This is a genomic window from Niallia sp. NCCP-28, assembly GCF_023168165.1.
Classification (GTDB): Bacteria; Bacillota; Bacilli; order Bacillales; family Cytobacillaceae; genus Niallia.
This window is the reverse complement of sequence record NZ_BQYJ01000006.1, coordinates 173,015-259,627: the sequence shown is the minus strand read 5'-3', so window position 1 is coordinate 259,627 and position 86,613 is coordinate 173,015. Positions and strand designations below refer to the sequence as shown.

Here is an 86,613-nt window from a genome sequence, read left to right as displayed (position 1 = left end):
GGCAATAAATGCTCCTATATTTGGCATAATCATTCCGCTTAAATGACTGCCAAAACGTTGTATTTTAACACGAATATCACTTTTATTTTCATTTGACATATTAATTTCACCCCTTATATTTCATACCTTTATATTAAAGCGCTTTCATTTTTATCGCAATTAGAAGTAAGTACAACTTTGTCTGAAGCAATGCTGACAAAATTAAATAGAATAATGTTTTTCATTATTTGTCTTATTTAGTTCTGAATAGAAGGAGCTTATAGGAAATGCTACTCTAGAATTGCGACTTTTTAGCCGGTTTCCATTCAGAGCTAGGTTTTTTATGAAAGGATTAAAAAAATGGCAACAATATGGTTGACGAAAATACATTTTTCTTTCATTGTTTTAAGTAGTGACATCATTTTATGATAAAAGTGTAAGAGTAATCAATTTTTATTGCCCATATTAAGTTAGAGTGAATCCCATGGCTAAGTGGGGGATGATACTTCGACAATAAAATAGGTAATAATAAAACAGACTTTGTACAGAAAAGCATAGATTGATGGTTAACTAGTTTTTTGTTTGTTTCCAGTTAATGGGGTACATATGCAGTAGATAATCAAAAGACGATTAAATGAAAAAATGCTAAAGTTTTCTAATTGAACAACTAAAGCACAAAAGAATAAGGAGGTTGGGTGTGAATACAAATGAACTTATCTATATCATTTCTGACTCGGTTTGCGAAACAGCTGAGACGATGGTAAAAGCAGTGGCGAGCCAATTTAATAGAGGGGAAGTAAGAATACAGCATATTTCCTATGTAGAGGATATAAAAGATCTTAAAAATATTATTGCTGCTTCGAAGGAAACTAATTCTATCATTGCTTATACGATTGTTGTTCCGTTTTTAAAGCAATATCTTGATCAGAAGGCACGAGAAGAAGGCGTTATAGCAGTTGATTTAATGAATCCACTTATGGAGGCTTTTATTCAAAAATTTAATAAAGTCCCAAAAGGGGAACCTAAATTAATGAGGAAATTGGATGAGGACTATTTCCGAAGAGTTGAAGCAATTGAGTTTGCTGTGAAACATGATGATGGACAGGATCCTAAAGGTATTAAATTTGCTGATATTGTATTAATTGGTGTTTCCCGAACATCAAAGACACCTCTATCGATGTATTTAGCCCGTAAAGGATATAAGGTAGCTAATGTACCTTTAGTACCAGAAATAGCACCTCCTGATTACCTTTTTGAGATTTCTAAAAATAAATGTGTTGGCCTAGTAATAACACCAGATAAATTAACTGGAATTCGAAGGGAACGCTTAAAACATTTGGGGTTAACCAGTGATGCGAATTATGCGAATTTAAAACGGATATTTGAAGAGTTAGAGTATGCTGAAAATCTTATGAAAAGAATAGGCTGTCCAATCATAAATGTTTCAAATAAAGCGATCGAAGAAACTGCCGATTTAATATTAGCGATGTTAAAAAAGGAGGAATCGTATATCATAAATAAATTTGTATAGAGATCTGATAAGGGAACTAACGAAAAAAGGAACTTTTAGGAGGCAAGTGAGTTAATTTAGAAGAAATGACCCGAGTGGGTTTACCTATTTGCGGAAGAGTAGAAAAAGGTTCTAGGATATGTTAAGAGGGGAGATTTTCTATAGTAGATTATGATGTAGAGAACATCTAAAGGTAGAAAACTGAATATTATGTTATTTTTGAAGATACGTGAAGAAGGAACATGTTGAAACAAAGAACAATATATATCTTTTTGTCTTTGTTTCTTTTGCCATTTTAATTTTTATTCTATATAAAACATGGTTAAGATTACCTTACTTTAAATACAATGTTCTCCAAGTTTATTTTCAAATGTCCCACCCAACTAGATTTCAAATAGTTTGAAAGGTACTAAACAAGCAATATAGGGTTAACAGTTGGAGAATTTGGTAAAAGCGGATATAAGATGTTAGTTAATAAATTAATTTTAATACAGAGTGATAACTCGCTATTTAAGTGATTAGCACCCTATAACTATTATAAAATCATTAATTTGTAATGGCAGGAGACGAACAATAATAAAGTTTCTAATAGTTTTTATAATATTTTTAGTCGAAAAACCAAAGATAGATAAGTGGCCAAGCTCTTTTAAAAAGCTTGGCTATTTCGTATCTATAAACTTCTTGATATATTAAAGATTTGGTTTTAATAGTAAATGTTGAATTTTGTCATTTTATCTCAATCATGGCAACATTTACAATGACAAAATAGGGTTTTCTATAAATTGATACCTCCTATGTAGTAGCCTTATTATAAAGTTACACTACTAATAAATGTTATATCATGTTTTTTGAAATTTGAAAGGGGATTAATTAGGAATGACGAATTCAAGTCAGGAAAAATCAGCTGTCAAGGTTAAGATTCAGCGCTTTGGCAGTTTTTTAAGTGGCATGATTATGCCGAATATAGGAGCGTTTATCGCTTGGGGGATTATTACAGCTTTATTTATTCCTACAGGTTGGTTTCCTAATGAAGATTTAGCAAAGCTTGTTAATCCACTGATTAAGTATTTGCTTCCATTATTAATTGGTTTTACAGGAGGTAGGGTAGTTCACGATTTAAGAGGTGGAGTAGTAGGTGCTGCTGCAACAATGGGAGTTATTGTTGCGGCAGATGGACCAATGATCTTAGGGGCTATGGTTATGGGGCCTTTAGGTGGATGGGTGATCAAAAAATTTGATAAAGCGATTGATGGAAAAGTTAAATCAGGTTTTGAAATGTTGATTAATAATTTTTCAGCGGGAATTATTTCTAGTATTCTAATAGTGCTTGCCTATAAAGTTATTGGACCATTTATTTTAACAATTAACACAACATTAGCAAACGGTGTTCAAATAATAGTAGATGCTAAGTTATTACCGCTAGTTAGTTTATTTATTGAACCAGCTAAAGTACTCTTTTTAAATAATGCTATAATGCATGGTGTTTTAAGTCCATTAGGAATTGAGCAAGCCTCGGCAACTGGTAAATCTATCTTATTTTTATTAGAATCTAACCCAGGTCCCGGTCTAGGAATTTTATTGGCTTATATTCTATATGGGAAAGGGACGGCTAAACAAACAGCAACTGGTGCATCTATCATTCATTTCTTTGGTGGAGTTCAGGAAATTTATTTTCCTTATATTTTAATGAAACCATTTTTACTGCTGGCTGCGATAGCTGGTGGAGCAACTGGGATATTTACTTTCTTATTCTTTGATGTAGGTTTAGTGTCGGCTCCTTCTCCTGGTAGTATTTTGAGTATATTAGCTATGGCACCAAGAGGGAATCATCTAGGAATTCTCGCTGGTGTATTTGTAGCAGCAGCAGTATCTTTCATAATTGCTTCTCTTATTTTAAAAACATCTAAGCAAACAGCAGAAGAAAATTTAGCGAAGGTAGCTGAAAAAACAGCAAGCTTAAAAGGGGAAGAAAACAAGGCTTCTACATTCATGAAAGCTGAAACAATTCAACAGCAAAATGAAGGAAAAGAAGAAGATGGTTTGAATAGCCAAATTAAGAAAGAAATTAAGAAAATCATTTTTGCCTGTGATGCAGGTATGGGTTCTAGTGCGATGGGAGCCTCTATTTTAAAAAGAAAAGTTCAACAGGCTGGGTTAGATATCTTAGTATCCAATACTTCCATTAATAACTTGCCAGTTGATGCCGATATTGTAATTACGCATAAAGATTTAACGGATCGAGCAAAAGATAAGTTGCCTGATGCGATTCATATTTCGGTTGAAAATTTCTTAAACAGTCCAAAATATGAAGAGTTATTATATGCGCTACAAAATGAAGAAGGTAATAAAACTATTGAAGCAGAAGAGGTTGAACCACCTGAACAAGTATTTGAGAATGTTTCTAAAATTATCTTTGCTTGTGATGCAGGTATGGGTTCTAGTGCGATGGGAGCCTCTATTTTAAAAAGAAAAGTTCAACAGGCTGGGTTAGATATCTTAGTATCCAATACTTCCATTAATAACTTGCCAGTTGATGCTAATATTGTGATTACACATAAAGATTTAACGGACCGAGCGAAAGCTAAATTGCCTCGTGCATATCACGTTTCAGTTGAAAACTTTTTAAGTAGTCCAAAGTATGATGAACTTATAGAAAAATTAGATTCAAAATTAGTGACTGTTTAGCCTGGTTCAATTAAGAACCAGTTTTTTTTGTTTGTGCTTCAGGAAAAGTAGGAATGCTAATTTTTTCTATTATTGGTCACCTGGTTCACCTTCTTCTTCTTTCAAAAATGGTTTTATGAGTACAATGACTATTCTGCGCATATTTTCACGGAGTGGTTTGAATGAATTTCTATCCATGTGTGTAAAGATAATAAAGTTGTTTAATTCGGTTACCAAATCTTAAACTTATGTCCCTTACCCTACATTTCAAATAGATAATCATGTTCTACCTTGCATACACGTAATGCGAATCGACTATACCACTCTTTTTTTCCGCGTTCTTGAGCGATTTGGTGAGCTGCATTTTTTTCCCAAGCAGCAATATCCTCGAGTGTTTTCCAGTAAGAAACGGTAATGCCCAAATCTGAATCTCTTGCACTTTCGACACCTAAATATCCTTTTTGTTTACTTGCTGTAACCGTCAAGTGAAATTGAACAGTTCTTGCTAATTTGGTTTGGACACTTTTGCTTAGAATAAATTTTGTCTATTTTTCATCCGATAGCTATCTCCGTTCATAGAAACTACTTCTACCCGATGCAATAAACGATCCAAAATTGCTGTTGTTATTCCTTCATCACCCATTAATTCTCCCCATTCTTCTGGGGACTTATTAGATGTTAATATGATAGAGCTTCGCTCATATAAATGATTAATTACTTGGAAAAATAGATTTGCTTCCCGTTGATCCATGGCCATATACATTAAATCATCAATAATAACTAAGTCCGAAGCTTGAAGTCGCTTAATTTGCACTTGTGATTTGTGTGTAAATTCTTGTGTTTTTAATAAATGAAGTAACTCACCCATGGTGACAAAGTAAACTTGAAATCCTTTCTGAATAGCTTCTATGCCTAATCCTACAGATAAATGAGTTTTGCCTACCCCTGGTGGCCCTAATAAAATTAAATTATATTGTTGCTCCAGCCAATTCAACTCTTGGAGTTGTGTGAGTTGACGTTCGCTTAGTGCATTTTGCTCTTTCACTTGAAACTCCATTAAAGTCTTGTGATAAGGAAATCTGGCCCACTTCATCCGTCTTTCTATACTTTTTTCTTCTCTTTTATTCAACTCAAAATGAGTAATTGCTTCCAGAAGTTCTAGATAAGTCCACGATACTTGCTCTGCTTCCCGAAGGAGCTTAGGAAGCTCCTCCGCTGTTTCTGCTAGGCGTAATTGCTTGAATTGAGATTGTAATTCTTTAACAGTTTGGTTCATGATTTATTACCTCCCAAAATGCTTGTATAAGCATTTAGAGAACGTTTAGCTATTGGATAAACACTTTTTCGCTTAGTAAAAACATTTTTTGGCTCAGCAGCTAATGTAGACTTTTCATGTGCAAGTTTCTTTAAATAATACACAATATCTCTAAAATCATTAGCACTATAGAGATTTTCTTTTCTACACTTTTCTAGTGCTTGTTCTATCCAGTTTGGTTCATTCTGTGCTATGGAACGGAAAATCTCTAATTGATCTCGTCGATAACGTGGATATCTATTAAGTACCTCATCTAGGTACTCATTTGCGTTTTCCACATTTTCAAATGCTGCTACTATACTACTTTTTAAAACTTCTATTCCCTTTGAGCGATCTCTACTATGACTTCTATTTTTGACAAGTATCCCCTTTTCTTTGCTAATCACATGCTTAGCGAGGATTTCATCATTCTTACTATTTCTAATTATTAACGTATCTTGATGTAGTCCAGTTATTTGTATAAATACCTTATTATCTCCATTTGCTTTATACGTACCGATAGGTACGGAGTATCTATTAGACTCAAATCTTATAGTATTGTCCTTGTTCACATTTCTTGATATACTTGATCCAATGGTACTTTCTTTTGAAAGTAGGGGAGAGACTGGATGTAGGTGTTGCTTTTCGAGGAGAAACACTTCATCTGGTCTCTTTTTTATTGTGTGATGTACATTATGATTGCCTGTACGAACTAGCCATTGACTGGCACGTTCATTCCAATCCTCAATATCTTTAAAGACACGACTATCCGCAAAATTTCCTTTAATATATTTGACGACATTTTCTATCATCCCCTTTGATTCTGGATCTGCTTTCCTGCACAAATGTACACGGAATTTCCTCTCTTTGACGTAGGCTTGAAATGCTGCTGTTAAAATAATTTCCCCTGCATTTTCACTTACGGTTAATAAATGGTCTTGATCGTATACAATTTCTTCTGTTTTTCCTCCATAATGACGAAAAGCATTTTCATGACATCGAATGGCATCTTGTGTGGTAAAAGGTCGATCCTGCCATTCCATATATTTATAACGTGAATGAGCTAAAACAAATGCAATAAAGTAAAGCTTTACTTCTTTTTTCTCTACTGTTTTTTGTTTTGTTTCTCCCCAATCTACCTGTAATTGTTTACCCATTGGCTGTTGAGGAATTGCCTCATAGTGTCTGACCTTTACGATCTTTTCAATTTGATACTTCTCTCGTACTTGTTGAATGTATAACCGAACTGTACTATCTCCAACCTGTAGGTGAGGGAATTTCTCTAACAACCAGTCCTTAATTTGAGCCGCACTTAAATGTGGGTATTCTTGTAACCAAGCTAGAATCCAATCAAGGTATTGATCTAGTTTTTTTGTTTTCTTCATTCCTTCTCCAAATGATTGCTGTGCTTCTTCAAAAGTCATATCTAAATATTTATAAACGGTTGTTCTTGATATTTTAAACTGCTTTGCTATACGAGAAACTGAAAAGTTTCGTTTTGCCATTTGATGAATTTCTAAATAAAGCATTAACTTTTCCTCCAACATTCCGACCCCCAGTAAACTACTGTTTTTAGTTTACTAGAATGTCTAATAAAAATGGCGAAAGTGTTCAGTGCTTCTTGGCAAAAACTGTCCATTTTAGTTTAGCAGTTACACTTGCTAATTCGTCCATTTTTGCTGCCATTACACCATAACCATTGTCACCTTCTGTTCGCTCTGAAGCAAAGACAACTGCATAATAGGGTAATTTATATGTATTTGCTAAGTTACTAATCTCCAACCACGCTCCTTAATGCCCAATATTCGGATGAAAATTTCTACAACTATTATATCTTAATAGGAAAAAGCCGACATTATTTTTAAAGTATTAGTTCTCATGTTTAAATAACTTTATTGTTTTTTAATCGGCTTTATTATGATTTAAACAATTTTATTATCATGAAACACCATGGTCGACATCCATTAAAAATATTCTTTTAAATATTACTTTAAACCCCATAGATTTCATCGATTATGAGTTTTTCACCGTTGCATGAACTATTAATCCCCGCGCATAATTTCCCTTATGTGCGGGTTTTCTGTGAGAGCATATGTGACGGAATTAAAATAGATTAATAGTATTATCAGTCATCAATTTTCTTTTATGAAATTTTCGTTTTATCGTTAGATTACTTTAATTATATGGATAACTTTTGCCTCGTATTATAGGCTGTTGTTACTTAGCAAAATTCTTATCTTTCTTTAAGAGGTTAAACTGATGTTGATTATATCTATATTGTATATTTATAAGATGTTTAGAATTAATATAAATATATTTTTTGTATACTAACTAATTTTTATGCAAAATTACTACTTGTGCTTAGTGTACTAATGGGGTATTTAGTGAAAGAATGGTTATAGGAAATTCAATGAACAAGGGAGAATAATACTCATTGAGAAATAAGAAATGGAGAATTAGATAATGATTATGCAGGATGCATTAAAGCAGCTTATTAAAGATGAAATTGCTCCATTATTTAAAGCAAAAGGTTTTAAAAAGAAGGGGAATAATTTTGCCAAGATGTTTTCTGATTTTGCTTGGACTGTAAATATCCAATCTTCTAAGTGGAATACGAAAGAAGAAGTGGAATTTACTTTTAATACTGGCATTTTTACTGATAAAATATTTGGGCCATATTATCAAACGGAACCACCCAAATTCCCAACAGAAATTCATTCGGTTCTTAGATTTCACATTTCTGAGTTGAAAAATGAGCCACATACCTGGTATAGAATTGACTTATCCAGTGACTTAGATGAAGTTAAACGAGAAGTGAGAAGCGATATACAAAAAGTGATTTTTCCGTACTTTGAGAAATTCCAAACAATTAATGAGGTAATGCAAGAGATGAAAAGAGAAGACGAACAAGACTTGTATGGGAGCAATCACTTCCTAACAATTTTGTATAAAGCATATGGTTATAATAAGGAAGCTCAAGAGAGAATTAATAAAGCATATGCTGAATCCGAGTTCGATTCACAAAAAGAGTATGCTAAGGAACTCGCCAATTATTTAGGGTTATTGATAGAGTAATTGATGGAAGTGTTTTTGTTGTGTGACAAACAGGGACTTTTATCCAATAACAATAAAGCGCATTTTAGTTTCTTCTGGCACTAAAATGGCAGGTTAGTTGAAGAATTAAGTCATCATTCCTAATACATAGTAGACTTATATACTGCGCAGCAAATGACCTTCATTTTCACCCTATTTTGTGAAAAAATGTACTTAAAGTGTGGGTGGGTTAGCTCAATTAAAAAAATTGAAATGTATTATTAAATAATAACTATTAATTCATAATGGGGATTTCTTCTAGTGTGTTGAATGTTGTGGAGAAAGAGATACTAATAGTGATTGAAAAATTCTCTTTACTGTAGAAAAGTTTTAAGAAAGGAAGAACGCCAATGATAGTTATTCGTCCACAGAGATTATCCCCATTTATAGAAAAAATAATATGGCAAGGTAAGGGATCAAAAGAACCTTATATAGTTTATCCGGATATTTATAATGTAATGGGTTTTCAAAACCTAGGCCATATTAATGTATTGAATGGTGATCAATGTAAGAAACTTGAAGGCGCTGGAATAACAGGTATTGATTCAGCTCCAAAAACTTTTCAAGGTACAGAGAATATTTCTTCTGTATTAGTGTTTTTTAAACCAGAAGTTCTTTTTCAGTGGAAAAAGATTCATCCTAGAGAAGTTGCAGGAACAAGTATAGGATTAATGGATTTTTGGATGAAAAAATCTGAATGGGATAGAATCTTAAATATTCAAGACCAAAGTCCATATCTATTTTTAGAACTAATAGAAAATATGTTATGGAAAGAATTTAATGCTGTAGAGACTGACCCTTGGATTTCGTGGGTTGTAAATCAAATAATATCGTCACATGGCACAATTAGAATTAATGAATTAGCCCAAGATGCAGTTCTTAGCAGAAGGCAATTTGGCCGAAAATTCATTGAAAAAATAGGTGTGTCTCCTAAGACCTTCTCACAAATAGTACAATTTCAATATGCCGTAAATTTGGCGAATACTAAAAATAAACTGGTAGATATAGCCATGAAGGCTGGATATACTGACCAATCCCATTTTATTAAGGAATTTCGAAAGCATACTGCCTCAATACCAAGTGAATTTTTTCATTTTAATAATGATAATGTCCCATTTTTACAAGATTAAGAAGTCACTCCGAGGTTAAAATTAGGAGGTAGAATTAAGGAAATAAATGATAATTGGAGGTACTATTTATGAAGGACAAGATAACAGATAGTGAGTTTCGAGAAATTTTACTAAGAAGAAGTAACGGTGTAATAGATTTCCACCAATTCTTAGATGAATTGTCCCAAAGAGGGATAAATGAATACGAAATAGAAGTTGCAACGGGACAAGCCACATATATAGGAGCATATTCAGAATTTAAAACAGATTCTCAAGTGAATTTAGTGATTTCAGACGATTTTAATAGAAATAAGGTACTTGAAGCAATTACTAACATTTCTCTTCCTTTCTTAGTCTTCCTACAAGAGATTGCTAATGCAGGAATTGTCAGCTACCGTGTATTTATAAAAGAAAAAAAGGTTATATACCTTGGTATTAAAGGGGAAGAAATTGAAGAACAGCTTAAAATATAAAAAAAGTCAGGTGCTATGCGATGGTTTTAAAAGATAGGTATGTTGATGAACTTGTGAAATTGTATACCCAATATATTGATTTGCATTATGCTAACTGGTCTAAAAAATATTTGAGGAACCAATTTGACTTTTTAGGGATTCGAACACCCTTACGCCGAAAAATTACGAAACAGTTTATTCATGAATTTGGTGTTCCTGCAAAAGAAAGCTTAAAATATATCATTCTTACATTGTGGGAACGTTCAGAAAGGGAGTATCAAAAAGCAGCGCTCGATATACTTCAAAAAGTAAAAGAAGACCTCACTCCCGATGATATGCCTTGGTTAAGTTCTTTATTAGTAAATAAATCATGGTGGGATACCGTGGATGTGCTTTCCCCTCATATAATGGGGTATATGTTTACAGCCTATCCAAAACTAATTTCTCAATATGCAGATCAATGGATTTTAGATGATAATATTTGGTTACAAAGGTCAGCGCTACTATATCAGCTTTATTATAAGAATAGAACAGATGAAATGCGGTTGTTTCAATATATTGTGAATAGGGCTAACAGTGAAGAGTTTTTTGTTCAAAAAGCAATAGGATGGGTATTGAGAGAATATGGAAAAAACAACCCCTTAGTTGTGAAAAAGTTTGTTTCTTTAAATGATTTAAAGCCACTTAGTAGACGAGAAGCGTTGAAAAATCTGTGAATTATTTAAATTATGTTAATGATATATAAACTATCAAGTGAACGAAGGCAGAAGAGTTCCCAGTCTGCCTTTTACTCATGAATAAAATTAAGGTTGTGAATAATTATTCTAAACAAAAGAGGTGCGTTTGTTCCAATAAAGCTTTATGTTTAAGAACAATTGATAAAAATATCAAGTCATTTACGGCACAGTACAACGATAATGTTCAGCAGCAATATAGTATAAGGAGATTAACTGTAAATTGGTTATAATCTTTCTTCAACTAAAGGGGGCTTGAGTTGAAGAAGGGAGGTAGCTGCGGCCCTTCCTTTTTTTATTGTACAAACGAGGAAATATAGTGAAATAAGCCTCTCTCAGGGAAACAAATCAATTGGAGAGGCTTTAGTTTTTTAATGACTTCCTTTTAAAGAATCAGCTTTATTCAAGGCTAAAAATAAGATCATTATAATAATACAAGTTGTTCCAACCCATTGGAAAATCCCAAAGGGTTCTTTTAACCAAAAGACCGTTGTTAAAACAGCCGCAAGTGGTTCTATACTACCTAGAAGACTAGATTCTTTCGGTAACAGACTTTGCAGACTTTCAATATAAAACCAAAATGCAATCATAGTACCAAAAATGATAACGAAGATTAGGTATAAAGAAGTTTGTAGAGTTAAACTTTTAACGTCTATTTGCCAAGGTGGGTGGATAAAACTTAATGTAAAACCTCCGATAATCATTGCCCAGCCAACAATGACAAGGGAGTCGTATTGTTTTAGTAAAGGAATGGCATATAAAGTATAAAAAGCTAAAGCTACTCCAGATAAAACTCCCCAAACGATTGCAAGTGTTGGTACAGATAATTGAGAGATGGAGCCGTTTGTTAATAAGAAAAAGCAGCCAGCTAAAGCTAGCGAAACAGTTACCATATCTTTCCGTGTAAGAACAGCTTTTTTGCGCAAAATTAAGAAAACAATAATCATTACGGGTGCTAAATATTGTAATAGTGTTGCAACAGCCGCATTGCCATGTTTGATGGAGGCCATATAGGTGTATTGAACCGCAAGCATTCCGAATAACCCGAATATAATCAATGGAATAGCTACCTTTTTTGTTTTCCAAACACCAAGGATCTGTGAACGGTCTTTGCTGAAAAATTGAATGGTTAAGAGTAAAATTCCTGCTATGAGCAATCGAGTCGTTACAAGCCAATCTATATCAATTGCAGCCTGTTGAAAAAGTTTTTTTGCAACGGTGCCACCAATCCCCCAAAATGCTGCTCCCGTAATAACTAAAAAAATCCCTTTTTTCCTATCCATCATTGTTTCTCCTTTAAATATAAAAATAGTGTTATACTATCTACTATCATAAGTAGGAAGACCTTAAAATTATATCTAAATTGAATAGAAAAATATAAGAATATTGAGGTGATAACATGCAAATAAAAAATTTTATAGTTGATCATAGTTTAAAAGAATTAACTGAACATCGTACAGTTGTGTTACCAATTGCATGTTATGAAACAACAATTAACCAAAATATAAATGGATATATACCTCTTCATTGGCATGACGAATTTCAGTTTGTTCTCGTTGTAAAGGGAGCAGCTATTTTTCAAATAAATGAAGAAAAAATGACTGTTCGCGAAGGCGAAGGGCTATTTATAAATAGTGGCAGGTTGCACATGGCCAAAGATAACAATGATTCCGGTTGTATCTATATTTGTTTAAATATTTCTCCAAGTTTTATGTTATCGCAAGAACTTTATACAACCTTTATAAACCCATATATTCAGGCTACGAATATTCCTTATTTACGCTTGGATCCAAAAGAGATTTGGGCGGCAAATATTTTAGACTCTATTAGGCAAATAAATCTGTTGATAAAACAACATCCGCCATACTATGAAATCGACATTAGTGTTCATCTAACATTAGTTTGGAAGAATTTGATTATAAATGGCGTTCAACTAGAGTATGAACAGACAGAAATGGTAAAGAGTCATCGAATGAAACAAATGCTAAACTGGATACACTTGCATTATGATGAGAAAATCCTTTTAGACGATATTGCGCGTTCAGGTCAATTAAGCCGTTCCGAATGTTGTCGATATTTCAAACGTACTCTAAATAAAACACCTTTAAATTATGTAACCGAATATCGAATTCGAAAAAGTCTAATTTTACTGCAACAATCAGATTCCAATGTCACAGGTGTTGCCTTTCAAGTAGGATTTAATAGCACTAGCTATTTCATTGATAAATTCCGAAAGTTGATAAACATGACACCATTAGCATACAAAAAGTATAAAAATAACAGATCAATTGTGAAGTAGTGTAGTTAAACAAAAGGGTGTTTTAACAAAATAAACATATATTTTTAAAGAGGATTTCTATACTAGTTATACATTATTTCATGCATAAGTTGTATAGAAATCTTTTTTTTATACAAAAAATATACATTTAATTCTTCTTATAAACAATAATCATATGAAGGGATTATCGTTTATAGGAAAAAGTTTAGAAGGGGATTATATTAGATAAAGTATAAATTTCTAAACGTTGATAAATCATTCACTATCTCCATTTCTAACCGTGTGGAGGTCAAAATAATCCGAGTTTCTTCCATTATATATACTAATTTTTCTTCACTAAAAAACTTATAAATTTTTTAAAATACTGCTCGCATTATTTTTGTATCTTTGTCCTGCCTGTACATAGCGATCGACCATTTCTCTAGTTTTATGTCCTGTTTGTTTCATAATGGAAATATCCGTCATTCCCATCATCGCCGCACTTGTAGATAATCCGCTGCGCAAACTGTGCCCCGCAAAGTCTTTCGGATTTAATCCTGCTGCTTCAATATATTTTTTTATAATTAACGCAATCCACTTGTCACTTAATCGGCCATTAATGTTTTGATGACGATCAATGGAACGGAAGAGAGCGCCACTATGCAAATTTGCTGCTTCGATCCACTGTTCCGTTGCTTTTACGGGACAGTACTCATTATTTGAAAAAATAACTCCTTTTATCAAATCGTCATTTTTAGTTTTGGTTTCTCGCACTCTGACATCTACCCCAAAATCATGAAACTCCAAATCTTCTATATTAAGAGCGACTAATTCCGATCGTCTGCTAGCCAAGGCAAAGCCCAATAAAATAATAGCTTTATCCCGAATGCCAGCAATAGTAGTAGTATCCATTTGGTCGATGAGTTTTGGGAGGATAGGAAGCATAAGTGCTTTTTTGGGTTTTTGCCGAGAGCCCTTTTCCCGTTTGATTCCTTCTACCAAGGCAACGACTTCCATTGATTTCGTCGGACTAATATGCTGCTTCAATTTATGTGCTTCACTAATAGAAGAAAGCCTTCTGCGTATCGTCGAAAATTTATGTGTCTCCGCAAGCTCTGTTAAATAAAAACAAATCGTTTCTACACTGGCAGGAAGAGGGGAGACGTTATGGAAGGTACACCACTCGGTAAAATGTTTCCAATCAGCCGAATAACTCTTTTTCGTGTTTTCACTTTTAGACTGAGAAATATAATAGTGGATTTTTTCCTTTTGTTTTTGGTTAAGCGATAAAAACTGCTTTTGTTTGGGAACGAGCATATTTCTCCTCCTAATAACGTGTTTCCTAAGTTCCGATAACTATATATTATCGGAACTTAGGAAAAAAGGGAAGTAACTAGAAGAGGATTTCAATAAGAATTTATTTAATGAAAAAAAAGAATCTCTACAAGGGGCAAAAGCAGGGGTATAATTTGGAAATAATTAGGATTATTATAAAATCCTCTAGAAGGAAATTAGATGACTAGTAACCCACAAAACACTATTTAATTTCGCCAGAGAGCGAATCTCAGCATAGCAAAAATATGTAAGTCATTAAGTTCTTTTTACTATTTTAAAGGTATTAGCATTTCTAGATCATAAGATTTTTATTTTAGATAAAGAAGAGTAAGCCAAACCATTAGCAAATTTTGAAAATGGATTTGTGCGAAGAGATTTAGAATATCCATAATATTTATCAGATAATTTAGATACTATCATCCATGAGGTTAGTATAGAAACGAAATCGTTCTTCAGGTAAAAAATGGATTTAGTTGGGGCAGCGTCAGGAAAATACGGATTTACAGCGTTAAATAAATTGCAATATTAACAAGCCTAATTTCTAAGCAATAAAAATGGAGAAATTAGGCTTGTTGTTACTCGAGAAAAACTTCTTTTGTCTGTTCAGGGATGTAAAATCAATCATTTCATTTATTCATGGGGATTGAAGAGTCGAAATGCCAATTCTTCAAGTGTTTGGATTTCATTCAGTTCGATTAGGCGTGGTAACTTGTAAAACATGTCTCCTCTCATGTTATGTTGCATAAGACCGTAAGCTTGACGGTACAAAGATAACGCCATGGCTTTATGCTCAAAGTCGTTCGTTATATTCCATCCACTTGATTTAAGAAATGCACGGAGTAAGTGTTTGTCACACTCAAACAAATCTAGATGCAACTTCCCAATTTCATAATGACGATCAATCATCATTGCATCTCCCCAGTCGATAATACCACTCAAACGTTTTTCTTTAACAAAAACATGGGACCAAGTTATATCTCCGTGAACAAAATCTAAAGAGGGCATTTCTATTCTTTTAAGATAATCATCAATTTGATCAATTAGATGAACAGGTAATGAGCTATGTCTAGCAGCATCCGTGACCTTAATGCCAATCCAGTCCTTCGGGGTTGCAATACCTGAAGGCCGGATTTCATGAATACGTTTGAATTCTCTTCCTAAGTCTGACGCAAGTGTTTGCCATTCTTCATGCGTAAGTGACACTTTACATACAGGATCCCCCGCCATCTTTGAGGTAAGCAAGTAACGCCATGGCTCATTAGGGTCATCAAGAAGAGCTCCCCAACCAATAAGTCTTGGTACTTTGATATCAGAATGTATACTTATTGCTGACTGTGCAGCCAGTTCTAATTCAAAATTTTTCTCCCATGATGGAGTGTAACCAAAGATTTTAACGACTACATCGCCGTATATAAATGCTGGGTACGAGCCTCCAATGCCAGCAATTGGCTGGTGTTCTGAGATATCCATATTGTTCTTTTCAAGTACTCCAACAACATAAGGCCACCAAAATTCCATATCTTCAACACTTGAATGGAATTCATGAAAGGAACTAAACTGTGGGGATGATAGCGTTTTCTTATTAGCCATATAGAAGCTCCTTTTATTTCGAAAAGAAAACATAGTTTATGGATTAATACTGATTCTTCTCTTAGTTAATTTATATTACTAGCGTCCCTTTTAGCGTGTTTTTTATTTTCTTCCCTCCTAAACAATGATATTTAAATTATAAACTAATATTGTGTTCATTTGTTCAGTTAACAAATAGAAAGATTATAGTGATATAGAATGTAAAAGCAGAAATTTCAAAAATGATGTCTGCTTTTACTAATTGGAAGAGCATAAACTACTAAATTATTTAATATTTTATTGACAGAAATTTAAAAAAATATTATTATTGCTTATGTAATATTGATAATCATTATCAAATAAAGAGGGAGAAAGTTAACATGAAGAAACTATTTATTCCAGTTTTACTTTTACTAGTACTTTTAGTTAGTGCTTGTGGCAATAAATCCACTGAAGAAACAACAGGGGATTCAGCAAAGAAAACGAAAAAAGATACGATTACCTATCAATCGGAAAATGGATCCATTGAAGTTCCGGCAAATCCAAAAAGAGTAGTTGCGTTATCAAATGCTGGTGATGTGCTGGCTTTGGGAGTTAATCTAGTAGGGGTAGAGACTTGGTCGAAAAAGAGTCCTATTTACGAAGAGCAGTTGAAAGATGTAGAAGTGGTTTCAGATGAGGACTTAGAAAAAATAATTGAATTAGATCCAGATTTAATCATTGGAGCAAGTACGAGTAAAAATTTGGATAAGCTGAAAAAAATTGCACCAACTGTAACCTATACATATGGGAAATTAGATTATTTAACACAGCACTTAGAAATTGGAAAGCTTCTCAATAAAGAAAAAGAAGCACAGAGCTGGATCGATAGTTTCAAAGCAGAAGCAAAAGCAACTGGAGAAGAAATCAAAGCGAAAATTGGGGAAGATGCGACAGTTTCCGTTATTGAAAGTTATGAAAAAGAAATAGGTGTATTTGGTGATAGTTGGGGAAGGGGAACAGAGGTTCTATATCAAGCAATGGGATTGAAAATGCCAGATAAAGTAAAAGAAATGACATCAAAAGATGGATATTATATGCTTTCTCAAGAAGTTTTACCCGAATATGTTGGTGATTACTTAATAGTTAGCAAATATACTGATCAAGATAGTTCCTATCAAAATACAGAAACCTACAAACAAATGCCAGCTGTGAAAAACAACCATGTGTTTGAAGCAGACGGAAATTCATTCTTGTTTAATGACCCATTAACATTAGAATATCAACTAAAGTTCTTTAAGGAAAACTTTTTAAAGTAAGCAGTGGAGGCGTTTCTTTTGCTTCCTTTGGGTTAAATAAAATAGAATATGGTCTAAAAAGGATGCCAATTAGATTATGGCATCCTTTTTGTGCGACGGGCAATCGCACCTTTGCTCTTTACTAAGTATGAATTTACTGCTATAGGTTGAGCTATGTTACTACGATAATTTTTACTAACCCAACAGAAGCCAAAGATTTCGTCAATTTAAAGAATTTGAAAATTTCTCCTGAATTTCTTTTAAAAAGATATCAGCAGCAGTGGAAAAAACATAATGCTTTTTCCAAACAATATTTAAGCCAGATTCAAGTCGTGGCTCTAGTGATCTAAAACAAAGGTTACTATCAGTAGATGTGTTTACTATTTTATCAAGGACTACCGCATATCCAATGCCCTCATCAACCATAAGAGCAGCATTATAGGCAAGGTTGTATGTAGTTACAATATTTAAATTATCAAAGTCTTCACCAAACCAATCTGCAAATTCATTTTTAGAAAATGTCTGTTTTATAGCCTGTCTTGAACAGATTACTGGGACATTTAATAAGTCTTCTGCTTGAATGGTATCTTTGAATGCAAGAGGACTGTCTTTTCTCATAACAACTCCCCAAACCTCTTTGCCTAGGATATCAATATAATTGTATTTTGATAAATCAGCTGGTTGAATTAAAATACCAAAGTCAAGCAATCCTTTGTCAAGCCGTTCAGTCACATCGTCTTCGTTTCCACTGTAGAGGTGATACCGGATGTTTGGGTACCGCAACTGTAAATCTTTGACTATTCGTGCAATCTGTCTCATAGCATCTGTTTCTCCACCGCCTATATAGACATTTCCACCTATTGTTTCTTTCATTGACCGAAATTCTCCCTCTAATTTTTCCACCATATCAATGATTTCTTCTGCTCTATTTCTCAAAAGCATTCCTTCTTCTGTAAGAATGATACTGTGACTACTGCGAATAAATAGTTTTTTTCCTAACTCTTGTTCAAGGTCTTTTAATTGTCTAGACAAGGTTGGTTGTGTTACATGCAAAAAATTAGCAGCAGCCGTAATGCTACCTTCTCTAGCAACAGTAAGGAAGTAGCGCAATACTCTTAATTCCATTTAATAACCCTCTCTTTTATAACATTTTAGTATATACATATCACCAATACTCATCAAGCATATCATGATATAAGATATAGGTATTAGCTATATCAAATAGGTATAGTTAAAATAAGTAGTAATAACAACAGTAAAAAGCCTGAAGAAGCTTCAGAATACTATTGATTTAAAATCAAGTGATATAGCCGATCCAGTAGCTGTGCTTCAAAACTAATGCCTATCGGGACCTTTCGATAGCTCTTTCTTACGAGAAAATATAATTTTTTAGCCGAAGTTCCTAGGGGAGAAATTTTAGTGAAGATAGGAGTTGTAAATTTGACTAAACGAAATAATTTGTTAATTTTTATATTAGCTATCGGAGTTTTCGGCATCTTAAATACGGAAATGGGTGTTATTGGGATACTACCTGCCATTGCTGAACACTTTCATGTCAGTATAACAAAAGCAGGATGGCTGGTGAGTTTTTTTGCCATTGTTGTTGCAGTATCTGGCCCAACTATGCCTTTATTGTTTTCAGGGATAAATCGGAAGAAAATCATGTTAATTGTACTAGGTATTTTTGTTTTGGGTAACATCGTATCAATCTTTACAACTAACTTTACTATTCTATTATTAGCTCGTATCATTCCAGCCTTTTTTCATCCAATTTATTGTTCTTTGGCATTTACAGTAGCTGCTGCTTCAGTGAGTAAGGAAGAAGCTCCAAAAGCTGTTTCTAAAATATTCATTGGAGTATCTGCAGGCATGGTAATCGGTGTACCAGTCGCAAGCTTTATTGATAATGCAGTTTCATTACAAATGGCTATGGTATTCTTTGCTGTTGTAAATACTATAGCATTCATTGCTACGTTATTGTTTGTACCATCTATACCGGTTGAGGAAAGACTTTCTTACGGAGCTCAATTGTCGGTATTAAAAAAATCGATTACTTGGCTTTCTGTTGTTACTGTCGTCTTGTTAAATTCTGCTGTGTTTGGAGTGTATAGCTATCTTGCTGAATATTTGAAAACTGTGACGAATATGTCTCCGAATGCTATAAGTTTACTATTATTTATATACGGTGGGGCTAATATTATTGGAAACGTAGTAGCAGGGAAATTGCTAACCAAAAATGCGAATAAATCTGTCCTAGCTTATCCATTGGTATTGGGAGCAGTTTATCTCATATTATTTTTCACAGGTCATTTAACTGTACCTATGGCAATCCTTACTTTAATCTGGGGAATATTGGCTGGTATGGGCGGTAATATTACTCAATATTGGATTATGTCTGCAGCTCCCGAAGCTCCTGATTTTGCTAATGGATTATTTTTAACATCGGCTAACTTAGGAACAACACTTGGTACAGCTATAGGCGGGTTATTTATATCGCAAATGGATACACAATATGTGGTTTTAGTTGGAATTTACTCTTTATTCCTAAGTTTGGTGACTATTATATTAAGAAACTACCTGTTTACTCCTAAACAACAACTTTCAGAATAAGCAGTATCCCTATTCGTATTTATTAGAACGAAAAATGGAGGTTTTTAAATGTCTAATAATTTAAAAATTGCGCTTATTACCGGAGGAAATCGAGGAATTGGATATGAGCTGGTCAAGCAATTAGCAATGAGAGGTTTTAAGACCATACTGGCAAGTCGCGATTCAGAGACGGGTCATGAAGCAACGCAAAAGCTAAAGGAATTAAATCTGGACGTTTCATTTATGGCGATGGATGTAGATAATCAAAAAAGCATTCGTGAAGCTGCAGATATAGTAAATAAGAAGTATGGAAGATTAGACGTATTGATTAATAATGCTGGTGTGTATCTGGAGGAGAATAAAAAGTTAGTGGCAATGGATCCTTCCATACTGGAGAGAACGATGTTAACCAATTTCTTCGGCGCTTACCATGTAATCCGTTCCTTCATCCCTATTATGGAAAAGAAAGGTTATGGAAGAATCATTAATATTTCCTCAGAATATGGGGCGGTTAGTGCTATGTCATATTCAGGAGTAGGAGCTTATAAGTTGTCTAAATTTGCTCTAAATGGATTGACACAATTGGTAGCAGCAGAAATCAATGGAGATATCAAAGTAAATGCGGTCGATCCAGGGTGGGTAAGTTCAGATATGGGTGGACCATCTGCTCCGAGAACCCCAAGGCAAGCAGCCGAATCTATCCTATGGTTAGCGACTGTTGGATCTGAAGGACCTAACGGGGGATTTTTTAGAGATGGAAAACAAATTGCTTGGTAAACATTAATAGCTAGTCAAGTAATTCCTTTCTGGAAGATATAGAAAGGAGTGGAAGAAAAGTGACGAAAACGCTGCTTTACAAACGTTAGAAAATTCTTTTAATTAATTCAGGAAATAAATTTTTTAAACTGGTTCACTCTATTAATCTATCCGAATAGAAAAAATAATTAGATAATAATAGAAAAGTTATAATAAAGGAGTTTGAGGAGGGAGAGAAAATATACGGAACAGAACTGCCGTCGAACTAACACCACCACAAGAAGCTGTTGCTGAAGAGTTCGCTGAATACTGAGGGCATCACCTCGTTCTTTGCCCATGAGCCTTACCAGCAGAGGGGCCCTTATGAACTTCTTCCCGTTTGAGGAGATTGAGAAGATTAATCCGCTGATTGCGGGTGAGAATGCTCACGCCAGTTACTACACCAAAGAAGCCTACGAACTAGCTGGGAAATCAAAGGAACTCTATATTGTACCAGGTGCAGGGCATGTGGACCTGTACGAGAAAATGGAGTACATCCCATTTGACAAACTGGAGTCCTTCTTCTAAGTAACTATCTAAAGAAAAAATTAGATTTTTGATGTGCATAGCGAGCCTGTCGTATCACCCGTAATCTAAGTAAAACCACTTTGTGGATCCCACGTCACATATTAAGAAGAGAAGTCATTAAGAGATAGGATCTTAAGTGTAAGACTTTTAATTGATCATCTATCCGTTATAGGAATCTATGTTTTATATTCACAGCAAGAGCATTGGGGGAGTTTATGAAGAAAATTATTCAACAGATACTGTTATCACTTACAATAGTTTTAATGTTTTTAACAGCTTGCAATAGTAGAATCATTGAAGAAAAAAGAAGCAGCGAAGAAAGTTTGACTATTCATCAAAGTAGCAAACAAGAAGTGACAGCAGATAAAGCAAACAACGGGGAGAGCCACAATTCAACACTGATTCATAAAGGGGGAAATACTACAAAAAATATAAGAATAAAATTAACGTTTAATAATGAAGAAGTCATTGTCAAAATGGATGATAATCCAACAAGTAAGGATTTTTTATCATTACTCCCACTTACATTAACATTTGAAGATTATGCAGGAACGGAAAAAATAAGCTATCTATCAAATAAATTATTTACTGAAGAGGCCCCATCTAGAATTGATCCTTCAATTGGAGACTTCACTTATTATGCTCCATGGGGAAATTTAGCCATATTCTATAAGGATTTTGGCTATTCAAATGGACTTATTAAACTAGGGGAAATCGAAGCTAGGGTAGAGAAATTTAAAAATATCAACAGAGATTTTACCGTTACAATTGAAAGAGTTGACTAATGGATAAAGGTAAGAGAGCTTCTTAAATAACTCGCCTTACTCAATTAAATTTGTCAGTTATCCAATTTATAAATCAGGGAAAATGTTTTATTGATAATACGTTAATTAACCTAAGTGTGTATCCTTTTTGAATATATAATAGAAAATATATCTTCCTATTAGAATTTTCAATTCATAATTAGAATTCAGCTGCTAATAGTAGCTGTTTTTTGATGTAGAAAAAAGAGGCAGGATAGTTTAAGATACTTTTTCAAAAAGTTTAAAAAAGCCCTATTTAACAGGGCAATTCTTACTAACTATTATTTTAATTTGTTATATTCCTCATCTGTTACTGGATCCAACCATTCTGGCGTACCTGCAGTGATTGCAATGTGTTCAAACCAACTGTCTTTTGTGGCACCATGCCAGTGCTTAACCCCATCATGGGTGACAATCACATCACCTGCTTTTAAGAATTGAGCTGGTTTGCCCTCTTCTTGATACCAACCTTTTCCACCAGTTACTAATAAAAGTTGATATCCATTACGGTGAATATGCCAATTATTTCTGCATCCTGGTTCAAAGGTTACATTCCCAACCCCAACACTTATTTTAGGATCGGCAATTAATGTTTTAAGATAACTTTGTCCCACAAAAAATTGTGCATATGCTTCATTTTTTTCCCCCACAGGAAAAATCACACCATTTTTTACTTCTTCATATTTTGCCATTTTAATTTCTTCCTTTCTTAATTTTCAGGAATAATTTCGTTAACATATGCTCATGCGTTCAGTGTCCTTGGAAAACCTATATATGGAAGGCAATGGGTGATAGCGATGATTAAAGTTTCCTTATCATTACCCACATTTTTATTACCTTGCACATGTGCTTTTACTTGACCTTCAGCACCACCTAAAGCAGTTATGATACAGAGTGTTAACAACCCTCGTGTTTTTAAATCCAATTCACCACAAGTATAGAAATCCCCAAAGCAAAAGGCAGAAAGATAATCCTGTATATGCTTTTGATTTACTGATGTACCTTCTCGCATTTTCGCAAGGAGATCGCCAAAAATTTCTACTTGAGTTGCAAGACCTTTTTGATAACGATTATCCTCATTGACTGTTTTTTGACTTTCAATTGGTAAAGCGATATTTTGCGTGTTGAAAACCTGGTGGACTTCATTGATAGCGTTTAACGTTTTAGGGAATCCAATATACGGAGCACACTGATAAATGGCCTCTTTAATTTCTACAGGTGTCAGACTAACATTTAGTGATGCACTAACATGTGCTTTAAGTTGTGGAAGCGTTTGAGTAGTAGTTAAAAATACTATAGTAATTAGTTCCCGCAACTTATCATCTAACTTCCCTTGATAGAATACTTCTCCAAAAATAAACCGACTTAAGATGTTCTGAAAATCAGGATCAGTAAAATAGGTTGCAGGTACTCCACTGCCAAATAGTTGTTTGAATTTTTCCTTACTTTTTACAATACGATCCATATTTCAACCTCCTTTTTGCATCAAATTTACTCTTCTATTATGCAAAGGTAGTTGAATAAAATGTAATAAAGAAATGCACCTTGATGTAATATCACACATCTGTATATAATTATAAACGTGATCAGAATACCTACAATGACCAATCAACCTAGATCTGTGTCTTATTACACAGATCTAGGTTGATTGTGCATTTGTTATAAAGAAAGATTGGTGATGTGTATATGCATCTGAAGGTGAACAGGGTGGATAGAAGGGTAATTAAATCACAAGAAGCAATCAAAAAAGCTTTTATTGAACTTATGACTGAAAAAACTATTGCTGAAATTACGATACAAAATATTGCTGATAGAGCAAATATCGGCCGTAGAACAGTTTATCTTCATTATTTAGATAAATATGATTTACTGGAAAAACTGCTTGAAGAACATATTAACGAATTAAGGAAATTATGCGAAACAGCCTCTGAGTTGAGTTTTGCTGAGGGAAATCTGATATGGTTTGAATACTTTGAACGTAATTCTTCCTTCTTTTCATCTATGTTTGCGAGTAAAGGAGCACCTGCTTTTCGCAGCAAATTCTTAAAGTTTGTGATTGAGGAATTAGAGAATGAAGTAGGTGTGAATAAAGGACAAAATCAAGGGTTAAGTAAGGATTTAATTCTTAAATTTTTTGGAGCAGCAATAGTAGAGATAGTAGAAGCGTGGTTCACCAATGAATTGTCTGAATCTACTCAAGTTGTTGCGGAACAAGTAGGGATTTTGTTAGATAGAAATTTTTAGATTATCTTGAACACTAGTGAATCTAGTCGCTAATGATATATTTGCTTAAGTTGATCCAGATGCCAACAGGCATCTGGATTTTTATATTCCTAGCGTGGCAGGATAGTAGAATACCAATTTCAATTAGATCAACAGTTATAAAAGGACAGATGGCTTTTCTGCGAATTAAAAATTTCCTATTTTATTGTTCTTATGAATATCTTCTGTTCCTGCATCTAAGGCAGTCATGTAATAGTTGCATTTATGATTGATGATTTCCATTGTCTTATTCAATTCTTCTATCTGTGCTTCTACAGCAGCTTTTCGCCCCAAGAACATGTCATATCTTTGCTGCAAAGTGGAATCCCCCTCAGAACACCATGCAATAAAACCTTTAATTTCCTTAATGGGCATTCCGGTGGACTTTAGACATTGAATAATTTTTAATGCTTCCATATCAGATTCCTTAAATAACCGAGTTCCACTAGGGGTGCGTTGTACAAAAGGCATTAAGCCCTCCTTATCGTAGTAACGTAAGGTGTATACTGTGAGATTTAATTCTTTTGCAACTTCACTTATAGAATATGTCATCATCCATTTATCTCCTTTTCTATTCGTATAGACTTCGAGTTAACTCTATATTTTGGCAAGATTCTATCATGCTTGTATGCTTCATGTCAAAGTCTAACTAATTCATTGTTATATCCTGTATAAACTTATTGCTTGACCTAGAGTTAACTATAGGGATTATTCTAGTTTTGCAAGAAAAAATGAATCAAAGAAAAGTTGAATATTTATACTCGCTCTAAGTCAATTATCTTGAAAAATCAAATTATATTGGAGGCTAAAACAAATGACAACAGCTAAAGCACGAGCAGTCGACGGTCCAGACAAATCGTTTCGAGTTGCTGAAATTAAAAGACGTGACCTTGATTTACAGGATGTTCTAATTGAAATTAAATATGCAGGCATATGTCACTCTGACATCCATACTGCTCATGGCGAATGGGGACCCGTAAACTATCCTCTTGTACCTGGACACGAGATTGCCGGAATTGTCACAGAAGTTGGTGCCGAGGTGACAAAGTATAAAGTAGGAGACCGAGTAGGGGTCGGATGTATGGTTGACTCATGTGGAAAATGTGAAAACTGCCTTAAAGGGGAAGAACAATACTGTCTCAAAGGAAATATTCCTACCTATGCTGGTGTAGACAAATATGGGGAGCCTACCCAAGGCGGCTATTCTACTCACATTGTTGTAACGGAGGACTTCGTTGTCAGAATTCCTGATAACATTGAACTGGACGTCGCAGCACCATTACTTTGCGCAGGCATTACGACTTATTCACCATTAAATCGTTGGGGAGCTGGGCCAGGTAAAAAAGTAGCAGTTGTCGGCTTAGGAGGCCTTGGTCATATGGCTGTCAAGATTGCACATGCTATGGGTGCCGAGGTGACCGTGCTATCACAAACATTAAAGAAAAAAGAGGATGGTTTGCAATTCGGTGCAAACCATTACTATGCGACAAGTGATCCAGAAACATTTGAGAAACTTGCAGGATCCTTTGACTTAATTATTAACACGGTAAGTGCAAAGATTGATATCGATGCGTATTTCTCCTTACTTACTCTTGATGGCACTATGGTTAATGTCGGTGCTCCTGGAGAGCCGTTGTCCCTAAACGTGATGTCTCTCATCGGCCATCGTCGCTCATTTGCAGGTTCCATGATTGGAGGCATCCGTGAGACTCAAGAAATGTTGGAGTTCTGTGCAAAACATAATATTGTTCCTAAGATTGAAATAATTTCAGCTGACCAAATTGACGAAGCCTATGAACGTGTCTTAGCTTCAGATGTAAAGTATCGATTTGTAATTGATATCAGCACAATGTAAGTTGTATAAGTAATAAATCTGAAGATACTATCAAGGATGTCCCGAAATCTAACTTTTGGGTCATCCTTTTTTCTATATTTATAATGGGAAACTGATTCATAATATGACTATAATCTTTCCTAAATAGGTACACAATATGTCATATTAGTAGGATTTTCATCACTAATATTGGGTTCGATATCTATTTTTCTAAGAAAATATATGTATCGACCTAAAACAAAACAATTTTCTAACTAAGCAAAATTTAAACTAACAGAGGCATTGCTGAAATGAATAGAAACGCTTTCTCTTTGTGAAGTAACAGGCAGGTAATAAGCAAATATGATATAATACGATTATTATCTGGTATTAAAGGTAGGTATAAACATTAAGTTAACTTAATGAATTTAGGAGGAAAAAATGGAGGATTTACTTAAATTAAAGGGGAAAAATATTGTAATAATGGGAGTTGCTAATGAAAGGAGCCTGGCTTGGGGAGTGGCTAGGTCCCTTTATAAAGCTGGTGCTAATCTTATTTTCACCTATCGTTTAGAACGTTCATTGGGAAAATTAAATAAGCTTTTAAATGATAATAACTATTCCGCTGAAATAATCGTGCAATGCGATGTAAATAGTGACGAAAGTATTAAAGATGCATTTCAAGAAATCGGAAAAAAGGTAGGAATAATCCACGGAATTGTACACTCAGTTGCATTTGCACATTCTGAAGATTTAAAAGGAGAGTTTATAAATACCTCAAGGTCTGGATATGCTTTTGCCCAAGATACTAGTTCGTACTCTCTAATAGCTGTGGCAAGAGAAGCACAACCTTATATGACGGAAGGTGGATCCATCGTAACAATGAGTTACCTTGGAGCTGAAAGGGTTGTCAGTGGCTATAATGTGATGGGAATAGCAAAAGCAGCTCTCGAATCATCGGTAAAATATCTGGCCTTAGATTTAGGAAAAGAGAATATTCGTATTAATGCTATTTCTGCTGGAGCCATTCGCACACTTGCTGCTAAGGGAGTTGGTTCTTTTAATGAAATACTCCATAAAGTGGAAGAGTCTGCACCTTTAAAAAGAAATGTAACACAAGAAGAGGTGGGCGATATGACACTTGCAATGCTTAGTAATCTATCTAGAGGAGTTACGGGTGAAATTATTTATGTAGATTCAGGTTATAATATAATCGGCTAGATTTGTTCAATGAAAAGTTGGATAAGGTTAAGGAAGGGTCGCATCAGCGACTTTTTTTGTTCCACTAAAGGTCAACCAGAAAAACCTGGCTAACCTTATATGACGAACAGATGCTTCGTTTTTTATAGAGCGTTAAACTGCCAATCGACCGCTATTTTGTTAAGTAATTTCATTTGTTTTCCGTTAATTTATTTCGAATTTGAGTAGCTGCGAAAAGTGCTGCTTTGTCTTGAATTACTTCTTCAGGTTTATTTCCATTTCCAAGAATATATCCCGCAAATTCAATTCCGATAAAATCAAATATATAATTAAATTGCTGAATCATAGGCAGTCCTTTAATGTGAGGGTCGTCTCCTCCAACAGCAATAACAAATGCTGTTTTGGAAGCCATTTTATTCTTGAAATCAGGGTATTTTGGATCTCTTAAGGTTTGTGACCACCGGTCGATAAAATTTTTCATGGTTCCTGACATGCTATACCAATAAATAGGAGTAGAGAATATTAGAATGTCATTCGGAAGAATCCTTTCTATGATGGAATTATAATCATCCTTTCTGTCCTGAAATCCTTCCATTGAATGACGCATGTCTATAATTGGTTGGATATTATAGTCTTTCAAATAAATTTTTTCAACGGTTAAATTCTGAATGACGTATTCTGTTAATATCTCCGTATTTCCATTAGGACGGCTTCCTCCATCTATGACTACTACTTTCATTTATCCATTCTCCTTTCAGCTATATTAAGTAATTTTCTAGTTGTTTCTTTATTACTTATATTTTATAGTTAATTTAAAAATCGATAAAGATAATTATTTCGATTGAATTAATCGAAATAATTGATTATAAAAAGGCGGAAAATATGGATATTAAACAATTGATCACTTTTAAAAATGCCGCAGAAAATTTGAACTTTACCCAGACTGCCAAAATTTTAAATTTTGCACAATCAAGTGTAACTGCTCAAATCAAATCTCTTGAAGAAGAACTTGGAAAACCTCTATTTGAGCGTTTAGGAAAACGGTTGATTTTAACGGAAGCTGGACACCAGTTTAAACTATATGCTGAAAAGATGATAAGATTAAGCTATGAAGCGATGATGGCTGTAAATAGAGAAGAAGAACCAACGGGCACCTTAATAATAGGTGCCCAGGAGAGCCAGTGCACCTACCGTTTACCGCCCATTCTTAAAGCATTTAAGGTTGCTTTTCCCAAAGTTAAGCTCGTCTTTAAACCGGCACATTCTGACGAAATGGCGAGAAAGCATCTGATGGAGGGGTTGTTAGATGTTGCTTTTATTATGGATATAAGTAAGCCGGAAGGTTCATTAAGCGTAGAGAAACTGGTCAAAGAAGAGTTTAAAATGGTCGTTGCAACAAACTATGCTAAACAAATACTCTTACTAGATGACCTTAAGGATGAAACTCTTTTGCTTACAGAAACAGGGTGTTCTTATAGAATGATGTTAGAAAGCTCCCTTAAATCGGCAGGAGTATATCCACTGGATAAAATAGAATTTAGCAGTATTGAGGCAATTAAACAATGTGTAATAGCAGGACTAGGAGTAGCGCTGTTACCAGAGATGGTAGTAAAAAAAGATATTAAAGAGGGGAGAATGAAGGAAATACATTGGGAAACCTCCCCCTCTTCAATTTTCACTCAAATTGCTTGGCATAAGGATAAATGGGTGACTCCCCCTTTAGAAGCATTTATTAATTTAACTCGTAAGTTTTTTTTATCCGATGACTCCTTCAACTGAAGGGGTTTTTCTTAGTAATGGCTGATCTTTTCAGCTATATTTTCTTATTGAAATAAAGACGTAGAGAAGTTTCATTTAGTCTTTTTTTCACTTATGCTACACTTAATCTTCAAAGAGGTGGTTTTAGTTATGCAACACTTACAATTTGAAGCGTCTTGGGACAAAGCGTTAGCTGTTCAGGACCGGCGAAATATAGAAAAAATCTTTAGTGAAACAAAATATCTAAACAGTTCTGACATTATTTGCTCTCCCATCCGAGAAGCAATCAACCATAATAAGGCACTTCTAGTGTCTGTATTGGTTCATAACTTTACGAACCATCCGCTTACATTTAATAATGTGAGACTAGTTTACAGCATTCAGGGAGAGATCATTGCAGACAAGGTATTCACTCTACCTATGCTTGCTATCCCATCTAAAGTGAGTTTGCCTTGGACATTTATTTTTCCAAAGGACAGTTATACACCAAAGACTTTTTTTGACAATGGGCGATTAGAAATCTTTTAAATTCACTTTGCATATTACATGGGCTGTTTTCTCAAAAGGATAGAAAACGATTAAGAAAGTGTTATCAATTGGATTGTATAGGAAGACATTTCGAGGTATATTGTCTGGTTTGAAGATAGTGCTGCTATTAAGCTAATGGGGGATACAAGAAAGGAGGAATCCTCTTTTTTAGTTTATCTTGAACTATGAAGCAAGATAGATTAATAGAAGAATTCCAGGTAAGCTGCTTACTTAATCTTGAAGAAATCACTTTATTCACTTCCAAGGATTTTCATATAATTCTACTCAGCTTCTTAACGATAAATCTGCAATAATATACTATATTCATTCTATGTAAAGTTGTATATTTCCATGAGGATACATTGAAAGGAGTTTTCCTCATGAATATTGCATCTTTACTAATATACTGTTTTATTGTTACGTTTACACCAGGTCCTACTAATATCGTCATTTTATCGACAGTATACAATTTGGGAACAAGAAAGGCTTTGCAGTATGCATATGGAGCTACTATAGCTTTTGGTTTATTACTTGTTGTTTCTGCTTTTTTAAATTCAATTCTTGTCACAATAATACCTAAGATATTATATGGGATGCAAATTATTGGAAGCTTATACATGATCTATCTCGCCTATCAAATATACAAAATGGATAAATCAAAAGGCCCTGTAAATAAAACTGGAACTTTCATATCGGGATTCTTGATGCAGTTTTTAAATCCAAAGGTAGTGATTTTTACCATGACTGTCATTCCTAGCTATATTATGCCCTACTATAAGACAATGCCGGCATTGACTTATAGTGTAATAGCCATAACTATTATTGGATGTTTAGCATTTATTACATGGGTTCTTTTCGGAACGATATTCAAGGAGTTTTTACAGAAGCATAATAAGGCGGTTAATATTATGATGGCTTTATTTATAGTATATGCTGCAGCAATGATATGGATGTAGGGAAGCTAATAAAGAGGTGGTTTTAGTGGAGAAATTTGTATATAAAAAATCAACTGGTATTACTGCATTGTCAGCAAGCATAAATGAGTTTACATATAAAAAACACTCTCACAAGGAGTATGCTATAGGGGTAACTTTACGTGGTATTCAACAGTATAACTTGGATGGCAGCTTACAGTTATCCTATAAAAATGGAGTTATGCTTTTTAATCCAGAACAGGCACATGATGGAATGGCACATGATGAGAAAGGCCTGGATTATGTTATGCTTTATATTGAGCCACAGTTGCTATTAGAGGTGATAGAGAAAAAAGAAATGATACATTTTTCTACTCCTATTGTATATGATAATATTCTCGGACAAAAAATATTAAGACTATCTAATGCAATTCTAAACGAAAAGGATGAAGCTTTATGTAGTGAGTTACTCTTATCTCTTACAGAAAGCCTTGTTCAAACGAATCTCTCCCAAGACTATAAGAAAGATAGTGTTCTTATAAAAAAAGCGAAGGAAATGCTTTATGGTAATTTAATAAATGTACCTAAACTTGATCAGATATGCTGTGAGCTCCATTTATCAAAATTTCAATTTATCCGGTTATTCAAAGCGCACACTGGAATTTCACCATACCAATACTTTCTTAACTGCAAAATAGAGCGAGCAAAGCAGTTAATAGAAAAGAATGGGGATATATATTACGCAGTAGCTGAATGTGGATTTGTGGATCTAACCCATTTGAATAAACATTTTAAAAGTGTATTTGGAACGACGGCATTTGAATATCTATCACAGATAAATTAATGATGATTAGCTATATAAATAGAACCCCCAGATCGCTTGGTTATCTATTAATAATAGTATGTTTAATGTTTAAATCGGAATTTCTTGCATGAATATAGACTTCTTTGGAAATAAAATGATTAAGAATCCTTTTAGAGGGTGATTTGTGCAAGTGAATTTTTTTAAAAGAAGAGGAGCTATCTCATGGAAAACATCAAAGTAGGAGAAGTCTTTAGAAATGAGCAGGATGAGGAAATTGAAGTGCTGGCAGTGGTAAATATGGAAGGGACAGAATACATTGCAGTTGGATTTGTGGAAGATCTTCAAGAAGAAATCGAGGAAGACATTGATATTTTCTTTTTAAAGGTTAACCAGGATGGAGACTTCGCAGCCATTGAAAGTGACGAGGAATTCGACAGAGTTTCTTCAGCTTTTGATGAAATAATGCAGCAAGAAGACTAATACTGTACAAGATAAAAAGAGAATATGAAAACCTTGCTCATGCAAGGTTTTTTTGTTGTTCAACAATCATGCGCGATTCTTTAATAAGAAGGCGTTCTTCTTGATAGAACTAGGTTTTTGAATACTATATTTAAAAGGAGATGGATACTTATATTAAAGTATGGAAGAGATTATAAAGGTCTCTAGTTAAATGAAAGGAAGATTTCGTTAAGAAGGGGAGCTATTTTTATATTGTAAAAGGGACAGTTTAGTGGAAAAATTGTCCGTTCAATAATGTCGCTTGATAAAAAACAGATATAAAAATATTTCGAGCTATACATACTCATACTTATAAAGAAGTGAAGGGGCTTATTGAATGTCCTCCTATTCGCCCCCTTCATTAAAACCAATTTACCTCTTCCCTCACATCACTTTTTTACTAGCCTCAATTCCTTCCTTCACTCTCTCAGCAATCAGATTTCTCTCTAATTCAGCAATAACACACATTATTTAAAACATAGCTTTTACTGAACAACCTGTAGCGGATTTATTTGAAGTTAACCAATGAATAGCTAATCTGTTTGGGGACAAATACACAAACTAGTTGTAGTCAAAATATTTTCAGATAAGTACTTGCAAATAAGGAGCTTCAGGTAGCTATTTCCAGGATGAAATTCCTTTTTAGTAAAATTAAGTTGCAACAAGAAAAAGGCAGGTTGATGAGTCTATCTACTCTCAATTCTGCCTTTTTTCGTTACTAGCCTTTCTCCAATGTGTTGGAGTTGCCCCCATGAAACGTTTAAAAACTGTTACAAAATGTTCTAGCGACTCCTCTTCATTCCAATTTCGTTTCCTAAATCCCCTTCCTCTAACATTAGAATAATCACTATTTTGAGTGTAATCTATTGAATAGAGGATGAAAACTCTACTGTGCAGTCTAGAGTAGCAACCCTGTCACTAAGCCTTAATAAATTTCTACCTAACCAATCACTTTGGTTTACATCTTCAACATGGAAAAGAAGGAAAAACTTTGTTTATCAAGCGACTTGATATAAAATTTTTAGTAGAAAGCTAACAAATGATGATACCTAATGGAGGGAATACAATTGCCACACTTAGTGATTCGAGGAGTATCAATGGAAGAAATGAAAAGAATCAGCAAGCCATTGGTAGGAGAGCTTGCTGAAATTTGTGAATGCGGGACTGATAATTTTACGTTCGAAGTGCCTCATTCCACGTTTATATTTGATGGGGAAGAAATTCCGGCTTTTCCGCTTATTGAAGTAAAATGGTTTGAAAGGGGACAAGAAACTCGCGACCGATTCGCCCAATCCGTTACCAAACATATCATGTCAACAGGTGTTGATGAGGTAGAAGTTGTATTTATCCCTTTCTCCGAGTCTGCTTATTATATTAATGGGGAGAGAGTCGGAAATGAAAGGAAACAGGATGGATGAGAGTATAATAACTGCCACTATGCGTTTCTGCAATCGTCAGGAACGCTTTTTCATTAAGTGTAGTAATAATTACACTAAACTTAACTTAATGTCTAGCTGCTATATAGTGGCTTTTTAGGTTGCTAACTGAGCAAATTTGTTGAAGAAGAAGGAATATCGTAATAGGAGGAGTACTAAATGGGGAAAATAATTACTTTTTCAGTTGATACAAAATATGAAGATTCAAGAGAGACAGAAACATTCACTTTTGAGAAATTAGGTATTGATGAAGATATGGATAATACAGAACTAAAAAAAGCAATAGACGAAATTTTTCAAGCTTGGGTTTGGGATAAACTTAATATTTCTTTTAGTATAGTCATAGATGAAGAAAGCACACGTAGTACAGATGATATTGAGTCACAAAAGAGAAATTGCTCATTTGACTAACGGGTGCTCTCATTAGATAATCCAGTTCCCAAAAAGCCGCTTTTTTGTAGCTAAAGGGGAGGTTTCTTAATGAATTTTAATCTATACTATATTTAATTAAACAGATTTAGAAAGGAGCAACTAAAATTATAATGAATTTAAAAACACATCCATGTCATGGGAATAAAATTATAGAAAGAAAAATAAGATATGATTCTAAAATCGTAGAATATAAATGTACACTATTAAAAGCACAAGAACAAAATGTTGTGCTTTTTCATATTATCGAAGACTCGTTTACAATGATAGCTAATCAAAACAAATTAACGATTCCTACAGGCAGTTATACAATTGCTTATTATTGGGTAGATCGTCCATATAATTTATATTTCTGGAGAGATAATAAAGGGAAATATTTAGGTTCCTATTTTAACATTGTCAAGAATACCTATATAAACGATAAAATGGTATCTTTTGAAGATTTAATTATTGATATATTAGCATTCCCAAATGGTGAATACTTTATTTTAGATGAGGATGAATTACCTGAGTCATTGGAGAAATTTGAGAATGGTTCAGTTCAACATGCTTTAAACTTATTAATAGAATCTATTGATCATGTTCTTTCTCAAACTATTTCAGAATCTGAAGGCATTTATAAACATGAAAAATTTGCTCCTTTTTTAGATATGCATTGAATAAAGGTACTTAAACAAACAGGGGAAGGGTAGTACAATAAGACCCATAATCAATTTCATTATAAAAATAGATATTTCAATCGAAAAAAACCAATATTTTAATCCATCTTTTTTCAAAGTGTCGGGTTTTTATACTTCCTCTCAATAGACTAAATCCTATTGAGACACTGCGATAAATCTTACTATTATTGAATTTTTTCTGAGCATTTATAGATTGGCAAACTCCTGACGCTACCTCTGAATCAAAAAAATCAATAATTATTATCTTGGCAACTAAAAAATAGTGAAATATACAAAAGGGGAGTTTTTATGACTAGTAATATAAATTTAATTCTGAAGCTAATATTAGCAATATTACTATTAGCTCTAATTATTTCAGGTTTCTTATTAGCTTCTAAGATTTTTTTTAATACTAAAGAAATTAATTCTGCTAGTGAATCTTGTTATAATAATGGTGGTGGTAGCCCTATCGTGGAAACTACATTTTTAACTTTGGATTATTCATTTTATTGTACAGATGAGGAAAAATAAAAAACAGAAAGACTTTAGGGTTTCTTTCTGTTTTTTATTATGTTAATAGATTCATTATTTATAAAAACGGAAAATTAATTTCTATTTTTTATAGGCAAATTAATATAGCCAACATTATCTTTGTCTTCTTATAGAAAACTTTCTCGCTTAGAGAGCTGCTGAATGAACGCCCCATAATTACATAATATAGTCATAATGTAATATATTGTTAAAATAACCTATTTATCAAAGTTACTCAAATGGTTATAAATCTTCTTTTTTATTATAGTACGTTTTCACGCTATCATAAATTACAAATAATCCAATTACAACAGCTAAAGAACGAACGACAAACTCAGCCACTAGTAAATTATTAATAATATCATATATAAACCATTTACCTGTAATAAAAACTGGTGCAATTATGATTAAGAAACCAATAAAAACCTTTATCTTCAATGCTTTTTTTAGTGTTTTTTCCATCAATTAAAGCACTCCTTTAGCTTTTAGGCTTAATGACAGGGTTACTGCTCTAGACCGCAAAGTATAGTTTCCCATCCCTAAACAATAGATTACACTCAAAATAGTAACTATATTAAGTTAGGGGAAGAGTGGCTATGAAACGAAATTGGAATGAAGATGAGTTACTAGAGCATTTTGTGGTAGTACCAATTGAAAGAAAACTGATTGGTAATAAAACAGGGGCAAGTCGTTTAGGATTTGCAGTGTTATTAAAGTATTTTCAACAAGAAGCGAGATTTCCTTCTAAGAAACAAGATATTCCCAAAGTGGTGGTTGAATTTATAGCGCATCAATTGGAGATATCTGCAGATCTTTTTGAGGAATATCGTTGGGGAGCAGAGGAAAGAAATTTTACTTACCATCGAAAGCAAATTAGGGAATTCTTCGGTTTTAGAGAACTTACGGCAAAGGACAACGATCTTTTGACAGATTGGTTGAACGAACAAGTCCAGTTTACTCATGATACCGACTATTTAAAAAGGGAAGCATACAGCCTATTTCGCAAGTGGAAAGTCGAACCTCCTTCGATTGGAAGTTTGAAGCGAATGATCGATTCTGCCATTGACACTTTTGAAAAAAATTTGTATCAATCGACTTATCAGCAGCTATCTCCAAAAACTTGTTCACGATTAGATGCGTTACTGGAATCTCATGCTGATGAGGAATTGGAAGAAGGTTTTGAAGAAGAATTTCATAAGGACGTAGAATCTGATATTTTAACTTTTCGTCAGCTTCTATCTTCTCCTCGCAAACCAAGTGTAAACACCATGGAAATGGAAGTTAAAAAATTATTAGCGATTCAGCATCTACACATTCCTCCAAGATTATTTCATCATTTGACTCCGAAATTAGTAAATAAATATCGACTTCGTGCAGCTACGGAAACCGTAACGGAATTGCGTGTACACCCTGCACCCATTCGCTATACATTACTTACCATCTTATTTTCGCATCACCATGAGGAAGTTATTGATTATTTAGCTGATTTATTGGATGAAATTACGCTTAAATTCGGAAATAAGGCCAAGAATAAAACCCGAAAAGAAGTAGTAGAAGAATTAGAAAGAGTCCAAGGGAAAAATAAACACATTGTCAATTTATTAAAAGCAACCGTAGATCATCCAGAAGGGGTCATTCAAGATACTTTATTCCCCATTGTTAGCTCTGATACAATACGAGATATTATTAAGGACATGACGAAAAATAACCGGGATTACAAAGAAAAAATCTATACGAAAATGCACTCTTCTTATCAAGGGCATTATCGGAAGTCCCTTTCAAAAATTTTAAACAACCTTACTTTTCGCTCAAATAATCAATTCCATCAGCCGATTATTGAAGCTATCCAACTCATTCGAGATTATGGAGAAAGTGGGCAGCGTTACTTTGCTGCTGGAGATGAGGTTCCCATTGAAGGCGTTATTCAGCCCAAATGGAAAGACGTTATTATCGAGAAAGACAGTAAAGGAATAGAAAGAGTAAATCGAATTAACTATGAAATTGCAGTAATCCAATCGCTTCGCACTCGACTTCGGTGTAAAGAAATTTGGATTGAGGGTGCTGATCGATATCGAAACCCCGATGAAGATCTCCCTCAAGATTTTGAAGAGAACAAGGAAGAATATTTTCAAGCACTAAAGGCGCCACTGGATGTAGAGCCTTTTATCGAAGATATTATACAGTTGATGAAAGATAAACTCCATTTACTGAATCAAGGATTAGAGGATCAAAGTAACGAAAAAGTGGCGATTACTACAAGAAATAACAAGGGGTGGATTCGAGTCACTCCACTTGAAAAGCAAATTGAACCCCCACATGTGATGAGGATTAAACAGGAGATTAAAAACCGTTGGTCTGATATCAACCTATTGGATTTATTAAAAGAAACAGATTTTCATACGGAGTTTACCAAGCACTTTAAGACCACAGCCGATCGAGAGATTTTAGATCGAGAAACCATCCAACGACGGCTTCTTCTAAGTTTATTTGGATTAGGAACGAATACAGGTTTAAAAGCTGTTTCTGCTGGAAACCACCTAGATAGTTATCGGGAACTTCGGTATATTCGTCAAAAATTTATTCATAAAGATCATTTGCGAAAAGCCAATGCAGAGGTTACCAACCATATTATCTACCATCGGCAGAAAGAAGTATGGGGAGAAGCTACTACTGCATGTGCTTCCGATTCAAAACATTTTGGCTCTTGGGATCAGAACCTGCTTTCAGAATGGCATCCTCGTTATAAGAAACATGGAGTCATGATCTATTGGCATACAGATCGAAAGTCAGCTTGTATTTATTCTCAGCTTAAGTCCTGCCTTTCTTCGGAGGTGGCAGCAATGATAGAAGGGGTTCTTCGACACTGTACGGACATGGAGATTGACAGAAATTATGTCGATACACACGGACAAAGTGTTGTTGCTTTTGCTTTTTGTCATTTGCTTGGTTTTAAACTGATGCCACGCTTTAAAAATATTGGTTTTCAAAAACTATATCGTCCGGAAGCCGGCATGAATGAGGAATATCCTCACCTACAACCGGTTCTAAGTAGACCGATTAACTGGGATCTCATCCGTCAACAGTACGAACAAATCATTAAGTATGCAACTGCACTAAGGTTAGGTACTGCTTCTGCTGAATCCATATTAAAGCGATTCACTAGGGATACAAAACATCCAACCTACCAGGCTTTATGTGAATTAGGGAAAGCGATTAAAACGATCTTTTTATGTGATTATTTACACGATGAAGAGATTCGCAGAGAAATCCATGAAGGATTAAATACAGTGGAACAATGGAACTCTGTCAATACCTATATTTTTTATGGGAAAAACAGTGAAATGCGTTCCAATTCTATAGAAGATAAAGAAGTGGCTGCCTTATCGCTTCAATTGCTGCAAAATTGTTTAGTTTATATGAATACCTTAATGGTACAAGAAGTCCTTTATGATAACAATCAATATTGGTTGAAGAACATGACACCCGAAGATTTTAGGGGAATAACACCTTTGTTTTATCATCATGTCAATCCATACGGAACTTTTGAACTCGATATGGATCAGAGGATACCTATTAAGTTGAGAGTTTCATAGTTTCTATCATTTTGATCGATGATTAAACCAGCAGGTTCTTTGTAATGGACACTTAGTTGTGAAAAGGGCGCAATCCGTACTCAAGATAAGCGCCCTTTAAAGGAATAACGAAAATATGGCCTCAATCCTATAATCACTTAATTCTTATTTCACTAACAGCTGGTTATATATAGTATCCGATCCAAAACATTGATACGGTGTACCCTTTATCATTGTTTCCATGTAACCATAGATAAGCGGTTAAGAACTTGACGTGGAGCCTCTGTGGGCATGATTGGTCTTGAAAGCCTGAAGCCGTTGTTTCATCAGGCATCCAAGCCTATCATACCCACCTCTCCACATAAAGTCCTATGTTTGTTAACGTTAATAACTATAATTACTTACTATATATAATGCTTCTACAAAGATACAAATTTGGCATGTTTCATTTCTTTACTTACGTTGGATACGGTGGAAAATCATACTACATATAAGCACCTGTTTGTTTAAGCGCAATTCTCCACAAGCTTAAAATTCAATGCTCCATTTTAATTGTATTAATGTCTTAAATACCAAATAAGCAGCCCCAAAAAAGTAGGGCTGCTTCGTTATAAAGATTTTCTTTTTAAAGTTCTTGTATAGTTGGACGAACAATCATCTCATTAATCGCTACATCTGATGGTTGTTCAATTGCAAATGCAATGGCACGAGCAATGCTAACAGGCTCGATTCCAATTTTGCTATCTTCAACGATGGCAGATTTTAATTCTGGATCTGAAATGGCTTCTAGCAATTCTGTAGTAATAGTTCCTGGCGAGATAATGGTTGTACGAATATTGTTGCTAGCCTCTTCTATACGAAGACCTTCTGTAATGGCACGGACAGCAAACTTTGTACCACTATAAACTGCACCAGCAGGGAATACTAAATGACCAGCGATTGAGGAAACATTAATGATATGCCCTTCTTTTCTTTCTTTCATGGACGGAAGAACAGCAGCAATACCATAAAGTACACCCTTGATGTTCACTTCAATCATCGTATTCCATTCATTAATTTTTTTCTCATGAACAGGTGATAATGGCATTACTCCTGCATTATTGACCATGACATCAATTTTTCCAAACTCTTTAAGAGCATACTTAGCTAACTCTTCCATTTGTTCATGCGATGCAACATCCGTCACTTTATAAATCGCTTGTCCGCCATTATTTTGAATCTCTTCTTGCAATTTTTTTAAACGGTCTTCACGGCGAGCCGCTAAAACTAACTTAGCACCTTTAGAAGCAAGTTCTTTTGCAGTAGCTTCGCCAATTCCACTAGAGGCACCCGTAATGATAACAACTTTATTTTGAATGTTTGACATATAAAAAAACATCCTCTCTTCTTAAAGGTGAACGTCCATTACTATTACTATTCAACAACTTGCATTTGCAATTCATTCATACGGCCACCGTGTACTCTGATTCTAGAAAACTAGTTTCAGTTTCACGAAGTTCCGCTTTAGTGAGTTGAATATTTACAGCTCTTAAGTTTTCATTGAGATGATCGATATTGCGAGTACCTGGAATTTAAACAGTCCATGTCTTCTGCGCCATAAGCCAAGCAAGAGGAAATTTGAGCAGGTATAGTATATCTTTGATCGCCTTTCAGTAATTTTTCCATAATCATAAAAACTAAACGATAGTCGATACTACCTTATAGACAAAATGCTAGACTGATAGTAATTTCCAATAAAATACATACCTTACTAAAATTTTTTAGAAATCCTTTCCTATGTCATAAGCTGCAGAATGTATCTGCTCGAAATGAGTATTCAATTTGTCTTTATCTCCAATAACATCGGCGCCTAAGGAATTATACAGAAAGTAAATCTCGGAATCGGGTACACCGACATAATCGGCAATTCCGATATTAAGATGATGCTCCATCATTAATTGATAACCACGTTTTTTGAAGCCATATCTTGAATCTGCAGCAAGGGCAACCCATCTTATTTTGTCAATCGGCAATTTATTCGTTCCATATGCGAAACCGTTATTGAATACCCGATCAATATAACCTTTCAAAATCGCAGGTATGCTATGCCACCATACGGGAAACACAAAGATAATTGCATCATGCTTCTTGATGCGTTCCATCTCACGCTGAACTTCTTTCGAGTATATTTTATCCGGATCCCCAAAATCTGGCTCATCAACTGGAAGTAAAAGCGGATTGAATTTTTCTGCATACAAATCTAATATTTCATATTCATGTCCAGTGTGAGCTAATCCCTCAACAATCTTTTTCGTTAAACTCGATGTTAAAGAATTAGTCCGTGGATGTGCTACAACTACAAGTGTCTTCATACTAAATATCTCCTTGTCGATAAATAAATTAAAACTCCTTAAATCGTTTGGTCAACATCCCTTGCATGTGCATTTCAGACATACGACCACTGTGTACTTTAATAATAGGTTTTGCACTCTGCACAAAGGTACGAAGTCCAAAACCTTTCCCTCATAGATAAGATATTTGATCCCACCAGCCACTTATTTCCACCATAATATTTCGCTAAAAAAGAACATTCGCTAATGTTATTCTTCTATCATAAACCATGGTCCAGAAGCTTGAATAACACCCCAAAGCTTTCCCGGAAGCGCAAGCTCATTAATTCTTGAAGCCTTAATTGAAGTCTGGATTTCAGACTCTTGACCATTCTGGACCTTTTCTACCCAGTCTGGATTCATGATTAATCCATGTCCAACCGCTGCTAAGGATAGACCTTTACCTAATGCTGTTGCAACATTATCTGCAGTTATCATGGAACCAGCAGCCATTACAGGAACTCTGCCGTTTACATGTTCAACAATTAATTCAAGATATGTTTTTTCATCTTGACTATCGACTGGCTTTGAAGTAAGAGCATCAACCAATGAAGCATGTACATAATCAACATCTGCTTCGATAAGACGATTAATTAATTCGTAGGTATCCTTCATTCTCAAACCGCCTTCTTCATGTTCGTCAGGAGAAATTCTGTATCCTAGAATAAACGGCTTTGTTGCATGCTTCTTAATCACATTTTTCAATTCCTGTACGACTGCCATTGGGAAACGCAAGCGATTTTCTAGAGACCCTCCCCATTCATCTTCTCGTCTATTGAAGAAAGGAGAGAAGAAGTTTTGAAGTAAAAATCCGTGTGCACCATGAACTTCAACACCATCAAAACCAGCTTCAATAGCTCGTCTGGTTGTTTCTCCAAAGGCATGAATCACTTCTATTATTTCATCATGTGAAAGTTCTCTAGGTAATACGGAAGGAGCAAATGCAGTAGCTTCAGTCTCTACAGCACTGGAACTAACCACCTCACCATTTGGAGTTAAAGATGGCAGTGCTTTATTTCCCGCATGAAAAATTTGAAGTATCGCAGGAGCTCCTCCACTTTTCGCCGCATCCGCCAATTTTCGTAGACTTGGAATAAATTTATCATCATAAGCTGCGAATTCATGCGTAAAACCTATACCGTTTGGTTGAACATGAGTACATCCTGTGATAACAAGTCCTACTCCGTTGACTCTTTTTTTATAATATTCTACTTCTTCATCTGAAACGGAGTAATCATCATTACTACTCCAAGTTGTCATTGGTGCCATAACGACTCTATTTTTTATGGTGATACCATTTTTAAATGTAAGTGATTCAAATAAATTGCTATATTTTGTGTTCATTTTTTAACCTCTTTCTGTATGTTTATTTTTATGTTCTAGTTAGTTTTGCACTATTTTGTAAAGGTGCATCAAATGGTGCAAGAATATGTTAATCCTTAGAGAGCACTCTAAGGCAAGTATTTTTATTTTTTTGGATAAAAAGATGTTTTTGAAAGCTGTCTGTACGAGGTTTACTCATAAAGACGTAATGGAAAATGCAACTGACTGCTTATTTTTTAGAGAAACAGTCTCCTAATTCATTTTCATAAAAATAAATTTTATTATCTAGATGTTCTAAACTTTGACGAAGCTTCTCAAATTCTTCTACTACTTTTTTTCGATGATTTTTAAGTAAAGCTAACCGTTCTTCCATTGTTTCATCTCCAATATGCCCCCACATCGCAAATTGCTTCATGTCTTTTAAAGACATCCCCGTATTTTTTAGGTGTAGCAAAGATTCAATCCATAATTTATTTTCATCCGAGTAGATTCTGACATTGTTATCGTTTCTGTTTACTTTTATTAACCCTTCCTTTTCATAAAACCTCAATGTATGTTCACTTAACCCAACGATTTTAGAGAATTCTCCAATAGAATATGTCAATCTAACCGCCTCCATTAAATCTGATATGTCTATATCTTCTTTCATTTTTAATTTGTGACACAAAGTAAGAGTAATACTTAGAGTATACTCTAAGTCAAGGAATTTTAATTCTGCTGTTCTAGTTTGTGTTACTTTTCAGAAGTTATAAACATTCCGCATATAAAAAGGTAAAACTCGCCGCAATACATATTGGAGAGTTTTACCTTTTTATATTTTCCGATTACTTAATCAACTAAATTGCATCCATTACTTTAGTAGAAATTTTCACAACCTCTTCTAAAATGTAACAGAGATAGCTAACTTTCTTTAAAGGTGTTATGCCGCAATATGGCCCGATTGCTGAATAACTTATTGCCATGTTAATACATGCTATTACCAAAAACCAGTATTTTTGTAACGACGATTTATAACTTTACTAGTCTTTGATATTACTAAGATTTCAGATTACCAAAAATAATTGCCAAAAAGATTACCAAATACCTTTACAAAAAATCTATCCCAAGTAAAATGAACGTATCACATTTTATTAGGAGAAATATTTATGATTATTGGTTATGCACGTGTCTCTACAGTTGACCAAAACTTGGACCGTCAACTAAGTATGCTTACTGACTATGGTTGTGAAAAAATTGTTAAAGAAAAGTTCACTGGAACAACAAAGGATCGAAAAGGACTTCATCAACTATTTGAAGTAATTAGAAAAGGAGACACAATTGTTGTAGAAAGCATATCTCGCTTGGGACGTAAAACGTTAGATATTCTTAATATCATTCAACAATTTGAAGAAAAAGGTGTGCATTTTATCTCATTAAAAGAAAATATGGATACTAAAACATCAACAGGGAAAGCCATGTTTCAAATGATGTGTGTAATTGCAGAATTAGAAAGGAATTTAATTGCTGAAAGAGTAAAGGAAGGACTCGAAGCAAGCAAAAAGCGTGGAAAAACATTAGGTAGACCCAAGCTAGATAAAGAAAAGCTTACTGTTGCACTTCGGATGTATGACAGTAAAGAATATTCTGTTAAAGAGATAGTCTCAGCAACCGGAATATCTCAAGGATCTCTATATAGGGCAATAAATCGAAGAAAATTAGGAGAAATAAACTAATAAAGCGTATTTTATTATTTCTTCACATTTACTTTGCGGTCTAGAGCAAGAACCCTGTCATTAAGCCTAAAAGAATTTAGTGTACCTGGAGTTGATGTAAATCTATTCGACACAAAAGGCTTAGAATTGGATTCCAGAGAAAGGGAGGTTTCTAGAAATAGTATAATAGAAGAGATAAAAAGACGTGCAAAATCCTCAAGTGAAGAAGAGCATATGCATGTAATGTGGTATTGTATTTCAAATGAGAGCAAAAGAATAGAAGATACGGAAATAGCATGGATTAGAGATTTCTCAAAATATATGCCGGTAATTATAGTATTAACTCAAACTCTTGATACTGAGGAAGAACTTAAAGGTTATTTAGAAACAGAGTTAACTGGAGTAGTTATCTGTCAAGTGCTTGCAAAGGACAGGAATATTATTGGTCATGTAATCCCTGCTCACGGTTTGAAAGTTTTAATCAATGAAACAATGAAAATACTTCCCGAAGCCACCCAAAGGGCGTTTACTGCAGCACAAAAAATTAAAATTGAAGAAAAAATAAAATCCGCAAGACAATTTATTCAAGAAAGATTAGATTCTAAAGGACCTTTTAATTATAAAAATCTGGGTCATATAGCAGATACATTGCCTATTGGTTTAGATTTCATTGGAAAAGGTGCTGTTTATCTTTATATTGCAAAAGATATCATGACTTTGATGGGGATTCCTGTTGATAAAAACTTTTTAAAGTTCTCTAAACAAGCTAAACCATTAATTAAATCAATCGTTCTACCGTTTGTATTTTTCGAAGGAACAAAAACGGTTGGAAAAGCGGCTGTGAAATACGGAAGTGAAAAGATTGGCACTAAAGCTCCTACATACTTAACAAAATTATTAGGTAAATCAGTTGGAAAAGGCAATATCATTATTTCTCCAGTCGTAGGTTTAATTCTGGGAACTTTTAATAGAAAGGTAACAGAGAAAATCGCAAATGTATTTATTGATGTTTGTTCGGATTTCCTTAGAAGTAAAATAAATTACCAAGAACTTTCTTATGAAGAAATCATGGAAATTCTATCGAAAAATATGGAGAAGAAGATGGAAGAAAATAAGGATGAATTTGAGAATAATACAGATAAACTTTAAATTATGTAAAGGTGAGGAATATTAATTCCTCACCTTTACTCAAAATCTACCATTCTGTACCATCTCAAGAAACTCCTTTAACTTAGTTGGGGTAATCTCTTGATATAAAGCTCTTTCTCTTTTTCTTAACTTCTTTATTCTTAGCAATATTGGTACATAAGGCAATAAGAAAACAATAAGAACAATAGCATATATTATAGGGGTTAAGGTATTTAATAAAACAATTCCTAAAGCCATATTTAGAAAGATAGTTATAAGCGTAATATACTTATTGCTCTTCCTCAATTGATATAAGGTACTATGGTAGTGTTCAAACGAATTACGTTCTTCCCGTTTTTTCATTTTCCAAGATGTTTCTGCATCTGTATATGCTTTATCATATATATCTAGTTCTGTCGGTTTTTTCTTTTCTATTGTATCTTCTACCCTCGGTCTAATATCTTGCGCCATTCTATGTACATCACTTTTAATCATTTCTCTAAATTCATTTTTTCTAATATTTTCTTCCAGAGTATTAACTTTCTTATTAATACCTATTAGATCTGTGAATGAATATGCAGCCGAGAAGAAAAAATAAAAACAAACTAGGACGATAAATGTATTACTATCGTAAATTGGGTTAAATATTGAATTAATGTACAAAACTAGAGCACTGAATGCAATACAGGATATATAAAGAATAAAGCGTTGTACACTAAACGGTTTGATTGGCATAACTAAACCTCTTTTCTACTAATGAAGGGGTCCTAACTCCTCAATTTTTAAGCTATATGTATTATAATCGGCAATCACCAAGACCTCTTTAGACTCTTCCATATAATCTAAGAAATTATCATCCCCATAAACTTTCCTTAAATCTCTTACGGTTGCTGTACTTTTTATGACTTTACCGTATTTATGAAAGTGCTCTTTCAGCTCTGGGGTAATAACCACATAACTCGGATCAATTTTAAATTCCATTATTCATTCCTCCGTTTTCTGGGAATTACTTTTTATTTTCACATTATCTTGGAATCCTCTTTCAGTAATCCAATCACGTACATTATCTCTCCAAATAACGGAGCAGCATGCAGAAGAACAGGCCTTTTCAGTTATGCTATCTTGCGAAGTATACGCACGAACTAAAAAGTAACCTGCGTCAGTACTGCTTGAAACTTTTTTATTGCATGAGGCACAATGGAAGGACCAATTTTGCTTAAGATTCTTCCTGAATTCCTTCATTTTAAAAGTTGGTTGATTAATAATATATTGATTCTTTTCATCATCATAAACCCAATCTAACAACGTAGATCGCATTGTAAACTCGATATTTAATTCACCATTAATCCGGTTATTTTGAGACTCAATAAACTGATCAACAGATGGGTTGTTATAGGCTGCCGTTAACTTTTCTATATACTCTAATGCTTCTTTACGATTGACTAAGTTTAAATCCGAGTTTTTTAAAAGAAATCCTTTTTCTCCATCATTCATAGTTACCTCTATAAATTTGAACATATTTGACATAAAAACTTACTCCTTTATTAACAATTCAGTTTGTAAATTCTATCCTTTTTATCAATGTCTTCTACAAAAATCAATAGACCATCTCTAGTCATTTTGTCTAAGGCTAAGCAAACCTTCCCATAGGCCTTCGGTTTATTAGTGGAAAATCGCTCATCAGAGAATTTCCCTAGTTTAATAAGATGCTCACAGATGGATAAAGCATTTGTTTCTCCTTTACGAAATAACTCTAAAATATCATTTTGTAGGGGAGAGGGGATTTCACTTATAGTGTTCTCCTGTTTTTTTTCTTCCTTAAACAAATCATCGAAAGATATTTGGCTCATTTTTTTACTCCAATCTAAATATACTATTTTACTAATTTGGTCTTAAAAAGGAGGAAAGAGGATTTGATTCATGTTTATTCTGTCTTCTTATATTTCTCCATTTTATCAATTTCTTCACGTAGTGTATCATCAAATATTAAAGCATACCGTTGAGTAGTTTGTGGATCATTATGTCCCAACTGTGATTGTAAGGCAAAGACATCTTGGTTTTCTGCCCAATGAACCGTAGCAAAGGAATGTCTCAAGTTATGTACGGAAATCCTTTTACCGAACCAGGTCGTATACTTTAGAACAGTTTCTTGAGCAGCTCGCTTCGTCCATCTACCGGTTTTATTATTTGGTCCAGTAGGAAGAGAGAGGAAGACTGATTTTTCTTTGCTACCAACACGATATCGATCTTCTCGCATCTTTACGTAGTCCTGCAGCTTCTCTTTCGCTCGATTGGAGAAGTGAACTAACGTTTTTCCTTCTTTCCCTTTACGCTCCACTCTTGCTCCACGTTCTATCCAATCAATGTCTCCGAGGTTTAACATGATTGTCTCGTTTACACGTAACCCGCTGCCCAGAATAAGAGAAAGGAAGGCTAAATCACGCTCTTTATTTAGGTTGTAGTAGTGTATCAGTCGTTTTTTTACCGGCTCCTTTTCATGAGACTCCTGAATGGTTTGAATGTAGTGATGCTCCACAAAGTTAAGAAAGTCATCCACTTCATTTACGGACTTAAACACCCGGCCCTTTAAGGATTCTGCTTGATCTTTTGAGGAAGGTTTTGTGTTTTTAATCTCAATCCTAGCCATAATATTACGACGTAGCAATGGCTCACCATTATCATCTTCCTCAATTTGACTAAGGTGATGAAACAGGGATTTAAGAGAGGACATCATACGATTTCGACTGCTACGTTTCTCCATATTCGTATACCGCATGAGAAAGTTCTGGAAGTTCGTAATATCTTCCCGTTTCAAACCTTCTAGGATAGAGAGGGGGACTTCTTTAGCTGGTCCGGGATGATAACCTTCGGATAGTAACCAATCGAAAAACCGCTCATAATCGTATAGATAGGAGAGGAGAGTGTTTGGTTTTGCTCGATTATCAGATTGTTTATAATCCACGTATTTTTCTATGTAGTAGGGGAGACGTAGCGTTTTTTCTTCAATTAATCTATAAAGTTGTTCTTTTTCCATATATAACTCTCCAAATATTAAGTTTGAACTTTTTTAGACATAAGATTGCACATAATACATTTTTCACGAAATCTAGTTAACATAATATTATTATTGTTTATTATATATTCTGAATTAGGGTAAAAACAAAAACCTGCTTACTTATTTTCATCAATATCTTCTACATATCTATAAAATATAGTGATAAAACTAGTCCATAGAAACATAGGCTAGCTATTGCCGAATATAATGCTGGTTTGGCGTAATGATGCTTATTTTGATCTTTCCATAGGAGATAAATCATGAACCCAATAGGAAAATATAGAAATGAAATGAAGATTACATTTATCTTTATAACTCTCAACTTCATTCTATTTCTATGCAACGAGCTATGTGCAACTCCAACCAATTAATGTACCTCCTTTATGTAAATTATGAAATTTAAACCCATAAACAACATTCTAGTTATATTTTACCATAAATTATTGTTTGTTTGTAGTTAGATTTCATTTAAGGAGAATTATGTGCAATCTTATATGCGATTATTAGTTACCCTTCTTTTCATCTTTGAATAAAGATTTACCTTCATTAGAGATAAAATGATATTTAGTAAATAACTAAGATGTTTACTTTTTATCTTTAATCTACAGAGACAATTTTAGTTCAACTTCTTTGTGCTCATACCTACATATTATTCGAGAGAACTTAATTGTTTTAATAAATATAGTTATATATAAAATTATAATATTAATGTTTTAGAGTTTATTCTATTCGTTAAATGAGAATTTAGCGCACACTTGGTCTATGATTCTATTTCTATGACATAACCTTAACATTATAATGAAACTGCTGATTAACAACTGCCTTTTTAAGTTACCCTTAAACTATATATTCATGCATCTCTTAGTACAATGTTCTTGCTTTGGTAATGAGACATCACGGGATATACTCGAGTCGATTCCATTCCCCTAAACTCTTATATGAAGGTTGTCTATTTAAGAATGGGTATTTTTGTAGTTGATAATCGTTATTCTTTCAATAATATATTATTGTGAAAAATCCTATATAAGTGTTATATATTTAACTTCCCTTATCCTAACCACTCTTGACAAACTGTGACTTAATAAACCTCTTTATTCAACAAAACTGCACTTATTATTATAAGAGCAAGCTTTTTCTTTTAGAAAGGAATACTGTCATAATATTATCACCTTTAAGAGGTTAGTATGTAAAAAGGATGCACGATAGTAGTACATCCAAAAGAATAAACAATAAGACTATTTAATTATGATTATGTGATTTTAATGCTCATCTCAATTGAGCATTAAAAAATATATAACCCTTTATTTAAAGAAAGTGCTTTTGGGATCTATTTCCACTACTTACATGAGCGGAAATCTTATCTCCCATTGGCTAATATTTAATTTTAATTAACTATGGTGATAACCCTGATGTGACATTCCATAACCTGGTTATCCTCTATGATAACCCCCGTGTCCCATTCCATAACCTGGGTAGCCCCCATGATAACCTCCGTGTCCCATTCCATAACCTGGATAGCCCCCATGATAACCTCCGTAAACCATCGCACTGTCAATATTCTGTCTTTCCATTTAATCCCCTCCTCTAGATGTATTTCCTAAACATTCTATGTATTATTCACAAGAAAGGATAGGTTATTGCCTAATGTTTGGTGATTTAAAAAATTTCAAAAAGCAAAATAATCAGGTTGTATTCCATTATTTGTGAAACGCAGACTCTCCCTAAAAGGTTTAAGCTTTTACTAACTTGGACTCGAACTATAAACTTCCATTAGAATGAAATCTCCATTACTTCTATTATCTGCAGTTTGGTCTCTAGCATCCAAATCATTAAAATGCCACCATTCCGAAGCTAAGGGTGTAAGACCTGCTTCCGTAGCATATTTTTGTAACAACTTAGCTGCATCATTCATTGAAACTGTATATGTTGCATGCTTCCATGCTGTAGCATTACTCGAGGTGACTGGAGTAGTAAATATAGCCGACTTTCCGCTCAACTCATGAATTTGTGAAGGCATATCATACTCGGTAAATTCCGTAATATTATTTACTTTGTATTCACCTATTAATATTTCTTTTTTTGTAATCACCTTTACTAAACTAATATCTGCTCCATATCCCACTTGATGATTTGAAACACCATCCGTAATAAACCAAGATATTCCCCATGGCGGATCATTAATTCCTTTCATAACTGATGAATCATTTTTGGCTAATTTAGATAATCCTTTGACTACAGCTTTTTGGGTAGAATATGGCCTAAATCCCTCATGAAATTTTAGTGACTTCCCTTCAGACATTGCATTTTGTTGGGCTTTATATATTTTTTTTGACATTGAATATAAAACTGGCATGATAAACTCGTCTTTTTTTAGCCTTTTATTATATGTTTTGCCCCAATACAAGGCTCTTCCCGTAATATTAGGAATAGATTTTTCAGAGGAAGTAAATTTTGAAGAATAAGTATTGGTATTATCATAAATAATAGACGGGATGACATCTGGAAGATTAATAAAACAATATTTATTTGGCAACCATCCCGTTATATCTCCTCGTCTAATTAACCACCACTCCCCTTCTTCTCTTAAGATCTCAAAAGCAGTACCTGCCTCTAATAAATTAATAGTATTAGAATCTACAATGGGAGAAGCTTTTAATTCTAAACTAATAGATGTATATCCTGTGGAACCATCAACAGGTAGTTCAAGCTCTCCTTTATACGTAATACCTATTATGTTTTTAGTGTAATTGCTCTTTTTAGAGTTTGAATCATTAGCATTATCTTTTTCATTGGTTGGAGGTGCCTCATTATTAGTAATATTTTCACTATTATTAACACATGCTGTCAATAATACAATTATCATTGATAACAGAAATATAGGCATTTTATTTAATTTTCTATATCTTTTCATGATCACTCTCCTCCTCGTTTTATTAAATAGAAATATAATATTTTAAAATATATAATAATAACAAATGAAGTGGATAAAAAAAGTAGAATCCCCATTTGAAAACCTTTGATTTTCTGCCTTGCTTACCATTATATAAAGCCAATAACGGAATTACTAATAAGAAACCAAGGCGAAAAACAGAATTGAGCCCTGACGTATAAATGCCAGGAATAGCATATAGAAAAATTCCAATTAATACAAAATTAAGAATCTGTAGCTGAAACCTTCCCCTAAATATACCAAAAAACATTATCCATAGAACACCTATATAATTCCAATCAGCCATCCAGGCAAGGAGACAGCATAAAGCAACAAACATAACTTTATCAAACACTGATATACTAGGCTTTTGTACAATAGTCAGAGCTACTAGCCCTAAGAATAGAGTCCAAATTACACTTGTTCCTTGAAACCATGAAATCCCAAAATACATAACAAATGGAAAGTGTGAAATTACGGCAAAAATAAATAGTCGTTTTAAATATTTTTTTACGTTTGAAGTATAGAAATACCCTTCGGCTATTAAGTAAAATATTATTGGAGCTGCTAGTCTGCCAATAGTACGTAAAATAAGTTCCAAGGTAGTGCCTGAGGGTACAAAGCCAACTGCGATATGGTCCACAACCATAGAAAGAATAGCTATGAGCTTAAGAACGTTTGAATTAACTAACTTTAAATTTTCACTCTGCATACTATCTACTCCAATTCCCTCTATTAAATTAATTTTCTTATTTTGAATTCAAAATAACTATTAGATGTTAAAAACTACGTGTTTCACCAGTGAGTATTTAATTTCAAGTAAATTTATCAATAAATAATGCAGAATCCATGGATAAATCCAATTGGCTAGTTTAGAAAAGGAAAATAGGAAAAAATTAGTTTCTAATTCCAATATTTATAGGGATAAGACCAAATTAGGAAATATCATCAGGAATACCGAACTCACAGAAGTGGAATAACTAAAAAAATCAGGACTTTAAAATTTCTAAGTGAACTCCCAGAAGTAGTTAAGTAGTTTACTAATTCTTTGGTATGCAACCCGAGTCATAACTTGATAGTTTGAGATAGATAAGGAATTGAGTGGATAATACTTGGTCATGCTTATCTATCCATAGCTAAAATACCTATAATTAAATAAAAAAAACACAAAGGGTTTCCCTTTGTGTTTCAAGCACACTTTTTTTAAAAATTACTTTGCAAACCTGTGATTACCAATTCTTACGGTAACTTCTTTTGTTAGAATCCACTCACTTTTTGCTGTTTGAGGATTGTAAAAATACAGGGATCCACTCCCTTTCCCTCTATATGCTACTGCCTCATCTACTGCTCTATAATCTATAGTGGTTGGATTATTATTTATTTTGCCATTTTGAACTGGAGAAAAAGCATAATAGCCATTTGAACGTTCATAAATTACTTCTCTTATTGTTTTTGGGAAAAGGTCACTATCTACACGATTTAAAACTACAGTCGCTACTGCAACTTTTCCAGCATAAGGTTCTCCCTGTGCTTCGGCAAAAACCAATTGAGCTAATAAAGTTCTTTCGCTTGCAGTAATTGGTTCTGGTAAACTTAATCGTTGTCCTACATTTAATTTATTATCTTTTAAATTATTTGCTATTTGAATAGATTCTATAGGAACTCCACTTTGCTGACTTATTTTCCACAGAGTATCTCCTGATTTTACTGTGTAAAGAGACGCTGCTTCTGTATTTACTCCAAAAAAGGATGACAATAATATTACTAGAAACACAGAAAATAAAAATTTACTCGATTTCATACAAACCTCTTAATATTAATGTCCACAGGAATCATATTATCAACGAAACTATCTATTTACTACCTCCAATATTTTCAAATTCACTTTTAGTCGATAGTATAAAGGTTTTTTAAATGTGGCACATGTTTCCACTTGCACAATTACACTTATAATAAATCAAGAACCTTTTACCTCAATCATACTTTAAGGAAAGAGCTTGACTCCCCATTTGTTTCCACGCATCTATAAAAGGACCTAATGGTTCTTTTTTGTTTTTTTCACCACTAATGGGATCATTAAAATATACAAAAGATTGATCATATCCTGTAATTAACACAGAATGTTCTTTATATGTTATTTTAACTTTTCCATTTGGCGTCTCCCATTCTTGAAAGGAAGAGTTAGGCAATTTTTTATAGGTTGTATTGGTTATTATCCACACAGGCTTGTCGTTTGAAAGATATAATTTTAGTTCCTCAAACTGTTTCCCTGTTAGATTAACTATTTTGTTTGGTAAATACTCTTCCGCCAACTTTATTATAGGTTTGTGATAAACTCCATAGCCTGGTTTACTATAAGAATACATATCTCCAATGTATCCATCATTTGGATCTCCCCAATGTATCATTCCATTTTTGGTTGATAATGGGGTCTTATCTTTTTTTATTTTTTTAGCAAGTTCCATTTTATCTGTTTTAACTTGATAATATTGTAAGAACATTGCTAAACTAGTCACTTCACAGCCCCTAGGTAACTCAGGAAACTGTTTTATTATAGGTGCATCTAGTAAAATTTCCTTCTTAATTGTATCAACTTTTTTAGATGGTTGATTTACTTCCTTAATGATGTCCTCAACTTCTTTAGGCTCTTCTTCTCCCTTTTTCATCATAAATTCCGGTAGTGGTATATCTACAATTACTTCTTTACGTAATATCCTCTTTAGTTTGCCATTATCAATACTAAATAAAGAAAATAGTATAATTAAATATAAAGTAGTAAGAGAAATTATAACTATATTAGTTCTTTTTACAAGTAATATTATTAAAACACTTGTAATCAACAAACTTATCATAATTAAGATAATAAACTGAAGTTTCATCGCTATTCTCCTAATAAATTTATAAATTAATAACTTAGTAATTTAAGTTTATAATCAAATCATCAAAAAAGTATGGAGAAAGAATGTTATCTTAAATCTGCACAATTTCTTCAATAATGACTTCTATAATAGAAAAAAATATTATTCAAGAGAAATTAAAAAGGTGTGGAAATGACTGTGTATAAAAGGAGAATTTATAATAATGGACAAATTGCTGTTCCTAAAAAATTACAGAAACAGTTGAACTTTAATGCTGGAGACCTTTTATTTATATATATACTAGACAAATCCATCATAATAAAAGCAAACCATGATAATAAAGATTTAAATCAATGTTATTTAAGTGGAAATCGTATTTCTATACCCAAGGAAATAAGAAATATACTGGGAATAACAAGTGATACACCACTTATTATGGGTATTACAGATGATAAAAATGGAATTTTTATAAAGATTGAATTATAATACAATAAATTTTTATCCTTCAATTTTTTCTTAATCATTGAGAAAACAAAAAAGAACACCTTAAGTGAAATCAAAACTAAGGTGTTCTTTTTTATATTACATATATCATCATTTAGGCGAAAGTTCATTTAGTTTCCTATGCAATTCCCTATTTTCATTTTCTAATTTAATGACTCTTTTATCTAATTTATTATTATTCCTATTATGACTATGTCCTCCATGACTTTTCATCATAAATAACATCATAATTGGACATACAAGTACTAGCAAAATAGATAACCATTCCATTTTTATCACTCCTTTACTTTTTATTAGAATAATGTTAAAACAAGGATTTTTTATCGAGAAATTATGAACATATTTTTAACTTTCATTTTTATTGAGTAGCTAATTTTAATGTTGCTAAATTTTCTCGCATTACCGAAAAGTAATCATCTCCTTTTTTTATTTCTTTATTTGTTAGACCTTCAATGGGATTTAATGTTAAAGATTTTGCACCAATAGTATCTTTAACTGTTTCTGCTACTTTTGGACTTACTAAAGTTTCAAATAATATATAATTTATTTGCCGTTCATTAGCAAAACTTATTAATTCTTTAAGCTTTTTAGGAGATGGCTCATCGGATGGAGAAATTCCTGTAATCGCTATTTGTTCCAATCCATATCTATTAGTCAAATAACCAAATGCATTGTGCGAAACTATTACTTCTTTTCGAATAGGATTAGATAATGCTTCAGTATATTCTGAATTTAATTCATCAAAGTTAACAGCAATTTTGTTAAAGTTCTCTTCATAAACAACTTTTCCATCTGGGTCCAGTTTAATTAGCTCTTCCTTAATAACTTCAGCTATTTGCTTAGCTCGTATAGGATCTAGCCAAAAATGGGGATCGTATGTTTTATCTTCCTGGCCTTCTTTATCATTTGGTTCCGTACTCTCACCAGTTTCTCTTAAAGTCAATAAATCAACATATTCACTAGAATTAATAATCTTTTTATCTTTCGTATCAATACTTTTTATCGTATCTGTTACCCAACTTTCATACCCAGCACCATTGTATATAAATAAATCAACTTCATTTAGATTTGCCAAATCTTTTGGTGATGGTTCATAATCATGTGGCTCAATACCCGGTTGCACAAGATTTATAACTTTAGCTCGGTCCCCTGCTATCTTAGTTGTAAAATCATATAAAGGGTAAAAGCTGGTCATTATTTTTAAACTTTCATCAGCAGTTTTTTCATTTGTGTTTTGGTTGTTATTACAAGCAGCCAAAAAAATAACCGATACAACAAACAAGATAAAAATTTTACTTTTAAACATGGTTTCTCCTCCAAGATTCAATCTTTAAAGTAAGTAATTCTAAAAAAAACATTAACCTAATTAACACTTCTTTAATCAAGTTAATGTTTAAAATAATTTAATTGTATGATTGGATTGATGATTTATATTGAAATATAATCGAGTGGGTTAATAGCATTCGATTTGGATGTATTCCACTGACCTTTATGAAGTTCAAAATGCAAATGCTGACCAAAAGATTGTCCAGTGTTCCCCATAATTCCTACTTGTTGCCCTTTGGAAACAGGTTCCCCTGTCTTAACTACTCTACTATCCATGTGCGCATAAACAGTTGTATAGACCTGACCATTAATTGAGTGAGAGATAAAGACTACATTACCGTAACTTGTGGAATAATAAGATCTACTAACAACCCCATTAGCAGCAGCTACAATTGGCACATCAGCACTGTTAGCAATATCTATACCAGCATGAAACTTGTTCCATCTTTCACCAAGGGTGGATGTTAATCGTCCTTGAGCTGGAGTTGTCCATACCCCTTTGGTCTTTTTAGAAACATTTGTGTTCGCTTTAATACTACTAGAAGTACTTTTTGCTTCATTTTCTTTTTTAGTAGCTACTTGAGTTTTCTTCTCAGATTCTATTTTTATAGCTTTTTCGATAGCTTTCTTTTGAGAATCAAGTAATGAATTTTGTTCTTCTAAACTTAGTTTTTCATTTTCTAAATCTTCTTCTTTGTCCTTTAGAGATTGCATAATATCATCTTTATTTTTCTTTTGTATATCTAATTCGCTTTTTAGTTTCTTTTGAGACTCGCCATAATTTTCAAGTTTCACTAACAGATCTTTTGCTTCATTTTCCTTATCTTCTAACACTTTTTTATCATCCATATGTTGTTGGATTAAATCCTGATCTGCAGTAATTATTGTTGTTACCGCACCCGCTCTATCTAAAAAATCACTAAAACTCTGTGAGCCTATTAAAACATCCAAATAGTTAATAGTCCCAATCTCTTGATAAGATCGAGCCCTTTCTTTTAACAACTCTTCGCGTTGTTTTATTCGTTCCTTAAGAGTTTTTATTTCTTCATTTAATTTTTGAATTTTTATATTTGCATTTTTTATATTTTCATCATTTTCGCGTATTTTACTATTCGTTTCTGTTATTAACATATCTAAACGTTTAATCTCATCATTTATTTTATCTTGTTCTGTTTTTATGTTATCAAGCTCTTCCTCTGCTTGTTCTAAACCATCTTGGACTTTACTACGATTTTCTAGTATATTGAGTTTTTTATTTTGTAAATCTTCCTCAGAAGATGCTAATGCAATAGAAGTGGTATTAGTTAATGCCAATGAGGCAGCAATTCCGAACGTTATGACAGATGTCTTAATCAATAATTTACTCATTCGTATGTCCTTTCTGTATCAATCTCTAGTAACAAGCAAAATTATAACATCACTTTTTGTCGAATTTGGAGATGAAAAATATTACAATTTCATTTCATTGTAATATTCTGATAAAATTCAAGGAGTAATTTACCACTAAAAAGTTCATAATAAAACTTTATTCATTATTAACATTGGTTGGTGAATTACATGGTATAACTACCTGCATAATTTCTTCATATAATTGCAGTATTATAAAAAATATAAGAAAAATCAGGTGAGCTAATGAGAAAACTTTCCATAAAACTAGGGATTCTATTTTTCATAATCATTTTTGGACTAGAAGCATTTATGTTTTCTTATCTTCATAGTTCTTTAGTTAATGTGAGAATTGAGGAAGAGCTATCCGCTTTACAAGCAAGAGGTAATTCTCATAGAGATATTCTAGAGAAACATTTTGAAGAAGATTCCATTAGTCACGTTATTTTAATGGAATCAGAAGCTTTAACAGACGTAGTAATTGTTAATCAAAAAGGTGATGTTTTGGGAACATCATTTGACAATGATAATTTCAAGAAATATTTAATTCAACAAAAAACGGAACTAAAGAGTGAGGGGAAAGTTGTAGAAGATGACTGGAAAAATAAACCTTACATTATTACTTTAAGTCCGATAATGCAAAAAAATGAAACAATAGGTTATGTCTATATGTACCAAGAAACAGCATCCATTCATGCTTTAATTGGAAGGTTAAATGAACATTTTGTTCTTGCTGGTATAATTGCCCTTCTTTTAACTTTTGTTGTGATTGTACTTCTTACTAGAGCATTGACTAAACCACTCGTAAAGATGAAGGAAGCGACTTATCAAATAAGTAAAGGTAATTTTTTAGTGGATCTCCCAAGGACAAGTAATGATGAGTTAGGTGAACTAGCAGTTTCCATAAAAGAATTAGCTAGAGACTTAAATTTCTTAAAGAAAGAAAGAAATGATTTTTTAGCAAGCATTTCCCATGAACTTAGAACACCATTGACTTATATAAAGGGTTACGCAGATATTTCTCTAAGAAAAAATATTGAAGAAGAAGAAAAAGAAAAGTACTTACAAATTATTGTAGAAGAATCGAATAGACTTTCTTCTTTAATAGAGGACTTATTTGAATTAGCCAAGATTGATAAAAATACATTTCTCATTCAGAAACAACAAATAAATTTAGATGAACTATTAGGAAAACTACAAATAAAAATGTTTCCCGCCTTTAAAGAAAAAGAAATTGATTTAACAATTTTTTGTCCTAAAACCACTTCTTTCTTTGGAGACCCAGCAAGAATGGAACAAATTCTATTCAACTTATTGGATAATGCTATGAAGTATTCACCAAAGAAGAGCAAAGTAGAAGTTATGGTTAAATTCAGAAAAAAAGAAACGGAAATAACGATAAAGGATAATGGAAAAGGAATACCGGAGGAAGATCTACCTTATATTTTTAATCGTTTTTACCGTGTTGATAAATCAAGAACAAGGTCACTAGGTGGATATGGCCTAGGATTATCGATTGTCCAAGAATTGGTTCAAGCACAAGAAGGAACAATAAGAGTGGAGAGTAAGCTTAATATCGGAACTACATTTATTCTATCTTTTAAAAATCTTGGAGGGGAAATCAAATGAAAAGCATCTTAATTGTAGATGATGAACAGCAAATGCTTGATTTAATTGCTCTATATTTATCACCACTAGGCTATAATTGCAAAAAAATAAGTTCTGCGATGGATGCTTTACTTTATTTAGAATCGAATACCGTTGATCTTATTTTATTAGATTTAATGATGCCTGAAATGGATGGCTGGGAAGCATGTATAGAAATAAAAAAATACTGGGACACTCCAATTATAATGCTTACTGCAAGAACAGATAAAAAGGATGTTGTAAAAGGCTTAAATACAGGGGCCGATGATTATATATCCAAACCTTTTGATGGGGAGGAACTTGTTGCTAGAATAGAAGCAGTATTAAGAAGAAAAGGTAATAGGTCGGAACTAATACAGTTTGACGGTCTAACCTTAGATCAAGAGTCCTTTGAATTACACTATCATATGAAGAATATATCTCTTACTCCTAAGGAATTTGCACTCATGAAGCTTTTTCTCCAAAACCATAATAAGGTGTTCACAAGAGATCATCTTATACACTCCATATGGGGGCATGGGGTAGAAACAGAAGATAGAACTATAGATTCTCATATAAGAAACTTGCGTGATAAACTTAGGAAGGCTGGTTTTCCATCAGAGGAATATTTATTAACAGTATGGGGCGTAGGATACAAGTGGATTGGAAAAGAATCTGATTGAAGAACCTCTTTATAGAGTATTTACCAGGAAATCCTATAATAATAGCCGCTGTCACTATAATTGCAAATATTATAATAGCAATTTTTGGAGTTCTTCCTAGTGCTTTTCTTACTACTATAAATATTATTTATTTTGATATAAAATTAGCAATTATTATTTCAATAATTGGTGAATCATTAGGTGCTATAGTAAGTTTTATCTTATATCGTAAAGGGTTAAATCGCTTTACCACTAAGTCTAAGAAAAAAAGTCACTTCTTAAAAAAGTTACAAAGCACAACTGAATTTAAAGCCGTAATACTTATAATCCTGTTAAGAATTCTTCCTTTTATTCCTTCGGGTGCAGTGACATTAACCGCAGCATTAAGTAGCATTAGAATTATCCCTTTTACTATAGCTAGTACAATAGGAAAAATTCCATCGCTTCTAATTGAAGTTTATTCCATTAATAAGGTATTCAGTATCAATTCATCTGGATGGAAAGAGACAATAATATACACCTCGCTAATCCTGTTATTACTATATATTTTAAAGTATTTTAGAAACAAAAGGAAATTAAAGCAATAAGTTAAAAATGGAGATAAAGACACTTATCATATAAAAAACAACAAAAATAGGCTTCCGAAAACCAGGAGCCTATTTTTCATCTTACATTATCTCACTTTTTTAAATTCCTTCCTTCTTCTATACCAGAATAATAGGACAGCGGCAATAAAGAATATCAAAGAAATTACTTGTGCAACACGTAAGTTAGCTGTAAGCATTAAGCTATCCGTTCTTAACCCCTCAATAAAAAACCTACCAAAAGAATACCACATTATATAACCTAAAAATAGTTCTCCTTTTTTAAGGGTAATAATTCTTCTAATAACAATTAATAAAATAAATCCAAGAATATTCCATAAGGATTCATACAAAAAAGTGGGTTGATAGTATGAACCGTCAATATACATTTGATTAATAATAATATCCGGCAAATTTAAATTCTCCAGAAAATCTCTAGTAACCTTGCCTCCGTGAGCTTCCTGGTTCATAAAGTTCCCCCAACGCCCTATTGCCTGACCTAGTATTAGACTAGGCGCTGCAATATCAGCCAATTGCCAAAAGGATAAACCTTTCTTTTTTGCAAAAAACCAAGCAGTTAATGACCCTCCAATAATAGCTCCATGTATGGCAATACCACCTTCCCATATTGCAATGATATCCCCTGGGTTTTCTGAGTAATATTCCCACTTAAATAAAACATAATAAATTCGCGCACTAAGAATGGAAATAGGTATAGCCCATAATAAAAGATCCGAAAAAGTGTCTTTAGGTAGTCCTTGTCTTTTAGATTCTTGGGTAGCAAGAATCCAACCAAGAAGTAAACCAGCTCCAATAATTATGCCATACCAATAGACAGTGAAAGTTCCAAACTCAAAAGCCACTCTATTAAGCGGTTGAATATTCTCCACAAAGATTCACCTCGTTTTTATTTTTAGTTAATAAATTTTTTTAACTTTCAGGTATCTTCTTCCTTCTTATACAAAGAAAATACGTCATGCTGATTGCGAACACACTTAACCAGAAAGTAAAATAGCCTATTTGCGGAATATAATTGTCTAATACGCTGTATCTTGGCATCATTTTAAATAGATAATCAATCACATCATTATGAAGAGTCCAAATTGCAGCAACTACTAAATGCCAACCTTTTATTTTATAGGAATTTTTATATAGTAAACCTTGGATTGCCATTGCTCCATGGGAAAAAATCAGCATGTAACTAGACCAATCTAAATAACCTATTTCTATCAGAACTAATAAATTCATTACAACTGCCCATATTCCATATTTCATTAGTGTTACTATAGCTAGTGCCTCAAACAGAGGTAAATTAGTTTTCAAAAATAAAGCAATTAATACAAAAACAAAAAACAAACTAGCTGTTGGGCTATCAGGAACAAAAATTAGATATTTATTAGGTGTAACTGATAGTTGGCCTCCATACCATATAAATCCATATAACGTGCCTATAATATTAACAGCTAACAGAATAAACAATACCTTTCTATTTGTAAGTATTAAAGTAAAATTCAAATGATTCACTTCCTTTCCAATAGGTTATTATCATTAATTAGCAGTAAAATGCGGCCTTTTAAAGGCCGCATTTTACCCTGTTTTATATCATTTATTCTGGCTGATTATTAGCATTTTCATCTGGAGTAAAATTAGGCTGAAATCCTTTATATTTAACCATTGTTACCATACCTGCAGAAGCATGATGTAAATCATGGCAATGGAATAGCCAATTCCCAGGGTTATCAGCTTTGAAAGCTATCTCATACTCATCACCGGGTTCTAGATTTACAGTATCTTTAACAATTGATGCACCCTCAAGTTTTTTACCGTTTTTACTTAAAATTTGAAAAGATGTACCATGTAAATGCATAGGATGGTCTTCACCATTAGAGTTATTGACAATCTTTACTTTTACAAGGTCACCTTCTTTAACCATAATATTTTCTGTATTAGGGAAAGCTTTTCCATTAATTGTGTAAGCCATATTATTATCTAATACTTCTGTATTTAGGTTCATTGTATATTCAACATCATACTTCTGATTTAGAGTGAACTTACCGTCTTTTGAAGAACCATAATTTGTGTATGTGAACTCTGGAAGTTCTATATCCTGATTCGGTTTGTCTGTAGATAAGGAACTACCTTCATATTGTAATTTCACTTTCATTCCAGCTGTTCCTTCCATATTTCCATGACACTCCAGATACCATTCTCCTGGGTTATCTGCTACAAACTCAATATCATACCGTTCACCTGGCGATATAGAGATTAACTGATTTTCTATTACTTCAGGGTTTTCTATTTCTTGCCCATCAACCGCAACTACCTTAAATTTCTGACCATGCAAATGCATTTTGTGTGTCATATACCCGATATTAGCTAAACGGAGTCTTACCGTCTCACCCTCCTTCAATTTTAAAGGCTCAATACTCTCACCACTTTTCCCATTGATTGTAAAGATGTCATATGCGCTCATATCATCCATCGTCATGCTTGCGCCATCATTACTCGAATCCATATCCATACCTTCCATTTCATCACTTTCACCCATGTCCATACCTTCCATATCGCTCATATCCATACCTTCCTCTGGATTACTCATCCATTCGTCGAGCATTAACGTATAATCACGATCGTATGTTTTTTCTTTGGGTTCAACAATTAAGGCACCATATAGACCTTTATCAAGTTGATTAACACCGTCTTGATGAGTGTGATACATATAAGTACCAGGAGTTTGAGGTGTAAACTCATAAGTAAATGTCTCACCTGGTTGTACAGCATTTTGAGTAACTCCAGGTATACCATCCATATTATTTGGTAGAACAATACCGTGCCAATGTATAGTTACAGGGTCGGGAAGTTCATTTATCAAGTTGATTTTTACTTTTTCCCCTTGCTTTACACGAATTTGAGAACCTGGTACCGAACCATTAAAAGTCCAAGCATCTACACTAATATCTTTTGTTAATTGATGAGTTGCCTCTTTTGCGACAATGGTAAACTCATTCCCTTTTAAGATTTCTGTCTCAGTTGTTTCTTCTGAAGAAATCTTCTCAGCCTGATTTTCAACATCTGCTCGATTTATACTCTCGTTTTGTTTATTTGAGCATGCTGAAAGGATTAATAATAGGAATCCAATTAATGCTAGTATTTTTAATTTCATACTCTCTCCTCACTTTCATGAATTATGATATTAAAAATAATTGAAGATTTTATGCATTTTATATGAACAAAAGTTCATAAATTTTAGAAGTTATAGTCTAACAATAACTAGAATGTAAAGGTAGAAATATAAAACAGCAACAAAAATGCAACAGTAGTTGCCCCTAAATAAAACAAACAACCTGCAGATTATTTGCAGGTTGTTTTTATCCATTTATTTATCTAATAGGTCTCCATTTGCGAAGAAATAATGTATTTCCTACAACGGACACGGAGCTAAAAGCCATAGCACCACCGGCGAGTATTGGATTTAATAATCCAATGGCTGCAACCGGTATGAGGATGATATTATATGCAAATGCCCAAAACAAATTCTGGCGTATTTTTCTCATCGTTGATTTGGACAGAAGAATTATATCGACTATCCCCATTAAATCCCCGCGCATTAGCGTAATGTCCGCTGCCTCCATTGCAACGTCTGTACCAGTTCCAATTGCAATTCCTACATCAGCAGCAGCAAGTGCCGGAGCATCATTAATTCCATCTCCAACCATCGCAACAACTTTTCCTTCTTTCTTTAGTTTTTCTACCTCGGCAGATTTATCTTCTGGCAGAACTTCTGCAAGCACTCGGTCTACACCAACCTGGTTGGCAATTGCTTCTGCTGTAAGTCGATTGTCCCCCGTAATCATTATGACTTCAATTCCTAATTTCTTTAAAGCCTTAATGGCATCCGAGGATGTTTCTTTAACAGTATCTGCTACAGCAATTATGGCTGCTAGACTGTCATCAATAGCCATAAGCATAGCAGTTTTTCCTTCACCTTCGAATTTTTCCATAGTATCAATAGAAGCATTAATATTTACATTATTTTGGGCCATAAGCTTTTTATTACCGATTAATATGTTTTGATTATTGATACTAACTTCAATCCCATGCCCTGGAATAGCATTAAAATTGTTAGCTTTTAATAAATCTATTCCTTTTTCTGTTGCACTGTTAACAATTGCCTCTCCAAGTGGATGTTCCGAACCTTTTTCAGCAGTTGCAGCAATTTGTAATATTTCATCTTTAGAAAGGTTACCGTAAGGAACAATATCTGTTACATCAGGTTCACCCTTAGTAATAGTACCGGTTTTATCTAACACTACAGTTGTTACTCGCTGTGAGTTTTGAAGGTGTTCAGCACCTTTTATAAGTAGTCCATTTTCAGCACCTTTACCAGTACCTACCATAACAGCAGTTGGCGTTGCTAATCCCAATGCACACGGACATGCAATAACAAGTACAGCAATAGTACTAACTAAAGCCGGGGTAAATCCAACAAGTGCGAATGTAATACCAAAAGTAGCTAGAGCTATCACAATGACAATAGGAACAAATACTGCTGAAATTTTATCTGCAACTTGCTGAATTGGCGCTTTGGATCCTTGAGCTTCTTCTACTAGCTTAACAATTTGAGAAAGGGCAGTATCTTTCCCAACTTTCGTTGCCTGGAATTTAAATGAACCATGTTTATTCATAGTGGCACCAATAACATTATCCCCAGCTTTTTTACCTACAGGCATACTTTCCCCTGTTAACATGGATTCATCAACTGTTGTATTTCCTTCTATAATTATTCCGTCAACTGGTATTTTTTCGCCTACCCGAACAATAATAAGTTCTCCTGTTTGAACATCTTCTAGTGGTATATCTATTTCTACACCATTTCGAATAACTCTAGCCGTTTTTGCCTGTAAACCCATTAATTTTTTTATGGCTTCTGAGGTTTGACCTTTAGCCCTTATTTCAAGTAGCTTTCCTAATACAATTAGAGTCATAACTATAGCTGCTGCTTCAAAATAAAGATATTGCCCAGTTCCCATTATAGTAACAACTAAACTGTATAAATAGGCTGCAGACGTTCCTAGTACTACTAGGACAGCCATATTAGCACTACCTCCCCGAACTGAGTTATAAGCATCGCGGTAATAATGACCCCCAACATAAAATTGAACTACAGTGGCTAGTAAAAATTGAATCCAAGGATTTAAGTGAAAGAACCCTCCATTTCCGTACTCCATCATAAAATCTGATATCATCATGACTAAAAAAGGTATGGATAAAATGGCACCAACAATAAATTTTATTTTTTGCTTTCTATAAGCTTTTTCTCGAGTACTCTGTTCATAATCTCCTTCATTTTCACTAACTAATTTTGCATCGTAGCCAGCTTTCCTTACCATATTAACTAATTGATCTACATTGGTACTTCCAGGGATATATTCAACACTAGCTTTCTCTGTAGCGAGGTTAACATTAGCATTTTTTACTCCGTCTACCTTATTCAATACTTTCTCAATACGAGTAGCACATGCAGCGCATGTCATACCTATAATATTTAAATTTACTTTTTCTTGTTCAACCCCATACCCTGTTTTGTTAACTTTTTCAATTATCTCTTCAATTGATACTTGCGAAGGATTATAGGTCACTGCTGCCTTTTCAGTAGCAAGATTTACATTTGCTTTTTGAACACCTTGCACTTTTGATATGTTTTTTTCGATTCTAGTAGCACATGCAGCACATGTCATTCCAGTAATATTTAGTGAAACACTTTCATTATCATTAGTATTAGGTTTAGGCTGTGCTAATGAGCGATTATCTGTTTCCATTTTATACCCTCCTATAACTTTCGATTTACCGTTATCAAACATTTTCTTAATGTTACACAAACTAGAGTTTATATTCTTATTTAATTTGTCATAAAACATTTATACCCTACGGGGGTATAAATGTTTTATAAAGAGAGGGCAACCGTTATTTTAAAACGTTCGCCCTTGTTGCATTATTGTACATCATAACCTTGATCATCGATTGTTTCCTTAATTTTATCTAATGTTAATACTTCTTTATCAAACTCTACAAGAACAGTTCCGGTTCCAAGGTCAACTTTTACATTTGATACACCATTGAGCTTACCTAAATTGCCTTCAATTGAGTTAACGCAATGATTACAAGACATACCTTGAACATTTAAAGTTACTTTTTCCATATTTATCTTCTCCTTTTACTTTTTCATTAATTTTTGTATTGTAATTAATACTTCATCTACTACTTCTAGGTCACCTTCTTGAATACGCTCAACAACACACTCTTTCAAATGGCCCTCAAGTAAAATTTTTGCAACACTATTCATAGCTGCTTGTGTCGCAGAAATTTGAGTTATAACATCATCACAATAAGTATCTTTCTCTATTAATCCTTTTATACCTCGTATTTGACCTTCAATCCGATTTAACCTGGTGATAAGATTTTGTTTAACCTTATTGGAGTGATGGCTTTTTCGCTCACTTGAAGTGGAACAATGAGTTTCCTCTAAAGATTCATCATTATCTAAAACGGATGCCATTAACTATTTCACCTCCACAAGCACATTATAGTATACCCCCGTATCCTATGTAAAGCCTAAATTTAAATTTTTCCTTTTTTCTTCTCTGTTTACTAATTATTATGTTTAACAATCATGTATTTTTGCTAAAAAAATTCAAATACATATGCAATATACAAAGCATTTAAGTGGATAATATATAAAAAAGTACGCTCTGAAAACCGTTTAAAGCGTACCCTTTCATTAAATTTTATTGTTAAACATTAGTATGTGCATTTAATTCTGATGTCAAACAAATTTCCTTGTGATGGTATCCGATTAATATATTACTAAAACCGTTTAAATCTTTTGCATCCATGAAATTGACAAAAATTCCATTATATACTGAATGTCCTACTTCCTCTTCATAAATCTGTACATCCTTGTTATTATTGGGTATCTCTATTTTATCTGGAATATCAACCAGATTCCAATTTTTACTTGTCTTTTTATTGTCACTTATAAGAACTACTTCCTTTAATTTTTCTTCACTATTAACTGCTGTATTTGTTTTTTCACTTAGAGTGGACATACATCCTGCTAAGATAATGATGATAAATGAAAGAAGTGTTGTTATTATTACCCGTTTAACTTTCATTCTCTTTACTCCATTCGATTATTTTACTTGCTTAATATAGATTAAAACATTGAAGAAAGTGTGGATTTTTTATCTAACACAAAATAAAGTGTTTTACAGTAACCAACTAGCTACTAAAAGCTAATTAATTATTTACTTCCTCTACTTCTCTATAATACTCACTAAACACCTCGGCAAATTCATCAACCGTGTTGAAAAGTTCCTGCTGCTTATTATCCACCCCTCCAAATTCTAAGAGGATAGAATTACTTGATAAATCTTGATTATATACCCCATTCCCTTCATCTTTACTTTTCACAAAGACTCCCCTACTAATTCCAGGAATATCATTTTCTAATCTTTCATTTAGATCTTTTGCCAATTTGAGATTTCGTTCATAGTTTTTATTTTCCTTTCCAACTACAAAGAATAATCTTGCATATTCAATACCATTAAACTCTAACGTAGTAATCTTTCTTGCCTGTGAATCCCTATGTATATCAATAAGATAAACTAAAGACTTTTCCTTAGTAGTAGCTTCTTGGACGATTTCTCTTGTTAAACTATAGGATTGAGCGTAACTCCAACCCTTTTTTTTAAGTTCTGCTGTTACATTGGTAGTACTATGTTCAGCTCCTATCCCCCTCTCTAATAATTCATTTTGCAATTGGGTACCCACTTGGATTACATTTTTCTTTTCGTCCAAACTAGACGCCTGATTTGGATCTGTAATACCTGAAAGTTGTGGTAAAAATGCTTCCCAACTATGAGAATGGTATATATATACAACATTTTTATTAGAAGCTTCGTTCTTTGGAGATTCTATTTTGTCTTCATTGGAACTGCTATTATTTTCATTTGTAAGAATATCCTCATTAGGAGGCGGAGACTCTATTGGTAGCGTTGCTAGATTAGTCCCTTTCCCTGCAATAGCTATCTCAGTATTAAATTGCGAAAATCCTACTAATTCTCTTCCTAAAAAAGTCCTTATATCTTCAGGCCAAATATTTGAAGTAAGCCAAACTACGCCGTTTAAAATAGATGGTTTTTTAATTTCTTCGTTAACATCTGATAGTTGAAACTGTCCAATTTCAAATAAAGAAGAAAGAATATCTGCATCTAGTTGCTTAGTAGAAACAGAAACAATGTCTGATGAAAGTTTTATATCTGATTTCAGATAATTTATTAGGAAAATACTAAAATACATGACAATAATAATAGCTAGTAGATAACCATTTAATATTCGTATCATAATTTGACCTCCCTATTTGATAGTGGTATCTACATATTTATATGTAATAGTTTCATCAGTAGTCTGCATGTTTTCTGCACATTCAAAGAGACAGGTATTTTAAAGATTATATAAAAAATGGCTACTCATTATGGTAGCCATTTTTAAAAGTTTCAATATTCTTCTGTTATAATAGGGCTTCCAATTGTTAAATTATAAGTGTCTTGAAGCTCTTTATTTGTCCTTATACCAAATTGAATGTTAAATTTGTTTTTTTTATTACTAGATAAATAATCCTTCCACGACTTGTTATAAGCAGTAATTGAAACAAAATCATCTTCAACTAATTTTTCAATAGAGTTTGCTGTAAATTTTTTCAAAAGTAGCGTTGAAATTTGTTTAATATTTTCTTTCTTTCTTACTAAAGCCTTAACAGTAAAAAAGTAGTTTTCTTTCTCATCTAGTGATTTCAAAACATTTTGGTATTCCTCTTTATTCCAATCTGTGCTTTTATAACTATAAGTTTCTAAAATGTTATATTTATCATTTTCATTATATGCAGTTAAGGTAATTAACTGCTGGATATTTTGGTCTTTTAATGTACCAGTTAACTTAATATGATGATTTTTATCTTTCTCAACTTCCCAATTAAACTGTTGATATTTTTTCTTTAATTCAGATTCTCTTTGATAATATATATTTAATGAAGTATTACTCTTCTTTTCTTTTTTCGTGTAGATAGACCATTGAGAAATATCAGCATTAATTGATTGAAGATTAACTATGGTTTTTAATAATTTATCCTCTTTTCCAGAAACCTTATAATTAAAATAAAAAAATAAAGAAATTAAAAGGACAGAAGCAGTTATATAGATAATTGTTTTCTTCATAAAATATCCCCCTTTAGTTTCATAGTGTCCTATATTAATTACTTTTATACCTTAATATCTTTTAATCTATAAAATTAAGTAAACTAGAAAAATATAAAAAAGGTAATAGAGTCGCTCTATTACCTTTTCTATCAAAGACGTTCTTTGATCTGATCTATTCCAATTCGGTTAACAAATTTATAAAACTTTTCTCTTTTCTTTCCTTCATTAATATATAATTCTAATATTTCCTCAACCTTTCTATATATTTCCTCTGGTGAAAGTTCCTTCATTAATAATGTTCCTATTTCTGCATCTTTTCCAGTTGCTTTACCTCCTATATAGAGGGAGTAAGTATCTTTTATTTTCATTATTCCTATATCGTTAACTAATGGTTCACCACAACCAACAGGACAACCAGTATATGCAGCTTTTAAGGTAAATGGTACCTCTCTCCCTGCAATTATTCTGTTCAATTCCTGTGCTATAGGCATCCCTTCTTCCTCAGACCCTTTACAAAAATTACATGTACGTAAGCTTTTTACATAATTACCTACAGGATAACAACTTAATCCACTCAGTCTAAATTCCTGCATAATTTCAGTAGCATTACTTTGGGGAATCTCCAAGTATATTTGTTGAAAGGTAGTTAATTCTACCTCTTGATCCTCATCTAAATATTTAGCCAAAAGCGCTAATTGTTTTGCATTTAATTTAGCTCCAAACTGGATACCACCGTTGACTGCAATTTTTATCTTTTCAACGCTCATATTTTCCAACTCCCACATTATTATAAATGTAAAAAAGGCTACCAAAAGATAGCCTTTTTTATTATTCTACTGGAGATAATTCACTTTCCGTAATCCATTGGTGGTTCGTTACTTTTTCTCCACCTGTGGTTGGGGTATAATCTACCATATAAACCGTTGTTTTTTCTGCTGAATCGATTGTAGCCTTTGCCCCCTTCATGCCTTCCATATGGTCTGCGTTGACTATAACTTCTGTACCTGGCTCAATTGCTTCATCTCCAGCGTCTTCAATTTCCTCTTGAGTTACCCATTTATGATTTGTTACTTTTTCTCCACCGGTTGTTGGAGTATATGAAATTGTGTAAACAATTGTATCGTAAGCACCTACGATTGTCGCTTCTGCTCCATCCATACCTTTCATATGGTCTGCATTGATTATTGCATTACTTCCAACCTCATATTTAGGATTTTCAGCGACTTTTAGACCCTCAGGAACTTCTCCTGAACCCGACATATCCATGCCTTCCATATCATGAGAAGACATATCCATTCCCTCTTCACTTTTGTTTGAGCTATTTTCGTTGTTATTGTTTGAACAAGCAGCTAATAATAAGACCAATAGTGTTAAGATTAGACTGCTTTTCATGAAAGTTTTTTTCTTCATTTGAATTCTCCTTTTTTTCTTGTTCAACAATTAGATGTTCCTCATAAAAATATGAAAAATATTTATTGGTATATTGACTGTTTCTGCTCCTTCCTATTTTATTTTCCCCTATTTTACAAAGAAAAAATGCAAAAAATATGCAGAAATTTAATATATCTTAAATCAGGAACATTCTTATAATACTAAATAAGAGCAATAATGGAACGACTGAAAAAATAAAAGCCCAAATTCCTTGTGTATCTTCTTTCCTTTGTAGCTTTGTATATTTCTTAAAGGAAATTTCTCCTTTTGCAAATTTCATTCCATTTTGATTTGGCTTTATTACGTATTCTTGATCGTAGTTATCTTTCAAGACAACATTCGTAATAAGGGACTTTTCATCCCAATTAGAATCTAGGAAGACATCTATGTTGTTATTTGAGTAGATTACTCGGTCAAATTTATATATGGAACTTTCCTTTATCGTTTTACTTACTTTATAAGCCTGTTCTTCAACAAAATTGTTTGTTAAGCACATATTTGACCCACACCTCTTAATTAATTAGGTTTTTTGGAAATGTTTAAAAAAATTTTTCACCACATAATGTTACATATATTATATGTTTATTAATGTCCCATTTACACTATGGAATTTAAAATAGGTACAGTTTCATGAAAAGCTTTTATTAGCCTTTAATGCTAAGAATTACCGAAAACAAATTTGTTAACCATTAGAGGATTCAATCAAAGAGTCTAAATTTTTATTTATAAAGGAGTTATATTATGACTTTTACTTTACTTAAAGCAATCGATGAATATAAAAATGACCCAGAATCTGTTTACCAAACCTGGTTTATAAATAACAACGATAGACTAAAGGCATTTCGTACGATAAAAAATGCTATAAAAGTAGTTATTAAGGAAATAGAGAATAACACATTTCCTTGTGATTTTAAGGGTTCATCCCTTGAGGTAGCTATTTCAGCAATTGCGGAACAAAAGCAAATCTTTGAGGGCGCAGCTCATGCTTTTTATTGGAAGCCAAAGTTAAGAATACCTGATATTTATGAAAATGAAGATAATAAAAAAGCCTTTGGTCAATTTTTAAAGGAAACATTGCTCTATAATCAAGAAAAACAATTAATCTATAATATTATGAAACTTCAAGAAAAAAATATAAAAGGACTAGGTCCTGCAGTAGGTAATATTTTATATTTTCTTCACCCTACTATTTTCCCGCCTTTCAACACTAGCATTGTTAAAGGTTTTAATATGATATTCAAACAAAAAATTAAATTAGGATCATGGGAAGATTATTTAACGATGCGGGAAATTATGATGGAGTATAATAATAACCATAACCTAGTCCTATCAAAAGATTTAGGTGCACTAGCAGGATTACTATATGAGATAGGTTCTGGCAGACAAGTTATTCAAGAAAACCACACTCTACTTTTACAGGATATAGATAAAGTTAATAAAAAGCTAAAAAAAAGACATGAAGAAATTCAAAAGGAATTAGCCGAAGAGAATGAACATACTGAAATGCAATATTATTTAGCTAAAATAGGGACGACTCTTGGTTATAATGTGTGGATAGCAAAAAATGACCATAAAAGAGAATGGAAAGGATATAAATTAGGCAACTTTTCTATTCCCCATTTAAACTTAGAAACAATTTCAAGTGCTGTTAGTGAAACGATTTCTTTTATCGATGTTCTATGGCTTAATAGTGAAAATAAAGTTATAGGTGCATTTGAAGTAGAAAAGTCCACGTCTATATACTCTGGAATTTTACGCCTACAGGATTTGTCTATGTCCTTTAACAATGATAAGTCCAGATTTTATTTAATTGCTCCAAATAAAAGAAAAAAAGAAATTAAAGCACAATTATTAAGACCATCCTTCCAACATGACAGTATGTGTAAAATTTCTTATATTCTATTCTCGGATTTAAGAGAAGACTGTGAAGCTATGTGTAAGTTTGGAGTTAATATTTCTGTATTCGATAAGATATCAAACTAAATCATAATCCTATAAGTTATACTTGTATATATAACTTATAGGATTTTTTACATTTTATTAAGAAACCATTTTTCTACAGAATTCTGCACATTTAAAGCAAGATTCTGCGCATTGGAGACAATGTTCATGATGACTGTGCTTTTTACATTCTTCCCCACACTTTTCACAGATATCCGCACATAACAAACATATTTCCTTTACTAATGGGCTATTAGACTGCATTGCTTTTGCGGCTAAACTACAGATATCCGCACACTCTCGATCTAATCTAATACAACGAGCCATCATTTTAATATCTTCTTCATTTAAACAAGCATCAAAACAAGAATTACATGCTTTCATACATTCCAAACACGCTTTAATACATTCTTCGTAGTTCATATTCATTCTTTTCCCTCCTATTAATTTATACAAGAATATTATTCCCATGGATTTAATAAATAAACTGCATAAAAAGTGCAAACTTTTTATGCTTAATCTGCAAAATTTCTACATACTTCACTTATATAATCCTATTTAAAACCTAATTCAAGTTAGAATAGGAGAGTTTTAATGAATAACATTTTGTTAATTGGAGCAAGTGTTGAAGAAAAGTGGAATACTCTATTAACAAGAAATGGATATAATTGTATCGGACCGATAAATATTGAAGAAATTCCAAATTACATTTATTCTCCATTAATTGATATTGTTTTAATATATGATGAACATTTATCCATAACAGTGGAATCAATCTGTATAAGTATTAATAAAATTTCTCCTGCTTTTATCACGGTAATAAGTAACAATATAAATTATTCACTTGTTAATATTTTAAAAAGTGGGGCAGACGTTTGTTTATTTGAACCAATATATGAGGACGAGCTAATTGCCAGAATCAACTCATTATTGAGGCATAAGAATAAATTAAGAAATGATATATTTACTTACAATAACTTAGAATTAAATATAAAAAAACGGAAAGTACATTACAGAGAGAAAATAATTCCACTAAGTCAAATAGAGATAAAGATTTTAGAAATGCTGATAAAAAATGATAACAAAGTTTTGTCCACTGATTTTTTAATAGATAATATTTGGGAAGATCACAAAATAAGTACTCAAACGCTCCGATCTTATATTCGTAATATTAGAGATAAAATTAGAGATGCTGGTTTCCCTGTAGATAAGTATTTAATTACTGTTTGGGGAATGGGTTATATATGGAAGTTTGATTAATAATTTCTCAATATATCCTTTTAATTGAACAGGAAAATAAATTCGTGTGTCTTGACATTATATATAAATAGCAGATATGATTTTTCTAACAGAACCCACCACGCCTCTTAACGTATGTTAACGCGAACCAAGGTGGGTCATTTTATTTAAAGGAGAAATTTAATTTGAATACTGAAATTAATAGACCTCAAATTAAGTAACCTACTACATATAAAGAACAAATTGAATTGTTTAAAAAGAGAAATTTGCACATAGACGATTCTGAAAATACCGAAAATATACTACAAAGAATAAATTATTATAGATTAACTGCTTACGGACACACCTCTAAAGATCCACATAATAAGGAACAATATCTAAAGGAATCAACAACTAGTAAAATGTACTCATTATATGAATTTGATAGAAAGTATGGGAGTTTTGGAATCCATTGAGATTGCATTTAGAACGCATATCTCTTATGAGATTGGTCACAAATTTTGCTTTCTTAGATACAAACATAAGGATAATTTCATTAATGAAAAGTTCTATCAAGATTCTTTAGATGAACTAAATTCACTAACTATAAAAAGTTGAAAAGTCGAATTATTTATTGAGCATCATTTTAGGAAATATGATGATAACCTTCCTATTTGGGTAGATTTGGAAATGACCTCATTTGGTTTTCTGTCAAAATTTTATAGAAATCTAAATGAAGATCTAATAAACCATTTAGCAAAGATTTATTTTAATGTCCCATACCTTTACTTAGATAGCTGGTTACAAACATTATCAAATGTCAGAATTATTTGTGCTTTTTATGGACAATTATACAATAAAAAATTACCCTTTAACCCCCTACTGTTCCGAGAAGATATAAAGACAATAGATAACCTTTTTATTTTTGCTGCGATATATATCACACAAAGATTGTTAACGGAAACAGATTTATTACAGATCTAGATGCACTTGTATCTGATTATGAAGAAAATTTAGACTTTTATTGCATTGGTTTTCTGCCAAAATGGAAAAATAATTTAATAAAAGTGAATACTAAAAAACAAGCGATTTCTTCCATATTATTCGGAGTCTTTTTATTTTCTAATTTTTGTTTTTAACTAAAACTCTCTATAAACAAACGCATATTTCTTAAATATACGAAGAAAATGAGCGTTAACTCCTAAAACAAGCGTTAATCCTTCTTAGATTAAAAATATGAGATAATAAAAAAAACGTCTAATCCCATATATACCAAGGGTTTAGACATTTTTATTTTTAAGAAAATATAAGCGTTTATGTTAATTTAACGCAGACTTGTAGATTGATAAACTTTATTATAACTCCCTCTTTCGTCTTAGGAAATTTCTATTTATAGCCGTCATTTAAACCCACAATAAAATAACCTATCTTAATTCAATCGAGAATGATTTGAGTAAAATCCTGCAAAATCTCGATATCTACAAGTTCGACCTCTTAGCTTAATATCATATTGATTATTATCTTTCATAAAATTTATTTAAGCTAATTTATATTTTCATGGCTAAATCAATTTTTGTTAGAAATTATTATTAATATACGTAGATAAAATTGCCCTACTACAAAGTAATAGGGCTAGAAGTTCTTAGCTGTAAAGGTTTATATCCATCCACTTTATTTTATGTAAATACCTTAGAAAAAGCAGCTGGTCTTTTTAAGCTTTTCTGTATGTGACTAAACATTTTCTTATTCTTTCTATTTACTGATAGATCAATTGTTAAGAAGGCTACTACTTGGAGCAAGTGGACAAGACTTATTCAAGGGATGCTGTACTACCACGGGTTTAATCCTAAAGGCATTATGAAAAGACACAGTAGCAGCTGTGAAGGCTTTTCAGAAGACAAATGGTCTTATTGTAGATGGTGTTGTCGGGCACTGGACTTTTGAAAGATTATTTTAATACAATATAAGAACGAAAAATCCACACTTGTTTCGCGTGGATTTTTCGTTCTTATTTAATTTATTCACCATCACCGTAAATTTCTTCTAACTCAAAGTTGATTGAGTCAGCTTCAATTAAATAAGGTTGGTTATTAGCATTATAATGTAGAAAACCACTCACGAAAATCAATTGATTATAAACATCTTTTTGCTCAATTGAGAATTCTTCTTTATTTAATCTAAGTTCTATTTCATCTAAACTATTGTTATCGTATTTAAAGGATCTTGCAATTAAAGAGTAGTAAGTTTTATCACTGTCAACAGTGTACTGTTTAATAAATGCTGTTCCTTCAATAAATACTTTATTTTGTCTCAGTCTTTGTGCCCTTTGCTTTAAATAACTACGTGTATTTTTATCGGTTTTCAATTCTTTAAAATCTCTTATCTGATTACCTTCAAAGGATATAAAATCAATTGACGATCGAGAACTTGGAGCCAATTCTTGTGCGTAATGAATTAGCTTAATTACGTCATCTTCATCGTATTCTTTAGTTAGCTCCCGGATAAACGTATCATCGTTTGCTGATGCTAAAGCTTTAAAAAGAACAGTAATACTTTTATCAGTTATATCATTAATTGTTTGAATCTGTTTTAATTGTTCTAAAGTGTTATCTTTATTTTCAACGTTGAATAAAGTCGGCTCTATGATTTGATCTAAGTTATTTGATACATTATTTTGAAGACCTAATTTTAAACTACCTTTAGCTGTAGCAGCTAGTTCGAAGGTTGGGAAAAAATTATTTAGTTCATTGGCAACTTCAAATTTCTTTTTTACTAATCTTGCACTATGTCTAACAGCAGTGTTTAATTTCTTTAAGTACGAACCAACAACGTTAATTGGACCTGTACCATTGTGGAAACTTTTACCTTCTATTCTTATCCATAAATCAAGAGGGTCTATTTCACTTTTAATTGAAAGTTCAGTTTCAGTTTCTAATTTTAGTAGGTACTCTAAATGGTTCTCAAGATTACTGATCATTTCTTTTGCTGAGTAACTATAAATTTTTAATAATATAGGTTCTTCTGCATATTCTTTTTCAATTCTTTTTAAGTTTTGCTTTGCTTCTTTTAAACTATTTATTGCATCTTTAATGTCATGTTCTCTTTCGGATACCATTTTAGACACCCCCTATATAACGTAGTATATCACTTTTATTTACTTTTAGTATTCCTTTTTCTTGTGGCCGGGATACCCATGAAGGATCTTTTTTTGGATCTGGTTCTCTTAATTGTCCATTTTGGCCAAATCTAAAGAAGCGGGACCAGCCATTAAACATGTGCTGTCCATCTGCATATAATAAATGCGCACCAAATAAATTTCTAATTGCACCCTGATTATCTGGATTTAAAAAAAGCTGAACCCCACCAATATCATGGTCATCATCTGTTTGTAGAGCAGCTCTAATTGTATCAGGTAGTATCAAAGCACAAAAATCAACATCTCCTGGTTCATTTCTCCCGGTGACAAAACTACCGTTTACTAAAACTGCTTCAGGAATTAATTTAAGTTCATTCAATCTTTTTAATAAAGCAATAAAAGAATCCCAACGTTTTGTTCGAATTTCTGTAGACAAGAAGCGTGTCTCTATATCTTCAAATGTACATTCATGTTCGCCAGGAGGCAAATGATAATCATCAATAAAATTAGGGATATTTGTCATTGTTCACCACACCTATATATGTAATAGTAAAATATTACAACATGTATTGGATTAATACTAGCTTTTAAAAAAGTTCCTTTTAATAAAACTAAGATAAGCGCATTATATTAATAAGCATACTTTATTTAAAGAAGCGAGACAATTTGATGAAATTTGAAGATAAATGCAAAGGGTTAGCTTGTATGATAACAGGCTGATGTACACTGTTTTCCTTTTAAGCCGTGGGATAATCCTGAAAAAATACATTGGTATTGCGAAGATCATTATAATCAAGCTAAGTCCTTTGATGAGAAGGAGAAATTAGCGTTCCTAGAATACTACTCTGACTCAAGAAAGAGAGAATGGCTTCCAGAAAAGCATTTAAAGCTTTATTATCAATATGCAAAGAAGTAAAAAAGCCTAATCGAATGAGTGGCTTTTGCTGTTCTATTTTCCGTTTTTCCTTCGTTTTACTAATCTTATAATACCGTAACCTCCACCTAGGATTGCTGCTGCGCTTCCAGCTCCAACTGCGGTATCATTTTTCATACCTTCAATTTCATTTTGTTTCTTATCTGATTTTTCTTCCATTACATTAATTTTGTTATTGTTATCATATATAAGATAAGTGAGCGTTTAAACAACGAGGATATCTGTTATTTAAAAGACACTTTCATAATTACTTTATTCACTATTCCAGTCGGTACAAATTCAAAACAATCTGTTCCTAAACGACCACGAGTGGCTCCAAGGATCTCCATATCAGTACTAGTGATATCCAAATTATACTTTCTAAGAATTTCAGGATAATTGGGCCTGTTTTTATTGGGCAAACGATTCATCAACCCAGGGAATAGTTGACCTTGGATTTCATAATGCTCTTCTAAATCTGGAAAAATCGGATAATTTGTGAAGCCAACCTCTACTGCCTTTTGTAAGTTATCTGATGAATAAGAGAATCCTCTCTTCTATAGGTTAATTTCCCAACCACAAACCTCTGGAGAGACTGAGGATCTTTCCAAACCAATAGCAACTTGCATATTTTACAGTTCATTTAATCACCTATCTTTTAGTTCTAAGCTTTATTAATAAGAAGGAATATTAAAAGAGGTAGAGGATTAATCCCCTACCATACTAAAGTTCTTATTCTTTCACAGCATCCTTCAGGTTTTTTCCTGCTTTAAATGAAGGTACTTTGCTTGCTGCAATTTCAATTTCCTCGCCAGTTTGAGGATTACGGCCTTTTCTTGCCGCACGTTCACTAACTGAGAAAGCTCCAAATCCAATAATCTCCACTTTATCACCATTTTTCAATGCTGTTGTGATTGTTTCCATTACGGAGTCAACTACTCTAATTGAATCTTTTTTCGATAGTTCAGAGCTTTCGGCTACCGCGTTAATAAGATCTGTTTTGTTCATAAATATGTACCTCCTAAAATCAGTCCTTAAGTAGAACTCTTTTAGTATTCCACAAACTTTTTTAATTCGCAATTATAAAGCTAATTGACTTGTAGCCTCAACAAAAGGTAGTGTAAGATGTAAAATAATATATACCATTTAGGAAGTTCTCTTATGGAACAAACGCCCCCTATTGTTTAAGTGTTATTTTTCACAAACTTATTCACTAGGTACTTTATTATTTATTATTGGAATGCAACCCCGTTTGGACTTCATAAAATATTTTATGAAATTCCTTTGTTTTCTAACATATACATCATTTTTAGAAAACTGACCTAGGATATTTGTTTTTTATTCTATTGAAGATGATAAAGGGCTTCTCTGTATCTACCCTTGCTTATATTTTTGATTTGTTCCTTGTTAAAAAAAGGCATTCCTGCTAAAAACAGGAATACCACCTAATAAAGTTATTAATTCTTTACCTTTAATAACCTTAAACTATTTAATGTTACCAAAAGGGTTGCTCCCATATCAGCAAATATGGCTATCCATAATGTTAACCAGCCAGGAATTACTAAGACTAAAGCTAATAATTTTATAGCCAAAGAGAAAGTAATGTTTTGCTTGATAATGGTTAAAGCTTTGCGGCTTAATTTAATCGTATACGGTAATTTACTTAAATCATCAGACATTAGAGCAATATCTGCTGTTTCTAGTGCTGTATCAGTTCCAGCACCTCCCATAGCCACACCTACTGTTGAAGCTGCTAGTGCTGGCGCATCGTTTACACCGTCTCCAACCATTGCAACACTTTGATGTTTGCCACGAAGTTCTTTAATATAATTTAGTTTATCCTCTGGAAGCAAATCAGCTTTAATATCCGAAACACCAACTTGTTTTCCAATGGCTAACGCAGTCCTTTCATTATCACCAGTTAGCATAACTGTTTCAATTCCGTATTTGTTTAACTTGTCTATTACTTCTCTGGAAGATTCTCTAATTTCATCAGCTACAGCAATTAATGAAAGGATCTCTTGATTTGTTCCTAGAACCATAACAGTTTTACCCTCAGTTTGCATACGGGTAATATGTTCTTCAATGGAACTTTCAATCTTGCCATGTAATTCTTGGAATAGGTTAGGGCTTCCAACATAGTACATTTCATTACTAACTCTTGCTTTTACACCCTTACCTGTAATGGATTGAAAATCTTCTACAATCACTTCATTTATATTCAATCCTGTTTCTTCTGCTTTTCTTAAAATGGCGGAAGCAAGGGGATGCTGTGAACCTTTTTCAATAGCTGCTGTAACTTTTAATAATTGTTCTTTATTTCCGTTAAAAGTAACTACATCCGTAACAGCTGGAACACCTTTAGTTAAAGTTCCTGTTTTATCAAATGCAATTGCTTTTAAGTGTCCTGTTTCTTCTAAATGAATTCCACCTTTTATTAGAACGCCATTTTTTGCAGCATTCCCTATAGCAGTTACGATGGAAACAGGAGTAGAAACAACTAATGCACAAGGACAACCGACAACTAGTACAGCCAAACCTTGATAAATCCATTCACTCCAATCACCACCAAACAACGGAGGAATTACTGCTATTAAAACTGCCAGAATAACAATTGCAGGTGTATAGTATTTTGCAAATTTATCAACAAACGCTTGAGAAGGTGCTCGTTCAGCTTGTGCTTCTTCAACAAGGTGAATAATTTTAGATAATGTCGTGTCTTCTACTCGTTTCGTTACTCTTACTTCAAGTAGTCCTTCTTCATTTAATGTTCCTGCAAAAACCTCATCGTCAATAGTTTTTGTCACAGGAACACTTTCACCTGTAATGGCTGCCTGATTCAGTGTAGATGTTCCTTTGACAACTGTCCCATCCATCGCTAGTTTTTGTCCAGGCTTAACAATCATGATGTCTCCAACTTGTATATCATTTACATGAATTATCATCTCTTCATTTCCACGACGAATTAACGCTTCTTTTGGAGCGATATCCATTAGTGATTCAATAGATTGACGTGCTTTATCCATTGAATAGCGCTCTAATGCTTCACTAATTGCAAATAAAATAACAACTGTTGCGCCTTCACCCCATTCACCAATAATAGCAGCACCTATTATCGCAATGGTCATCAGCGTATTCATATCAAAATTTAACCGAACAAGATTTTTTAGCCCTTTTAAGAATAAAGAATATCCTCCAATAACAATAGATGCTGCATAGCCAATATTCGTAAGAACATGTTCTTCTCCAAATTGCTCTCCTATAAACCAAGTTATAACTAGTAATATGGCGGAAATATATACTTTAATGTTTTCTTTTTGTTTCCAAAAGGGTTCTCGTTCTACTTGTTGTTCTTTTTCATCACGAATTTTTAGATTCTCAAAAGCTCCGGCTTTTTCTAATTCTCCAATTGTTGTGTTTCCTTGAACATAAACCTTAGATGCTCCAAAATTCACTTTTGCATCTTGTACTCCAGGAAGGTTTTTAACATTGTCTTCGAATTTGGCTGCACAGTTCGTACAAGTGAAACCTTGAACACGATATGCTTTCATTTCTTGTTCGGATAGTTTTCCTTGCTGATCAGACATTTACTTTCACCTCATTATTATAAGTTAGAGCAATCATCATTATTTGCCGAATATGTTCATTACCTAAGGAGTAAAACGCTAATTTCCCTTCCTTCCTATAGTTAACAATACCTTGCTTATGAAGAGTTCTTAAATGATGAGAAGCATTAGCAACGCTTGCACCAATAATATTTGCCACATCACAAACGCATAATTCTTTGTCTTGGCACAAGGCATAGGTAATCTTTGCTCTATTTTCATCAGCTATGGATTTTAGCAATTGGGATAAACTAGAGAAATCAACCTTATTCAAATCTCCTTGTATTCGATTGACTTTTTCTTCGTCGTAACAATAAATTTCACAAGTATCTTTTTTATTCATAACATCACCTCATATTCATTCAAATGTATATTTGAATATAGTATACCCTTTCCCCGTCATTATATTCAAGTGTTTATTTGAATGAAGAGAAAAAATAAAAAGCCACCTAAAAAGCAGCTTTTGAATTAGAATTAGTTATTTGGTTTACTATATATTCAGCATCATATCCAACACCTTGAAGCAATGCTGAACCACGTCGGTATTGCCAAGGTAGACCTATAAAAAAAAGTCCTTTTATTTTTGTAACACCCCTATGGTGTATTATTCTCCCATCAGCATCGTAAAGGTCAGCTATCCCTAGCCAAGATAACGAGCTTTTAAAACCAGTAGCCCATACAATATTGTTTACTTTTAAAGTTGATAAGTCTTTAAATATGATATGGTCATCCTTTACATCAACTACTCTTCCCTTTGGGATTATTTTTTTTTGCTTAATAGCATGTTTTAAGTCATACCCAAATATCGGATCACCTTTTTTTTGAATGAACTTCCCTAATCTAGAATCATTACTTGCATTCAAAACTCCTAATTTATCGAGCCACCAAAAAATACTTTTATTTTTGAGAACTAAAGGAAGGTAAGTAAGCTTACCACTATAGGATAGATACGTTTCTTTTTCTTCTGAAAGTTCAACTGCTATTTGAGCACCACTATTGCCACCACCTACAACCAATACATTGCCATCGGTTAGTTGCTTTGGATTTAGATACTCTGATGAATGTATTTGTTGGATGTTAGATGGTAAGTGTTTTGCTAAAGATGGAATATTAGGTACCTGAAAGGGACCAGATGCTATAACAAGATTTATTGTCTCAAATTTTTCATCCTTTGTTTTTACTATAAAAGTTTCATTTTGTTTTATGACATTTATTACTTCAGTATGAAGTCTAACTGGAATATCGTATTCCTCAACATAATTTCTTAAGTAGTCTGCTACTTCATCTTTATTTGGAAAGCCATGGGGGTCTCCCTCCATTTTTATATCAGGTAAGGAGTTATACATTCTTGGGGTAAATAATACTAAGGAATCATATCTTTCTTTCCAACTGTCTCCTATTTCTGAAGCTTTATCTATAATAAGAAACTTTTGATTTGTTTTTTTCAAGTAATATCCTATAGATATACCGGCTTGACCAGATCCAATTATTAAAGTGTCATACATATAAACACTCCTTTGTATATGAATACTTATTCATATACAAATAATACCATTTAAATCCAAAAGTTCCAATCTAATTTTTTATTTTATTTTGTATCATTATAAATTTGATTATCTTAGCACATCTTTATTGGAAGAGATATGCCTTTTTTATATAATATTAATGGTTTTGAAGAAAATAAGAAAAAAGGAAAAGCGTGTACTCAACCTAAAATTAATTAATGTAAATGAATTATATAATGACCATAACCATAGGGCTTAGCAAACATATTTATGGAATCCATTAATTTTATGCAAGATTATTTTTATAAGATAGATAACCAAGTCTTCACTGCTGTAGCTAAAATTAATAGACCCATTGTCCCTTGTAACACTTTTGTGTTCATTTTTTTACCCAAGTTGGCACCTATTGGCGAAGCAATTAAGCTAGCCACAACCATAATAATCGCAGGTAGTATTGGTATATTTCCTGTTGCGATTTTACCTGAAACAGCCCCAATAGATGAAATCAATGTAATGGCTAAGGAGGATGCAATCGTCATTCTTGTTGGTATTTTTAGGACTACAAGCATAATCGGAACTATAAGGAATGCTCCACCTGCACCTACAATCCCTGCACCAATACCGACTATGAACGCAAACAAGGATGCAAGCCATTTGTTAAACCTTATTTGATCAAAATGAATATCCTCAACACCTCTTTTAGGAAGAAACATCATAATAACGGCAATAAGAGCTAAGATTCCATAAACAATATTTATTCCATTCTCCGGCATATGAGTAGAACTGAGTCCCCCAATAAAGCTTCCAGTTAATATGCTTACTCCCATGTAAATGATTAACGTTTTATTTAGAAATCCATCCTTACGATAGGCTAAAACACCTCCGAGTGTTGCAAAAAACACTTGAATGGCAGTAATCCCTGAAACTTCATGTGCTGTAAAATGTCCTACGCCTAACATTACTGGTATATATAGCAAGATGGGATAGTTGATGATAGCACCACCAATTCCTAACATCCCAGAAATAAAAGAACCAACAAATCCAATAACAAAAATTGTAGCTATAATAGTAATATCCATGTTGTTACACCTCTTTAAAAAAAGGGAACCTTATTTGGTCCCCTTTATTTTCAACCTTTTTTAATCCAGAATTTTAATACTCCATTTTCGTCTTCATGTTTTATTAATTCATGTCCTCCTGATTTAGCCCAAGCTGTTAAATCGTTTAGCGCTCCTTTATCTGTTGTATGGACTTCTAAAACTTCACCTGTTTCAATATCTCCCATTGCTTTTTTTGTCTTTACAATCGGCATTGGACAAGCTAAACCTTTAGCATCTAATACTTTATTTGAATTCATTTGTTATTCCTCCTAGTTAATAATTAACGAACCGCACAACGATTAGGTCCAATTTCCATCTCACGTTGTTTATCTATTTCCGGGTTTATTTTCCCCATATTTGTCTCACGAATTTCTTGATATGCATTTGGCTGTGGCGGCAAGTTTTCAGTTACTAATTTTCTAAACTCGTTTTCATTATCGATATTGAGTCCATGGTTTTTTGTAAACAATTTCCCAAGTTTTTCCGCTACGCTACCATCCTCATTCAACTCGTCTATAATCATAAAGTGTGCTGGTAGAACAATTAGTTCATCTGACAATTCTTTGTAGCGTTTATATAATGTCTCTCTTAAATCACTGACCCAGTCTTCTGCCATACCTGATAGATCAGGCCTTCCGATAGAATCAATGAACAAAATATCACCTGAAAGCAAGTATTTATCATCCACAATAAATGAAGTTGATCCAATCGTATGTCCAGGTGAATACAATGCTGCAATATGAATGGTTGCATTACCAATTGTTACATCATTTCCATCTTCTAATGGCTGGTAAGAAAAAGTCACTTCCGTGGCATCCTTAGGTGGTAACCAATAGACAGCACCAGTTTTCTCAGCAATTGTACGTCCTCCGGAAATATGGTCTGCATGAAGGTGCGTATCAAATACGTGTCTAATTTTTACTCCCTTACTTACTGCAAAATCAAGATAGATATCTGTCATACGCGTTGAATCGATTACTACTGCTTCTCCTTCTGATAACACCATGTAGGATAGACATCCTTTACCTACTCGAACAAATTGATAAATTTCACCACCATCATTCAAGTCACCAATCTTAACTGGTTTTAAATGCTCACTCCATGCCTTCATTCCACCCTTTAAATAGAAAACATTTAATCCAACATCAGAAAGCATTTCTGCTACCATTACCGATGATCCTTCCTTTGCACAAACCACTAGTACTTCTTTATTAGTGGAGATTTCACCTATAATTTCATCCACGCCATCAAGTAATTCAAAATAAGGAATATTTAAATATCCAAAGTTTTCTCCTTCAATCTTCCAATCGTTAAAATCACTCTCATTTCGAACATCAAGAATAAACAACTCTTCTTTATTCATAACTTTTTTCGTTACATCTTTTGAAGTCATTACATTAACAGTCACCTTTATACCCCCTGTGGTATTATTTCATTTAAAAAAATATTTTATATTAAAAAGTTAAAGTTACATCTGCATCCTTTGCAAATTCCAAAAATGTTACTGCTCCGCCTACTTCGATTCCATCGACAAAATTTTCTTTTACCAATCCATAACATCCATTGTCATTTGACAACCTATAAATTTAACTCCCATTTCTTTTGCCATAGCCACTAATTCTGGAATGGGAGGAACATTTGCTTTAATAAATCCTTCTGCAAACTAGCTCCTTACCTTCAGGCATGATTAATTGCTTATATGCTTCCTTATGAATCAATTCAACCCTTCAAAAAGTAAAGAAAACAGACTTCTTGATCCGTTGCAGCAGCTGCAGTTGCAATGTTAAAAACCTTATAAGCATCAAATAATCCACCATTACTTGCAATAATTGCTACTTTTTTGTTCATCGTTAATTCCCCCATTTTTTAATCATTTATACTAATTGTTTTCCCACTCCATTGACTCATACCTTGTTCAACATTAATTACATTATTAAATCCATTTTCAGTTAACTTTTGTGCAGCAAGATCGCTACGATTTCCTGTTCGACATACTATATAAATTTCAGCATTTTTGTTTAAAACATTCATTTTGTTTTCCAATTCTCCCAATGGAATAGAGATAGCGTTAGGAATATGGTTAAAAGCAAATTCTGCATTTTCTCTAACATCAATAACTACAATGTTCTTATCCACATCTATTTTCTTTTCTAGTTCTTCATTGCTAATAATATTTGGGTGTTTTTTTTCATTCGATTCTTCATTAGAAGATTTACGCAAATAATGCTTCAGCACTTCCCCTTCTTCTATTGTTCCTAGATATTGTTGTCCAGTGCTTTCAGCCCAAGCTTTTATGTCTGCTTTAGAGCCTTTATCCGTCGTTTGAACTTCCAATACTTGCCCTGCATCTAAGTTTTTCATTTCTTTTTTTGTTTTAACAATTGGCATCGGACATGCTAAACCTTTAGCATCTAGAATTGTATTAGCTTTTATATTCTCCATTTTTTCATCCTCCACATTTATACCCACAAGGGTATTTTATACCTCAAAAAAATTTATTCTACTTTTCCTTCCCAAGCAAGCATTCCACCAGTCATATTAATGGCATTAAATCCATAATCCTCAAGGAATTGTGTGGCACGACCACTTCTTGCACCAGAACGGCATACCATGATATATTCAATAGTCTTATCTAATTCATGCATGCGAAACTCAATTAACCCTAATGGGATATTA

Annotated in this window: 88 protein-coding genes and 5 pseudogenes (1 of these 93 running past the window's edge); 36 read left to right on the top strand and 57 right to left on the bottom strand. The window is 33.1% G+C overall.

Annotation, left to right across the window (positions count from 1 at the left end):
* Positions 1 to 676 precede the first annotated feature (676 nt).
* Entirely contained in the window at positions 677 to 1,510 is an 834-nt protein-coding gene (locus NCCP28_RS17600) for a pyruvate, water dikinase regulatory protein (protein ID WP_248562689.1), read from the top strand.
* Positions 1,511 to 2,365: 855 nt separating this feature from the next.
* Positions 2,366 to 4,174: a PTS mannitol transporter subunit IIBC gene (locus NCCP28_RS17595; protein WP_248562688.1), complete on the top strand. Its 1,809-nt coding sequence runs from the start codon at positions 2,366 to 2,368 to the stop codon at positions 4,172 to 4,174.
* Positions 4,175 to 4,413: 239 nt separating this feature from the next.
* Here the strand turns inward: NCCP28_RS17595 and NCCP28_RS17590 are convergent.
* The 4 genes and pseudogenes from NCCP28_RS17590 to NCCP28_RS17575 form a co-directional block, all read right to left on the bottom strand.
* A pseudogene (locus NCCP28_RS17590) lies at positions 4,414 to 4,626 on the bottom strand (antibiotic biosynthesis monooxygenase family protein); the annotation flags it as partial.
* 56 nt (positions 4,627 to 4,682) lie between these two features.
* Complete coding sequence (istB, locus tag NCCP28_RS17585) at positions 4,683 to 5,429, bottom strand: IS21-like element helper ATPase IstB (RefSeq protein WP_248562687.1); 747 nt, start codon at positions 5,427 to 5,429, stop codon at positions 4,683 to 4,685.
* Entirely contained in the window at positions 5,426 to 6,976 is a 1,551-nt protein-coding gene (gene istA / locus NCCP28_RS17580) for an IS21 family transposase (RefSeq protein WP_248562702.1), read from the bottom strand. The genes istB and istA overlap by 4 nt, the downstream gene beginning before the upstream one ends.
* A gap of 127 nt (positions 6,977 to 7,103) precedes the next feature.
* A pseudogene (locus NCCP28_RS17575) lies at positions 7,104 to 7,223 on the bottom strand (antibiotic biosynthesis monooxygenase); the annotation flags it as partial.
* A gap of 687 nt (positions 7,224 to 7,910) precedes the next feature.
* On the opposite strand from NCCP28_RS17575, the gene NCCP28_RS17570 reads away from it, so the two are divergent.
* The 4 genes from NCCP28_RS17570 (at position 7,911) to NCCP28_RS17555 (ending at position 10,817) form a co-directional block, all read left to right on the top strand.
* Entirely contained in the window at positions 7,911 to 8,522 is a 612-nt protein-coding gene (locus NCCP28_RS17570) for a DUF4304 domain-containing protein (protein WP_248562686.1), read from the top strand.
* A gap of 368 nt (positions 8,523 to 8,890) precedes the next feature.
* On the top strand, positions 8,891 to 9,670 hold the full coding sequence (locus NCCP28_RS17565; RefSeq protein WP_248562685.1) for a helix-turn-helix domain-containing protein: 780 nt from the start codon (positions 8,891 to 8,893) through the stop codon (positions 9,668 to 9,670).
* 68 nt (positions 9,671 to 9,738) lie between these two features.
* Entirely contained in the window at positions 9,739 to 10,122 is a 384-nt protein-coding gene (locus NCCP28_RS17560; RefSeq protein WP_248562684.1) for a DUF1398 family protein, read from the top strand.
* 20 nt (positions 10,123 to 10,142) lie between these two features.
* Entirely contained in the window at positions 10,143 to 10,817 is a 675-nt protein-coding gene (locus NCCP28_RS17555; protein ID WP_248562683.1) for a DNA alkylation repair protein, read from the top strand.
* A 389-nt stretch (positions 10,818 to 11,206) separates the two neighbouring features.
* Here the strand turns inward: NCCP28_RS17555 and NCCP28_RS17550 are convergent, their stop codons facing one another.
* Entirely contained in the window at positions 11,207 to 12,118 is a 912-nt protein-coding gene (locus tag NCCP28_RS17550) for an EamA family transporter (RefSeq protein ID WP_248562701.1), read from the bottom strand.
* A 122-nt stretch (positions 12,119 to 12,240) separates the two neighbouring features.
* On the opposite strand from NCCP28_RS17550, the gene NCCP28_RS17545 reads away from it, so the two are divergent.
* The gene (locus NCCP28_RS17545; protein ID WP_248562700.1) at positions 12,241 to 13,134 is read left to right on the top strand and encodes an AraC family transcriptional regulator; all 894 of its coding nucleotides are present in this window, start codon (positions 12,241 to 12,243) and stop codon (positions 13,132 to 13,134) included.
* Positions 13,135 to 13,458: 324 nt separating this feature from the next.
* Here NCCP28_RS17545 and NCCP28_RS17540 read toward each other — a convergent pair whose 3' ends face one another.
* Both NCCP28_RS17540 and NCCP28_RS17535 read right to left on the bottom strand, forming a co-directional pair.
* On the bottom strand, positions 13,459 to 14,409 hold the full coding sequence (locus tag NCCP28_RS17540) for a site-specific integrase (RefSeq protein ID WP_248562682.1): 951 nt from the start codon (positions 14,407 to 14,409) through the stop codon (positions 13,459 to 13,461).
* A 648-nt stretch (positions 14,410 to 15,057) separates the two neighbouring features.
* The gene (locus tag NCCP28_RS17535; RefSeq protein ID WP_248562681.1) at positions 15,058 to 16,017 is read right to left on the bottom strand and encodes a phosphotransferase; all 960 of its coding nucleotides are present in this window, start codon (positions 16,015 to 16,017) and stop codon (positions 15,058 to 15,060) included.
* Positions 16,018 to 16,376: 359 nt separating this feature from the next.
* On the opposite strand from NCCP28_RS17535, the gene NCCP28_RS17530 reads away from it, so the two are divergent.
* On the top strand, positions 16,377 to 17,294 hold the full coding sequence (locus NCCP28_RS17530; RefSeq protein WP_248562680.1) for an iron-hydroxamate ABC transporter substrate-binding protein: 918 nt from the start codon (positions 16,377 to 16,379) through the stop codon (positions 17,292 to 17,294).
* Positions 17,295 to 17,495: 201 nt separating this feature from the next.
* Here NCCP28_RS17530 and NCCP28_RS17525 read toward each other — a convergent pair whose 3' ends face one another.
* Positions 17,496 to 18,398: a LysR family transcriptional regulator gene (locus NCCP28_RS17525; RefSeq protein ID WP_248562679.1), complete on the bottom strand. Its 903-nt coding sequence runs from the start codon at positions 18,396 to 18,398 to the stop codon at positions 17,496 to 17,498.
* 315 nt (positions 18,399 to 18,713) lie between these two features.
* Here NCCP28_RS17525 and NCCP28_RS17520 point away from each other — a divergent pair, with 315 nt between their 5' ends.
* The 4 genes from NCCP28_RS17520 to NCCP28_RS17505 all read left to right on the top strand — a co-directional run bounded on the left by NCCP28_RS17520 (position 18,714) and on the right by NCCP28_RS17505 (position 21,970).
* On the top strand, positions 18,714 to 19,883 hold the full coding sequence (locus NCCP28_RS17520; protein ID WP_248562699.1) for an MFS transporter: 1,170 nt from the start codon (positions 18,714 to 18,716) through the stop codon (positions 19,881 to 19,883).
* Between the two features lie 48 nt (positions 19,884 to 19,931).
* Positions 19,932 to 20,639, top strand: coding sequence for an SDR family NAD(P)-dependent oxidoreductase (locus NCCP28_RS17515; protein ID WP_248562678.1), 708 nt, complete (start codon positions 19,932 to 19,934; stop codon positions 20,637 to 20,639).
* Positions 20,640 to 20,981: 342 nt separating this feature from the next.
* The gene (locus NCCP28_RS17510; RefSeq protein ID WP_248562677.1) at positions 20,982 to 21,185 is read left to right on the top strand and encodes an alpha/beta hydrolase; all 204 of its coding nucleotides are present in this window, start codon (positions 20,982 to 20,984) and stop codon (positions 21,183 to 21,185) included.
* Between the two features lie 215 nt (positions 21,186 to 21,400).
* Complete coding sequence (locus tag NCCP28_RS17505) at positions 21,401 to 21,970, top strand: cyclophilin-like fold protein (protein ID WP_248562676.1); 570 nt, start codon at positions 21,401 to 21,403, stop codon at positions 21,968 to 21,970.
* A gap of 299 nt (positions 21,971 to 22,269) precedes the next feature.
* On the opposite strand, the gene NCCP28_RS17500 is transcribed toward NCCP28_RS17505, so the two are convergent.
* A complete protein-coding gene (locus NCCP28_RS17500) occupies positions 22,270 to 22,680 on the bottom strand; it encodes a cupin domain-containing protein (protein WP_248562675.1) in 411 nt (136 codons plus the stop codon).
* Positions 22,681 to 22,730: 50 nt separating this feature from the next.
* A complete protein-coding gene (locus NCCP28_RS17495) occupies positions 22,731 to 23,453 on the bottom strand; it encodes a carboxymuconolactone decarboxylase family protein (protein WP_248562674.1) in 723 nt (240 codons plus the stop codon).
* 233 nt (positions 23,454 to 23,686) lie between these two features.
* On the opposite strand from NCCP28_RS17495, the gene NCCP28_RS17490 reads away from it, so the two are divergent.
* A complete protein-coding gene (locus tag NCCP28_RS17490; RefSeq protein ID WP_248562698.1) occupies positions 23,687 to 24,232 on the top strand; it encodes a TetR/AcrR family transcriptional regulator in 546 nt (181 codons plus the stop codon).
* A 165-nt stretch (positions 24,233 to 24,397) separates the two neighbouring features.
* Here the strand turns inward: NCCP28_RS17490 and NCCP28_RS17485 are convergent, their stop codons facing one another.
* Positions 24,398 to 24,805, bottom strand: coding sequence for a MerR family transcriptional regulator (locus NCCP28_RS17485; RefSeq protein WP_248562673.1), 408 nt, complete (start codon positions 24,803 to 24,805; stop codon positions 24,398 to 24,400).
* Between the two features lie 259 nt (positions 24,806 to 25,064).
* Between NCCP28_RS17485 and NCCP28_RS17480 the strand changes: the two genes are divergently transcribed.
* Together NCCP28_RS17480 and fabI are read left to right on the top strand one after the other, a co-directional pair.
* Entirely contained in the window at positions 25,065 to 26,105 is a 1,041-nt protein-coding gene (locus tag NCCP28_RS17480) for an NAD(P)-dependent alcohol dehydrogenase (RefSeq protein ID WP_248562672.1), read from the top strand.
* A 399-nt stretch (positions 26,106 to 26,504) separates the two neighbouring features.
* Positions 26,505 to 27,284 (top strand): enoyl-ACP reductase FabI, encoded by a 780-nt coding sequence (gene fabI, locus NCCP28_RS17475; protein WP_248562671.1) that lies wholly within the window; start codon positions 26,505 to 26,507, stop codon positions 27,282 to 27,284.
* Between the two features lie 169 nt (positions 27,285 to 27,453).
* On the opposite strand, the gene NCCP28_RS17470 is transcribed toward fabI, so the two are convergent.
* Positions 27,454 to 28,002, bottom strand: coding sequence for a flavodoxin family protein (locus NCCP28_RS17470; RefSeq protein ID WP_248562670.1), 549 nt, complete (start codon positions 28,000 to 28,002; stop codon positions 27,454 to 27,456).
* A gap of 143 nt (positions 28,003 to 28,145) precedes the next feature.
* Here NCCP28_RS17470 and NCCP28_RS17465 point away from each other — a divergent pair, with 143 nt between their 5' ends.
* From NCCP28_RS17465 to NCCP28_RS17445, 5 genes are all read left to right on the top strand, one after another.
* Positions 28,146 to 29,042 (top strand): LysR family transcriptional regulator, encoded by an 897-nt coding sequence (locus NCCP28_RS17465; RefSeq protein WP_248562669.1) that lies wholly within the window; start codon positions 28,146 to 28,148, stop codon positions 29,040 to 29,042.
* A gap of 129 nt (positions 29,043 to 29,171) precedes the next feature.
* Positions 29,172 to 29,549, top strand: a complete 378-nt coding sequence (locus NCCP28_RS17460; RefSeq protein WP_248562668.1) for an SLAP domain-containing protein — start codon at positions 29,172 to 29,174, stop codon at positions 29,547 to 29,549.
* Between the two features lie 380 nt (positions 29,550 to 29,929).
* Positions 29,930 to 30,505, top strand: coding sequence for a LysE family translocator (locus tag NCCP28_RS17455; RefSeq protein WP_248562667.1), 576 nt, complete (start codon positions 29,930 to 29,932; stop codon positions 30,503 to 30,505).
* 25 nt (positions 30,506 to 30,530) lie between these two features.
* Positions 30,531 to 31,307, top strand: a complete 777-nt coding sequence (locus NCCP28_RS17450; protein WP_248562666.1) for an AraC family transcriptional regulator — start codon at positions 30,531 to 30,533, stop codon at positions 31,305 to 31,307.
* 183 nt (positions 31,308 to 31,490) lie between these two features.
* The gene (locus tag NCCP28_RS17445) at positions 31,491 to 31,748 is read left to right on the top strand and encodes a DUF1292 domain-containing protein (RefSeq protein ID WP_248562665.1); all 258 of its coding nucleotides are present in this window, start codon (positions 31,491 to 31,493) and stop codon (positions 31,746 to 31,748) included.
* A gap of 411 nt (positions 31,749 to 32,159) precedes the next feature.
* Here NCCP28_RS17445 and NCCP28_RS17440 read toward each other — a convergent pair.
* Positions 32,160 to 32,237: pseudogene (locus tag NCCP28_RS17440) on the bottom strand (recombinase family protein); the annotation flags it as partial.
* 596 nt (positions 32,238 to 32,833) lie between these two features.
* Between NCCP28_RS17440 and NCCP28_RS17435 the strand changes: the two are divergent.
* The 4 genes from NCCP28_RS17435 (at position 32,834) to NCCP28_RS17420 (ending at position 34,821) form a co-directional block, all read left to right on the top strand.
* The gene (locus tag NCCP28_RS17435; protein WP_248562664.1) at positions 32,834 to 33,184 is read left to right on the top strand and encodes a DUF1904 family protein; all 351 of its coding nucleotides are present in this window, start codon (positions 32,834 to 32,836) and stop codon (positions 33,182 to 33,184) included.
* A 177-nt stretch (positions 33,185 to 33,361) separates the two neighbouring features.
* Positions 33,362 to 33,613 (top strand): hypothetical protein, encoded by a 252-nt coding sequence (locus NCCP28_RS17430; RefSeq protein WP_248562663.1) that lies wholly within the window; start codon positions 33,362 to 33,364, stop codon positions 33,611 to 33,613.
* Positions 33,614 to 33,744: 131 nt separating this feature from the next.
* Positions 33,745 to 34,290, top strand: coding sequence for a ribonuclease FAU-1 family protein (locus NCCP28_RS17425; protein ID WP_248562662.1), 546 nt, complete (start codon positions 33,745 to 33,747; stop codon positions 34,288 to 34,290).
* 309 nt (positions 34,291 to 34,599) lie between these two features.
* The gene (locus NCCP28_RS17420) at positions 34,600 to 34,821 is read left to right on the top strand and encodes a hypothetical protein (protein ID WP_248562661.1); all 222 of its coding nucleotides are present in this window, start codon (positions 34,600 to 34,602) and stop codon (positions 34,819 to 34,821) included.
* 243 nt (positions 34,822 to 35,064) lie between these two features.
* Here NCCP28_RS17420 and NCCP28_RS17415 read toward each other — a convergent pair whose 3' ends face one another.
* Positions 35,065 to 35,283, bottom strand: a complete 219-nt coding sequence (locus NCCP28_RS17415; RefSeq protein ID WP_248562697.1) for a hypothetical protein — start codon at positions 35,281 to 35,283, stop codon at positions 35,065 to 35,067.
* Between the two features lie 134 nt (positions 35,284 to 35,417).
* Here NCCP28_RS17415 and NCCP28_RS17410 point away from each other — a divergent pair, with 134 nt between their 5' ends.
* Positions 35,418 to 38,414 carry a Tn3 family transposase gene (locus NCCP28_RS17410; protein ID WP_248562660.1) on the top strand — a complete coding sequence of 999 codons (2,997 nt, stop codon included), beginning with the start codon at positions 35,418 to 35,420 and terminating at the stop codon, positions 38,412 to 38,414.
* Positions 38,415 to 39,018: 604 nt separating this feature from the next.
* Here NCCP28_RS17410 and NCCP28_RS17405 read toward each other — a convergent pair.
* The 4 genes from NCCP28_RS17405 to NCCP28_RS17390 form a co-directional block, all read right to left on the bottom strand.
* Positions 39,019 to 39,759, bottom strand: coding sequence for an SDR family oxidoreductase (locus NCCP28_RS17405; protein ID WP_248562659.1), 741 nt, complete (start codon positions 39,757 to 39,759; stop codon positions 39,019 to 39,021).
* Positions 39,760 to 40,153: 394 nt separating this feature from the next.
* Positions 40,154 to 40,744 carry an NAD(P)H oxidoreductase gene (locus tag NCCP28_RS17400; protein WP_248562658.1) on the bottom strand — a complete coding sequence of 197 codons (591 nt, stop codon included), beginning with the start codon at positions 40,742 to 40,744 and terminating at the stop codon, positions 40,154 to 40,156.
* A gap of 228 nt (positions 40,745 to 40,972) precedes the next feature.
* Positions 40,973 to 42,106, bottom strand: coding sequence for an NADH-dependent flavin oxidoreductase (locus NCCP28_RS17395; protein ID WP_248562657.1), 1,134 nt, complete (start codon positions 42,104 to 42,106; stop codon positions 40,973 to 40,975).
* Positions 42,107 to 42,314: 208 nt separating this feature from the next.
* Complete coding sequence (locus NCCP28_RS17390) at positions 42,315 to 42,689, bottom strand: MerR family transcriptional regulator (RefSeq protein ID WP_248562656.1); 375 nt, start codon at positions 42,687 to 42,689, stop codon at positions 42,315 to 42,317.
* A gap of 541 nt (positions 42,690 to 43,230) precedes the next feature.
* Here NCCP28_RS17390 and NCCP28_RS17385 point away from each other — a divergent pair.
* Together NCCP28_RS17385 and NCCP28_RS17380 are read left to right on the top strand one after the other, a co-directional pair.
* The gene (locus tag NCCP28_RS17385) at positions 43,231 to 43,797 is read left to right on the top strand and encodes a recombinase family protein (protein ID WP_248562655.1); all 567 of its coding nucleotides are present in this window, start codon (positions 43,231 to 43,233) and stop codon (positions 43,795 to 43,797) included.
* A gap of 126 nt (positions 43,798 to 43,923) precedes the next feature.
* Positions 43,924 to 44,925: a hypothetical protein gene (locus NCCP28_RS17380; protein ID WP_248562654.1), complete on the top strand. Its 1,002-nt coding sequence runs from the start codon at positions 43,924 to 43,926 to the stop codon at positions 44,923 to 44,925.
* Positions 44,926 to 44,964: 39 nt separating this feature from the next.
* On the opposite strand, the gene NCCP28_RS17375 is transcribed toward NCCP28_RS17380, so the two are convergent.
* The 10 genes from NCCP28_RS17375 to NCCP28_RS17330 all read right to left on the bottom strand — a co-directional run bounded on the left by NCCP28_RS17375 (position 44,965) and on the right by NCCP28_RS17330 (position 53,767).
* Positions 44,965 to 45,639, bottom strand: coding sequence for a hypothetical protein (locus NCCP28_RS17375; RefSeq protein ID WP_182103138.1), 675 nt, complete (start codon positions 45,637 to 45,639; stop codon positions 44,965 to 44,967).
* An 18-nt stretch (positions 45,640 to 45,657) separates the two neighbouring features.
* Entirely contained in the window at positions 45,658 to 45,885 is a 228-nt protein-coding gene (locus NCCP28_RS17370; protein ID WP_128310188.1) for a hypothetical protein, read from the bottom strand.
* A 3-nt stretch (positions 45,886 to 45,888) separates the two neighbouring features.
* Entirely contained in the window at positions 45,889 to 46,431 is a 543-nt protein-coding gene (locus tag NCCP28_RS17365; RefSeq protein WP_182103139.1) for a hypothetical protein, read from the bottom strand.
* Positions 46,432 to 46,448: 17 nt separating this feature from the next.
* Positions 46,449 to 46,754 (bottom strand): DUF3895 domain-containing protein, encoded by a 306-nt coding sequence (locus tag NCCP28_RS17360; RefSeq protein ID WP_182103140.1) that lies wholly within the window; start codon positions 46,752 to 46,754, stop codon positions 46,449 to 46,451.
* A gap of 74 nt (positions 46,755 to 46,828) precedes the next feature.
* Entirely contained in the window at positions 46,829 to 47,938 is a 1,110-nt protein-coding gene (gene xerS, locus NCCP28_RS17355; protein WP_182103141.1) for a tyrosine recombinase XerS, read from the bottom strand.
* Positions 47,939 to 49,389: 1,451 nt separating this feature from the next.
* Positions 49,390 to 49,530 carry a hypothetical protein gene (locus NCCP28_RS17350; protein ID WP_248562653.1) on the bottom strand — a complete coding sequence of 47 codons (141 nt, stop codon included), beginning with the start codon at positions 49,528 to 49,530 and terminating at the stop codon, positions 49,390 to 49,392.
* Between the two features lie 170 nt (positions 49,531 to 49,700).
* Positions 49,701 to 50,870 (bottom strand): M15 family metallopeptidase, encoded by a 1,170-nt coding sequence (locus NCCP28_RS17345; RefSeq protein ID WP_182103143.1) that lies wholly within the window; start codon positions 50,868 to 50,870, stop codon positions 49,701 to 49,703.
* Between the two features lie 22 nt (positions 50,871 to 50,892).
* On the bottom strand, positions 50,893 to 51,600 hold the full coding sequence (locus NCCP28_RS17340) for a TraX family protein (RefSeq protein ID WP_182103144.1): 708 nt from the start codon (positions 51,598 to 51,600) through the stop codon (positions 50,893 to 50,895).
* Between the two features lie 498 nt (positions 51,601 to 52,098).
* Positions 52,099 to 52,689: a cell wall hydrolase gene (locus tag NCCP28_RS17335; RefSeq protein ID WP_182103145.1), complete on the bottom strand. Its 591-nt coding sequence runs from the start codon at positions 52,687 to 52,689 to the stop codon at positions 52,099 to 52,101.
* A 172-nt stretch (positions 52,690 to 52,861) separates the two neighbouring features.
* On the bottom strand, positions 52,862 to 53,767 hold the full coding sequence (locus NCCP28_RS17330; protein ID WP_182103146.1) for a C39 family peptidase: 906 nt from the start codon (positions 53,765 to 53,767) through the stop codon (positions 52,862 to 52,864).
* Between the two features lie 171 nt (positions 53,768 to 53,938).
* Between NCCP28_RS17330 and NCCP28_RS17325 the strand changes: the two genes are divergently transcribed.
* Entirely contained in the window at positions 53,939 to 54,232 is a 294-nt protein-coding gene (locus NCCP28_RS17325; protein ID WP_182103147.1) for an AbrB/MazE/SpoVT family DNA-binding domain-containing protein, read from the top strand.
* Positions 54,233 to 54,340: 108 nt separating this feature from the next.
* Here the strand turns inward: NCCP28_RS17325 and NCCP28_RS17320 are convergent, their stop codons facing one another.
* The 3 genes from NCCP28_RS17320 to NCCP28_RS17310 all read right to left on the bottom strand — a co-directional run bounded on the left by NCCP28_RS17320 (position 54,341) and on the right by NCCP28_RS17310 (position 56,944).
* Complete coding sequence (locus NCCP28_RS17320; RefSeq protein WP_016204430.1) at positions 54,341 to 54,520, bottom strand: DUF2933 domain-containing protein; 180 nt, start codon at positions 54,518 to 54,520, stop codon at positions 54,341 to 54,343.
* An 88-nt stretch (positions 54,521 to 54,608) separates the two neighbouring features.
* Positions 54,609 to 55,556 (bottom strand): metal ABC transporter solute-binding protein, Zn/Mn family, encoded by a 948-nt coding sequence (locus NCCP28_RS17315; RefSeq protein ID WP_248562652.1) that lies wholly within the window; start codon positions 55,554 to 55,556, stop codon positions 54,609 to 54,611.
* 122 nt (positions 55,557 to 55,678) lie between these two features.
* On the bottom strand, positions 55,679 to 56,944 hold the full coding sequence (locus NCCP28_RS17310) for a murein hydrolase activator EnvC family protein (protein ID WP_248562651.1): 1,266 nt from the start codon (positions 56,942 to 56,944) through the stop codon (positions 55,679 to 55,681).
* Positions 56,945 to 57,208: 264 nt separating this feature from the next.
* On the opposite strand from NCCP28_RS17310, the gene NCCP28_RS17305 reads away from it, so the two are divergent.
* The 3 genes from NCCP28_RS17305 to NCCP28_RS17295 are packed head-to-tail and all read left to right on the top strand — an operon-like array spanning position 57,209 to position 59,837.
* Positions 57,209 to 58,591: a sensor histidine kinase gene (locus tag NCCP28_RS17305; protein ID WP_248562650.1), complete on the top strand. Its 1,383-nt coding sequence runs from the start codon at positions 57,209 to 57,211 to the stop codon at positions 58,589 to 58,591.
* On the top strand, positions 58,588 to 59,271 hold the full coding sequence (locus NCCP28_RS17300; protein ID WP_248562649.1) for a response regulator transcription factor: 684 nt from the start codon (positions 58,588 to 58,590) through the stop codon (positions 59,269 to 59,271). The genes NCCP28_RS17305 and NCCP28_RS17300 overlap by 4 nt, the downstream gene beginning before the upstream one ends.
* Positions 59,268 to 59,837: a VTT domain-containing protein gene (locus NCCP28_RS17295; RefSeq protein WP_248562648.1), complete on the top strand. Its 570-nt coding sequence runs from the start codon at positions 59,268 to 59,270 to the stop codon at positions 59,835 to 59,837. Before NCCP28_RS17300 ends, NCCP28_RS17295 begins: the two co-directional genes overlap by 4 nt.
* An 86-nt stretch (positions 59,838 to 59,923) precedes the next feature.
* Here NCCP28_RS17295 and lgt read toward each other — a convergent pair whose 3' ends face one another.
* From lgt to NCCP28_RS17235, 12 genes are all read right to left on the bottom strand, one after another.
* Positions 59,924 to 60,724 (bottom strand): prolipoprotein diacylglyceryl transferase, encoded by an 801-nt coding sequence (gene lgt / locus NCCP28_RS17290; RefSeq protein ID WP_220459912.1) that lies wholly within the window; start codon positions 60,722 to 60,724, stop codon positions 59,924 to 59,926.
* Between the two features lie 40 nt (positions 60,725 to 60,764).
* Complete coding sequence (gene lhaT / locus NCCP28_RS17285; protein WP_248562647.1) at positions 60,765 to 61,349, bottom strand: lipoprotein heptaprenylglyceryl N-acetyltransferase LhaT; 585 nt, start codon at positions 61,347 to 61,349, stop codon at positions 60,765 to 60,767.
* A 91-nt stretch (positions 61,350 to 61,440) separates the two neighbouring features.
* Positions 61,441 to 62,997 carry a multicopper oxidase family protein gene (locus NCCP28_RS17280; RefSeq protein ID WP_182103153.1) on the bottom strand — a complete coding sequence of 519 codons (1,557 nt, stop codon included), beginning with the start codon at positions 62,995 to 62,997 and terminating at the stop codon, positions 61,441 to 61,443.
* A 217-nt stretch (positions 62,998 to 63,214) separates the two neighbouring features.
* A complete protein-coding gene (locus NCCP28_RS17275) occupies positions 63,215 to 65,653 on the bottom strand; it encodes a heavy metal translocating P-type ATPase (protein WP_182103154.1) in 2,439 nt (812 codons plus the stop codon).
* 173 nt (positions 65,654 to 65,826) lie between these two features.
* Positions 65,827 to 66,033 (bottom strand): copper chaperone CopZ, encoded by a 207-nt coding sequence (copZ, locus tag NCCP28_RS17270; RefSeq protein ID WP_182103155.1) that lies wholly within the window; start codon positions 66,031 to 66,033, stop codon positions 65,827 to 65,829.
* Positions 66,034 to 66,048: 15 nt separating this feature from the next.
* Entirely contained in the window at positions 66,049 to 66,390 is a 342-nt protein-coding gene (locus NCCP28_RS17265) for a metal-sensitive transcriptional regulator (protein WP_016204441.1), read from the bottom strand.
* Between the two features lie 235 nt (positions 66,391 to 66,625).
* A complete protein-coding gene (locus tag NCCP28_RS17260) occupies positions 66,626 to 67,006 on the bottom strand; it encodes a hypothetical protein (protein ID WP_182103156.1) in 381 nt (126 codons plus the stop codon).
* Positions 67,007 to 67,130: 124 nt separating this feature from the next.
* Entirely contained in the window at positions 67,131 to 68,237 is a 1,107-nt protein-coding gene (gene spoIIP, locus NCCP28_RS17255) for a stage II sporulation protein P (RefSeq protein WP_182103157.1), read from the bottom strand.
* A 152-nt stretch (positions 68,238 to 68,389) separates the two neighbouring features.
* The gene (locus NCCP28_RS17250) at positions 68,390 to 69,106 is read right to left on the bottom strand and encodes a YwmB family TATA-box binding protein (RefSeq protein ID WP_016204444.1); all 717 of its coding nucleotides are present in this window, start codon (positions 69,104 to 69,106) and stop codon (positions 68,390 to 68,392) included.
* 131 nt (positions 69,107 to 69,237) lie between these two features.
* On the bottom strand, positions 69,238 to 69,855 hold the full coding sequence (locus tag NCCP28_RS17245) for an NAD(P)/FAD-dependent oxidoreductase (protein WP_182104100.1): 618 nt from the start codon (positions 69,853 to 69,855) through the stop codon (positions 69,238 to 69,240).
* Between the two features lie 61 nt (positions 69,856 to 69,916).
* Positions 69,917 to 70,498: a YdhK family protein gene (locus tag NCCP28_RS17240; RefSeq protein WP_248562696.1), complete on the bottom strand. Its 582-nt coding sequence runs from the start codon at positions 70,496 to 70,498 to the stop codon at positions 69,917 to 69,919.
* 157 nt (positions 70,499 to 70,655) lie between these two features.
* Positions 70,656 to 71,015, bottom strand: coding sequence for a hypothetical protein (locus tag NCCP28_RS17235; protein ID WP_016204447.1), 360 nt, complete (start codon positions 71,013 to 71,015; stop codon positions 70,656 to 70,658).
* Positions 71,016 to 71,260: 245 nt separating this feature from the next.
* On the opposite strand from NCCP28_RS17235, the gene NCCP28_RS17230 reads away from it, so the two are divergent.
* Positions 71,261 to 72,502 (top strand): hypothetical protein, encoded by a 1,242-nt coding sequence (locus NCCP28_RS17230; protein ID WP_248562646.1) that lies wholly within the window; start codon positions 71,261 to 71,263, stop codon positions 72,500 to 72,502.
* Positions 72,503 to 72,559: 57 nt separating this feature from the next.
* Here NCCP28_RS17230 and NCCP28_RS17225 read toward each other — a convergent pair whose 3' ends face one another.
* Entirely contained in the window at positions 72,560 to 72,889 is a 330-nt protein-coding gene (locus NCCP28_RS17225) for a four-helix bundle copper-binding protein (RefSeq protein ID WP_016204449.1), read from the bottom strand.
* Positions 72,890 to 73,054: 165 nt separating this feature from the next.
* Here NCCP28_RS17225 and NCCP28_RS17220 point away from each other — a divergent pair, with 165 nt between their 5' ends.
* The 4 genes and pseudogenes from NCCP28_RS17220 to NCCP28_RS23885 form a co-directional block, all read left to right on the top strand.
* On the top strand, positions 73,055 to 73,720 hold the full coding sequence (locus NCCP28_RS17220; RefSeq protein ID WP_182104103.1) for a winged helix-turn-helix domain-containing protein: 666 nt from the start codon (positions 73,055 to 73,057) through the stop codon (positions 73,718 to 73,720).
* A gap of 227 nt (positions 73,721 to 73,947) precedes the next feature.
* Positions 73,948 to 74,154, top strand: a complete 207-nt coding sequence (locus tag NCCP28_RS23895; protein WP_182104104.1) for an Abi family protein — start codon at positions 73,948 to 73,950, stop codon at positions 74,152 to 74,154.
* 157 nt (positions 74,155 to 74,311) lie between these two features.
* The gene (locus NCCP28_RS23890; RefSeq protein ID WP_182104114.1) at positions 74,312 to 74,662 is read left to right on the top strand and encodes an Abi family protein; all 351 of its coding nucleotides are present in this window, start codon (positions 74,312 to 74,314) and stop codon (positions 74,660 to 74,662) included.
* A gap of 892 nt (positions 74,663 to 75,554) precedes the next feature.
* Positions 75,555 to 75,635 (top strand): annotated as a pseudogene (locus NCCP28_RS23885) (peptidoglycan-binding domain-containing protein); the annotation flags it as partial.
* 60 nt (positions 75,636 to 75,695) lie between these two features.
* On the opposite strand, the gene NCCP28_RS17215 reads toward NCCP28_RS23885, so the two are convergent.
* The 13 genes and pseudogenes from NCCP28_RS17215 to NCCP28_RS17155 all read right to left on the bottom strand — a co-directional run.
* Positions 75,696 to 76,793 (bottom strand): hypothetical protein, encoded by a 1,098-nt coding sequence (locus tag NCCP28_RS17215; protein ID WP_182104105.1) that lies wholly within the window; start codon positions 76,791 to 76,793, stop codon positions 75,696 to 75,698.
* Position 76,794: 1 nt separating this feature from the next.
* On the bottom strand, positions 76,795 to 77,337 hold the full coding sequence (locus tag NCCP28_RS17210) for a DUF6932 family protein (protein ID WP_182104106.1): 543 nt from the start codon (positions 77,335 to 77,337) through the stop codon (positions 76,795 to 76,797).
* Positions 77,338 to 77,763: 426 nt separating this feature from the next.
* Positions 77,764 to 77,907 (bottom strand): hypothetical protein, encoded by a 144-nt coding sequence (locus NCCP28_RS17205; protein ID WP_182104107.1) that lies wholly within the window; start codon positions 77,905 to 77,907, stop codon positions 77,764 to 77,766.
* Between the two features lie 552 nt (positions 77,908 to 78,459).
* Positions 78,460 to 78,735, bottom strand: a complete 276-nt coding sequence (locus NCCP28_RS17200; RefSeq protein ID WP_182104108.1) for an HU family DNA-binding protein — start codon at positions 78,733 to 78,735, stop codon at positions 78,460 to 78,462.
* A 449-nt stretch (positions 78,736 to 79,184) separates the two neighbouring features.
* On the bottom strand, positions 79,185 to 81,314 hold the full coding sequence (locus NCCP28_RS17195) for a heavy metal translocating P-type ATPase (protein WP_182104109.1): 2,130 nt from the start codon (positions 81,312 to 81,314) through the stop codon (positions 79,185 to 79,187).
* Positions 81,307 to 81,675: an ArsR/SmtB family transcription factor gene (locus NCCP28_RS17190; protein WP_182104110.1), complete on the bottom strand. Its 369-nt coding sequence runs from the start codon at positions 81,673 to 81,675 to the stop codon at positions 81,307 to 81,309. Before NCCP28_RS17190 ends, NCCP28_RS17195 begins: the two co-directional genes overlap by 8 nt.
* Positions 81,676 to 81,781: 106 nt before the next feature.
* On the bottom strand, positions 81,782 to 82,837 hold the full coding sequence (locus NCCP28_RS17185) for a flavin-containing monooxygenase (protein WP_248562645.1): 1,056 nt from the start codon (positions 82,835 to 82,837) through the stop codon (positions 81,782 to 81,784).
* A gap of 302 nt (positions 82,838 to 83,139) precedes the next feature.
* Positions 83,140 to 83,916: a sulfite exporter TauE/SafE family protein gene (locus NCCP28_RS17180; protein WP_182104111.1), complete on the bottom strand. Its 777-nt coding sequence runs from the start codon at positions 83,914 to 83,916 to the stop codon at positions 83,140 to 83,142.
* Between the two features lie 50 nt (positions 83,917 to 83,966).
* Positions 83,967 to 84,194, bottom strand: a complete 228-nt coding sequence (locus NCCP28_RS17175) for a sulfurtransferase TusA family protein (protein WP_182104112.1) — start codon at positions 84,192 to 84,194, stop codon at positions 83,967 to 83,969.
* 23 nt (positions 84,195 to 84,217) lie between these two features.
* Positions 84,218 to 85,345, bottom strand: coding sequence for an MBL fold metallo-hydrolase (locus NCCP28_RS17170; RefSeq protein WP_220459928.1), 1,128 nt, complete (start codon positions 85,343 to 85,345; stop codon positions 84,218 to 84,220).
* A 46-nt stretch (positions 85,346 to 85,391) separates the two neighbouring features.
* Positions 85,392 to 85,785: pseudogene (locus NCCP28_RS17165) on the bottom strand (DsrE/DsrF/DrsH-like family protein).
* Between the two features lie 18 nt (positions 85,786 to 85,803).
* Entirely contained in the window at positions 85,804 to 86,379 is a 576-nt protein-coding gene (locus NCCP28_RS17160; RefSeq protein WP_248562644.1) for a sulfurtransferase TusA family protein, read from the bottom strand.
* Positions 86,380 to 86,432: 53 nt separating this feature from the next.
* Positions 86,433 to 86,613: the 3' portion of a rhodanese-like domain-containing protein gene (locus NCCP28_RS17155; RefSeq protein WP_248562643.1), read on the bottom strand. The gene runs 116 nt beyond the window's last position; the window shows 181 of its 297 coding nt (coding positions 117-297); the start codon falls outside the window, past its right edge; its stop codon occupies positions 86,433 to 86,435.

Excerpts from the sequence above, each read along its gene's own strand:
- NCCP28_RS17595 (WP_248562688.1), top strand. The coding sequence starts at position 2,366 with ATGACGAATTCAAGTCAGGAAAAATCAGCTGTCAAGGTTAAGATTCAG.
- istB (WP_248562687.1), bottom strand. The coding sequence starts at position 5,429 with ATGAACCAAACTGTTAAAGAATTACAATCTCAATTCAAGCAATTACGC.
- istA (WP_248562702.1), bottom strand. The coding sequence starts at position 6,976 with ATGCTTTATTTAGAAATTCATCAAATGGCAAAACGAAACTTTTCAGTT.
- NCCP28_RS17570 (WP_248562686.1), top strand. The coding sequence starts at position 7,911 with ATGATTATGCAGGATGCATTAAAGCAGCTTATTAAAGATGAAATTGCT.
- NCCP28_RS17565 (WP_248562685.1), top strand. The coding sequence starts at position 8,891 with ATGATAGTTATTCGTCCACAGAGATTATCCCCATTTATAGAAAAAATA.
- NCCP28_RS17560 (WP_248562684.1), top strand. The coding sequence starts at position 9,739 with ATGAAGGACAAGATAACAGATAGTGAGTTTCGAGAAATTTTACTAAGA.
- NCCP28_RS17555 (WP_248562683.1), top strand. The coding sequence starts at position 10,143 with ATGGTTTTAAAAGATAGGTATGTTGATGAACTTGTGAAATTGTATACC.
- NCCP28_RS17550 (WP_248562701.1), bottom strand. The coding sequence starts at position 12,118 with ATGGATAGGAAAAAAGGGATTTTTTTAGTTATTACGGGAGCAGCATTT.
- NCCP28_RS17540 (WP_248562682.1), bottom strand. The coding sequence starts at position 14,409 with ATGCTCGTTCCCAAACAAAAGCAGTTTTTATCGCTTAACCAAAAACAA.
- NCCP28_RS17535 (WP_248562681.1), bottom strand. The coding sequence starts at position 16,017 with ATGGCTAATAAGAAAACGCTATCATCCCCACAGTTTAGTTCCTTTCAT.
- NCCP28_RS17530 (WP_248562680.1), top strand. The coding sequence starts at position 16,377 with ATGAAGAAACTATTTATTCCAGTTTTACTTTTACTAGTACTTTTAGTT.
- NCCP28_RS17525 (WP_248562679.1), bottom strand. The coding sequence starts at position 18,398 with ATGGAATTAAGAGTATTGCGCTACTTCCTTACTGTTGCTAGAGAAGGT.
- NCCP28_RS17515 (WP_248562678.1), top strand. The coding sequence starts at position 19,932 with ATGTCTAATAATTTAAAAATTGCGCTTATTACCGGAGGAAATCGAGGA.
- NCCP28_RS17510 (WP_248562677.1), top strand. The coding sequence starts at position 20,982 with ATGAACTTCTTCCCGTTTGAGGAGATTGAGAAGATTAATCCGCTGATT.
- NCCP28_RS17505 (WP_248562676.1), top strand. The coding sequence starts at position 21,401 with ATGAAGAAAATTATTCAACAGATACTGTTATCACTTACAATAGTTTTA.
- NCCP28_RS17500 (WP_248562675.1), bottom strand. The coding sequence starts at position 22,680 with ATGGCAAAATATGAAGAAGTAAAAAATGGTGTGATTTTTCCTGTGGGG.
- NCCP28_RS17495 (WP_248562674.1), bottom strand. The coding sequence starts at position 23,453 with ATGGATCGTATTGTAAAAAGTAAGGAAAAATTCAAACAACTATTTGGC.
- NCCP28_RS17485 (WP_248562673.1), bottom strand. The coding sequence starts at position 24,805 with ATGATGACATATTCTATAAGTGAAGTTGCAAAAGAATTAAATCTCACA.
- NCCP28_RS17480 (WP_248562672.1), top strand. The coding sequence starts at position 25,065 with ATGACAACAGCTAAAGCACGAGCAGTCGACGGTCCAGACAAATCGTTT.
- fabI (WP_248562671.1), top strand. The coding sequence starts at position 26,505 with ATGGAGGATTTACTTAAATTAAAGGGGAAAAATATTGTAATAATGGGA.
- NCCP28_RS17470 (WP_248562670.1), bottom strand. The coding sequence starts at position 28,002 with ATGAAAGTAGTAGTCATAGATGGAGGAAGCCGTCCTAATGGAAATACG.
- NCCP28_RS17465 (WP_248562669.1), top strand. The coding sequence starts at position 28,146 with ATGGATATTAAACAATTGATCACTTTTAAAAATGCCGCAGAAAATTTG.
- NCCP28_RS17460 (WP_248562668.1), top strand. The coding sequence starts at position 29,172 with ATGCAACACTTACAATTTGAAGCGTCTTGGGACAAAGCGTTAGCTGTT.
- NCCP28_RS17455 (WP_248562667.1), top strand. The coding sequence starts at position 29,930 with ATGAATATTGCATCTTTACTAATATACTGTTTTATTGTTACGTTTACA.
- NCCP28_RS17445 (WP_248562665.1), top strand. The coding sequence starts at position 31,491 with ATGGAAAACATCAAAGTAGGAGAAGTCTTTAGAAATGAGCAGGATGAG.
- NCCP28_RS17430 (WP_248562663.1), top strand. The coding sequence starts at position 33,362 with ATGGGGAAAATAATTACTTTTTCAGTTGATACAAAATATGAAGATTCA.
- NCCP28_RS17425 (WP_248562662.1), top strand. The coding sequence starts at position 33,745 with ATGAATTTAAAAACACATCCATGTCATGGGAATAAAATTATAGAAAGA.
- NCCP28_RS17420 (WP_248562661.1), top strand. The coding sequence starts at position 34,600 with ATGACTAGTAATATAAATTTAATTCTGAAGCTAATATTAGCAATATTA.
- NCCP28_RS17415 (WP_248562697.1), bottom strand. The coding sequence starts at position 35,283 with ATGGAAAAAACACTAAAAAAAGCATTGAAGATAAAGGTTTTTATTGGT.
- NCCP28_RS17410 (WP_248562660.1), top strand. The coding sequence starts at position 35,418 with ATGAAACGAAATTGGAATGAAGATGAGTTACTAGAGCATTTTGTGGTA.
- NCCP28_RS17405 (WP_248562659.1), bottom strand. The coding sequence starts at position 39,759 with ATGTCAAACATTCAAAATAAAGTTGTTATCATTACGGGTGCCTCTAGT.
- NCCP28_RS17400 (WP_248562658.1), bottom strand. The coding sequence starts at position 40,744 with ATGAAGACACTTGTAGTTGTAGCACATCCACGGACTAATTCTTTAACA.
- NCCP28_RS17395 (WP_248562657.1), bottom strand. The coding sequence starts at position 42,106 with ATGAACACAAAATATAGCAATTTATTTGAATCACTTACATTTAAAAAT.
- NCCP28_RS17385 (WP_248562655.1), top strand. The coding sequence starts at position 43,231 with ATGATTATTGGTTATGCACGTGTCTCTACAGTTGACCAAAACTTGGAC.
- NCCP28_RS17375 (WP_182103138.1), bottom strand. The coding sequence starts at position 45,639 with ATGCCAATCAAACCGTTTAGTGTACAACGCTTTATTCTTTATATATCC.
- NCCP28_RS17370 (WP_128310188.1), bottom strand. The coding sequence starts at position 45,885 with ATGGAATTTAAAATTGATCCGAGTTATGTGGTTATTACCCCAGAGCTG.
- NCCP28_RS17365 (WP_182103139.1), bottom strand. The coding sequence starts at position 46,431 with ATGTCAAATATGTTCAAATTTATAGAGGTAACTATGAATGATGGAGAA.
- NCCP28_RS17360 (WP_182103140.1), bottom strand. The coding sequence starts at position 46,754 with ATGAGCCAAATATCTTTCGATGATTTGTTTAAGGAAGAAAAAAAACAG.
- xerS (WP_182103141.1), bottom strand. The coding sequence starts at position 47,938 with ATGGAAAAAGAACAACTTTATAGATTAATTGAAGAAAAAACGCTACGT.
- NCCP28_RS17350 (WP_248562653.1), bottom strand. The coding sequence starts at position 49,530 with ATGGAAAGACAGAATATTGACAGTGCGATGGTTTACGGAGGTTATCAT.
- NCCP28_RS17345 (WP_182103143.1), bottom strand. The coding sequence starts at position 50,870 with ATGAAAAGATATAGAAAATTAAATAAAATGCCTATATTTCTGTTATCA.
- NCCP28_RS17340 (WP_182103144.1), bottom strand. The coding sequence starts at position 51,600 with ATGCAGAGTGAAAATTTAAAGTTAGTTAATTCAAACGTTCTTAAGCTC.
- NCCP28_RS17335 (WP_182103145.1), bottom strand. The coding sequence starts at position 52,689 with ATGAAATCGAGTAAATTTTTATTTTCTGTGTTTCTAGTAATATTATTG.
- NCCP28_RS17330 (WP_182103146.1), bottom strand. The coding sequence starts at position 53,767 with ATGAAACTTCAGTTTATTATCTTAATTATGATAAGTTTGTTGATTACA.
- NCCP28_RS17325 (WP_182103147.1), top strand. The coding sequence starts at position 53,939 with ATGACTGTGTATAAAAGGAGAATTTATAATAATGGACAAATTGCTGTT.
- NCCP28_RS17320 (WP_016204430.1), bottom strand. The coding sequence starts at position 54,520 with ATGGAATGGTTATCTATTTTGCTAGTACTTGTATGTCCAATTATGATG.
- NCCP28_RS17315 (WP_248562652.1), bottom strand. The coding sequence starts at position 55,556 with ATGTTTAAAAGTAAAATTTTTATCTTGTTTGTTGTATCGGTTATTTTT.
- NCCP28_RS17310 (WP_248562651.1), bottom strand. The coding sequence starts at position 56,944 with ATGAGTAAATTATTGATTAAGACATCTGTCATAACGTTCGGAATTGCT.
- NCCP28_RS17305 (WP_248562650.1), top strand. The coding sequence starts at position 57,209 with ATGAGAAAACTTTCCATAAAACTAGGGATTCTATTTTTCATAATCATT.
- NCCP28_RS17300 (WP_248562649.1), top strand. The coding sequence starts at position 58,588 with ATGAAAAGCATCTTAATTGTAGATGATGAACAGCAAATGCTTGATTTA.
- NCCP28_RS17280 (WP_182103153.1), bottom strand. The coding sequence starts at position 62,997 with ATGAAATTAAAAATACTAGCATTAATTGGATTCCTATTATTAATCCTT.
- NCCP28_RS17275 (WP_182103154.1), bottom strand. The coding sequence starts at position 65,653 with ATGGAAACAGATAATCGCTCATTAGCACAGCCTAAACCTAATACTAAT.
- copZ (WP_182103155.1), bottom strand. The coding sequence starts at position 66,033 with ATGGAAAAAGTAACTTTAAATGTTCAAGGTATGTCTTGTAATCATTGC.
- NCCP28_RS17265 (WP_016204441.1), bottom strand. The coding sequence starts at position 66,390 with ATGGCATCCGTTTTAGATAATGATGAATCTTTAGAGGAAACTCATTGT.
- NCCP28_RS17260 (WP_182103156.1), bottom strand. The coding sequence starts at position 67,006 with ATGAAAGTTAAACGGGTAATAATAACAACACTTCTTTCATTTATCATC.
- spoIIP (WP_182103157.1), bottom strand. The coding sequence starts at position 68,237 with ATGATACGAATATTAAATGGTTATCTACTAGCTATTATTATTGTCATG.
- NCCP28_RS17250 (WP_016204444.1), bottom strand. The coding sequence starts at position 69,106 with ATGAAGAAAACAATTATCTATATAACTGCTTCTGTCCTTTTAATTTCT.
- NCCP28_RS17245 (WP_182104100.1), bottom strand. The coding sequence starts at position 69,855 with ATGAGCGTTGAAAAGATAAAAATTGCAGTCAACGGTGGTATCCAGTTT.
- NCCP28_RS17240 (WP_248562696.1), bottom strand. The coding sequence starts at position 70,498 with ATGAAGAAAAAAACTTTCATGAAAAGCAGTCTAATCTTAACACTATTG.
- NCCP28_RS17235 (WP_016204447.1), bottom strand. The coding sequence starts at position 71,015 with ATGTGCTTAACAAACAATTTTGTTGAAGAACAGGCTTATAAAGTAAGT.
- NCCP28_RS17230 (WP_248562646.1), top strand. The coding sequence starts at position 71,261 with ATGACTTTTACTTTACTTAAAGCAATCGATGAATATAAAAATGACCCA.
- NCCP28_RS17225 (WP_016204449.1), bottom strand. The coding sequence starts at position 72,889 with ATGAATATGAACTACGAAGAATGTATTAAAGCGTGTTTGGAATGTATG.
- NCCP28_RS17220 (WP_182104103.1), top strand. The coding sequence starts at position 73,055 with ATGAATAACATTTTGTTAATTGGAGCAAGTGTTGAAGAAAAGTGGAAT.
- NCCP28_RS17215 (WP_182104105.1), bottom strand. The coding sequence starts at position 76,793 with ATGGTATCCGAAAGAGAACATGACATTAAAGATGCAATAAATAGTTTA.
- NCCP28_RS17210 (WP_182104106.1), bottom strand. The coding sequence starts at position 77,337 with ATGACAAATATCCCTAATTTTATTGATGATTATCATTTGCCTCCTGGC.
- NCCP28_RS17205 (WP_182104107.1), bottom strand. The coding sequence starts at position 77,907 with ATGGAAGAAAAATCAGATAAGAAACAAAATGAAATTGAAGGTATGAAA.
- NCCP28_RS17200 (WP_182104108.1), bottom strand. The coding sequence starts at position 78,735 with ATGAACAAAACAGATCTTATTAACGCGGTAGCCGAAAGCTCTGAACTA.
- NCCP28_RS17195 (WP_182104109.1), bottom strand. The coding sequence starts at position 81,314 with ATGTCTGATCAGCAAGGAAAACTATCCGAACAAGAAATGAAAGCATAT.
- NCCP28_RS17190 (WP_182104110.1), bottom strand. The coding sequence starts at position 81,675 with ATGAATAAAAAAGATACTTGTGAAATTTATTGTTACGACGAAGAAAAA.
- NCCP28_RS17185 (WP_248562645.1), bottom strand. The coding sequence starts at position 82,837 with ATGTATGACACTTTAATAATTGGATCTGGTCAAGCCGGTATATCTATA.
- NCCP28_RS17180 (WP_182104111.1), bottom strand. The coding sequence starts at position 83,916 with ATGGATATTACTATTATAGCTACAATTTTTGTTATTGGATTTGTTGGT.
- NCCP28_RS17175 (WP_182104112.1), bottom strand. The coding sequence starts at position 84,194 with ATGAATTCAAATAAAGTATTAGATGCTAAAGGTTTAGCTTGTCCAATG.
- NCCP28_RS17160 (WP_248562644.1), bottom strand. The coding sequence starts at position 86,379 with ATGGAGAATATAAAAGCTAATACAATTCTAGATGCTAAAGGTTTAGCA.